General features: G+C 68.2%; 82 protein-coding genes, 1 tRNA gene and 1 other RNA gene (1 of these 84 running past the window's edge). 47 read left to right on the top strand and 37 right to left on the bottom strand.

Going from position 1 to position 85958, the window contains the following annotated elements; all coding sequences use genetic code 11:
- Positions 1 to 356: 356 nt before the first annotated feature.
- The 6 genes from recQ to ON41_RS35810 all read left to right on the top strand — a co-directional run bounded on the left by recQ (position 357) and on the right by ON41_RS35810 (position 4549).
- Entirely contained in the window at positions 357 to 2387 is a 2031-nt protein-coding gene (gene recQ, locus ON41_RS35835) for a DNA helicase RecQ (protein WP_040753124.1), read from the top strand.
- 34 nt (positions 2388 to 2421) lie between these two features.
- Complete coding sequence (locus ON41_RS35830; RefSeq protein WP_040753122.1) at positions 2422 to 2658, top strand: hypothetical protein; 237 nt, start codon at positions 2422 to 2424, stop codon at positions 2656 to 2658.
- Positions 2655 to 2963 (top strand): hypothetical protein, encoded by a 309-nt coding sequence (locus ON41_RS35825; protein ID WP_040753120.1) that lies wholly within the window; start codon positions 2655 to 2657, stop codon positions 2961 to 2963. Before ON41_RS35830 ends, ON41_RS35825 begins: the two co-directional genes overlap by 4 nt.
- A gap of 75 nt (positions 2964 to 3038) precedes the next feature.
- Positions 3039 to 3290 carry a WLR motif membrane protein gene (locus ON41_RS35820; RefSeq protein ID WP_040753118.1) on the top strand — a complete coding sequence of 84 codons (252 nt, stop codon included), beginning with the start codon at positions 3039 to 3041 and terminating at the stop codon, positions 3288 to 3290.
- 77 nt (positions 3291 to 3367) lie between these two features.
- Positions 3368 to 3607 (top strand): WLR motif membrane protein, encoded by a 240-nt coding sequence (locus ON41_RS35815; protein WP_040753116.1) that lies wholly within the window; start codon positions 3368 to 3370, stop codon positions 3605 to 3607.
- 294 nt (positions 3608 to 3901) lie between these two features.
- A complete protein-coding gene (locus ON41_RS35810) occupies positions 3902 to 4549 on the top strand; it encodes a slipin family protein (RefSeq protein ID WP_040753114.1) in 648 nt (215 codons plus the stop codon).
- Positions 4550 to 4568: 19 nt separating this feature from the next.
- Here the strand turns inward: ON41_RS35810 and ON41_RS35805 are convergent, their stop codons facing one another.
- The gene (locus ON41_RS35805) at positions 4569 to 7124 is read right to left on the bottom strand and encodes an ATP-binding protein (RefSeq protein WP_040753112.1); all 2556 of its coding nucleotides are present in this window, start codon (positions 7122 to 7124) and stop codon (positions 4569 to 4571) included.
- Positions 7125 to 7229: 105 nt separating this feature from the next.
- Here ON41_RS35805 and ON41_RS35800 point away from each other — a divergent pair, with 105 nt between their 5' ends.
- Together ON41_RS35800 and ON41_RS35795 are read left to right on the top strand one after the other, a co-directional pair.
- Positions 7230 to 9776, top strand: coding sequence for an ATP-binding protein (locus tag ON41_RS35800; RefSeq protein ID WP_040753108.1), 2547 nt, complete (start codon positions 7230 to 7232; stop codon positions 9774 to 9776).
- An 86-nt stretch (positions 9777 to 9862) separates the two neighbouring features.
- Positions 9863 to 10240 (top strand): SHOCT domain-containing protein, encoded by a 378-nt coding sequence (locus ON41_RS35795; RefSeq protein WP_040753103.1) that lies wholly within the window; start codon positions 9863 to 9865, stop codon positions 10238 to 10240.
- A 19-nt stretch (positions 10241 to 10259) separates the two neighbouring features.
- Here the strand turns inward: ON41_RS35795 and ON41_RS35790 are convergent, their stop codons facing one another.
- The gene (locus tag ON41_RS35790; RefSeq protein WP_040753098.1) at positions 10260 to 11156 is read right to left on the bottom strand and encodes a membrane protein; all 897 of its coding nucleotides are present in this window, start codon (positions 11154 to 11156) and stop codon (positions 10260 to 10262) included.
- The gene (locus ON41_RS35785; protein ID WP_051163233.1) at positions 11132 to 11710 is read right to left on the bottom strand and encodes a potassium channel family protein; all 579 of its coding nucleotides are present in this window, start codon (positions 11708 to 11710) and stop codon (positions 11132 to 11134) included. Before ON41_RS35785 ends, ON41_RS35790 begins: the two co-directional genes overlap by 25 nt.
- Before the next feature lie 322 nt (positions 11711 to 12032).
- Here ON41_RS35785 and ON41_RS35780 point away from each other — a divergent pair, with 322 nt between their 5' ends.
- Together ON41_RS35780 and ON41_RS35775 are read left to right on the top strand one after the other, a co-directional pair.
- Positions 12033 to 12551 (top strand): OmpA family protein, encoded by a 519-nt coding sequence (locus tag ON41_RS35780; RefSeq protein WP_040753095.1) that lies wholly within the window; start codon positions 12033 to 12035, stop codon positions 12549 to 12551.
- 17 nt (positions 12552 to 12568) lie between these two features.
- Positions 12569 to 13990 (top strand): hypothetical protein, encoded by a 1422-nt coding sequence (locus ON41_RS35775; RefSeq protein WP_051163231.1) that lies wholly within the window; start codon positions 12569 to 12571, stop codon positions 13988 to 13990.
- 51 nt (positions 13991 to 14041) lie between these two features.
- Here the strand turns inward: ON41_RS35775 and ON41_RS35770 are convergent, their stop codons facing one another.
- The 3 genes from ON41_RS35770 to ON41_RS35760 are packed head-to-tail and all read right to left on the bottom strand — an operon-like array spanning position 14042 to position 17710.
- The gene (locus ON41_RS35770) at positions 14042 to 16042 is read right to left on the bottom strand and encodes an amylo-alpha-1,6-glucosidase (protein ID WP_040753092.1); all 2001 of its coding nucleotides are present in this window, start codon (positions 16040 to 16042) and stop codon (positions 14042 to 14044) included.
- Positions 16039 to 16371, bottom strand: a complete 333-nt coding sequence (locus tag ON41_RS35765) for an SCP2 sterol-binding domain-containing protein (RefSeq protein WP_083905867.1) — start codon at positions 16369 to 16371, stop codon at positions 16039 to 16041. The genes ON41_RS35770 and ON41_RS35765 overlap by 4 nt, the downstream gene beginning before the upstream one ends.
- A complete protein-coding gene (locus ON41_RS35760; RefSeq protein WP_040753084.1) occupies positions 16355 to 17710 on the bottom strand; it encodes an MFS transporter in 1356 nt (451 codons plus the stop codon). Before ON41_RS35760 ends, ON41_RS35765 begins: the two co-directional genes overlap by 17 nt.
- 258 nt (positions 17711 to 17968) lie before the next feature.
- Here ON41_RS35760 and ON41_RS35755 point away from each other — a divergent pair, with 258 nt between their 5' ends.
- From ON41_RS35755 to ON41_RS35700, 12 genes are all read left to right on the top strand, one after another.
- A complete protein-coding gene (locus ON41_RS35755) occupies positions 17969 to 18418 on the top strand; it encodes a DUF6325 family protein (RefSeq protein WP_040753081.1) in 450 nt (149 codons plus the stop codon).
- A 4-nt stretch (positions 18419 to 18422) separates the two neighbouring features.
- Positions 18423 to 18677 (top strand): SHOCT domain-containing protein, encoded by a 255-nt coding sequence (locus ON41_RS35750; RefSeq protein ID WP_040753079.1) that lies wholly within the window; start codon positions 18423 to 18425, stop codon positions 18675 to 18677.
- 24 nt (positions 18678 to 18701) lie between these two features.
- The gene (locus ON41_RS35745) at positions 18702 to 19187 is read left to right on the top strand and encodes a DUF7144 family membrane protein (RefSeq protein ID WP_246460861.1); all 486 of its coding nucleotides are present in this window, start codon (positions 18702 to 18704) and stop codon (positions 19185 to 19187) included.
- Between the two features lie 121 nt (positions 19188 to 19308).
- A complete protein-coding gene (smpB, locus tag ON41_RS35740) occupies positions 19309 to 19782 on the top strand; it encodes an SsrA-binding protein SmpB (RefSeq protein ID WP_040753075.1) in 474 nt (157 codons plus the stop codon).
- Positions 19779 to 20642, top strand: a complete 864-nt coding sequence (locus tag ON41_RS35735) for a DMT family transporter (RefSeq protein ID WP_174411392.1) — start codon at positions 19779 to 19781, stop codon at positions 20640 to 20642. Before smpB ends, ON41_RS35735 begins: the two co-directional genes overlap by 4 nt.
- 98 nt (positions 20643 to 20740) lie before the next feature.
- Positions 20741 to 21111: a transfer-messenger RNA gene (ssrA, locus tag ON41_RS39845) on the top strand.
- A 344-nt stretch (positions 21112 to 21455) separates the two neighbouring features.
- Positions 21456 to 22334 (top strand): GIY-YIG nuclease family protein, encoded by an 879-nt coding sequence (locus tag ON41_RS35725; RefSeq protein WP_051163227.1) that lies wholly within the window; start codon positions 21456 to 21458, stop codon positions 22332 to 22334.
- A gap of 70 nt (positions 22335 to 22404) precedes the next feature.
- Positions 22405 to 23694 carry a DNA cytosine methyltransferase gene (locus tag ON41_RS35720; RefSeq protein ID WP_083905874.1) on the top strand — a complete coding sequence of 430 codons (1290 nt, stop codon included), beginning with the start codon at positions 22405 to 22407 and terminating at the stop codon, positions 23692 to 23694.
- A gap of 395 nt (positions 23695 to 24089) precedes the next feature.
- Entirely contained in the window at positions 24090 to 24497 is a 408-nt protein-coding gene (locus ON41_RS40915; protein WP_083905865.1) for a very short patch repair endonuclease, read from the top strand.
- A gap of 1496 nt (positions 24498 to 25993) precedes the next feature.
- Positions 25994 to 28348 (top strand): ATP-binding protein, encoded by a 2355-nt coding sequence (locus ON41_RS35710; RefSeq protein ID WP_040753069.1) that lies wholly within the window; start codon positions 25994 to 25996, stop codon positions 28346 to 28348.
- 12 nt (positions 28349 to 28360) lie between these two features.
- Positions 28361 to 30022 carry a DEAD/DEAH box helicase gene (locus ON41_RS35705; RefSeq protein ID WP_040753068.1) on the top strand — a complete coding sequence of 554 codons (1662 nt, stop codon included), beginning with the start codon at positions 28361 to 28363 and terminating at the stop codon, positions 30020 to 30022.
- 5 nt (positions 30023 to 30027) lie between these two features.
- A complete protein-coding gene (locus ON41_RS35700; protein ID WP_040753066.1) occupies positions 30028 to 30678 on the top strand; it encodes a hypothetical protein in 651 nt (216 codons plus the stop codon).
- Positions 30679 to 30775: 97 nt separating this feature from the next.
- Here ON41_RS35700 and ON41_RS42060 read toward each other — a convergent pair whose 3' ends face one another.
- The 3 genes from ON41_RS42060 to ON41_RS35695 form a co-directional block, all read right to left on the bottom strand.
- Entirely contained in the window at positions 30776 to 30928 is a 153-nt protein-coding gene (locus tag ON41_RS42060) for a hypothetical protein (RefSeq protein WP_157185746.1), read from the bottom strand.
- Positions 30929 to 31073: 145 nt separating this feature from the next.
- A complete protein-coding gene (locus tag ON41_RS42430) occupies positions 31074 to 31283 on the bottom strand; it encodes a DUF5302 domain-containing protein (protein WP_083905864.1) in 210 nt (69 codons plus the stop codon).
- A 37-nt stretch (positions 31284 to 31320) separates the two neighbouring features.
- Positions 31321 to 32505 carry a DUF1444 domain-containing protein gene (locus ON41_RS35695; RefSeq protein ID WP_040753065.1) on the bottom strand — a complete coding sequence of 395 codons (1185 nt, stop codon included), beginning with the start codon at positions 32503 to 32505 and terminating at the stop codon, positions 31321 to 31323.
- A 158-nt stretch (positions 32506 to 32663) separates the two neighbouring features.
- Here ON41_RS35695 and ON41_RS35690 point away from each other — a divergent pair, with 158 nt between their 5' ends.
- Together ON41_RS35690 and ON41_RS35685 are read left to right on the top strand one after the other, a co-directional pair.
- The gene (locus ON41_RS35690) at positions 32664 to 33263 is read left to right on the top strand and encodes a TetR/AcrR family transcriptional regulator (RefSeq protein ID WP_051163226.1); all 600 of its coding nucleotides are present in this window, start codon (positions 32664 to 32666) and stop codon (positions 33261 to 33263) included.
- Between the two features lie 14 nt (positions 33264 to 33277).
- Positions 33278 to 34867, top strand: a complete 1590-nt coding sequence (locus ON41_RS35685; protein WP_051163224.1) for an MDR family MFS transporter — start codon at positions 33278 to 33280, stop codon at positions 34865 to 34867.
- 182 nt (positions 34868 to 35049) lie between these two features.
- Here ON41_RS35685 and ON41_RS35680 read toward each other — a convergent pair whose 3' ends face one another.
- Complete coding sequence (locus ON41_RS35680; protein ID WP_040753063.1) at positions 35050 to 35619, bottom strand: TetR/AcrR family transcriptional regulator; 570 nt, start codon at positions 35617 to 35619, stop codon at positions 35050 to 35052.
- Between the two features lie 77 nt (positions 35620 to 35696).
- On the opposite strand from ON41_RS35680, the gene ON41_RS35675 reads away from it, so the two are divergent.
- Positions 35697 to 36158: a cupin domain-containing protein gene (locus ON41_RS35675; protein ID WP_040753061.1), complete on the top strand. Its 462-nt coding sequence runs from the start codon at positions 35697 to 35699 to the stop codon at positions 36156 to 36158.
- Positions 36159 to 36215: 57 nt separating this feature from the next.
- Here ON41_RS35675 and ON41_RS35670 read toward each other — a convergent pair whose 3' ends face one another.
- Complete coding sequence (locus ON41_RS35670; protein WP_040753059.1) at positions 36216 to 36977, bottom strand: 3-hydroxyacyl-CoA dehydrogenase; 762 nt, start codon at positions 36975 to 36977, stop codon at positions 36216 to 36218.
- A 323-nt stretch (positions 36978 to 37300) separates the two neighbouring features.
- On the bottom strand, positions 37301 to 37732 hold the full coding sequence (locus ON41_RS35665; protein ID WP_040753057.1) for a type II toxin-antitoxin system Rv0910 family toxin: 432 nt from the start codon (positions 37730 to 37732) through the stop codon (positions 37301 to 37303).
- Between the two features lie 236 nt (positions 37733 to 37968).
- Between ON41_RS35665 and ON41_RS35660 the strand changes: the two genes are divergently transcribed.
- The 3 genes from ON41_RS35660 to ON41_RS35650 are packed head-to-tail and all read left to right on the top strand — an operon-like array spanning position 37969 to position 43044.
- Positions 37969 to 41445, top strand: a complete 3477-nt coding sequence (locus ON41_RS35660) for a serine/threonine-protein kinase (protein ID WP_040753055.1) — start codon at positions 37969 to 37971, stop codon at positions 41443 to 41445.
- A gap of 50 nt (positions 41446 to 41495) precedes the next feature.
- A complete protein-coding gene (locus ON41_RS35655; protein WP_246829668.1) occupies positions 41496 to 42263 on the top strand; it encodes an ABC transporter ATP-binding protein in 768 nt (255 codons plus the stop codon).
- A gap of 4 nt (positions 42264 to 42267) precedes the next feature.
- Entirely contained in the window at positions 42268 to 43044 is a 777-nt protein-coding gene (locus tag ON41_RS35650; protein WP_246829667.1) for an ABC transporter permease, read from the top strand.
- 15 nt (positions 43045 to 43059) lie between these two features.
- Here the strand turns inward: ON41_RS35650 and ON41_RS35645 are convergent, their stop codons facing one another.
- Complete coding sequence (locus ON41_RS35645; protein ID WP_040753051.1) at positions 43060 to 43491, bottom strand: DoxX family protein; 432 nt, start codon at positions 43489 to 43491, stop codon at positions 43060 to 43062.
- A gap of 98 nt (positions 43492 to 43589) precedes the next feature.
- Here ON41_RS35645 and ON41_RS35640 point away from each other — a divergent pair, with 98 nt between their 5' ends.
- Complete coding sequence (locus tag ON41_RS35640) at positions 43590 to 44165, top strand: TetR/AcrR family transcriptional regulator (RefSeq protein WP_040753048.1); 576 nt, start codon at positions 43590 to 43592, stop codon at positions 44163 to 44165.
- Between the two features lie 9 nt (positions 44166 to 44174).
- Here the strand turns inward: ON41_RS35640 and ON41_RS35635 are convergent, their stop codons facing one another.
- From ON41_RS35635 to ON41_RS35625, 3 genes are all read right to left on the bottom strand, one after another.
- Positions 44175 to 45071, bottom strand: a complete 897-nt coding sequence (locus tag ON41_RS35635; protein WP_040753045.1) for a hypothetical protein — start codon at positions 45069 to 45071, stop codon at positions 44175 to 44177.
- 50 nt (positions 45072 to 45121) lie between these two features.
- On the bottom strand, positions 45122 to 45553 hold the full coding sequence (mscL, locus tag ON41_RS35630; RefSeq protein WP_040753043.1) for a large conductance mechanosensitive channel protein MscL: 432 nt from the start codon (positions 45551 to 45553) through the stop codon (positions 45122 to 45124).
- A gap of 146 nt (positions 45554 to 45699) precedes the next feature.
- Complete coding sequence (locus ON41_RS35625) at positions 45700 to 47553, bottom strand: APC family permease (protein WP_085995907.1); 1854 nt, start codon at positions 47551 to 47553, stop codon at positions 45700 to 45702.
- Positions 47554 to 47692: 139 nt separating this feature from the next.
- Here ON41_RS35625 and ON41_RS35620 point away from each other — a divergent pair, with 139 nt between their 5' ends.
- Positions 47693 to 48424: a helix-turn-helix transcriptional regulator gene (locus ON41_RS35620; protein WP_246829666.1), complete on the top strand. Its 732-nt coding sequence runs from the start codon at positions 47693 to 47695 to the stop codon at positions 48422 to 48424.
- Here ON41_RS35620 and ON41_RS35615 read toward each other — a convergent pair.
- A complete protein-coding gene (locus ON41_RS35615) occupies positions 48406 to 48804 on the bottom strand; it encodes a VOC family protein (RefSeq protein WP_040753228.1) in 399 nt (132 codons plus the stop codon). The two genes, ON41_RS35620 and ON41_RS35615, sit on opposite strands and share 19 nt — an antisense overlap.
- A gap of 168 nt (positions 48805 to 48972) precedes the next feature.
- On the opposite strand from ON41_RS35615, the gene ON41_RS35610 reads away from it, so the two are divergent.
- Positions 48973 to 49980 carry an AraC family transcriptional regulator gene (locus ON41_RS35610; protein ID WP_040753041.1) on the top strand — a complete coding sequence of 336 codons (1008 nt, stop codon included), beginning with the start codon at positions 48973 to 48975 and terminating at the stop codon, positions 49978 to 49980.
- Between the two features lie 61 nt (positions 49981 to 50041).
- Here ON41_RS35610 and ON41_RS35605 read toward each other — a convergent pair whose 3' ends face one another.
- The 3 genes from ON41_RS35605 to ON41_RS35595 all read right to left on the bottom strand — a co-directional run bounded on the left by ON41_RS35605 (position 50042) and on the right by ON41_RS35595 (position 53906).
- Entirely contained in the window at positions 50042 to 50233 is a 192-nt protein-coding gene (locus tag ON41_RS35605) for a hypothetical protein (protein WP_040753039.1), read from the bottom strand.
- Positions 50234 to 50553: 320 nt separating this feature from the next.
- Entirely contained in the window at positions 50554 to 52257 is a 1704-nt protein-coding gene (locus tag ON41_RS35600) for an AMP-binding protein (protein ID WP_040753037.1), read from the bottom strand.
- Entirely contained in the window at positions 52254 to 53906 is a 1653-nt protein-coding gene (locus ON41_RS35595) for an AMP-binding protein (RefSeq protein WP_040753035.1), read from the bottom strand. Before ON41_RS35595 ends, ON41_RS35600 begins: the two co-directional genes overlap by 4 nt.
- A 69-nt stretch (positions 53907 to 53975) precedes the next feature.
- Between ON41_RS35595 and ON41_RS35590 the strand changes: the two genes are divergently transcribed.
- Complete coding sequence (locus ON41_RS35590; RefSeq protein ID WP_040753033.1) at positions 53976 to 54833, top strand: helix-turn-helix transcriptional regulator; 858 nt, start codon at positions 53976 to 53978, stop codon at positions 54831 to 54833.
- 14 nt (positions 54834 to 54847) lie between these two features.
- Here ON41_RS35590 and ON41_RS35585 read toward each other — a convergent pair whose 3' ends face one another.
- Both ON41_RS35585 and ON41_RS35580 read right to left on the bottom strand, forming a co-directional pair.
- A complete protein-coding gene (locus ON41_RS35585) occupies positions 54848 to 55276 on the bottom strand; it encodes a nitroreductase family deazaflavin-dependent oxidoreductase (protein ID WP_040753032.1) in 429 nt (142 codons plus the stop codon).
- 70 nt (positions 55277 to 55346) lie between these two features.
- The gene (locus ON41_RS35580; protein WP_040753029.1) at positions 55347 to 55889 is read right to left on the bottom strand and encodes a YceI family protein; all 543 of its coding nucleotides are present in this window, start codon (positions 55887 to 55889) and stop codon (positions 55347 to 55349) included.
- Between the two features lie 101 nt (positions 55890 to 55990).
- Between ON41_RS35580 and ON41_RS35575 the strand changes: the two genes are divergently transcribed.
- Together ON41_RS35575 and ON41_RS35570 are read left to right on the top strand one after the other, a co-directional pair.
- Positions 55991 to 56809 (top strand): helix-turn-helix domain-containing protein, encoded by an 819-nt coding sequence (locus ON41_RS35575; protein ID WP_040753025.1) that lies wholly within the window; start codon positions 55991 to 55993, stop codon positions 56807 to 56809.
- A 182-nt stretch (positions 56810 to 56991) separates the two neighbouring features.
- Entirely contained in the window at positions 56992 to 57990 is a 999-nt protein-coding gene (locus ON41_RS35570) for a TRM11 family SAM-dependent methyltransferase (RefSeq protein WP_218003605.1), read from the top strand.
- A 51-nt stretch (positions 57991 to 58041) separates the two neighbouring features.
- Here the strand turns inward: ON41_RS35570 and ON41_RS35565 are convergent, their stop codons facing one another.
- A complete protein-coding gene (locus tag ON41_RS35565) occupies positions 58042 to 58266 on the bottom strand; it encodes a hypothetical protein (RefSeq protein ID WP_040753020.1) in 225 nt (74 codons plus the stop codon).
- A 284-nt stretch (positions 58267 to 58550) separates the two neighbouring features.
- Here ON41_RS35565 and ON41_RS35560 point away from each other — a divergent pair, with 284 nt between their 5' ends.
- The 3 genes from ON41_RS35560 to ON41_RS35550 are packed head-to-tail and all read left to right on the top strand — an operon-like array spanning position 58551 to position 60081.
- Positions 58551 to 58877 carry a hypothetical protein gene (locus ON41_RS35560; RefSeq protein ID WP_051163221.1) on the top strand — a complete coding sequence of 109 codons (327 nt, stop codon included), beginning with the start codon at positions 58551 to 58553 and terminating at the stop codon, positions 58875 to 58877.
- A complete protein-coding gene (locus ON41_RS35555; protein ID WP_040753018.1) occupies positions 58874 to 59407 on the top strand; it encodes a DUF6286 domain-containing protein in 534 nt (177 codons plus the stop codon). The genes ON41_RS35560 and ON41_RS35555 overlap by 4 nt, the downstream gene beginning before the upstream one ends.
- A complete protein-coding gene (locus ON41_RS35550; RefSeq protein ID WP_246460859.1) occupies positions 59404 to 60081 on the top strand; it encodes an Asp23/Gls24 family envelope stress response protein in 678 nt (225 codons plus the stop codon). The genes ON41_RS35555 and ON41_RS35550 overlap by 4 nt, the downstream gene beginning before the upstream one ends.
- Here ON41_RS35550 and ON41_RS35545 read toward each other — a convergent pair.
- Together ON41_RS35545 and ON41_RS35540 are read right to left on the bottom strand one after the other, a co-directional pair.
- On the bottom strand, positions 60048 to 61346 hold the full coding sequence (locus tag ON41_RS35545; protein WP_040753012.1) for a D-arabinono-1,4-lactone oxidase: 1299 nt from the start codon (positions 61344 to 61346) through the stop codon (positions 60048 to 60050). The two genes, ON41_RS35550 and ON41_RS35545, sit on opposite strands and share 34 nt — an antisense overlap.
- A 57-nt stretch (positions 61347 to 61403) precedes the next feature.
- A complete protein-coding gene (locus ON41_RS35540; RefSeq protein ID WP_246829665.1) occupies positions 61404 to 62078 on the bottom strand; it encodes a TetR/AcrR family transcriptional regulator in 675 nt (224 codons plus the stop codon).
- 115 nt (positions 62079 to 62193) lie between these two features.
- Between ON41_RS35540 and ON41_RS35535 the strand changes: the two genes are divergently transcribed.
- Entirely contained in the window at positions 62194 to 63696 is a 1503-nt protein-coding gene (locus ON41_RS35535) for an MFS transporter (RefSeq protein WP_040753011.1), read from the top strand.
- Between the two features lie 279 nt (positions 63697 to 63975).
- Here ON41_RS35535 and ON41_RS35530 read toward each other — a convergent pair whose 3' ends face one another.
- On the bottom strand, positions 63976 to 65202 hold the full coding sequence (locus ON41_RS35530; RefSeq protein ID WP_083905861.1) for a lipase family protein: 1227 nt from the start codon (positions 65200 to 65202) through the stop codon (positions 63976 to 63978).
- A gap of 945 nt (positions 65203 to 66147) precedes the next feature.
- Here ON41_RS35530 and ON41_RS35525 point away from each other — a divergent pair.
- Positions 66148 to 66546, top strand: coding sequence for a DUF190 domain-containing protein (locus tag ON41_RS35525; protein WP_083905860.1), 399 nt, complete (start codon positions 66148 to 66150; stop codon positions 66544 to 66546).
- A 160-nt stretch (positions 66547 to 66706) separates the two neighbouring features.
- Positions 66707 to 68341, top strand: a complete 1635-nt coding sequence (gene pgm, locus ON41_RS35520) for a phosphoglucomutase (alpha-D-glucose-1,6-bisphosphate-dependent) (RefSeq protein WP_040753211.1) — start codon at positions 66707 to 66709, stop codon at positions 68339 to 68341.
- 16 nt (positions 68342 to 68357) lie between these two features.
- On the opposite strand, the gene ON41_RS35515 is transcribed toward pgm, so the two are convergent.
- Positions 68358 to 69023, bottom strand: coding sequence for a DUF899 domain-containing protein (locus tag ON41_RS35515; RefSeq protein WP_040753205.1), 666 nt, complete (start codon positions 69021 to 69023; stop codon positions 68358 to 68360).
- A 251-nt stretch (positions 69024 to 69274) separates the two neighbouring features.
- On the opposite strand from ON41_RS35515, the gene ON41_RS35510 reads away from it, so the two are divergent.
- Positions 69275 to 70516, top strand: coding sequence for an MFS transporter (locus ON41_RS35510; protein WP_040753009.1), 1242 nt, complete (start codon positions 69275 to 69277; stop codon positions 70514 to 70516).
- A gap of 135 nt (positions 70517 to 70651) precedes the next feature.
- Positions 70652 to 71353: a DsbA family protein gene (locus ON41_RS35505; protein WP_051163219.1), complete on the top strand. Its 702-nt coding sequence runs from the start codon at positions 70652 to 70654 to the stop codon at positions 71351 to 71353.
- An 87-nt stretch (positions 71354 to 71440) separates the two neighbouring features.
- Here the strand turns inward: ON41_RS35505 and ON41_RS35500 are convergent, their stop codons facing one another.
- Complete coding sequence (locus tag ON41_RS35500) at positions 71441 to 71701, bottom strand: hypothetical protein (RefSeq protein ID WP_040753006.1); 261 nt, start codon at positions 71699 to 71701, stop codon at positions 71441 to 71443.
- A 56-nt stretch (positions 71702 to 71757) separates the two neighbouring features.
- Positions 71758 to 73131 carry an HNH endonuclease signature motif containing protein gene (locus ON41_RS35495; RefSeq protein WP_157185745.1) on the bottom strand — a complete coding sequence of 458 codons (1374 nt, stop codon included), beginning with the start codon at positions 73129 to 73131 and terminating at the stop codon, positions 71758 to 71760.
- A 157-nt stretch (positions 73132 to 73288) separates the two neighbouring features.
- Between ON41_RS35495 and ON41_RS35490 the strand changes: the two genes are divergently transcribed.
- Both ON41_RS35490 and ON41_RS35485 read left to right on the top strand, forming a co-directional pair.
- A tRNA-Ala gene (locus tag ON41_RS35490) sits at positions 73289 to 73361 on the top strand.
- Between the two features lie 326 nt (positions 73362 to 73687).
- Positions 73688 to 74116 carry a DoxX family protein gene (locus ON41_RS35485; protein ID WP_040753002.1) on the top strand — a complete coding sequence of 143 codons (429 nt, stop codon included), beginning with the start codon at positions 73688 to 73690 and terminating at the stop codon, positions 74114 to 74116.
- A 278-nt stretch (positions 74117 to 74394) separates the two neighbouring features.
- On the opposite strand, the gene ON41_RS35480 is transcribed toward ON41_RS35485, so the two are convergent.
- The 5 genes from ON41_RS35480 to ON41_RS35460 form a co-directional block, all read right to left on the bottom strand.
- Entirely contained in the window at positions 74395 to 75204 is an 810-nt protein-coding gene (locus ON41_RS35480) for an SDR family oxidoreductase (RefSeq protein WP_040753000.1), read from the bottom strand.
- An 84-nt stretch (positions 75205 to 75288) separates the two neighbouring features.
- The gene (locus ON41_RS35475) at positions 75289 to 76488 is read right to left on the bottom strand and encodes a cytochrome P450 (protein WP_040752998.1); all 1200 of its coding nucleotides are present in this window, start codon (positions 76486 to 76488) and stop codon (positions 75289 to 75291) included.
- Positions 76489 to 76605: 117 nt separating this feature from the next.
- Positions 76606 to 78195, bottom strand: coding sequence for a bifunctional 3-(3-hydroxy-phenyl)propionate/3-hydroxycinnamic acid hydroxylase MhpA (gene mhpA, locus ON41_RS35470; protein ID WP_040752995.1), 1590 nt, complete (start codon positions 78193 to 78195; stop codon positions 76606 to 76608).
- Positions 78192 to 79133, bottom strand: a complete 942-nt coding sequence (locus ON41_RS35465) for a fumarylacetoacetate hydrolase family protein (RefSeq protein ID WP_040752993.1) — start codon at positions 79131 to 79133, stop codon at positions 78192 to 78194. Before ON41_RS35465 ends, mhpA begins: the two co-directional genes overlap by 4 nt.
- Positions 79130 to 80260 (bottom strand): VOC family protein, encoded by a 1131-nt coding sequence (locus ON41_RS35460; RefSeq protein ID WP_040752992.1) that lies wholly within the window; start codon positions 80258 to 80260, stop codon positions 79130 to 79132. The genes ON41_RS35465 and ON41_RS35460 overlap by 4 nt, the downstream gene beginning before the upstream one ends.
- Positions 80261 to 80364: 104 nt before the next feature.
- Between ON41_RS35460 and ON41_RS35455 the strand changes: the two genes are divergently transcribed.
- Positions 80365 to 81036 carry a TetR/AcrR family transcriptional regulator gene (locus ON41_RS35455; protein WP_246829663.1) on the top strand — a complete coding sequence of 224 codons (672 nt, stop codon included), beginning with the start codon at positions 80365 to 80367 and terminating at the stop codon, positions 81034 to 81036.
- Between the two features lie 74 nt (positions 81037 to 81110).
- Here the strand turns inward: ON41_RS35455 and ON41_RS35450 are convergent, their stop codons facing one another.
- Positions 81111 to 81812: a hypothetical protein gene (locus ON41_RS35450; protein WP_051163212.1), complete on the bottom strand. Its 702-nt coding sequence runs from the start codon at positions 81810 to 81812 to the stop codon at positions 81111 to 81113.
- Between the two features lie 118 nt (positions 81813 to 81930).
- The gene (locus ON41_RS35445) at positions 81931 to 82344 is read right to left on the bottom strand and encodes a VOC family protein (protein ID WP_040752990.1); all 414 of its coding nucleotides are present in this window, start codon (positions 82342 to 82344) and stop codon (positions 81931 to 81933) included.
- Between the two features lie 254 nt (positions 82345 to 82598).
- Between ON41_RS35445 and ON41_RS35440 the strand changes: the two genes are divergently transcribed.
- Both ON41_RS35440 and ON41_RS35435 read left to right on the top strand, forming a co-directional pair.
- The gene (locus ON41_RS35440; protein ID WP_218003604.1) at positions 82599 to 83321 is read left to right on the top strand and encodes a SanA/YdcF family protein; all 723 of its coding nucleotides are present in this window, start codon (positions 82599 to 82601) and stop codon (positions 83319 to 83321) included.
- Positions 83322 to 83449: 128 nt separating this feature from the next.
- Positions 83450 to 84898 carry an aldehyde dehydrogenase family protein gene (locus ON41_RS35435; protein WP_051163210.1) on the top strand — a complete coding sequence of 483 codons (1449 nt, stop codon included), beginning with the start codon at positions 83450 to 83452 and terminating at the stop codon, positions 84896 to 84898.
- 374 nt (positions 84899 to 85272) lie between these two features.
- Here ON41_RS35435 and ON41_RS35430 read toward each other — a convergent pair whose 3' ends face one another.
- A protein-coding gene (locus ON41_RS35430) for a DNA sulfur modification protein DndB (protein WP_040752985.1) crosses the window boundary here: on the bottom strand, positions 85273 to 85958 show its 3' portion. Its footprint extends 547 nt past the window's final position; the window shows 686 of its 1233 coding nt (coding positions 548–1233); the start codon falls outside the window, past its right edge; it ends in the stop codon at positions 85273 to 85275.

Raw genomic sequence — 85958 nt, 5'->3', positions numbered from 1 at the left:
CGCGCGCCCTCGGTCGCTCCGGTCCGCGCGCGCCCTCGGTCGCTCCGGTCCGCGCGCGCCCTGGTCGCTCCGGTCCGCGCGCGCCCTGGTCGCTCCGGTCCGCGCGCGCCCTGGTCGCTCCGGTCCGCGCGCGCCCTGGTCGCTCCGGTCCGCGCGCGCCCTGGTCGCTCCGGTCCGCGCGCACCCTGGTCGCTCCGGTCCGCGCGCGCCCTCGTCGCTCCGGCCCGCGCGCACGCACTTGTTTCCGGCATGCTTTTGGCCGGAAACCGCTCGGACAGTGACTGGAGAGGGTGCGGGAACGTGGAAGGGGTGCGGGAATCGAGCGGGGGGTCGACTCGGCGGCGCGCATCCGTAGGATGGCCAGGGTGAGTTCCCCGGAGACGCTCGAGACGGTGGTCGATCAGCCCGGTGCGGGTTCGAATTCCGATGCGGCGCATGATGTTCTGCGTCGCGTCTTCGGATACGACAGCTTCCGCGGGCTACAGGCCGACATCGTCGGCCGGGTGATCTCCGGCGGCGACGCGCTGGTCCTGATGCCGACCGGCGGGGGCAAGTCGCTGTGCTACCAGATCCCGGCGCTGGTGCGGCCCGGCGTGGGCGTGGTGGTCTCGCCGCTCATCGCCCTCATGCAGGACCAGGTCGACGCGCTCAACGCGCTCGGGGTGCGGGCCGGATTCCTCAACTCCACGCAGTATCCCGACGAGCGCCGCACGGTCGAGGCGCAGTTCGTCGCGGGCGAGCTGGATGTACTGTATCTCGCGCCCGAGCGGCTGCGCATCGACTCGACGCTGCAACTGCTCGACCGGGCCAAGGTCTCGGTATTCGCGATCGACGAGGCGCACTGTGTCTCGCAGTGGGGCCACGACTTCCGGCCCGACTATCTGGCGCTGTCGATCCTGCACGAGCGCTGGCCCGACGTCCCCCGCATCGCGCTGACCGCGACGGCGACGGAGGCCACCCGCAAGGAGATCGCCGAACGCCTGGATCTCACCGGCGCCGAGCATTTCGTCGCGGGCTTCGACCGGCCCAACATCCAGTACCGCATCGAGCCGAAGAACCGCCCGGATCAGCAGCTGCTCAACTTCATCAGCACCGAGTACCCGGGCGAGGCGGGCATCGTCTACTGCCTGTCGCGCAATTCGGTGGAGAAGACGGCGGAATTCCTGACCCGCAACGGCATCGAGGCGGTGCCGTACCACGCGGGCCTGGACAGCCGCACCCGCGCCACGAACCAGTCGCGATTCCTGCGCGAGGACGGTCTGGTCGTGGTCGCCACCATCGCCTTCGGCATGGGTATCGATAAACCCGACGTGCGCTTCGTCGCCCACCTCGACCTGCCCAAATCCGTCGAGGGCTACTACCAGGAGACGGGCCGCGCCGGGCGCGACGGGCTGCCCTCCACCGCCTGGATGGTCTACGGCCTCAACGACGTTGTGCAGCAACGCAAGCTGATCGACAACTCCGAGGGCGACGCCGCGCACCGCAGGCAGCTCCAGCTGCACCTGGACGCCATGCTCGCGCTGTGCGAGACCGTGCAGTGCCGCCGCACCCAGCTGCTCAAGTACTTCGGCCAGACCGGCGAGCCGTGCGGCAACTGCGACACCTGCCTGAATCCGCCCGAATCCTGGGACGGCACCGTCGCCGCGCAGAAGGTGCTCTCGACGGTGCTGCGGCTCAAGCGCGAGCGCGGCCAGAGCTTCGGCGCGGGGCATATCACCGACATCCTGATCGGCAAGTCCAACCCGAAGGTGTTGCAGCACAGCCACAACGAGCTCAAGGTGTTCGGTGTCGGCACCGAGCTGCGCGATACGGAGTGGCGGGGCGTCGTCCGCCAGCTGCTCGCGCAGGGGCTGCTCGCGGTGCACGGCGAGTACGGCGTGCTCACCCTGACCGAGGCCAGCAACGAGGTGCTGTTCTCCGGGCGCGAGGTGAAGCTGCGCCGCGAACCCGAGCGGGCCAAGCTCGCCAAGGCCCCGCGCGCCAAGGCCGCTCGCCCCGCCGCCGCGGATCTCTCCCCGGCCGACGCCGACCTGTTCGAGCGGCTGCGCGCCTGGCGCGCGTCGGCCGCCAAGGAGCAGGGCGTCCCCGCCTACGTCGTCTTCCACGACGCCACCCTGCGCGAGATCGCCGCCCGCAAGCCCGCGAACCTCGCCGAACTGGGCTCTATCAGCGGTATCGGCGAGAACAAGCGGGCCAAATACGGTGACGGCGTGCTAGAGGTGATCGCCGGTGGCGCGGACGCCCCGCCCCGGAATGCGCCGCCGCCCCGGCAGTCCGCGCCCACGCGGTCCGCCAAACGGCAGGCCGAACCCGAGCCCCCGCCCGACTGGGATCACGAGCCGCCGCCGGACTGGGATTTCGAGCCCCCGCCGGACGAAAACTACTGAGCAGCACCGCAGCTCGCCGGTAAGATACCGGTGCATGACGACCAGGCTGTCGATCACGATGCCGGATGCCACTGCCGAGGCAGCGCGCACGGCCGCGGCGGCCGCGGGAATGCCGTTGTCCACCTGGATCGCCGGCGTCGTGGACCGGGCCGCCTGGCGGGCGGCCTGCGCTACCGACTCGGCGGTGCTGCGGCGCTACGGCCTACTCGGTGACGAGTGGGCGAAGCGGCAGGCGGCGATTCTCGCGGCGACCCGCGGCGGCACCGGGTGACCGCAGACCGCGGGGAGGTCATCCTCAGCCAGGACAGCCTGATACCCGGCGGCGTCATGTATCTGATCGTCTCGGGCGAGGACTACAACTCCGATCAGCCCGATCGCCGGATCGTGGTCGAGGTCGTCGGCCCGCAGTTCCCGGCGGCGGGCGCGTACCTCTACCAGCTGGGCCGGGTGGGCGCGGCGGTGCTGGCGACGCCGACCACGGTGCCGACCGACTGGTTGCGGGGTGAGCCGATCGCGACGGTCGACGACGCCGTGATGGCCGATATCGCGGCCCGGCTCGCCCGGCATTTCCGGTAGCCGCGTGCTAGCGCGACCGACCGGAACCATTCGTACGGCGTTTATTCCGCCCCTGAATCTGGGTACCGTTCGGGTATGGCGCTAGGTGACGACGATGTGATTGCCGGGAACGGTCTCCCCGCCGGCCAGGCCGCCTTCGCGCCCTCGGAGAGTACGGTCCAGATCGGGCAGCAGGAGGCGGGCCCGGTCGGCGTCGGAACACCGCCCGCGCGGAGTACCCCGCGCCTGCGGCGGCTGCTGGGCCTGCCCCGCGTCTCGACAATGGTGCTGATGTCGGTCTGGGTCGCGGTGCTCGTCCTGTATCTGCAGGTGCGGCCCGGCGGATAGACGGGAATCCCATGACACGCCCCTCGCGACCGCGCGAATCGGCCACACATCGCGGGCCGGGCGGATAGCGTGCCGCCATGACCCACGACCAGGGCGGCGGTGACCGCTCCGATCAGTCCTCGGATCCGGGCTCCGGCTCGGGCGACGCACCCGATCCGCCGGGTGCGGTCCGCGCGCACATGACCGAGGGCACCGTCGACGAGGGCTGGCTGCGCCCGCACGCCCGGCGGGCGCTGGGCCGTCCGCGGGTGTCGACGATCGTGCTGATACTCCTGTGGGTGGGACTGTTCATTCTGTGGCTCGAGGTGCATCCCTAGCCGAAATTCGTTCGCGTATTCCGGTGCGTGTCTTTACCGTTGATCTCGGCCGTCAACAAGGGGCGCACCGGAATCTCCGGTCCCGCGTTCCCCGCGTCGGTGCGGCCTCCGGTAACACAGACCGAAAGTCTGTCGGGGTTCGAATCCTCTACCTGTGGTGCGTCCCGTCCGGTCGCTCCGCGGCGCCGCGGCTCTGCGGGCTCCCCGTCCCGTGACGGGGGAGGCCCCCGCCGCGCGCCGTGACCGGACGGGTCGTATCCACGCGAACAGTCATGCGGGGGAAGGAGTTTCGTGATGTTCACGACCGTGATGGAGTGGCAGCGCACGCTGCTGTACCGCGACGGCACGCTCGAGAAGGTTCTCGAGCCCGGCCGCCACCGCTACGACCAGCGCCGGTGCGCGCTGGTCACCGTCGACATGCGCCCGCGCCAGACGCAGGTGACCGGGCAGGAACTCCTCACCCGCGACGGCCTGTCGCTGCGGGCCAGTTTCACCGTGGCCTGGGTCGTCACCGATCCGGTCGAGTTCACCGTCGGCGCCCAGTACCCGGAGTCGGTGCTGTACGCCGCCGTGCAGGAGGCCGCCCGCGACAAGGTCGCCGCGCACACCCTCGACGAGCTGGTCGCCGACCGGGCCCTGCTCGCGGGCGCCGAGGAGGTGGCCGCCGCCGCGACCGGGATCGGCATCCGGGTGTCGAGCCTGCGTGCCCGGGACCTGATGCTGCCGGGCGAGCTGCGCAAGGCCGCCCTCGAGACCGTCCTGGCCAAGGAGCGCGGCCGCGCCGACCTCGAGCGGGCGCGCGCCGAGGCGGCCGCCCTGCGCTCGCTGGCCAATACGGCCCGCCTGCTCGACGAGAACCCGGCCCTGCTCCGCCTGCGCACCCTGCAGGTCGCCGCGACCCCCGGCACCCAGGTGGTGCTGGACCCGCGCGACCGGGCATGAGCGCCGGACGGACGGTTTCCTACTGCCCGTCGCCCAGCTCGGTCTGAATGCGTTTGCGCTGGTCGGCCGGGACGAAGGGGAGGATGTTGTCGCGTGAGGTGATCGACAGTTTGTGGAGTACCGCCGCCACCTGTGTATCGACGGTCCTGGGTGAGCTGCCGCGGCGGGCCGAGATGGCGGTGTTCGTCCAGCCTGCCGCGGCCAGTACCGCGACGGCCTTTTCGGCGGTGGACAGGTGATCCCACGCGGAGGGCGAGGGCCGGGCAGGAGAGGGGAGTTCCGCCGAGGTGTCCGGATCTCGGTGCCACGTGTCCAAGGCCAGTGCGGTCACCTCCGTGATCACGGGGCGGCGCGTGAACCATTCCCGCCAGGCGATGTCGAATGCCTTCTCTCCCAAGAGTTCTCGGGTGATTCGGGTAGCCCGCTCGGTTTCGTGAGCGAAGGGGCCGAGATGCGTCAGGTCCACGCCGACCTGGTCGCGCATGGCGGCCGCGCCGCCGAGAAGGTGCGCGATTCGTGTTGCGCGGGCGGATCTTTCGCTCGACGGGCCCTCTTCGGTGGTGATCAGGCGGGCCATGGCCCACGTGTGAATGTGCACGGCCCAGACGGTTCCCCAGGAGTCGCCCATCGCGACCTGCCGGATCAGCGCCGCCCGCAACGCCGTCAACGCTCGGCGCGGGTCACCGTGTCTGGTCTGGGCGATCCCCCGGGCGAGTTCGGCCCAGGACGCGGCCCACTGCGCCTCGGACCGGCCGACGCTGTCGAGGTGATGGCGCGTGACGGCGAGCGCTTGGTCGGCGGTGCCGAGGAACGCGGCTGTCAGGGCCTCGAACAGCTGACTCGTCGCGGCCCCACCGTGATCGCCCGCGGCGGCGAACTTCGTCCGAGCGCGCTCGAACACCGCGCCGGCTCGAATATCGTGATGTACGAGCAGAAGTGCGACGCCGGAGGCGAATTCCACCGGTGCGGGAAGACCCAGATCGATCCCGGGGTCTCGATGCCATGCCGCGCGCGCCGCGGGATCGGGGAGACAGTGGTCCAGGCAGCGGTCGAGGAGTTGCTCGGCCTCGCGCGGACGTCCCTGGCACAGGCTGATCCACGCGATCGAGGCCAGCGCGCCGACCATGAGGGCGGTCGGCGGGGGTTCGGCGGTACGCGCCGCCTCCAGCGCTCGCTCGACCCGGTCGCGGGATTCGCGCAACGTTCCCGTGAAGAACGGCGCCCGCAGCGCGATCAGCCCAGTCGAGATCTCCAGTCCGACAACAGCTTCGGCCGGTTCGGCGAGGCTGCTGTCGATCGCGAGCCGGAGATTGTCCCCGGCCGCGCGGGCCCACTCCAGCAACTGTTCTTCGCGATCGCTGAACCATTGCGCCGCGGCGGTTGTCACGGCGTCGCGGTAGTAGCGACGGTGCCGAGCCGCCAGCCGCTGTGGCTCGGCGCTGTCCCGCTCGTACAGGCGGTGGCTCGCGAAGACCCGGAAACTCTCCGGCATCGAATAGCGTGCGACGTCGGGCGCCGGATGCAACGAGACGAGCGACTGGTCGATCAATTGTTCCAGCAGGCCCTCGATCTCGTCGGCCGGGAGATCGCGACCGGTGCGGTCGGGACCCGAGCACACGGCTCGGATCGCCGGAAGATGTGCGCCCACGTCCGGCGGCCCGCCCTCCTCCGGGTCGGCGCCGTATCCCGCGGCGAACACCGACATGCGTTCGAACAGCAACCGCTCGTCTGCCGTGCACAGCTCGTACGACCAGCTGATCATGTCGTGGATGGTCTGGTGCCGCTCCTCGATGCCGGTTCTCGGCCCCGCCCAGCGCATTCGGCGGTCGGCGATGCCGCCGTCGAGATCCCGCAGGACCATGGTCAGCGGCCGGCGGCGCAACCGCGCCGCGGCCAGCCGGATGTGGAGCGGATAGTTGTCCAATCGCGCGCAGACGGATCTCGCTGCGGCCGCCTGACTCTCGTCGATGACGGTGCCCGTCAGTGCGGCGCGCTGCCGGAACAGCGCCAATGCCTGCTCGCTCGTCAGGGGCGGCAGGGGGACCAGCCGTTCGTCGACCCAGCCGATCGGTGCACGGCTGGTGACCAGCACGCTCAGATCGGACCGGGCGTCGAGCAGGTCGGCGATCACCGCGCCCGCGCCGGCCTGCACGTGTTCGCAGCCGTCCAGCACGAGTACGGTGCGCGGCGCGGTGCGGTCGGCATCGCGATCGCCGAGCGTATCGATGAGGGCCTGCCACGCGGACCGGCCGGAGAAGTCGGTGTCGATCACGGACCGGGCGACCTCGTCGACGACCGTGGCGGCGTCGGTGCCGCTCGCCAGACACGCCAGCCGGACCCAGGAGACCCGTGCCCGCGCCGCCTCGGTCAGGCGGTGCGCGGCCTCGGCGGCCAGACGGGTCTTGCCGATCCCGCCCGATCCCACGATCGTGACCAGCGGCGCGGCGCCCAGTAGCAGCGTGGTGACGAGATCGATCTCGCGCTCGCGTCCGACGAACGCGTCGGAGATCGTGGGCAGCGCGCCCTTCGAATCCTCTGCATCCTCCCGGAACGCTCGCCTGCGATCTTGCGTCACGATTCACCTTAACCGGCAGGTGATCTCCTCGATCGCCGTGTCGCCGCCGAGTTAGGATCCCGCGAGCCAGCGTCCGATCACGCGATATCGAGAAGGAAGTGCCGAGTGCCGCATCGTGAGAGCCGGGCGGCCGAAGGCGCCGATGCCTTCGTCGGCCGCGAGCCCGAATCGGACCGGCTGGCGGCGCTGCTGCTGGCCCGGACGCCCCTGATCACCGTGGTCGGCGCGGGAGGCATCGGTAAGACCCGGCTGGTCACCGAGGCGGTGCGGCGGTATCGACGCGCCCGCGGCGTACCGGTGCTCTGGGGGCGGCTGGCCCGGCTTCCGGCCGGCGCAGGCCCGGAGGCGATCGTCGACGAGTTGGTGCGCTCGGTCGCCGATACCGGCTTCGCCACCGGATCGTCCTGGCACACGCTGGTCGAGACGCTCGATCAGCGAGACTCCGAGGGCCGGGCCGCCCAGACCGTGGTGGTTGTCGACAGCTGCGAGCATCTGCGCGACAGTGTGGCCTCGGTGATAGTACGACTGCTCGACGCCGTTCCCGAGCTGACGGTAGTGGCTACCAGCCGCCAGCCTCTCGAGCGGCCGGAGGAGCGGATTCTGCCCGTCCCGCCGTTGACACACGGGCAAGGAGTGACGCTTTTCCGCCGCCGGGCGACTCTGACGGGCACTGTCATCGAGGACGATCAGCTCGCGGTGGTCGAGTCGATCTGCACGCATCTGGGCAATCAACCGCTCCCCATCCGGTTGGCGGCGGCGCGGCTGCGACGGCAGTCGCTGGGCGCGATGCTCGAGGATCTCAGCGGCACGGCCACCGATCGCCGGCTTCGGTGGCCGCGCGGTCCTCGTGGCGGCGTCGAGGAACGCCATTACGGCATCGCCGATGCCATCGCATGGTCGTTCGATCTGTGCAGCGACCCCGAACGTCTTCTGCTCGAGCGGATGTCGGTGTTCGCCCCCGGGTACGACAGCAACCCCGACGACGAACCGGGAGAGGATCTCGTCCGCAACGCGGGCGTGGAAACGGCTGCGATACAAGCTGTCTGCGGCGGGACCGACGATGCGGGGGACCGTCTGGAGCCGGCCGAGACAGGGCCGCTGCTGGAACAGCTGGGTGAACGATCTCTGGTGATCGTGAACGAGTCGGGAACCGCGCCCCGGTACTCGATGTCGGAGAATATTCGGGTCTTCGCGCATCGAAGGCTGTGTGAGCGAGCCGAATCCGAACCGTCGCGGCTGTGCGCCGAACACGGCCGCCACTACCGCGACAGGATCGCCGAGTCGGCCGCCGCCTGGTTCGGCACCCGTGACCGGCGGCTGCTCGGCTGGGCGCTGGACGAGTGGGACAACCTCCTGCTGGCCCTCGAGACCAGTCTGTCCACGCCGGATCGAGCGGTGGTCGGGCTCGAGATAGCGACCGGCTTGTTCGCCCACGAGGTCCCGTTCATCAACGGCCGGTTGCGGGACGCTCGCCGATGGGCCGAGCGGACCCTGGCGGCCACCCGGGGCGCGCGGCCGGAGCCGGTCGCTCTCCAGGTCTCGGCGATGGTGTTGATCGCGCGCATCAATCTGTGCCAGGGGAGGCCCGAGGACACTCGGAGACTGATCGAACGCTGCGTCGAACTGTGCGGTGTCGGCATCGATGACCGCGACGCGTGGCGCCGGCATCCGGACCGGGATGTCGGACTCCCCGCGCGCCTCGAGTTCGCCATCGGGGCCGTGCTGATGTTCGACCACGAGGACCTCGGCGCACTCCATGTTCTCGAACGCGCCCGCGACAAATTCTCCGCGTCGAACAACCACGGAGGCGTCGCCATGACCGAAGGGTGCGCGGCGCTCGCCTCCGCATTGTTGAGCCCGCCCGGCCAGGCCCTCGAGAACACCGCGCGCTTCCTGGACACCGCCGGACGCTCGGGCGACGAGTGGGTGGAAGCCTGGGCACAGATGGCGTGGACGATCGCCCGGACCAGGCACGGCGAGCCGCGCGCGGCGGTGGCCACCGGCCGGACGGCATTGGCGCGCCTGGTGCTGACGCGGGACACGTGGGGTGCGATCTGGGCTGCCCATGCGTGCGCGTGGGCACTGGCCGCGGCCGGTTCACGGTCCGCCGCGCGCCCTGAATCGATGCGATACGCGGCCGACGTAGCCCGGCTGCTGGGCGGTCTGCGCGCCCTGCGGACGCAGCTCGGAATAGATATCACCACTCTGCGCCCCTTCGCTTCCGAAACCTCGCGCGCGACGGAGATCGTTCGAACAGCGCTCGGACAGCACGCATTCGACGCCGCGCGGCGCGACGGGACATCGATGCGACCGGCGTTGGCCGACCTGGCCCGGTGGGCGCTCGACGTCCCTTCGCCGGGGCCATCCGGATCGGCCCGTCCGGACAGGCCCATACGGACCTCGCCGTGGCAGCGGCTCTCCGCGGCCGAGGCCGACGTCGCCGTGCTGGCGGCGGCCGGATGGACCAATGCGGCGATAGCCGCACGGCGGGGAAGTTCACGCCGCACGGTGGAGGCGCAGATCACGAGGGTTCTGAAGAAACTGTCGATCCGTTCACGTGCGGAAATACATCCGATGGTGCCCGTGGACCACCGCGGCGATGGACCGCGACGGGACTTTCGGCCCTGGTGTGTCCCAGAAGGCCGTCGTTAGCGTATTTGTGCGCTGTTCGCGCAGGGGCCAACAGCAGACGACTGCCGGTCTTCGGTCTACCGATCCTCGAAAGAGGGGTATTCGACATGACATTCTGGGACGTGTTCTGGCTCATCATAATGAGCTTCTTCTTCATTTGTTATCTCATGGTGCTTTTCTCGATCTTCGCGGATCTGTTCCGGGATCGGGAAACGTCCGGTGTGGTCAAGGCGATCTGGGTTGTCACGCTGCTGATATTCCCGTTCATCACCGCTCTGATCTATCTGGTGGTCCGGGGCGGGAACATGGCCGAACGGCATGTCGAGGCGACGTATCGAAACCAGGCGATGGCGCAGGAGGCATATCTTCGAGACGCCACGACGACCACCCCGGCCACGCAGATCGCCACCGCGAAGAAACTGCTCGACGAGGGCACCATCACGGAGGACGAATTCGAGCGGATCAAGGGCCACGCCATCGTTTAGCGCCGTCCCCCGCGTCCGATCAACGGTGGTCGTCGGCGTCGGCGGCATTTCCGTCGCCCGGTCCGCGCAGGAATCGGCCGAGCGCCGCCTCGTCCTGCGCGAGCGCCGCGACGATCGTCGCCGCGCCGACGATCACCATCGATAACGCGACGAACCAGCTGACCGTGGTGAAGCCGAGGCCGAGCGGCCCGAACTGCCGGCGGGCATTGGCGGCGATCCCGGGCAGGACGACCCGGCCGCCGGCCCGCACCGCCGTCAGGCCCGCACCGGTGAGCACCCCGCACGCCCACAACACCCGCACGGGCACCGCCCCTTTGGTGAGCAGATACGGCACCAGGGTCCAGACGAGCGTCCACACGACGAACTCCCCGGCCAACGCCAGCGGCCGGCCCGCGTAGGGGATGGAGACGAGGCCCCGGACCGCACCCGCCGTGCCCACCGAGACCGCCACCGTCAGCAGGGCGACCAGCCATCGCCAGGAGTCCCGGGCCCCGATCGCCGGAACGTCCCAGATGGCCCGGTACACGCGTCCCAGTGCGCGAGCGAACGACGTTCCGCCGAGGAGTACCAGGATCAATCCGGCCACGCCGAACGCCGCGAAGGTGGGCGTCGGGATGACGCCGGCGTGACCGGCCGACACCGCGGACGGTTCGAAACCGAGCTGGTCGTCGAGGGCATGCGCGGCCGATTTCCAGCTGGTGAATATCGACCCCGCGATGATCACGGGGAGCAGTGAGATGAAGCCCTTGGCGGCGAGCCCCAGCGCCCGATCGATGAGCTGGATCCCGATCAGCCGTTCCAGAACGCGCCACACCGTGCGGCCGGAGGAGGTCTCCCGCAACCAGCCGTACGTGTGCTGGATGCCCGGCGCGATCGTGTTCCGCAGCCGTGCTATCGGGAGTTTCGCCGGTCGCATGCCGTGGCTTCGAGGTCTGCGGGATTCTGCAGTTGCTGCCGCCGCAGCCGCGCCGACGCCGTGAGCAGCCGCAGGGCCAAGCCGATGAGGAGGAGATTGCCCACCATCTGCGTGAGCACGACGGCCCTCGATGATTGGGCGGTGGCCACGATGTCCCCGAAACCGACGGTCGCGAAGACGGTGACACCGAAGTACAGGGCGTCGAGCCGGGTCAGCGGCTGATTGAAGTCCTGCGGTGTGGCCTCGGACATCAGGTAGTACACGGTCGCGTAGGTCACCAGATACAACCCCAGTGTCGCGGCCAAGGCCTCGGCGGCACGGGCGAACGGATTCGAGTCGCGCAGCACCAGGCGTATCTGCCAGGCACATACCACACACACCGCCGCGAGTCCCACCGCGAGCAGGACGGCGGACTGCACCTTCCGGATTCCGGTGAACGGCAGCAGGAAATAGGAAAGGAGCAGTACGGTCGTCGTGATCAGCGGCGGCAACACCACCCGCCGAAGCAGGCCGCCGCGAATCGAACCGTCTCGGGGGATTATCTCGATCGACATCCGAGGCGCCCCTCGAATCGGCAGCCTGCCACTGTGGTCAGGCTGATACGGGATGCACGATAAATGCTGACTGTGGACCACCCTACCGGCGTCGCCGGAATGTGGAATATGACGAAGGTCCTCTCTCTCGATGGCGAAAGTCGAAGTATTCCGGGATAGGTTTCGTTCACAATCCTTCCGTGTCAGTATCGATTCGGTCGCACACCATCGATGTGGTGCGGAATCAATATCAACAGTCGGCTGCACGTGCAGCACGCACTCATCGGGAGTCGCTCCGGGCTCGGCACGCGTAGCATCCGAGAATTATCCGGGAGGGAATGCGATGAAATCCGCGGGACTCATCGCCGGTATCGCGGCGGCTACTGTCCTCGTCACCACCGCGGCATGCTCGTCGGACAATAGTTCCGGGTCGGCGACGTCCACCGCTCTGTCCAACAGCGCGCTGAGAAGCAGCGTCGCGGCCACCGCGTCGTCGATGGTGAGTACCGCGCTCGACGCCGCGCAGCAGAAGGTTCAGGATGTGATCAACGGGGCCCTCGCCGCCACGCCGATCACCTTCGACTCCGGCAGTTCCGACCTCACCGCGATCGACCACGCGACCCTGAAACTGATCGCGGCGGCGTTGAACGGCAACGACACCCGGATAGAGATCCACACCTACGCCGAGGGCACGGATCCCACCGCGGCGAACGCCCTGGCCGCGGCGCGCGGCAACAATATCGCGGCCGAACTCATCGACGGCGGGGTCGATCGCGCGCGCATTACCGTCCGGTCCACGGCGAATCCGAACGACCCGGCGGTGCAGGTCGACCAGGCGCACGTCACCGTGGTCGGCGGATAGGCCGATAGGAATCCACGATGGACCCGGGCCCGGACGAAGAGCGCACACCGCAGGACGATCGACCGGCGACGCCGGAGGAGGAGCGGCGGTCCGAGGACGCGCACCCCGAGCAGGCGTTGCCCGCCGACGAGCACCCGCTTTCCGAAGACGAGCGCGCCGAGCTGGAGCGGCTGCGCGCCTTGGTCGCGGCCCGTCCGCGGCGGGATCGATCCGGCGTACTCCGTTGGGTCGCAACGGGAATCCTGCTCGTCCTGACCGCCGTGCTGATGATCGGGGCGGTCGTCGCGCGGACGTCGCGCAGTATCGTCCTCGATACCGATCGATACGTCGCCATCGTGACGCCCCTGGGTTCCGATCCCGCCGTGCAGAGCGCGATCGCGGACAAGATCACCCAGGCGATCGTCGCCAACGTCGACATCAAGGCGCGTACCGCCGATGCGATGCGCGCGCTCACCGACAACGTGTCGGCGGTGTCGGACCGGCCGCGAGTGTCCGCGGCGCTGAACAGCCTGCCGAGTCTGGTCGCCACCCAGGCGGAGAGCTTCATCCACACGACGGCCGTGGAAGTGGTGTCCAGCAGCCAGTTCCAGCAGCTGTGGGTCGCCGCCAACCGCCGGGCCCACGACGCTCTGGTGGCGGTGGCCACCGGCGAGACCAGACCCGGCATCCAGGTGGACAGCAGCGGAACCGTCAGCATCTCGCTGCAGGACGTGCTCACGGTCGTGCGGCAGCGGCTCGACGACCGTGGTTTCACCTTCCTGGACGGGCTGCCGTCGTTCGACAAGCAGTTCGTGCTCTTCCAGTCCGACGCTCTGGTGCGTATGCAGAAGGCGGTCCGCGTGATCGATCGACTCGGGACCGCACTGCCGTGGCTGGCGCTGGCCACCGCGGCCGGCGCGGTGTGGGTGGCGCCGGCCGGGCGGCGGCTGCGGGCCCTGTCGCTGGTCGGGCTCACCACGGTGGCGGCGATGCTGGTGCTGGCGTTGCTGCTGCTCTTCGGGCGGCAGTACATCCTCGGCGCGATTCCGCAGGACACGCTGCCCGCCCCGGCGGCGACGACGATCGTCGGCGCCGTGATCGAGCCCGTGCGCACCAGTCTGCGCACGCTGGCGGCGCTGGGCGTGATCGTGGCGGCTACGGGTTACCTGACGGGCTCGTCGACCTCCGCGCGGCGCGCGAGGGCTGGGATCAGGCAGGCGGTCGAGTTCGTGCGCCGGCCGCGCAGCGCGCGTCCCCCGACCGGCGTGGAGGTCTTCGCGGCGCACTATCTCAAACTGCTCCGCCTGCTCGTCCTGGCCGTCGCGGTGCTGATCCTCGTGAATCTGAACTACCCGTCCTGGACAACGGTCGCGTGGCTCACGCTCGGCACCGTGCTGATCCTGCTGCTGCTGGAAGTCGTTGCCCGGCCGGGTGTTCCGCAGGACACCGCGATCCGATGACGATGCCGGTCGTCGCCGTCCCTGCCCCGGACGGCGACAACCGGCTTTCGCTTACGTCAATCCGCGGCCGAACGCGTCGACGTGACCCCAGCGTCCGGGGATGTCGAGCAACTCGACCCGGCCGATCTCGCGCGGCACCGCCGAATCGACGAGCAGGTGCTCACCGAGCGGTTCCAGGCCCAGCATGGTGCGCAGGAACAACAACGGCGCGCCGGTCGACCACGCCTGCGGGCTGCACGCGGTCGGGAACTCGACCGGGAATCGCGTCAGCGAGCGTTCGTAGCCGCCGAACGCCTCGGGCAACCGGCCCGAGAAGTATTCCGCCGCGGCCAGATTGGCGGCCGCGATGCGGGCGGCCTCCGCGCGGTAACCGTAGCGGCGCAGCCCCCAGGCGATGAACGAGTTGTCGAACGGCCAGACCGTGCCCACGTGATATCCGATGGGGTTGTACCGGGCTTCTCCCTCGGCCAGCGTGCGCACGCCCCAGCCGGAGAACAGGCGCGGGCCGAGCAGGTGCTCGGCCACCGCGGGCGCCTTGGCGTCGTCGACGATCCCGCTCCAGAGCAGATGGCCGATATTGGACGACAGGGCGTCCACCCGGCTGCCGTCGGCGTCCAGGGCGATCGCGTAGTACCGGCCGTCGTCGACCCAGAAGTCCTTGTTGAACCGGTTTTTCAGCGCGATCGCGTCCCGCTCCAGCTCGTCGGCGTAGTCGGGATCGTTCCAGAAGTGCCGGGCCAGCCGGGCGGCGCGCATCTTGGCGTCGTAGGCGTATCCCTGCAACTCGCAGGTCGCGCGGGGGAAGCCGGGTAGCCGGCCGTCGTGGTAGGAGATCGAGTCCCACGAATCCTTCCAGCACTGGTTCTCCAGGCCGGTCGCCTCGTTGCGGCGATGGTAGGAGATGTAGCCGTTGCCCTGGAGATCGGCGTAGATGTCGATCCAGCGCAGCGCGGCGCGCGCCTCCTGCTCGAACTCGCACACCAGGTCCGAGTCGCCGGTCCACCGCTCGTATTCGTCCAGCAGCACGACGTACAGCGGTGTGGCGTCGGCGTTGCCGTAGTAGGGGGAGTGCGGTCTCTCCTGGAACGCGGTGAGTTCTCCGTAGCGCATCTCGTGCAGGATCCGGCCCGGATCCTCCTCGCGGAAGTCGTCGCTGCGGCTGCCCTGCCAGGAGCCGAGGACCTGCAGCGTCGTCGCCGCCAGTTCGGGGGCGAACGGCAGCGCCTGCAGGCTCGTGAAGATGCTGTCGCGGCCGAACATGGTCATGAACCACGGCAGACCGGCCGCGGGCAGGCTGCGCGTACCGGCGATGGCCGGGGTGAATCGCAGCGCCGCGAGGTCGACCAGGCTGCGGTGGTAGGTCGCCTCCAGCGATTCGGAGTCGGTGACAAGCCGGGGCGCTTGGGCCAGCCAGCGGTCGAGGTCCTGTTGCATATTGCGGCGCGGCCCAACGGGTTTCGGCGCCCCGACGATCTCCGGCCGTACCCGCAGTTCCGTCGTCCACGACCCCGACGGCTCGATCCGCACGGCGAACACGAGCCCGCGCTCGTCGATCTCGGCCGGTTCGCTCGCCGAGACCGTCGTGATGCGGTGGAAGGTCTCCCGTTCGTACGAGAGCACCAGCCGTCCGTCCCGCACCGCTGCGGAATAGGTGCCCTTCTTCGGCTGGGCGTCCTTCACCTCGAACAGGTCGGCGAAATCGCTGCCCGCCTCGATCCTGATCGTCAGCTGCGCCGGGCGCTCGTCGTGGTTGAGGATGGTGAGCTGCTCGGTGAATCCGTCGCCGACCCGCCGTTCCCGGATCACCGTCTGCTTCGCGTCGACGTACACCGTGCCGGTGCCCGCGACGAGGAAGAACCGGCTCTCGAAGTACCGCAGGTCGTCCACCGACAGCGTGGTCAGCCGGTGCCCGTCGACGGTCAGCACCCACCGCGACAGGAACCGGGTGTCGAACGCGAACAACCCGACCGGATCGGTGGGCGTCGCGTCGATATCCGCCCGCTCGTCGCTGACCACGAACGTATTGCCGTCCAGAATCCGTACCTGACTCACGGCGTGCTCCTCTGCGGAAGGAGTCGCTGGGTCAGCACCACCAGCTCCGGATCACCGTCGACGCTCAGGACGCCACGCAGCAGCGCCGACATCGCGCTGGCCCGACCGTCCACGATGTCGTCGAATACCGCGCGGTCGCCGCGTAATACGCAGTCCGCGGGCTTTTCCCGATCCGCCGCCCGGATGTCACCCCGGTCGATCTCCACCAGCCGGTGTTCGGTCCGCCCGGCGTCGACGATGTCGTAGCGGATGGTCGCGTCGACCTTCTCCAGCAGCGGTTCGTGGCGGCCGGGCGACAGGCCTTCGAAGAACTCAGCGATGGACATCATCCTCAACTCCTTCCGGAAGTGCTGTCGCGGCCACGAGTCCGAGCAGACCCGCCGCGGCCAGCGTGATCATTGCGAGTGCGTACGCCCGACCGGCCGATGAGGTCAGGCCGGCGACCAGGATGGTGCCCGCGATCGCGGTGCCGAGCGATGATCCGAGGTTGGAGACACTGCGCGAGAGGCCGGAGATCTCGCCCTGCAACTCGTCGCCGAAGCTGGACTGCACGACGTTGACCGACGGCGTCAGCATGCCGCCGAGACCGAGGCCGATGATCAGCAGTCCGGGCGCGAACGCCCAGGCGCCGGACAGGATGTGAACCAGCCAGAGCAGGGTCCCGATACCCGCGACGGTGACCACGAACCCGGTGACGATCAGTGTTCGCTGGGCGAGCCGGTCGGCCAGCCACTGGGCGGCCAGCGACGAGACCAGCAGGCCGACGGTCGCCGCCGTGAACACGACTCCCGTCTGGATCGGGTTGTAACCCCGCTCGACCTGGAGGTATGCCGAGACGACGAAGGAGACGCCCATGAGTAGCGCCCACTGGGTCAGCTGTGTGACGAGCCCGAGGTCGGAGGTGCGGCTGCGGAACAGATCCGTCGACAGCAACGGCTCGACGCCCGCGCGTTCCTTCGCACGGACGGAGACGAAGAACCACAGCAGCATCAGCGCACCGGCGACCATCAGGACGATCGTCGCCACGAGACTGTCCTTCGCGGCCAGGATGCCGGTCACGACGAGTACGAGGCCGGCCGCGGACAGCAGCGCCCCGAGCAGGTCGAAGCGCCGATCGGGTTGCGGCTCGAGCGGATCGTCGATCCGCCTGCTGAGCACGGCGATCAGCGCGACGATCAGCGCCTGGAAGACGAACGCCGCCCGCCAGCTGATCGCCCAGGCGATCAGGCCGCCGATCAGTGGTCCCGCCGCCGCCCCGATGCCGCCCGCCGCGCTGATCATGCCGAACGCGCGGGCGCGCGCCGACACTCCGGGAAACAGCAGCGTCGCGAGAATGTAGACCGGCGGAATCAGCAGTGCCGTGCCGACACCCTCGAGCAGGGAATAGCCGAGGATGAGCACGCCGAGGCCGGGAGCGATCGCGCTCACCAGGGCCCCGGCGCCGTACAGCGCCAGACCCGCCGTCAGGCAGCGCGTGCGGCCGTACCGGTCGGTGAGCTTCCCGCCGGGAATCATCAACGCGGCCATGACGAGCAGGAACAGCGTGATGGCGATCTGTACACCGTGCACGTCCGTACCGAGGTCCGTGCCGATGTCGTTGATCATCACGTTCATGTTGGAGCCGGCGAAGCTACAGATGAACTGGGCTAGAGCGAGTGGGATCAGCATGTCGCACCGTGGTCGTCTCGGTGACGCTGGCCTGGACTCGGTGGCGGCGATGGCACCCGAGCCACAGGCTACGTCGGGTTCGCGGCGCGGCACCGAGGACTCGGACCCCGGAACTCGGGACGAAAGTCATTGCGAGACATCGGCACACGATTGAGGACGTTGTGCCCTAACTTCCCCGCGCCGGAGTGGAATACTCAGACGCTACCGGCACGGACGCCGATGCTCACGGGTTCCTCCCACGGAAACCAGAGGTGTCACATGACTGGTCACGACATCGAAGAAATGGGTCCGATCGACTACCTGGTGGTCGAATTTCCCCCCGACCGCCCGCCGGACGGTTCGGCTCTCCCCCTGCTGCGGGACCTCGTCGAACGGGGCATCATCCGCATCATGGACCTGACCTTCGTCCGCAAGGACGAGGACGGGTTCGTGGCCGGGATGGATATCTCCGGCATGGGCTTGGAGGGGGATATCGACGTCACGCTCTTCGCGGAGGCGGCGTCGGGCCTGCTGGGCGACGACGACCTCGCGGAGGCCGGCTCCGTCCTGGAGCCGGGCTGCGCGGCGGCGGTGCTCGTCTACGAGAACACCTGGGCGGCGCCGTTCGCGGTCGCCTTGCGCCGCAACGGCGCTCAGCTGGTCTCCTACGGGCGCATTCCGGTGCAGGCCGTGCTGTCGTCGCTGGACACTCTCGACGCGAAGGATTGACGACATGCCCGGACTGATTCGTGGCGTTGCCCGGACCGCGGTCGTGGCCGGAACGGCCACCGCCGTATCCAACCGTGTCTCTCGCCGGCAGGGGCGCCGCTGGGCGGCACAGGAACAAGCCCGGTACGCACCACAGGCCCCCGCCGACTCCGGCGCGGACCGCATCGATGCGCTGAAGGAGCTCGGCCAACTGCGGGCGCAGGGCGTGCTCACCGATGCCGAATTCGAGGCCGAGAAGGCCCGCATCCTCGCCTCGTGACAACCGAGAACAAGGAGGAGAACGATGTCCAATCCTCAGATGGCCGTTGCCTCGGGCACCGCTGACGGTCTGCGGGTCCACCATCGCGAGCAATCGCAGGCCGGGCGGCGGGCCGCCGCGACGGGCACGGTCGCCGCGTCGGTACTGTTGATCATCGCCGGGACGGTGCAGATCCTGCAGGGCATCTCGGCGGTCGCGGCGGACGAGATCATCATCGTGGGCCCGCAGTACACCTACGGGTGGGACACCACCGGCTGGGGCGTGGTCCACATCGTCATCGGCGCGCTGTTCATGGCGGTCGCCGCGGCGTTGTTCAGCGGAGCGACGTGGGCGCGAATCGTCGCGATCGTGCTCGCCGGCCTGTCCATCGTGGCGAACTTCCTCTGGCTACCGCACAATCCGTGGTGGGCGGTCCTGATCATCGCCCTGGATATCTTCCTGATCTGGGCGGTCGCCACCTGGCGTCCGCAGGGTACCGACTCCGACGCGGTCGCGGGCGAGGGTTCGTAGCATCCACTGGTGGGCGAGGGCGGGTATATCCCCGTCCTCGCCTCGCCGGACGCCGCACCCGTTCCGCTCCCGGCGAACGCCCGGAATATTTGCTTGCCGTCGGCCATTACTGTTGACCGTTATGAAGGAGCAGGGGCGCAAGGCGATCGCCACGAACCGCAAGGCGCGGCACAACTACACGATCCTGGAGACCTACGAGGCCGGGGTCGCGCTGGTGGGCACCGAGGTGAAGAGCCTGCGTGAGGGCAAGGCGTCGCTGGTCGACGCCTACGCCACCATCGACGACGGCGAGGTCTGGCTGCGCGGGCTGCACATTCCCGAGTACGGGCACGGCACCTGGACCAACCACTCGCCGCGGCGTACCCGCAAGCTGCTGCTGCACCGCCGCGAGATCGACAAGCTCACCGGTAAGACCAAGGAGAGCTCGCTGACGCTGGTGCCGCTGTCGATGTACTTCTCCGAGGGCAAGGTCAAGGTCGAACTGGCGCTGGCCAAGGGTAAGCAGGACTACGACAAGCGTCAGGATCTGGCCCGCCGCACCGCGGAGCGGGAGGTGACGCGCGAGCTGGGCAGGCGGATCAAGGGCATGCGTTGACCGCTGTCCTGCTGGCGTTGCTGGCGGCCCTCGGATACGGGGTCAGCGATTTCGTCGGCGGGGTCGCCTCGCGCCGGGTGGCCGCCCTGCGGATCGTCATCGTCTCGTATCCGCTGTCGGTGCTGCTGGTTCTGGTTGCCGCGCCGTTCGTGGGCGGTGTCGTCGACGCGGCGTCGATCGGCTGGGGCGTGGCGTCCGGCGTGGCCGCGGGAGTGGCGGTGTGGTGGTTCTACGCCGCGCTCGCGCAGGGGCCGATGGCCGTGGTCTCGCCGGTCACGGCCGTGCTGGTCGCGGGAATTCCGGTGCTGGCCGGGCTGATCGGCGGCGAGCACCCGACCCCGCCGGCCTACGTCGGCATCGTCTGCGCGCTGGTGGCGGTCGTGCTGGTCAGCCGGGAATCCCCGGACAAGGTGACCGAGGAGATCACCGGCGGCCGCGAACTCCGCTTCACGCGGCGGGTGGCGCTGCTGACGGTCGGTTCGGGCGTGGCGTTCGGGCTGACCTTCACCTTCCTGCACGAGACCGGCTCCGCGGGCGGGCTCTGGCCGCTGGTCGCCTCGCGCCTGGCGGCGACGCTGGTGGTGTGGGTGGCCGCGCTGGTCACCGGCCAGTTCCGGGCCCCGCGCGGCGAGCCGTTGCGGCTGGCCTGCTACGTCAGCCTGCTGGACGTGATCGCCAATGTGGCCATGCTCTACGCGTTCCACGGTTCGCTGCTGTCGCTGGTCAGCGTGATCGGCTCGCTGTACCCGGCGGCGACGGTACTGCTGGCGATGGTGCTGCTCGGCGAGCGGGTCGGCCCGCTGCAGAAGATCGGCATGGCCCTGGCCCTGGGCTCGGTGGCCCTGATCGCGGTGGCGTGAGCGGCGGTGCGGCTGGGGCGGGAATGCACGGATGGGGTGAGCTGTTATGATGAACAGCCCGGCCACCAGCCGGGAACATTTGGATCGATGATGTTGACGGGGCTGAACGGTTTCGACTGCGTACGTCGATTCAGGGGAAGCGTGTCGGTGCAGGCAGGAGACCACCGTAAGCGTCGCTGTAACCAATTAAGCGCCGATTCCAATCAGCGCGACTACGCTCTCGCTGCCTAAGCAGTAGAGCGTGTCTGTCAGCCCGGGTTCGCCCTCGGCCCGGTCCCTGGCATCAGCTAGAGGGCTCTACCGTCCGCCTCGGTCGCGGAGTCGGACGGGACACCAAACAGCGACTGGGATCGTCATCTCGGCTTGTTCGCGTGACCGAGAGATCCGAGCAGAGACACAGCGAACTGCACACGGAGAAGCCCTGAAGAAGCGGCGGAGGACCCGGGTTCAATTCCCGGCAGCTCCACTGTTGGAGGAGCCGCAGGTCACTGACCTGCGGCTCTTGCGTTTGTGGCGCTTACTCGAAACGCGCTGATTGATCTGCGGTATGCGTGCCTTGTTTCGATGGCTACCGCCGTTGAATGTTGGGACGCCCCTCGCGGTCGACATCATCGTCGCTGACGTGACGGCCAGGGAATCGCACGGGAAACTTGTCAGAGTGATGCTAGTGCCAGCGGAAGCCCGCAGGAGACCTACCTCGGTGCGTCTGTCTGTGTCGGACCTCAGATCCTACGGCGGTGTCAAAGTGATGGCGGCATGGAAGTTCGACCCAGTCGACGATCCGTTGTCCGCCGCTTGCGATACGTTGGCGGAGTGACGGATCGACCGAATCGCGCACTGCATGAGAGCAAAGGCCAGGCGAGCGGGGAGTTCAAGCTGAGCATTACGCGCGCGCTGGGGGACCAGCTGGGCGAGGGTCTGGGGCGACTCGTGCCAGCGCCGCTCACGGCCGAGTACCTCAAGGGCGAAATCCAGCCGCGCCCCGGTGTCTATCAGTTGTACGTCGATGGCGGGCTGGTGTATGTCGGAAAGGCGTCGGCCAGCCTGCGGGATCGCTTAGAGAGACACCGCAAGAAGCTCTCTGGCCGAGTGAACATCGGCCTCGGGCAGGTGGGCTTCGTCTGCTTGTACGTGGACGAGGACATGGACGCGGCGGCGCCGGAAAAGCTCCTCATCAAGCGCTACCGAGCGAATGGTGAGGCGCCCTGGAACACGATGGGTTTCGGCAACAAGGATCCTGGGCGAAACCGAGACAAAACGCTGGTAAAGGCGAAGCATTTCGACGCTCGGTATCCGATCAACATCGAGCTGGCTGTTGATGGCTTGACGCCGGGTAAGCAAGCTTTAGGACCGGTGCTCATGGCGGCGAAGAGTGCGCTGCCATATACGTTTCGCTTCCTGACGACGCCGAAGAGCAAGACACCACACAAGCTTTTGCGGGATGTTCCGGTCACTGTTCCGGACACAAAGCTGAACACCGTCGAGTTTCTGCGGTTCGTGCTTGAGTTCCTTCCGGACGGCTGGCAGGCTACGGCGTTGCCGGGGTACGTGATCCTGTACCCGGACTTTGAGGACCTTGCCAGTGCCACCCAGTACTGGCGGACGGTCAACGGCTCGGTGGAGTCCTACAAGGGTCAGGGACGCTTCGATGAGAAGGGTGAAGTGGCCGAACAGGACGAAGAGGACGGCTGATCGCGGCGGGTCGACCACGACACGCGAATCGTACGTGCGTTCGATAGTTGTCCGCGGTATGGTTTCGGCCATGCCCAAGGACCAAACCGCCAAAAAGGCCCAGCGTACGAGTGTCGAGCTCTTCGCCGGGGGCGGAGGTCTCGCCATGGCTGTCGAGCGTGCGGGTTTCCGGCCACTGCTGTTCAACGAGTTCGCGAAGAGGGCCTGCGAGACTCTCGCGATTAACGCGGCGACTCCTGTCGAGGAGGGGTGTGTCCCCGCTATCCCGACTGGTGATGAGCGGCCCCCGTTGGTGGCCGGCGACGTCCGTAAGGTCGACTTCGAGTATCTTCGCGACAAGGTCGATGTCTTGGCTGGCGGCCCGCCGTGCCAGCCCTTCTCGCTCGGTGGTGTCGCCAAGGGTGACGAGGACGACCGCAACGGTTTCCCTCATATGTTTCGAGCCATACGGGAAATGCGGCCGAAGGCTGTCATCTGCGAGAACGTTCGCGGGTTGCTTCGCCCATCGTTCATGCCGTACTTCGATTACATCAAGCGTGAGCTGTCACTGCCCTTCGAGGAACGGGCTGAGGGCTCCCGATGGCAGGATCACGACGAGATCCTGCGGCACATGAACGAGTCGGCCCAAATCGCTGCGGATGAGCGGTATGAGGTGGCCCACTTCCCGGTCAACGCGGCCGACTATGGCGTTCCGCAGATCCGTAATCGGGTGATTTTGATCGCGTTTCGCCGAGACGTCGGGGTCGACATGCGGCGATTCAGAGAACTTGTACAACCGACCCATTTGGCCGACAGCTTGTACGAGGACATGATCAGTGGCGTTTACTGGGAACGACACCCGAAGGTGCCGAAGGCAGTGCGTAAGCAGGTTATGGCCCGGATCCCAACACCGCCTGAGACGCTGCTGACCGCCAACGGCGAACGGCTCGCGCCTTGGCGAACGCTGCGAGACGCGCTGCAAGGGTTGGACGGTCAAAAGCCGCTGCCCGACATCCCGCCGGACAAGCTCGATCGTAAGGAACACCGGCTCGGTGGGTTCACCGACCATATCGGGTGGCCAGACGCCCGCATCTACCCTGGCCATACCCCGAACGAGCTCGATAGACCCGCTAAGACCGTGAAGGCTGGCGTTCACGGCGTCCCTGGTGGCGAGTCGGTGATGTTGCTTGACGATGGTACGCATCGATACATGTCCGTGCGCGAGACCGCTCGGGTGATGACCTTCCCTGACGACTGGCAACTCGCGGGTCCTCGGGGCGAGAAGATGCGGCAGCTCGGAAACGCCGTGCCCGTTCTCCTGGGCAAGGTGTTCGCGGAGGCGGTCGCCACCGTGTTGTCGGAAGCCGAGGCGGCGAGTTAGTTACCGTGACCAGCGTCAAGTATAGGAAATGGAAGGACGAGCCTCCGGCTGATCGTGCCTGGAAGTGTCCTCCTAATCTTGGCCGGGCCGCGCGTTCTGCGGAACAAGACCGCGCGGCCGGCGGTCGCGCGAATCGCCTGGTTGGACTCGACGACGGCCACGTTTCATTGGCGTCTGTCGAGCTCAAGGTGTACGCCAAGACTCGCCGAATTCGCGCCTATGTGCGGTGGTCCGATCACGGGAAGTACCCGACGAAATACGTGGGAGAGGTCGACGGTCGAACACGGCGTCAGAACTTGGCCCAAGGGTGGCGCGAGGTGATCGATCGGAAGTTGCTTCCTCCGCCCGCCACGTCTTCGCGGTCATGGGCCAGTTCGAGAGCGGTCCGGTCGGTAATGCGAGGAAACCGCGGCCGCGATACTGGACCGGAGCTAGCGCTGCGGGCGGCTATCCGCGCACATGGGCTGGGGTATCGGGTGGATGCGCGGCCGCTGCCTGAGTTGCGAAGACGTGCCGATATCGTATTCGTTGGCCCGAAAGTCGCCGTCTTCTGTGACGGCTGCTATTGGCACGGATGCCCTGAGCATTATCGCCCCGCGCGCCGTAACAGCGAGTTTTGGGACCAGAAGATCGCTGGGAACAGGAACCGAGACCAGGAAACCGACCGGATGCTCACCGATGCGGGATGGGATGTCATCCGGATCTGGGAACATGAAGATCCCGAGCCAGCGGCGCGGCGAATCGCTGAAGTAGTAATGGCACGTCGTTCGAAACGTCCACCCTTGCGTGCCAGGGTGAGCTGAGTCCACTGGTTCACAGCAAATCGGCCCGACGCGGGCGAGATCGGATCTATCCACCATGGCTTCGGCGATGCCGGTGCGCGGGACTGGGAGCATGGCTTCCACTCCTTGGGGCGATGGTCCCGCCGTCGCCGCGCGTTAACCGAGGCCGAGGAACTGGCGCACCTAACCGTCTACGAGCAAGCGGTCGCGGCGAGGCCGGGGCGGGGCGTACCCCCGCCGGGAGGGCCTGTACTCGTCGCTGATCACCGAGTGGCGTAAACGACGCGACGCCAGCGTGCTCGAGGTCAAAAGGCCGACCACGAAGAAGGTCGGCAAGCTGACCGCCGAGCAAGCCGAAATCGCCCGGTTGAAGCGAATTGGAAAAAGCCAACTAGCGACTACTGTGGGCGCGCCAAGGCCAGTGCCGCCCACTCAGTCCTTTGCCCACCTTCGATGCGCGGCTCGTCGGAATCCGCTCTCTCGGAAAGAGATTCCAAGGATGGCCACCCCGGCAGCGCACAGTCCAGTATAGGCTTGGGTCAGCGCTCGAATGTTGGGTGGCCTACGACAACCCGGTCAACCTTGCGGCCCGGCGTGTGTCCACGACCGACGCCGCGCGCTGGACATTATGGAAAAGCGCAGGATCGGTACCGGCGAACGAGCCCACCGCCGCCGAACGGGCCCGGGTGTTAGCGGTGCTCAGATCTTCGGAGTTCGTCGATCGCCTCCCGCTGACGGTGTGGCCCACCTCTGCTTGATCGCGACACTTAGCTGGTTCGATGCCCACGATGTACCGGATCCTGGCCGAGGACACCTGGCAAGGAGTGAAGGTGGCTGGCGCGGCACCGAAAGCCACCTGCCCGGAGCTGGTGGTCACCCGCACCGAGGCAGGTGTATTCGTGGGCATCACCAAGCTGGCCGGCCCAGCCAACCGCCTGTACTACGACGCCCTACGTGGTGATCGGGTATCCACTCCCACTACATCGTCGGCTGCCACGCCCATGCCCGTGAATCCGGGGCGCTGGCAACGGAGTTGGTGGAATAGATCTTCGGCACACGTGGCATCCCGCACGTGGTGCACGCCGATCGCGGCACGGTCATGACCTCGAAGTCGGTGACCCCGCTGCTGGCGGATCTGGAGGTCACCCGCTCGCACTTGCGGCCACGGGTGTCCAACGACAATCCGGATTCCGAAGGCAGGACAAACACTGAAACACGTGCCGGAATTCCCCACCCGTTCTGATCACTCTGGTAAGCACGGCAATTCATGACCGAGTTCGTGGACTGGTACAGCCACGACCGGCCGGACCTCACGGCGTAGTTCACTGAATTCGCTTGCCCCAAGCATCATCTCGGATCGCTCGGAGACGACAATCGCTGCCGTATGTCGGTGGCCGCCAGTATGGTGGGCGACATGTTGTTGAGAGGCTTCTCACAGGGCGGGCAGCAGCTGACTCAGTCCTCGATCCGCTGTGGCCTTGCCGCGTTGATTTCCACGACCGGGAAGGGCGGCGGACATGCCTGATGGTCAGCACATCGACATCACGCCCCATGCGAGGATTCTTGGGGTTCTCGGGGACATCGAGTTTGCGCAGTGGCAGTGCTTGGCAGAGCTCATTGACAATGCCTTCGATGACTTCCTGTCCTCTAATAACGCTGCCGATGCCAAGCCCACGGTCAGCATTCAGTTGCCGTCCGCACAGTCGACGCGTTCGAGCGCCGAGGTCATCGTCCGGGACAACGGTCGCGGTATGAGCCTAGAGAGGCTCGAACGCGCCATCAGCGCTGGTTGGTCAGGCAACGGGCGGCACGGCGCACTGGGTTTGTTTGGTATGGGGTTCAACATCGCGACCGCGCGGCTGGGCAGGAAGACAACGGTCCGCACGAGCCGGGCTGGCGACTCTCATTGGATTGATGTGACACTCGACCTCCCCGCGATCGAGAAGTCCGAGCAGTACCAAGCACCCTATGTGTTGGTTCCGAAGGTCAACTCGGACGAGCATGGGACCGTCGTTACGATCAGCGGCCTCAAAGCCGACCAGTGGGAGACCTTGCGTCGGCCTAACACTCAGAAGAAGATCCGCGAGCACCTGGGAGACGTGTACAGTTACCTTCTGGCGAACCGAAAGTTCCGGCTCACGGTCAACGGCGCCGTGGTTTCCCCCAGGCTACCCTGCGCGTGGGACGAGCAGCGGACTGTTACACGCAGTGGAGTGGACATCTCTGCCATCCAGCGGATCGACGTCCCCCTTAGTGACAAAAAGGTGTGCATGTCCTGCGGGTACTGGAACCCGCTCGACGTGGACACCTGCCGCGAGTGTGGCTATGACAAGCTGGAGGTTCGGCCTCGCCGCATTTGGGGATGGATCGGTGTCCAGCGGTATGTCCACAAGACGGACTATGGCATCGACTTCCTCCGCAACGGCCGCAAGATCCTGCTCCGTGAGAAGGCGCGGGTCTTTACATGGACGGATGAGGACGACTTCCGCGAGCCAGAGTTGGAGTACCCGATCGACACCAAGACCCCTGCCGGTCGGTTCGTTGGTGAGATCCACTGCGACCATGTAGCGCCGAACTACCAGAAGAACGCCTTCGAGTACGAGACTGCGGAGTGGCGCCAGGTGATCAGTGCGGTCCGTGGCGACAGCCCTATCCGGCCGAAGATCGCCGAGAAGCGGGGTCTCCCGGTTAACGAAAGCCCACTCGCGCGCCTGTTCACCGGGTTCCGCCGCAACGATCCCGGCCTTAGCTATCTAATCCCGGGCAATGGTTCCGGCCCGATTCACGAGCGGACCATCGAGTGGGCCAAGCTGTTCCGTGACGGCGTCGAGGAGTACCAGTCTGACGACATCTGGTACGAGGCCGCCTATCGCCACGACCACCCGCTGGACACGGGGACGTCCCCTGAGGTAGACGGCGATCAGGGGCAGTCCGACACGGTTCTCCCTGGTCTCGACGACGATTCCGAGGACGTGCCCTCATCGGACGATGGGGGTGAGCCGAACGTGGCATCCGCTGGCAACGTGCCGCCAATTGCGGCTAAACCCGCTGAAACGTTTGGCGAACGGTTGCAGCGCTACCGTGACAACGCGGAAGTGCTGCCGGACCTGTCCGGTGAATATGCGCTCCCCGAGCTTGGCGGCTTCACCCTCAAGGTATGGGCGGTCCGGAACCAGCGCCTGATCGATTCCAAGGAGGCTGCGACGGGGGCGTTCGCGGTTATGGTTCGGTCCCCTTTGCTGGAGGTGTTCGTAAACGTCGACCACCCACTGTTCCGGGAACACGGCGCTGACATTCGGGACGTCGCACTCATCGAGGCGGCCGACCACCGGCGGACCTCCACCGGCAAGACGACTTTGCCCCTCACACAGCTGCTGGCCATGCTGAAAGATCGCGCGTCGATCCCGAAGTTGACTCCCACAGCGCTGGCGGACGAGTCTGAGCAGCTTCTCGAACGGATCCGGACCCTGATGGCTCCGGTGATCGCGGAGACGCCGGCGGTGCATTGGCTTGAACTCGCACCCAATGAACAGGCTCTCGTTGAGAAGAACTTCGCACTCGAGTCCGACACGAGCGTCAGCTGGAATGACGCTGTGAACAGCGGCGAGTTCATCCGATTCGCCCCGCCAACCGGTGTTCTCAGGCTCATCCGGCGCTTTCCAGAGAAGTTCATGGACGGGAAAGTATTTCGGCGGCCCTACGGGAAGTTGTCGGATCCCGCAACGCGGGAGCTGATGGTGGAGCGCGTAGTGAACCCGCTCCACGACCTGGTACTTCTCGCCAACCACCGGCCGAAGGTTGGCTCTGAGGAACTCGCCAGGATCCGCTACAGCTGCCGCTTGGTCGCGCGCGACCTTGCCGACGAAAACTAGGAAGGGGGAGGGATGGGGAGCTTCCTTGACCCGCTGCCGCTCCTCGACGGGGGGCCGCTGCAGTTTCCGCGTGCCCTGGAGCGGCTGTTGTGGTATTCGGGCTTCGCTGACGTGACCGTTATCGACGGCCCAGATGACAAGGGTGGAGACATTCTCGCCTGGCGCCGTGGTAAGTCGTGGGTCTTCCAGTGCAAATGGAAGCGACGCGGCGTCGTCGGTTCGGAAGCCGTCGATGAGGTTCACCGTGCCCGCGAGTTTTATCAGGCGCATCAGGCGGTCGCGGTGACTAATAGCCGATTCAGCCAGGACGCTCGGCGGCGGGTCGAGGTTCTCGCCCGGATTAGCCCCGAGATCCACCTCTGGGAGGGCGGACACCTCGCGCGGTCGTTCGCTGGGCTGCCGCAGCGGTTCAGCACGGTTACACCCCGCCCGTACCAAGCTGCTGCTTTGTGGGCGCTGTCGAAGGACCTGGACGGTACCGGGCGTGCGTTGCTGATTCTCGCGACCGGGCTTGGTAAGACGGTCGTGGGCGGTGAGGTCATCGCCGCCCACCTGCGGCAGCACCCGGATGACCAGGTACTCGTTGTCGCGCACGCCAAAGATCTGGTACACCAACTCGAAAGGGCGCTGTGGCGTCATTTCCCGAAAGATGTCCTGACCCGCCTCCTTACAGGCGATACCAAACCCGACGACCTCTCGGGGGTGACCTGTGCGACAGTAGCCTCCGCGCTCTCCGCCGCTCGCTCCGGCTACCGGCCGAAGTTGGTCATGGTGGACGAGGCGCACCACGTCGGGGCGGATGGGTACTACGACCAGCTCCTGAGCATCCTGAAGGACTCCCGACTGCTTGGTGTCACAGCCACCCCGTGGCGGGGCGACTCACATGACATCACTGAGCAGTTCGGGCCCGCGAGCTACACCCTGGGCATTGAGGAAGGAATGAAACGGGGCTATCTGGCGCGGGTCGACTACCGACTCTTCCTCGACAACATCGACTGGGACGTCGTCCGGGCCGCAAGCGAGAACGAGTACACCATCTCCGACCTCAACGCCCGGCTCTTTCTGCCACAGCGTGACGAGTTGATCCGCGACGAACTGGCGGCCGCCTGGGCCACCACAGCCAACCCCCGGGCGATCGTGTTCTGCCGCACTACGGAACATGCTGAACGGCTCGCTGATCTGTTAGGGCGCAACCCTCTGTGGACAGGCGCGTTGGCACTTCATAACGGGCTCGGCAAGCGTGAGCAACAGCGACGATTGCTGGCGTTTCGGTCGGGAGGGGTCCCGATCCTCACCTCGATCGACATCCTGAATGAGGGCGTGGACGTCCCCGACGTCAACATCCTGTGCTTCGCTCGCGTCACTCACTCCCGTCGAATTTTCATACAGCAGCTCGGCCGCGGCCTGCGACTGCGAGAGGGCAAGGAACGGGTAACGGTTCTCGACTTCGTTAGCGATATCCGACGTGTCGCGGCGGCCTTGAACATGAAGAGAACCCTCGACAGTCTTGGGGACATCGAGACTATCGATAACCTGTCGCCGCCGCAGATCGAGTTCAGCGATCAGCGGGTGAGCAGTTTGATGGAAGAATGGATCAAGGACGCGGCCAGCCTCGAGACCGCGTACGACGAACACCGACTGCAGTTTCCGTCCGCCCTCGCCGCTTTGGAGTAGCGCCTGTGCCACAACTGAATCTCAGCGAGCAAGACCGCCGCGTAATCATCCTCAAGATGTACCGAACGGCCGACGAGCTAGGTTGGGAGTTCCGCAGCAACCCGGAGAAAACCGAGCAGTATCGTAAGTGGTTCAAAGATCCGCAGATCGGCCAGCGGATCATCAACGCGTACGGCGTTAGCGAGCAAGATGTCCGTGTCTGGATGAAAGACGTGCCGATGAAGGAGTACGCCCGCGCCCAGGAGGGTATCGGTGCTTTTGCCCAATACGTACCTCAACGGTTCCGCGGACCCCACGAGATTGTGCAGGCCGCCTGTGGTGAGGGGTGGGAGGTAGTGTGGGGGTCGATCGACGGAAAGCCGAACCACTGCCTCGCGACTGACGGAACCACTGAGCGCTATGTCTGCTGGGGGTCGAGTAAACAGCTGCGGGACTTGGTGTGGGCGTCGATCGAGTGGTTGGCAGATAACATGAGGCAATCGGGCGACAAGCTGGTCAACAAGAGCAAGCCGGGAATCGTGGTTACGACACGTGACGGTCAAGTGATTGATACTGGTGCGCGCGAGCGTAATGAAAAACTCGCGGGACTCTGTGGGTTAGCCGTCGTTCATTTGCACCGCTCGATGATTGACAACCCAGATCTCGTTACAGCCTGATGCGCCGCTCAGTGCATGCCAGCCTGTGGCGGGTGAGCTCACGGGTTAAGGGCGGTTTAGGTCGTACGGATGTCGTTGGCTATCCCCTGCGGCCTAATCACCAGACCTCCTCCCGCAGCACCGTCGGCACCGTCCGCTTAGTCATATGGTGCTCGGCCTTGAGCCGAGCCATGGAGGCGCCGGCTTCGTACTTGGTGACGATCGCGGCAGTTACCTCAAGGGTGAGCTGATTCTTCGAGCCGCTTGACATGCGTTGCTTCGACAGGGTTGGCCTGCGTAGTCCGCTGCGCTCGACGCGCTGCCGCAGGTCGGTGACGCCTTGGAGCAGACCGCCATGTCCACTGAGAAGGCCCGGTCCCAGGGGACCGGGCCGTCGTCGTTGCCGATTCGGTCTACTACCCGCCCGCCCTGCGGCGGAAGGTGCGTTTGCCGCCGGCTTGGGCGTGGGTGCCTCGGACCTTGGCGGCGTTGTGGGCGGTTGCGCCTGTGGTGGCTTGGCTGTTCTTTCGGGCGAGGGCCTCTCGGAACTTGCGTTTGGTTGCTTCTGCCGGTGACTCGGCTTCGTCCGCTGATAGCTCGGCGGGAACTTCTTTCTCAACGGTCATGGGTTCAGCCTGCCACCTGCTCAGGGGTGGTGGGTGGTCACAGGGTGACGGATTCCGCGCGGAGTTTGGTGAGGATGTCTTCGTCGGGCCAGTCTCGGGCTTCGTAGCGGGTGGGGAACAGGCCCGGGACCGGGGTGAGGCCGGTGAGGGTGGCGGCGGTGTCGAAGGGGACCTCGAAGAGGTGGACGGGGTCTTCGTCTTCGTCGGTGGTGTAGAGGCTGAGGTAGTCGGCCTGGGGGAGTAGCCATTCGACGCCCTTGCCCCAGACCGTGAGGGTGCAGGGGCCGTTGTCGGCCTCTATGTAGCTCAGGCCGCCGACGTAGGCGGGGTCGAGATCGTAAGGGCCGTAGTCGTAGTCGCGGTCGTAGGTTTCGTTGAGCCACTCGGTCTGGAGGTGGTACTCGGTGACGGCCAGGCCGCAGCGGGCGCGGACGGCGGCAGGGTGCTGGGGGTGGGCGCCGGCCCGGTCGAACGGGACGAGGCGGTCGTTGTCGTCGAGGGTGTAGCCCTGCGGGGAGAGGGGGCGGGTGGCCTCGCCGTAGTGCTCCTCGACCATCTCGAAGATCTGGCCCAGGACCTCCGGGTCGTCGGGGGCGACGATCAGGGTGTCGTAGTCGGGCATGAAGGCGACCGGGCGGTGCTCGTCGGTGCGGTGGGTGGCGAGCCAGCCGGGCAGCAGCGGCCACGAGGCGACGTAACCGTCGCCGTCGTCGACGTAGCGGACGACCGCGCCGGGCTCCTCCGCGGGCTGGGCGATGGCCGCCAGATTCTCGTGCGCGGCCGCGAACAGTTCCTCGGCGGTGACACCCCAATTCCGCAGTGTCGCTTCGAGAATGATCGAGCGCGTCGCCGGCTGATCGAGTGCGATCAGTTCCTGGACGAACGGAAGCGCCGGCCGCGAGACCGGCCGCAGATCCGGCGGCGCCTCGAGACCGAAGGTGACCGGGCGCAGGATCGGGCGCAGCTGTGCGCGGGCCTGCGGCCAGTGCGGCATCTCGCCCGTGCTCTCGCGCATCGCGGTGACGAACCGGACGATCGCCTCGTCGCGTTCGGAATCCGGTAGCCCGCGGGTATCCCGGAACAGGTTGCCGAGGTAGAGGTGCGTCTCGTCGCCGAGCAGGATGGCGAACTCCACGGCGTCGTACCGGGCCTGTGGGTCGTCGATCTGCTTCAGGACCGTCGCGGCGAACCTGTCGAACTCGTTGTCTTCGTGAGAATCCACGCGGGCGAGCGTAGTCATGCCGTAGCAACCCGTGCAGCGCAAGACTTTTCGCTCCTGGCAAGGATTCGGCGGGCGGCGGTGCCGCACCTCACACTAATTTGCAGTTTCTGAAATATTTCAGTCTGTGCTAGATTTTCGATGTGTCTGAGGGGAATCGTGTGGCGGAGTTGGGTCTGCGGGAGCTGAAGAAGCGGCAGACCCGGCTCGATCTGTGCATGGCCGCACGGCGGTTGACCATCGAGCGGGGGCTCGATGCCACCACCGCCGAGGACATCGCGAAGGTGGTCGGGGTCTCGCCGCGCACCTTCTTCAACTACTACGAGACCAAGCTGGATGCGGTGGTCGGGCCGGTGGGCGAGATCGGTACGCCGGAGTCGCGGGAGCAGTTCGTCGCGGGCGGCCCGGCCGGGGTGTTGATCGACGATCTGACCTGGTTGTACGCGTCCGGGTACGAGCCCGACGAGGAAGTGCGGGAAAGCATTTCGCTCGTCGCGGAGATCATCAAGCAGGAGCCCAGGGTGCTCGCCGCATTCGTCGCCGCCGGTGCGCGGCACGAGGCTGCCGTGGGTGAATTGCTGACGTCGCGGCTGGGTTCGGACACACCGCCCGAATTCGCCGCGATAACAGCACATCTCATGTCCGCCCTCACCACTCGGGCGGCACTGTCGCTGGCCGACAATCCTGAACGCTCACTGGCCGCGGCCCTGCACGACCAATGTGACCTCGCCGCCCGCCTGTTCGACCGCGGGCGACCGTAGAAGGAGATACAGCGATGACAACGACGGCTGACGCGCCGCCGCCCCCGATCGTCCTCACCCAGAAGCGAATCTGGCTGATCTTCTCCGCGCTCATCGCGGGGATGTTCCTGGCCAGCCTCGACCAGACCATCGTCGGCACCGCGATGCCGACCATCGTCGGCCAGCTCGGCGGTGTATCCGAAATGGCTTGGACCGCAACGTCGTACCTACTCGCGACCACCATCGTGATGCCGATCTACGGCAAGTTCGGCGACCTGTTCGGGCGGCGCTGGTTATTCCTGTTCGCGATCGGCGTCTTCACCGCCGCCTCCGTGGGCGCGGCGCTCTCGACCGGGTTCTGGGAGTTCATCGTGTTCCGCGGCCTGCAGGGCGTGGGCGGCGGTGGTCTGATGATCCTGGCGCAGGCCATCATCGCCGATGTGGTGCCGGCGAAGGACCGGGGTAAGTACATGGCCCCGATGGGCGCGGTCTTCGGCATCACCTCGGTGGCCGGACCGCTGCTGGGCGGGCTGTTCGCCGATCATCTGGGCTGGCGCTGGTGCTTCTGGATCAATGTGCCGGTCGGCCTCGCCGCGATGGCAATCGCCTTCCGCTACTTGAGTATTCCGAGCCATCGCCCCAAGACGCGACCCGACTACTTCGGCGTCCTGCTGATGTCGTCGGCGACGGCGCTGCTCATCCTGATCACCGACTGGGGCGGTAAGCGCTACGCCTGGGATTCGGCGACCATCCTGGGCATGATCGCGGCCCTGGTGATCGTGGTGTCGGTCTTCGTGATGGTGGAGTCGCGCGCCGAGGAGCCGATGCTGCCGCTGTGGCTGTTCCGCAACCGCAGCTTCGTGCTGACCTCGGCGATCGGCCTGGTGGTCGGCCTGGTCATGTTCGCGGCGCTGGCCTTCATCCCGACCTATCTCCAGATGGCCACGGGCACTTCGGCTTCGGTGTCGGGTCTGCTGCTGATCCCGATGATGATCGGCATGATGGCGACCCTGGTCACCTCCATGGCCGCGATCACCCGCACCGGCCGGTACCGGGTCTATCCGCCGGTGGGCGCGCTGATCATGGTCGCGGGCATGCTGTGGATGACGCAGCTCGACGCGAACACCTCGATGTGGACCGTCTCGGCGATGCTGTTCGTGATGGGCGCCGGACTCGGCCTGATCATGCAGGTCATCGTGCTGGTGGTGCAGAACGCGGTGGCGGCCGACCAGATCGGCACCGCAACCAGCGCCAACAACTACTTCCGGGAGATGGGCGGCGCGATCGGCGTCGCCATCTTCGGCAGTATCTTCACCCACCGGCTCACCGACGGCCTCACCGATGTGTTCAAGGAGCACTATCAGGAGGCGGCGCAGGCCGGCCTGCAACCCGGTGCGCTGGTGCCCTCGGCGGTCAAGCATCTGCCGGCGGACCTGCACGATGCGATCGTCGGGGCGTACGTCGATGCCCTGGTGCCGGGGTTCTGGTACCTGATTCCCGGTGCGGCAGTGGCGTTCCTGCTCGCGCTGTTCATCCCGCACGTGAAACTGTCGGACGAGGCGGGCATGGTCGCCCGCGGCGAGGCGGTGCTGGAGGAGGAGAAGCCGGTCACCTCCGACCGCTGAGTCAGGCCACGGGGCCGGATGTCGTTGCCGCACACAGCGGTACGGCTCCGGCCCCGTTTCGTGCGCCACGACTCGCCTCGCTCTGTGCGCTGCGGCTCGACCCTGTTGCGCGCGTTACGGTGCGGCACTGCTCTGGCTGCGACTCGATCCCGTTGCGCGCGTTGTGACTTGGCCCGTCCTCTTCAGGATCGGGGGCGCAACCCGTCGAGTGCGAGGTCTACCAGCCGGCGCCAGTCTCCGCTTCCCGTGCGGACCGTTGCCGAGATCGCGCCGACGAGCAGGTAGACGTCGGCGGTCGTGCAGTCCTCGCGTAGCGTTCCGGCGGCTCGGTCGCCGGCGATGATGTCGTCCAGTACCGCCGCGAGGCGGGTCAGGCTGGCGCCGCGCGGGGCGCTTCCGGGGCTCTGACGTGCCGATTCGATGGCCGCCGACAGGCCGCTGTCGGCGGCCAAGGTCTCGCCGACGTGGTGGAGATATCGAACGAGGCCCTGTCCCGGTTCGGCTTCCACGAGGCCGCGGGCGAATGCCTCGATCTCGTCGAAGCGCTGTTCGGCCGCCGCGTCGATGAGGTCCGCCAGGGTGGGGAAGTGGCGGTAGACCGTGCCGATGCCGACTCCGGCCGCGCGTGCCACCTCCGGGAGCTGTACCTGAGAGCCTTTCTCCGCGAACAACATTCGAGCCGTTTCCAGGATGCGGTCCCGGTTACGCGCGGCGTCGGCGCGCGGTTTGCGCGGGGCTGGTGGTGTTGACACTCGCGCGTCCTCTCCGGCTACACTCGAAACGGAAGCGGATTCCGATTCCGTTTTTCTCGCGGAGAGGTTAGCACGTCATGTCTCACGATCGATTCCTCTGCCTGTCCCCCGGCGATGCCCGCCCGGGTCGGGTGTCGCTGCCGCCCGCCTTCGCGGTGAAGGCGACGACCGGCGACACCGAGGGCAGATTCTCCCTGCTCGAAGTGGCTGTGGCCCGTGATATCCCGCGCCATACCCACCATGTCGCCGACGAGTGTGTCTACGTCCTGGACGGCGAGCTGGGCGTCGATTTCGACGATCGGACCTTCACCGCCACCGCGGGCACGTTCGTCCTGCTGCCGCACGGCGTTCCGCACGCGTTGCGGTGCGTCTCCGATCCGCCGCCGCGGGTCCTGCAGATCTCCTCGCCCGGTGGCTGGGAATGCTATCTCCAGGACCTGTTCGAGGCCGGTTCCTCGGTGCTGACCGATGGCGTCCTCGATCCGGCGAAGATCAATCCGATCGCGGCGAAGTACGAGATCGAGTACGAGGAAGCATGATCCGATCCGGGGCGGGCACGGACCTCGGTCCGCACCCGCCCCGCGGGGAGCCTGCGCTCAGCGGGGCGCCATGCGGATGGCGCCGTCGAGGCGGATGGTTTCGCCGTTGAGCATGGGGTTCTCGACGATGTGGCGGGCCAGGGCCGCGTATTCGGTGGGGTTGCCCAGCCGGGAGGGGTGGGGGACCTGGGCGCCGAGGGAGTCGATGGCCTCCTCGGGCAGGGTGGCGAACAGCGGGGTGTGGAACAGGCCGGGGGCGATGGTGTTCACGCGGATCTTCAGGCTCGACAGATCGCGGGCGATCGGCAGGGTCATGCCGACGATGCCGCCCTTGGAGGCGGAGTAGGCGGCCTGGCCGATCTGGCCGTCGAACGCCGCGACCGACGCGGTGTTGACGATGACGCCGCGTTCCTCGCCGACCGGTTCGGTGGCCGAGATGCGTTCGGCGGCCAGGCGGATCACGTTGAACGTGCCGATCAGGTTGACGTTCACGACCTTGGTGAAGTCGGCGAGCGGGAAGGCGCCCTTCTTGCTCACCGTCTTGATCGCGTTGCCGATGCCGGCGCAGTTGATCGCGATGCGCAGATCACCCAGTCCCTGGGCGGCGTCGAGGGCGGCGGTGACCTGCTCCTCGCTGGTCACGTCGGCGGCGGCGAAGACCGTGCCCGCGCCGAGTTCCTTGGCGATGGCCTCGCCGTCGGAGGACGGCAGGTCGATGATGACCACCTTCGCGCCCTGTCCGTGCAGTTCCCGGACGGTGGCCAGGCCGAGGCCGGACGCGCCGCCGGTCACCACGGCTACGGCATTGTCGATCTGCATGAGACCTTCCCTTCTGTTCTGAGTCCCGGTCAGATTAGCGGTCTCGCGCGCGGTAAGTAAATAGAGATTCGCCTCATCGGGGAGGGATTCGGATGCTGGTAGATCTCCGGACTATTAACTATAAGGCCAGCTAGAAGGCATAAACGAACGATCGGAAAGAGTGGTTTTCCCGATCTCGATGTTCGGTGCAGTTCGCCAGCAGACGGACTCCTCGCCCAACTGGAACATGTTACAGTTTTGGAGTGGGCGGCGGCAAACTGCGGCACAACGACAACGACCGGATGCGGCGCATGCGGCATCCGGTCGTCGTGTGGTGCGGTCGGTCAGGCGTACAGCTCCACGAAGCGGTCGAGCGAACGATTGATATCGCCCCGCAGCGCCCGCGCCACCGTCGAGCCGATCGGCCCGAACAGTGGGCGTCCGCCCAGATCGATATCCACGGTGACCTCGGATCCGTCGTTCTTCGGCGCCACCCGCAACTCCAGCCCGAATTTGGTGCCGCCCTTCCCGGAACCGCTGAGGACCAGGCGCTTCGGCGGTTCGGCAGTGCGCACCGTCCACCGCACGCGGTTGCGCAGGCCCTTCACCGACGCGATTCCGACCAGTTCGGTCCCGGGGGTCAGCTCGTCCGGAACGCTGCCTCGCCATGCCTCGTGCATGAGCAGCCACTGATGCAGCTCACGCAGATCCGACGCGTGCGACCACGCCTCGTCGGGGGAAATCGGCACGTCGACCGATACCTTCAGTTTTGCCACGCGTGCATGCTATCCATTCCGGCCCGTGGCGGCGTCGGCCCAGGCCTCGGCTGGGATGCGCAGGCATGCAGGAAAGGTGTCGGCCCGGACCGCGGCGGGAACACGCGGGCATACGGCAAAGGCGTCGCCCCAGGCCGCGGCGGGATACCCGGGCGCACAGATAACAAGGGGCTACCTAATCGGCGCGACCGGAATATCCTCGAAAGTAACCGGTCGAATGTTGTATCGAGGTCGTCGTGGCGTATATCGATCCACTCTCCACGCAACGCGGCCTGATCTCCGGGTTCGCGGCGGAACTCGACGCCGCCGGTTTCACCGGCGCCACCGAGATCGGCCGGGGTGGCTTCGGAGTCGTCTACCGGTGCTTTCAGCCGGCGCTGGAACGCACGGTGGCGATCAAGGTGCTCACCGCGGATCTGGAATCGGAGAACCTGGAACGCTTCGTGCGCGAACAGCTCGCGATGGGACAGCTGTGCGGTCACCCCAATATCGTGGACGTGTACGAGGTGGGGTCCACCGCGACCGGGCGGCCGTTCCTCGTCATGCCGTACCACGCACACGGATCGCTCGACGCCCGCATTCAGGACTACGGGCCGCTCGGCTGGCCCGAGACGGTGCGTCTCGGGATCAGGATCGCCGGCGCGCTGGAGACCGCGCACCGCCGCGGCATGCTGCACCGCGATGTGAAACCCGGCAACATCCTGCTCGACGAGTACGGTGAGCCGCAGCTGGCCGACTTCGGAATCGCCCGGCTGGCAAGCGGTTTCGTCACCACCGCGGGCACCGTCACGGGTTCGCCCGCCTTCACCGCGCCGGAGGTGCTGCAAGGGCACGCGCCGGATGTCACCGCCGACGTCTACGGCCTGGCGTCGACGCTGTTCTGCGCCGCCACCGGACACGCGGTATTCGAGCGGCGCAACGGCGAGCAACTCGTCGCGCAGTTCCTGCGCATCACCAAACAGCCGGTGCCGGACCTGGGGGAGGCGGGACTGCCGGCGGACGTGACCGCGGCGATCGAGCGGGCGATGGCCCGCGACCGCGGCGACCGACCCGCCAGCGCTGCCGAATTCGGCGCGCTGTTGCGCGATGTCCAGGTGCGGCACGGGCTGGCGCCCGACGAGGTGCCGATCCCGCTGCCCCCGGCCGCCGAACCTGCCGCGCGCGGCTCGGCCGTCACGCCCACCGGGTATCGCCATACGTCGCAGCAGAATACGGCCCGCACACCCGGTCCGCCGGTGGCCGCCACCCGATTGCGTCCGCCGGTGCCGACCCGGGAGTTGGTATCGCGCGAGCGACTGATTCGCGCGTTGCGGGACGGTCGCGGGCGGCGGCTGGCGGTGATCCACGGACCGGCGGGATTCGGCAAGACCACCCTGGCCGCGCAGTGGTGCGGCGCCCTGGCGGCCGAGTCGACCGCCGTGGCCTGGCTGACCGTCGACCACGACGACAACAATGTGGTCTGGTTCCTGTCGCACCTGATCGAGGCGGTCCGGGTGGTGCGGCCGGCGCTGGCGCGGGAACTGGGCGACCTGCTCGAGGAGCACGGGGACGAGGCCGGGCGATACGTGCTCACGTCGCTGATCAACGATATCGACCGGCGCGGTGAGGATCTCGTGGTCGTCATCGACGACTGGCATCGGGTGACCGGGCCGTCGACCACCGACGCGCTGCGGTTCCTCGTCGAGAATTGCAGTCCGGCACTGCATGTCGTGGTGACCAGCCGCCATCGGACCGGACTGCCGATGAGTTCCATGCGCGCCCGTGACGAGCTGGTCGAAATCGACACCGCCGCCTTGCGTTTCGACGCCGACGAGGCCGGAAGCTTCCTGGTGGACCTGGGCGGGCTGGAGCTGGATCGCGACGATGTCGAGGACCTCATCGAATCGACCGAGGGCTGGGCTGCCGCGTTGCAGCTGGCGGCGCTCTCGTTGCGTGGCAGCGACGATCCCGGAACGCTCATCGGCCGGCTGACCGGGCGGCACCACGCCATCGGCGAGTATCTGGCCGAGAACGTCTTGGACACACTGGAACCCGGAATCCTGGATTTCCTGGTGGCGACCTCGATCACGGAACGCACCTGCGGCGAGCTGGCGGCGGCGCTGTCCGGCGTGGACGACGGGCGTGCGGTGCTGGAACAGATCGAGCAGCGAGATCTGTTCCTGCGCAGGCTCGACGACGGCGAGTGGTACCGGTATCACCATCTGTTCCAGGATTTCCTGCGGCAGCGGCTGGAACACGGTCCGCCGGAACGGATCACCGAGCTGCACCGGGCCGCGTCGCGCTGGTTCGCCGACCATCGGCACGTCAGCGAGGCGGTGGATCACGCGCTGCTGGCCGGGGACGACGGCCGCGCGGTGGAGATCGTGGAGCAGGACGGGATGGCGCTGCTCGAATACGGGCAGATGGCCAGCCTGATCGGGCTGGTGGGCAAGCTGCCCGCGACGATCATCGAGACGCATCCGCGGTTGCAGCTGGATCTGGCGTGGGCCAATATCCTGCTGCACCGGGCCGAACCGGCCGTACGGGCGCTACGGCTGGTCGAACGACAGCTGGATCGCGGCGGATTCGACGAGGCGAGGGCGGCGGCGCTGCGGGCCGAGGCGGGCGTGGTGCAGGCCGTGGTGACGGTGCGGGGCGATGTGCTGAGCGGCGTCGAGGACATGCTGGCGCCGTGCTTCGCGCGGGCCGACCAGCTGTCGCCGTACGTGGTGGCGATCGGCGCCAATGTCGCCACCTTCGCAGCCGGGTACCGGTGTGATTTCGACGAGGCGCTGCGGATGCAGGAGTGGTCGGCGCCGTATATGCGCCGAAACAAGGGTTTCTACAACAACATTCACGGTCTGTGCTTTCTCGGGACGGCGGCCAGTCTGCGGCTGGACATCCCGCGCGCGGAGCAGTACTTCCGGCGAGCGCTCAAGGTGGCCAAGCACACCGGCGGCACGCACTCCTACGGTGCGCGCCTGGCCGGATCGCTGCTGGGAGAGCTGCTCTACGAGCGCGGGGAGATCGCCGACGCGGAGCGGCTGCTGGACGAGGGCTTCAAGCTCGGGCCGGAGGCCGGGGTGGTCGATTTCAAGCTCGCCCGGTATGTGGTCGGGGCGCGGATCAAGGCGCTGGTCGGCGATCGGGCGGCAGCGATCCGGCGGCTCAACGAGGGGGCGCGGATCGCGCGGGCGATGTCGCTGCCGCGCCTGGCGGCCGAGGTGGAGAACGAGCGGCTGCGGCTGGGGTTGCCGCCGCATCCGGAGTTCGGGCCGCTGCCGGTGGTGGAGTACGAGCGGCGGCGGACGCCGGTCGACGCCATCGACGAATTCACCGTGCTGTACGAGGAATTCACCGCTATCCGGCTGCTGCTCACCCGCGAGGAACCCGAGCAGACGGCGCTGGCGTGCCGGTGGGCGCGGGAATGGGTGGATCGGCTCGAGACGCTCGGCCGTCCCCGCGAACTTCTCAAGGCGCGCCGCATGCTCATCGCCTGTCTGGCCGCTGCGGGACACACCGGCGAGGCGAAGGCGTTGCTGGCCAAGGTGTGTGCGCAATGTGCCGAATTCGGCTCGGTGCGTTACGTGTTGGACGGTGGGCCGCGGGTGGTCGATACCTTGGCGGCACTGCGCGCCGATCAGCGGGCCGGGCGGTGGGATCCCGAATGGCCCGAGGTTCCGGAGGAATTTCTGACCGAGCTGGTCGAGGCGCACGCGGCGCAGACGATGTAGTGGAAGGGGCTCGGGCTGCGATATCGGCGGCGGTGCGGCATGGTGGGGCCGTGCACAGCATCGTCCTCGAGCAAGTTGGTGTGGCCTACGGTGGGCGCACGCTTTTCGCCGGTATCGATCTCACCGTCGTGGCCGGACGGTGCACGGCGGTGGTGGGGCCGAGCGGGGTGGGGAAGACGACCCTGCTGCGGCTGTTCAACCGGCTCGGGGAGCCGGCCGGCGGCCGGATACTGCTCGACGGCGTTCCGATCCATGAGCTCGACGTGCTCGAGCTGCGGCAGCGGGTCGGTCTGGTGCCGCAGCATCCGGTGCTGCTGACCGAGGTCGTGGTCGACGAGGTCCGGGTGGGCCGGCCGTCGCTGTGGGACGAGCAGGTCGGGGCACTGCTCGAGCGCGTCGGCCTGCCCGAGACGTTCGTGCACCGGCGCTGCGCAGAACTGTCCGGCGGCGAGGCGCAGCGCGTATGCCTGGCTCGCGCCCTCGCGGTCCAGCCCGAGGTCCTGCTCCTGGACGAACCCACCTCCGCCCTGGACGAGGCCGCCGCCTCCGTCATCGGCGACCTGCTCCGCGCCCACTGCCGAGCCGGCGGTTCCGCGATCCTCGTCAGCCACGACAGCGTCTTCACCGGCGCGGTAGCCGACGACATTCACCTCCTCGAAAACGGCCACCTCGCCCCCCTCGGCGCCATGGGCCCCACACCCCCGCCGACCCCCACGAACCCCCAAGCGCCCCCGGAGGACCCGCCCACGGCCTCCCACCCCGAAGCCCTGCCGCCCGGTCCGCAGGCATCGTCCGATGCTGGTTCGAAGAATGGATAGTGTTGTGACTGAAGGTCTTTCGGTGCCGGACTGGCCCGGGGTGGCGGCCTCGCTGCTGTTGGTGGCGGTGGCGGCGGGTATCGCGTATCGGCAGCGGTTGCAGATCACGCGGGAGTTGGTGATCGCGGCCGTGCGGGCGGCGGTGCAGTTGGTCGCGGTGGGGGCCGTGCTGCTGGTGCTGTTCCGGCATACCGGGTTGCCGGGGGCGCTGGGGTGGGTGGCGTTGATGGTGGTGATCGCGGGGCAGGTGGCGGGGCGGCGCGGAGCCGGTGTGCCGCATGCGATCCGGGCGGCGACCGTCGGGGTCGCGTTCGGCACCGTGATCACCCTCGGTGCGCTGATCCTGCTCGGGGTGATCTCGACGCAGGCTCGGGTGGTGGTGCCGGTGGGCGGGATGATCGTCTCGGGGGCCATGCAGGCCACGGGGATCGCGCTGCGACGCGTGCACGAGGATGCCCGTGCGGCGCGGCCCGAGGTCGAGGCGCGGCTGTGCCTGGGATTGCCCGCGCGCCAGGCGTTCCTGCCGTACCGGCGCTCGGCGCTGCGGACCGCCCTGGTCCCGGCGATCGACTCGACCAAGGTGGTCGGCCTCATCACCCTGCCCGGCGCCATGACCGGCCTCATCCTCGCGGGCGTCGAGCCGCTGACCGCCATCCGCTACCAGATCGTCGTCATGTACATGCTGCTCGCCGCCGCGGCCCTCGCCGCCCTGGCCGCCGCCCGCGTCGCCGAACACCGCCTGTTCGACGACGCCCAGCGACTGGTGGAACTCCCGGCCTAGTGCCGGGTGGGCCGGTCAGAATGCCGCGACGACGCAGGCCGCGAGGAACACCACCTGGACCAGGGTTCGGAGGGGGAGGGGCATGGTCTTGATGCCGAGGTCGGCGTGGGCGGCTCGGACGTTCGCCGGGAACATCGTGAGCAGCAGGACCGCCAGCAGGATGGCGGCGACCGGGGCGACCGGCGGGATCAGGAGGCCGACGGCTCCGGCGGCCTCGAAAACGCCGGTCAGGGTGACCAGCCCGGCGGGGGCGGGCAGGCGGGTCGGGACCATGGCGATGAGCGCGTCGCGGCGCGGCCGGAGGAAGTGGGCACTCGCGGTGAGCAGGAACATCGCGGCCAGGCCGATGCGGACGGCGTGCGGCCAGGAATCGAGCCAGTCGACCTGGATCCAGCCGGCGAGGCGGGCCAGTCCGGTGACGGCGATGAGAACGATGAGCGGTGCCATCGGGGGCTCCTGAGGGGGTCGAGCCAATCTTGACAGTGGCTAGATTAAGTCCGTCCGAGGAACTTGTCAATGTCTAGATTCTGCGCGACCATCGAGAGGTGACCAAGACCGCCTATCACCACGGCGACCTGCGCACCACGCTGCTGCGGGCCGCCGCCGACCAGATCGCGGCCGAGGGCGTCGACGCGGTCTCGCTGCGGGCCCTCGCCCAGCGGGCCGGGGTCTCGCACGCCGCGCCCGCCCATCACTTCGGTAACCGCCAGGGCCTGCTGACCGCGCTCGCGATCGAGGGATTCGATCTGCTGGCCGAGGAATTACGCGCCGCGGCGGGCGATTTCCGGGACGTGGCGATCGCCTACATCCGCTTCGCCCGGAATCATCCGGGACACTTCGACGTCATGTTCCGACGGGATCTGCTGCGCGGCGACGACGAACGGCTGGCGGCGGCGCGGGCTCGTTCGGGCGCCGAATTGAGTTCGGGCGTAACATATCTGGCCGTCGCGCCGGAGGGGCGCCGAGCGGCGCAGCTGGCGGCCTGGTCGCTCGTGCACGGATTCGCCTCACTGTGGCGCGAAGGCGCGCTGGAGGGTTCGCAACTCGGCGGCGACGACCCCGAGGAACTGGCTCGGCACATGGTCGCCGCCGTCGAATTCGCCGGTGCCGGAAGGGAATAGCCGTCGAGCTCAGTGTCGTAGCGCCGGCGTCACCGTCAGATCCTCGTCGGCCTCCACCCGTGGCCCCCAGAAGTTCAGATGATTCGCCGAATGCCGCAGCGCCGAGGTGCCCGGCAGGATCTCCCGCACCGCGTACTTGTCGTGCGGATAGTTCTGCAGGACGGTGGCCAGCGTCGCGGCGGTGATGCCCGCCTTGCCCACCACCAGCGCCGGCTCCTCGCCCAGTTCGGCGATGACATCGCGCAGCCGCCCGCGCAGCAGGCTGTCGCTGCACTCGGCGATCGTCGCGAACGGATCCCGCAGCGGCAGTTCGATGGCCAGCTCGTAGGCGCGGGCCAGGTAGGTGTCGGCGAGGTCGGCGTCGCCGTAGACGTCGCCGGGCAGGCAGTAGTCGAACCAGTCGACGGTGCCGGTGTCGGTGATCGGATCACCGGAAATGCCCTGTCCGGCCAGCTGATTGCCGAGCGGGAAGGTATGGCCCGGACCGCGGTGCGGCGAGGCGAAGGTGTGTAGCCAGTGGCAGTCGCGCATCCGGTCGCGCAGCGTGCCGGACACCAGTTCCCGCCCGACCAGTGACGCCACCGCGGCCCCCTGCCCGTAGCCGAGTATGCCGAAACCGCCGCGGTGTTCGCGGATCAGCCGGACCAGTTCGCTCACGCCCAGGTCGCGCGCCACCCGGTAGGAAGGTCTTCCCAGGGTGTCGAGCAGGCTGTCGCCCCCGCCGGCGACGGGGCCGAAATTACTCGGATAGTTGAGATAGACGACCTCGAAGACCCGGCGATCCAGCAGATCGGTGACACCCGTGAGCATCCCGATCTCGGTGCGCGGTTCGATCCGCCCGAACTCCTCGGCCGCGGTGACGGCCTCCCAGGTTCCCGGAATGCAGAAAAGTTTGTGCTGTGCCACATTTCGAGGGTGCGCCGTGCACGCCTCCACTGCGCGAGTAGGGCGCTACTCTAATTCGCCTTGTCCATCGTCACCCGCACCGCATCGGTCGAGCGGCCGTCCTTCGCCTGGGCTGCCAGCAGATCGCGGATCTCCCTCAGCAGCTCGGTCTGGGTGGGCTCGACCTTCTTCTTACCGCCGAAGCGCTTCTTGAAGTGGTTCATCGGCAGGATGAGCGCGAAGTACAGCACGGCCGCCACCATCACGAAGTCGACCGCGGCGCTGACGATCGGGCCGATGGCGACGAATGTGGCGGGCTTGCCGGGCACCAGCTGGAAGCCCAGGCCCAGCTGGCCGTTGGTGCCCATGATCGCCAGCAGCGGTTCCACGACTCCCTTGGTGACCGAACTGACCACCGCCGTGAACGCGGTGCCCATGACCACCGCGGTCGCCAGGTCGATGACGTTTCCGCGCATCACGAAGTCTTTGAAACCCTTGAGCATGGCGCGCTGCAACCCCAATCTGAACCGATTACGTTTATCTCGACGGATTCTAACGACCGGCAGCGAACGATCAGCAATCGATCGGCGGCCGGTCCGTCCGGGGGAGATTCTCCCAAAGGTTGCCGTCTCGCGCCGGTCGGCGGGTGTCAGTCCAGGTGGATGGTGATCGTGGCGGCGATCGCGTCGGTGTGCCGGTCCAGCGCCTCGGCGATGATCGGCGCGCGCTGATTGTGCAAGATCCGGTACCGCCGCTTGCGTGGTTCGATGCGCGGCAACAGCACGACCACCTGCACGCCGGGTCCGGTGAGGTCGCGCGCGTAGTCGACGATCGGCTCGACCATGCCGTGATGCGGGCTGGGCAGGACGCGCAGATCGAGTCCGGGATCCCAGGAGTTCCACTGGTCCATCAGTCGGGCGGTGGTGCCGGGATCGATGTCCACCGTGACCGGATGGACCTGGTCGCTCAGGCTCAGCGCGGCGTCGAGCGCCCGGCGGGTGAGCCCGCTGACCGCCACCACCGGCACGACCACGACGGTGCGCTCGGCCGGATCGCGCCGCGGCGCCGGGATCGTCGTGCCCATCCCGAGTTCGGCGGCGACCTGCCGGTAGTAGTGCTCGGTGCGGTCGAACAGCAGCATCAGCGCCGGAATCAGGAACAGCAGCAGCCAGGCGCCGTCGGTGAACCGGCCCAGGAAGAACACCACGGCCGCGATCCCGGTGAGCACCGCGCCGAAGCCGTTGAGCAGGACCTTCCATCCCCAGCGCGGCCCGTGGTCGCGGACCCAGTGCCGCACCAGCCCCGACTGGCTGATGGTGAAACCGATGAACACCCCGATCGCGTACAGCGGCAGCAGCCGGTCCACCCGGGCGTCGACGAGCAGCAGCACCAGCGCCGCCGCGAGGCCGAGGGCCGCGACGCCGAACCGGTACACCGGCCGCTCGGCGCGCAGGGCGAACAGGTGCGGCATGCGATGGTCGTCGGCGAGGCGGCTCAGCAGGACCGGCAGCCCGCCGAAACTGGTATTCGCCGCGAGCCCCAGCACCCCGGCGACGGCCAGGTTGGCGACGTAGAACAGGATCCCGGTGCCGAAGGCGGCGGCCGTCAGCTGCGCGAGCAGGGTGACTCCCTCGCGTGGCAGCACCCGGTGCGTCGCGATGACCTGCGCGACCCCGAGCAGCATCACCGCGAGCAGCAGGCCCATGGCCACCTCGGTGTGCTGCGCGCGCCGCACCGCCGGCGTGCGGAAGGACGGCACGCTGTTGGCCGTCGCCTCCACGCCGGTCACCGACGATCCGCCGGCGGCGAAGGCGCGCAACAGGATCAGCGGGCCGATCACGCCCGGCGCCTCGTGGAAGGTGAGCGGGGTCCCGATGGTGGCGACCGGCTCCGACCGCAGCAGTCCGAGCACGATGACCGCGCCGATCACCACGATGTACAGCACGGCCGGGGCCATCAGCACCTTCGCGGATTCGGCGATGCCGATCAGATTGACGGCCGTGATCACCGCCAGCGCGATCAGCTCGGTGGCCAGCAGATGGTCGGCGATGACAGGGAAGATGCTGCCCAGCGCCGCCGCCCCCGCCGCGAGGCTGACGGCCACGGTCAGCACGTAGTCGATCACCAGTGCCGCCGCCGCCAGCAGGCCGGCGGGCCGCCCGAATTCGCTCTTTGCCACCGCGTAGGACCCGCCGCCGTCCGGGAACGCGGCCACCACCTGCCGGTAGGACACGACCAGCACCAGCAGCAGCACCGTGATCGCGGCCGCGACGGGAACCGTGTAGCGCACGGCGGATTCGCCCGCGGTGACCAGGACGGACACGATCGCCTCGGGTCCGTAGGCGATGCTGGACAGCGCGTCCAGCGACAGCGCGGCGAGGCCGCCGAGGGCGGTGAGCCGGTAGGCGTCGCCGCGGTGGTGGCGGCGCAGCCGGCGGTCCCGGATCCGGACGGTCGGGTCGACGCGATCCGGGCCGCGCGGGTGCGGAGCCCTGCGGATCACGGCCGGTGGGCGGGTCGATCCACGGGTGGTCTCCTTCGAGGCGGCGCGGCGGGCGGTGTGGCCGAAACGCGTCTCAGATTACGGCCGGCCGCCGTCGCCGCCGGTGTTTACCGCGGCGTGGCGCGCTACTGTCGGGCGGGTGGAGATCGATCCGCCGTCCGCGTATCGGGAGCGTCCGTCGGAGGTCGTCGCGGGCGCCGTCGTGTGGTCGCGGAGTATGCCGGCGCGAGATGCCGCGCCGGTGCTGCCGGACGGCTGCATGGATGTGCTGTGGACCGGGGAGCGGCTGGTCGTGGCGGGCCCCGATACGCGCGGCTATGTGCCGGGCGCCGGTATCGGGACGCGGATCTCCGGCATCCGGTTCTATCCCGGCACCGCGCCCGCGCTGCTCGGCGTGCCCGCGCACGAGCTGATCGACAGCCGGGTGCCGCTGACGGAACTGTGGTCCGCGGCGCGCGTGCGGGAACTGACGGGGATGGTGGCGTCGGCGGACGATCCCCTGTCCGGGCTCGAGGAGCTGGCCCGCCGCCGCGCCGCCGAGGTCGCGCCCGCCGATCCGGTGCTGCCGCATATCGTGCGGCGGCTCGAGACCGGCGCCGCCGTGGCGGCCGTGGCCGACGAACTCGGCCTCGGCTCCCGGCGGCTGCACCGGATGTCGTTGTCGGCCTTCGGATACGGGCCCAAGATGCTGGCCCGGGTGCTGCGTATGCAGCGTGCGGTGGCGCTGGCGCGGGGCGGAATCCCGTTCGCGGAGACCGCCTTCCGTGCCGGCTACGCCGATCAGGCCCACCTCGCCCGCGAGGTGCGCGAACTGGCCGGAAAGCCGTTGGGGCAGTTGGTGTCCCGCGACGCTCAGCCCAGCGGCGCGTAGAGATCGACGCCGTTGCCGTCCGGGTCGTGCACGCTGGCGTAGCGCTGCCCCCAGAAGGCGTCGAACGGCTTCAGCTCGCCGTGGTACCCGGCGCCGGTCAGGTCCTCGAATACCGCGTCCACCTCGGCCGGCGTCGCACACTCGAATGCCAGCCCGATGCGTCCCGCGGCGGAGCCGGGTCGCAGGCCCGCGACGATATCGGGGGCGAAGGAGCGGATGTTCTCCTCCGTATCCAGCGTCAGCCGGAAGCCGCCGGGCAGCGAGGCCTCCACGTGCCCGCCGAGATCCTCCCCGAACTCCAGGCCGAGCCGGCGGTAGAAGGCGAGTGCGGCGGCCATATCGGAAACCACCACGCCGATCACATTCAGTCGAACAGTCATGTGCGCCACGATAGAAGCGGGCATTAGTCCAGGTCTTGAACGAATCGGACGGCGCCATCGGGTGCGCTACGGTTGAGGTTCGCATGGTTCGATTCGACCGGCGAAACGGATCCGCGCGATACAGCGATTTGCACATGTCGTGCACGGGGCAATCGGGCAGGAGGGGCGTTGGGGACAGATCAGACATTGCTGCATCGCTTCGTGTTGTCGCAGCTCGCGACGGCGGGCGCCGATCCCGATCGGCTGCTGCGCGAATGCGGCGTCCCGGAGTGGACGCTGTCCGGGCCGGGCGTGCACGTACCCAGTGACACGTTCTCCCGATTATGGGAGGTGGGCGAGCGGACGCTGGACGATCCGGCCGTCGCCCTGCACGTCGCCAGCCAGTACCAACTGCCCGCGCTGCGCCTCTACGACTACCTGTTCGCCAGCTCGCCGACCGTCGGCGCAGGGCTCGCGACCTGCGGGCCGTACGTCACGGCCGTCACCACCAACCACCGCTTCGATCTGGTCGCGGAGAACGACGGCGAGACCTCGCTCTATCTCGACATCATCGACGGCGACGGCCCGGGCCGCGACCACACCCAGATCTGGGGCCTGGTGGCGGTGCTGACCAGGGCCCGCAAGGTCGTGGCGGCGCGCCTGGATCCGATCCGGGTGAGCCTGCGGCAGCGGGCGCCGCGCGACCGCGCCCCGTACATCCAGGCATTCGGCACGCCGGCGATCGAGTTCGGCGCCCCCGTGGACGCGATGACCTTCCGGGCCATCGATATGGAACTCCCGCTGACCACCTCCGACCCGGTGCTCGCGGATGTGCTGCAACCGTTGGCCGCCGCGCTGCCGCCGCCCCCGCCGCTGGATACGGCCTGGCCCGATCGGGTCGGTCGCGCGCTGGCGGAGGCGTTCGAGGAGGGTGAGGTGTCGCTGGAGCGGGTGTCCCGCCGGCTCGCGACCAGCCCGCGCACGCTGCAGCGGCGGCTGGCCGAGGCGGGCACCACGTGGCGGCGGGAATTGGACAGAGCCCGGCTGGCCCGCGCCGAGGCGGCGGGTCCGGTGAGCCGCGAACGGCAGGCGGAGCTGCTCGGCTACTCGGATGCGGGGTCGATGCGCCGGGCGGCACGGCGATGGTCCATGGTCGCGCGTGCCCGCCCCTGCGACGAGGCGAACCGCCGGATCTAGTGGGCACCGTCGGCGTAGCCGCCCCTGACCGCGCACGGCCGGAGCGAATGCGGAGGTACGCCTAGATTTTCAGATTGCTCGCGGCGATGTTCCAGAACGTGCTGCGGTCCAGCGAGCGCAGGTCCCAGCTCTCGGCGATCGCGTGCGAGGCGCTGACGATGGCCTGGACGTCGAAGTCGTCACGGGTGGCGGTGCCCTTCGCCTCCAACTCCGCGATGACATATTCGGTCGCGGTCTCGGCGGTGTTCAACACGGGGTTCTCCAATCGGTCGTCGGTATTCGTACGGTCGATCCCGGATCGTGTGGCCGCGTAAGGCGGTCGCGCGGCGTGCACCGAACCGACACCACGCGGGCGGTTCCTGTCGTCGCGAGCCGAGATGCTTCTGGTGGAGGGGTGAAGCGCTCACGGACGACAGGCACCGGTGCCACGCGGCGGGCACGGTGTCAGTCTTGCGGCCTGCCGGTGGATGGACCAGCGCCGAACACGCCACACTCGGGCAAACGCGCCAATGTTCGTGACGGTCGTGGCGCGGATCGTCGCTGTTCCTCGCGGCGAATGCGAGCTGCCGGCGGCTATCCGGGCGGCGGCGACAGCAAGTCCTCGTAACGATACTCCGTATCTATGGGCGTGCCCGCCGCATGCGCGTCCTCCTCGCGCCTGCGGAGTTCGACCCGGCGGATCTTGCCGGAGATGGTCTTCGGCAGTTCGGCGAATTCGACCCGGCGGACCCGCAGGTACGGCGCCAGGTGATCGCGCGCGTAGGTGAGGATGGCGCGTGCGGTGTCGTCGCCGGGCTCCCATCCGGACGCCAGCGAGACGTACGCCTTCGGGACGGCCAGGCGGGTGTCGTCGGGTTGCGGCACCACCGCGGCCTCCACCACCGCCGGATGTTCGATCAGCACGCTCTCCAGTTCGAACGGCGACACCTTGTAGTCGGAGGATTTGAAGACGTCGTCGGTGCGGCCGATATAGGTGATGTAGCCGTCGGCGTCGCGGCCCGCCACATCGCCGGTGTGGTAGTAGCCGCCCGCCGTGACCGCCGCGTTCCGCTCCGGATCCTCCAGGTAGCCGGTCATGAGACTCACCGGATGCGCGGCCAGGTCCAGGCAGATCTCGCCCTCGTCGGCGAGTTCGCCGGAGACCGGATCGACCAGCACCACCGGCACCCCGGGCGCGGGGCGGCCCATGGATCCGGCCTTGACCGGCTGGCCCGGGGTGTTGCCGACCTGCAGGGTGGTCTCGGTCTGGCCGAAGCCGTCGCGAATGGTGAGGCCCCAGGCCTTTTCGACGCGGGCGATCACATCGGGATTGAGCGGCTCACCGGCGCCGAGGATTTCGCGCAGCGCCTCCGGGCGCTCGCCCAGATCGGCCTGGATCAGCATGCGCCACACCGTCGGCGGCGCGCAGAAAGTGTTGACCCGCGCCCGGTGCAGCTGACCGAGCAGCGCGGCGGCGTCGAAGCGGGCGTAGTTGTAGACGAAGATGGTGGCCTCGGCGATCCACGGCGCGAAGAAGCAGCTCCACGCGTGCTTGGCCCAGCCGGGTGCGCTGATGGCCAGATGCACGTCGCCGGGGCGCAGACCGATCCAGTACATGGTGCTGAGATGGCCGACCGGATAGCTGATCTGGCTGTGCTGCACCATCTTCGGGCGGCTGGTGGTGCCCGAGGTGAAGTACACCAGCAGTTCGTCGGTGACCTCGGTGCGGGCCTCGAACGGTCCGGCGGAGGCGACCGCGTCGGCCTCGGCGTAGTGCCGCCAGCCGGGCGCCGGATCGCCCACGGCGATGCCGGTGTAATCGCCCTCGACCTCCGCGAATTTGGGGGTGTCGGCGGTATTGGCGAGCACGAATCGCACCGCGCCCCGGGAGATCCGGTCGCTCAGATCGGCGGGGCCCAGGGCCGCCGTGGTCGGCATGACGACCGCGCCGAGTTTGGCGATCGCCAGCATCGACTCCCACAGTTCCACCTGATTGCCGAGCATCACCACGACCCGGTCGCCGACGCCCACGCCCAGTTCCGCGAGCCAGGTCGCGACCTGATCGGAGCGGAGCGCCATCTCGTCGAAGCTCACCCGCCGCTCGCGCCCGTCCTCCTCGACGATCCACAGCGCGGTGCGGTCGTTCCCGCGGGCGATGGCGTCGAACCAGTCCGTGGCCCAGTTGAATCGGCCCGTCAGCCGCGGCCATTCGAAACTCGCACGCGCGGCGTCGTAATCGGTTGCCGTCGCGACGAGGTGGTCCCGGGCGGCGCGATACAGCTCGATATTTGCGGTCATTCGGATACTCCTGTCTCGGTCGTGCTGCCGAAAAGCCGCGCGGAGACCTCGCGCATCTCGACCTTGCGGACCTTGCCGGTCACCGTCATCGGGAACTCGTCGACGAGGTGGACGTAGCGGGGGATCTTGAAGTGCGCGAGCTGTCCGGAGCAGAACTCCCGCAGCGTCGCGGCGTCCAGCGGCGGCGCGCCCTCGCGCATACGGATCCAGGCCACCAGCTCCTCGCCGAACTTCGCGTCCGGCACGCCCACCACCTGGGCGTCGAGGATATCGGGGTGGGTGTAGAGGAACTCCTCGATCTCGCGCGGGTAGACGTTCTCGCCGCCGCGGATCACCATGTCCTTGCTGCGGCCCGTGATCGCGACGTAGCCGGCGTCGTCCATGGTGGCCAGGTCGCCGGTGTGCATCCAGCGGCCGGAATCGATGGCGGCGGCGGACTTCTCGGGCTCGTTCCAGTAGCCGAGCATCACCGAGTAGCCGCGGGTGCACAGCTCGCCGGTCGCGCCGCGCGGCACGGTCAGGCCGGTCACCGGATCGATGATCTTGATCTCCAGATGCGGACCGACCCGGCCGACGGTCGCGGTGCGCTGGACGAGGGTGTCGTCGCGGCGCGTCTGGGTCGAGACGGGCGAGGTCTCCGTCATGCCGTAGCAGATGGAGACCTCGGCCATGCCCATCCGCTCGATCACCTGCTTCATCACCTCGACCGGGCACGGCGACCCGGCCATGATCCCGGTGCGCAGCGTGGACAGGTCGTAGGAGTCGAATTCCGGATCGGCCAGCTCCGCGATGAACATGGTCGGCACCCCGTACAGCGACGTACAGCCTTCGGCCGCAACGGTTTCCAGGGTGGCGCGGGGATCGAACGCCGGGGCGGGGATCACCATGGCCGCGCCGTGGCTGGTGGCGGCGAGATTGCCCATCACCATCCCGAAGCAATGGTAGAAGGGGACCGGCAGGCAGATCAGGTCCTGCTCGGTGTAGCCGCAGAGTTCGCCGACGAAGAAGCCGTTGTTGAGGATATTGTGGTGCGAGAGCGTCGCACCCTTCGGGAAACCCGTTGTGCCCGAGGTGTATTGGATATTGATCGGCTCATCGGGGGACAGCGCCGCCTGCGCCGCCGCCAAGTCCGCCGGATCGCCCGCGCGGCCGCCGTCCAGCAGCGCGGTCCACTCGGGGCCGTCCAGGAGCACCACCTGCTCCAGCTGCGGGCACTGCGGGCGGGCCTGCTCGATCATCCCCGCGTAGTCGGAGGTCTTGAACTCCCGCGCCGCGACCAGCAGCCGGACGCCCGCCTGCTCCAGCACGTAGCGCAACTCGTGCGTGCGGTAGGCGGGGTTGATGTTCACCAGGATCGCGCCGATCTTCGCGGTCGCATACTGCACGAGCGTCCACTCGGCGCGGTTCGGCGCCCAGATGCCGACCCGATCGCCCTTGCCGATGCCGCTGGCGAGCAGGCCGAGCGCGACGGCGTTCACTTCCGCGGCGAACTCCCGGTAGGTCCACCGCGCCCCGGCGGCGCGGTCGACGAGCGCGAGCCGATCGCCGTACTCGGCCACGGTCCGATCGAGGTTGTCGCCGATCGTATCGCCGAGTAACGGCACGTCCCAGGCGCCGTGTGTGTAGCTGGCCGACGCGATCCGGCCCATTGTCGAACTCACCCCGATAGGATCCAGCTCACATTCCCCCGCCCGCCACCCCCGGAAAGGGGTACCGACATGAACGTCCTGCGCCCCCGCGACGCCGACGCGTTGCGCGCCGAACTCCGGCAGATCGCGGCCGTCACCCGCATGCCCGTGGTGTTCGGCGGGGAGGTGCACGCGGGGACGCTGGTGCTCAGCGAATTCGTCGGCACGCGCACCAGCGCCATGCGCGGGCTGGCGGTGTCGCCGTCGTCGGGTGTCGGGGGCGCGGCGGTGGCGAGTAAACGGCCCACCTCCGTCGCCGACTACCGGGTGGCCTCCACGATCACCCACCACTACGACGCCCCGGTGCTCACCGAGGGCTTGCGGGCGGTGGTCGGGGTGCCCATCGTGGTCGGGGGAGAGTCGCGCGCGGTGCTCTACGTCGCCAGCCGCGACCCCGGGCCCATCGGCGGCCGCGCGGCGGAACTGGCCGTGCAGGCGAGCCGGCGGCTGTCCGCGGAATTGGCCATTCGCGACGAAGTCGACCGCCGGATACGGCTGCGCGAGGCCGCGGAATCGGCCGAATCCGGCGCACCGATCGCGGATGCCGTTGTGGCCGAACAACTTCGCGATATCCACGCCGAGATGCGCGGCATCGCCCAGACCGTCACCGACGCCGTCGCCCGCACCCGCCTGCGCGACCTCTCCGACCGCCTCACCCGGCTCCTGTCCGCCCCCGACGTCCTCGACAACCCCCCGGCCCTGGCCCCCCGAGAGCTGGACGTCCTGGCCCACATAGCCCTCGGCTGCACCAACGCCGAAGCCGCCCAGCGCCTTTCACTCCGCCCGGAAACGGTCAAGAGTTATCTACGCAGTGCGATGACGAAATTGGGTGCCCACACCCGCCACGAGGCGGTAGTACGGGCACGCCGCGCGGGCCTGCTGCCCTGAAGCCGCCGCTGGATCTAGGCGCGGCGCAGGGCCAGGACCGGGATGGTGCGGATGTCCGCGGTCTTCTCCGCGTACTCCGCGAAGCCCGGGTACCGCCGGGCCTGTTCGGCGTAGATGCGGTCGCGGTCCTCGCCGGTGACCTCGGTGACGGTCACGTCGTACTGCTCGGTGCCGACCTCGACGTTCGCCGTGCCGGCGGCGGTGAGGTTGTAGTACCAATCCGGGTTGGTCGGGGCGCCGGCCTTGGAGGCGAAGATGTAGATCGTGGCCGGGTCCTGCTCGTCCGGCAGGTACATCACCGGCACGATGTGGTCCTGCCCGGACTTGCGGCCGCGGTGGTGGACCAGGACCATCGGGGCGCCTTCGAACGGGCCGCCCACGCGGCCCTCGTTCTCGCGAAACTCGGTGATGATGCCGGTATTCCAGTCGTTGGCACTGCTCACAAGCGCTCTCCTTCGCGGGAAGGGTGCTCGACGGGCCCGGGCGGTGCGCCCGGGCCCGGCTACACCGGGGCTAGCTCTCCGGTTCGATGAGCTGGATGTCCAGCTCGATGGCGATCTTGTCGCTGAGCATAGCGGCGGGGAACGCCGGAGTGATGTCGAACTCGCTGCGCTTGAGGGTTCCGGTCGCGCTGAATCCGGCGTGGCGCTTGCCGTCGCCCTGGAACTCCTGCACGCCGCCCCACTCGACGTCGAGGGTGATGGGCTTGGTCACACCGCCGAACGTGACATCGCCGGTGACCTCGAAGTCCTCGGCCACGCGGACCGGCTCGACGGCCTTGAAGTGCAGGGTGGGACGCTTGTCGACATCCAGCAGGTCGGCGCTGCGGACGTGCTCGTCACGCTGGGCGTTGCCGGTGTCGAACGAGTCCAGGTGGACGGTGGCCTCGATCGTGGCGGCGCCCGACTCGTCGACCTCGAAACCGGTCTGGAAGGTGTTGAAACGGCCGCGGACCTTGGAGATGCCGAGGTAGCGAACCGTGAAGTTGACCGAGGAGTGGGCTGTGTCCAGCGTCCACTGGCCGGTCTTCAGGGTGGTGTCGGAAGAAGTCGTCATGTCAACCAACTTTCCGGACCGTGGTCCGTTTGTCCACACCGCGGCTATCCTGGTACTGGCAGGGCGCGGCTAACGCGACCCGGATCGGACAGGATGGTGACGTGGCACGATCGGAATTCGCGGAGTTTCTCATCGCCCGGCGCGCGCAGTTGCAGCCGGAGGACGTGGGGCTCCCCGCGGGCCGGCGCCGCCGCACACCCGGGCTGCGCCGCGAGGAACTCGCCGCGATCGCGGGTGTGAGCGTCGACTATCTGGCCCGGCTCGAGCAGGGCCGGGACAGCAATCCCTCCATGGCGGTGCTGGGCGCCCTGTCCGAGGCGCTGCGCCTGAACGAGGTCGAGCGGCACCATTTCGCCAAGCTGGCGCTCGGCCTGGAACACGGCGGCTGCCCGTCGCCGGGCCACGCCGAGGAACAGGTCCCCGAGACTTTGCAGGCGGTACTCGACGCGCTGCACCCGACCCCGGCGCTCGTCCTGGGCCGATGGCTGAACATGCTCGCCTGGAACGCCGCCTGGCGTGATTTCGCCGAGCCGCTGGGCATCTTCGACGACGCCGCCGACGGCAATCTCGCCCGCTACGTCTTCGGTCATCCGGCGGCGCGGGAGCGCTGGCAGGACTGGCCGGTCGCCGCGGACATGATGATCTCGGCCCTGCGCGCGGCCCGCTCGACCTGGTCGGACGAGCCGGGCCTCGAGGCCGCGATCGAGACGTTGCAGCAGTATCCGGAGTTCGCCTGCCGCTGGCGCGAGCACCGGGTCGGCGAATTCCGCACGGGCACGGTACATCTCGACCATCCGCAGCGCGGCGAGATCGAGGTCGAGATCGAGACCCTCAACCCCGTGGCCGATCAGACCGTGCAGGTCTGGCTGGTCGACCGCCGCCGGGCGCACGCTCCCGGATTGCGGTTGGTCAACGAGTAGCCGCCGGTTAAGATACCGCCCATGACCTTCTTCCACCTGCGCTGAGGCTCCGCCGGCGCAGCGAGGTTTCCCCTCGCCGGTGATGCGGGACGACGCGGCGTCGTCCCGGGCCTCGGCACGGGAGAAGTGTATTCATGGGCATCCGCCTGGTGGCGCGATGTGTTCGCGGTGTGGAAACCGTTGTGGCACAAGAAATTTTGTGCGAAGAAGTCGGCTCCGTCCTGGAGATCGGCCATCGCGAGGTGGTCTTTCTGCCATCCGGTCCCGGGGCGCTGGACCTGCGGGTCGCGGACGATGTCTTCGCGGTGGCCGCTACCGCGCCCGATCCGGGTTCGGCGCGCGAATCCGTTGCGGCTCTTGCCGATCTGGCCGCCGGACTCGATGCGGCGGAGCTGCTGGATTACCGGAGGGACAGCGGCGGCGGGACCGGATTCGGTGGGGGAGTGGAGGTCTCGGCGTCGTTCCTGGGCCGCCGTAACTTCAGCCGATACGACATCGAGGACGCGGTGGGCGGCGCGCTGGCCCGCCGATTCGGAGTCGAATACCGGTCGCGCCGGGAAGCCGTCCCGCCCGCCGGATACAGCGGGTGGCGGGTGACCCTGGACGGGTCCCGGGCACGCCTGCTGCTCCGGATCGCCGACCGCCCGCTGCACCGGCGGTCGTACAAGAGGAGGACGATCCCCGGCACGTTGCATCCGCCGCTGGCCGCTGCGATGGCGCGGCTGGCCGAAATCCGAAGCGGGGAAAGGGTTCTCGATCCCTGCTGCGGGGCGGGGACGCTGCTGATCGAGGCGGCGCACCTGTGCCCCGACGCGTCCTACCGTGGTCTCGACCGGGACCCGGAGGCGGTGCGGGCCGCGCGGGCCAACGCGACCGGCGGGATCGAGGTGGGGCCGGGCGATGCGGGAGCCCTATCGATGATCGATGCGAGTGTGGATCGGGTGCTCTGCAATCCGGCCTGGGGCGGGCAGGTGCCGCCGAGGGGACGTCTCGCGGGCGATCCGCGGCGGCTGTGGCGGGAAATGCGGCGCGTCCTCGTTCCCGGCGGAACGGCCGTGGTGCTGATCCCCGACACCACCGCGCTCGCCTCCGCCATCGCGGCCGGGCTCGTTCCGGTGCACGTCCAGCAGGTGCGGGTGGCGGGCAAGCAGGCGCATATCGCGCGGTTCCTTGCAGGGTGACGCGACCGAGCAGCGGCCCGCGACCGTATTTGTCGCGGGCCGCTTCCCGAATTACCTGTCGAGTTTGTCCTTCATCTTCCGGCCCGCATCCCGCATGTCGTCGCGTGCGGCCTCGGCTTCGCGCTTCATACCCGCGCCCACCCGGTCCATATCGCGCTTCATCTCGTCCGCCATGCGGTCCACGCCGCGCTCCGTGCGCTGGGCGCCGTCCTTCATGGACTTCTTGCTCTTGTCGGCGATCTGGCCGGGTTTTCGACCCTTGGAACGGTCAGACATTACGAACCTCCGTGATCGGTAGGTCTCCTGTGCTCGTCTGTGCCGTGGAGCGCTGCCGGGCCCGTATGCGGGCGACGCCGGCAACCCCGAATCGTCCGGCAACCATCTGGCCGGTTGCGCATCATTCATCCTGGCCACCCGCGATGCCCCTGTCAATCGAACGCGAGAACCGCCCGGCGCGTACACGGGCCCTCCGGCCAGGGGAGCAGTTACTGTGACGCTAACCCCAGGGGGAGTCGAGCTTGTCCGTACCGCGCTGTTCTCTACCGGATCGGGAGGAAAGCATGACGAGCACGGTGAGCGCGATCGCGCCGCCCACAGCCCCTCCGCCCGTGCCCGCCGCGGAGATCGATGCCGACAGCGTGCGGCAGGTCGTGATCGACGCCGCCCGCGAGATCACCGGGGTGGCGCGCGACGTGTCGGCGCAGGCCAAACTCTCGCGCGGGACCGCGACGCTGTCGCTGCGGCTGCCGATCCACTATCCGATGCCGATCTGGCAGGTCACCACCGTCTGCCGCGACCATGTGCTGCGGCGTATGCGCGAGCGGGTCGGCATCCCCGTGCGACGACTGACCATCGATGTGGCCGGCCTACCCAGGGGAGTGCGGTGAGGCGGCGGCCTACTCGCGCCGTCCCGGCGGCGGCGCTCGCGCTGGCCCTGCTGGCGGTCTGCGTCGTCGTGGCGCTGTCACTGGTCCACAAGCTCACGGGCGCACGGCAGATCGTCTCCTACGACGGTGTCGCCGACCGCCTCCACACGCTGACGTGGGGCAGTTCCTGGGTGGCGGTCGCCGGCGTCGCGGCGGGGGCCGCGGGCCTGGCACTGCTGGCCCTGGCGATCCTGCCGGGCCGCCCCGTCGTCGTGCCGCTCGCCGCGGACGACGAGATCACGGCCGGGGTACTCCGCCGCGGCCTGCGCCACGCGCTACGCGACGCGGCCCAATCCGTGGACGGAGTATCCTCCGCGCGAATCCGCTTGCGCCGCAGGACCGTCCGCGTGACCGCCCGCACTGCCCGCGCCCATCCGGCGGACCTCCCCGACCTCATCCGCACCGCGACGGACGAGCGCCTCACCCGCATCGGACCGCACCCGTCGCCGCGCGTGACGACCCGCCTACGCCACACCCGGAGCCTGCGATGACTACCGGAAAGTGTTCGCCGTCAACGGAAAAGGAACGCGCCGCCCCCGGCCGGGATGCCGTGGAAGACCGGGCGGGTGATGGTGGTCGGATCGTGCTGCGGCGGCGGCCGCCCGCCGGAGTGAATCGGGCCGGGCTCGGGCTGGTGGGCCTGGCGCTGGTCGTGGTCGGCGGGTTCGCGCTGGCGGCGCACTTCGGGCGGCTGCGGTGGGTGGGCGCGGGGTCTCCCGTGTGGGCGGATCGGACGTCACCACCGGCGTGGGTGCTGTGGGCGATCGTGATCGGCGCGGGCGTGGCCGGGCTGGCCTGTCTGCGCTGGGCCATCGCGCAGGTCACGCGGCTGCCGCAGCCGGTCCGGTGGCGTGCCCGCACCCCGGCCGCCGACGACTTCACCCTGCTGTCGGCGACGACCGTCGCCGAGCCGGTCGCTGCGGATCTGCGGAGCTACGAGGGCGTTCACTCGGCCGCGGCCTGGCTGTCCGGGCCGGGGCGCGCACCGGAACTCCATCTCGTGGTCGTCGCCGCGGCCGATACCGATATCCCCGCCCTGCGCCGCCGCATTCGCGAGCACGCCGTCGCGCGGCTGCGGCAGGCGCTGGAGGTCGAGACCGTCGCGGTCACCATGGAAGTGCGGCTGGTCCCTCAGTCGAGCGAACCCAGCACCCGCTCGATATAGGGATTCGCGAACCGGCCCTTCGGATCGAAGCGGCGGCGCACCTCCTGGAACTTCTCCCACTCCGGATAGCGCGGCCGCAGGGTCCGCGCCGTCTGGAAGTGCCGCTTACCCCAGTGCGGACGGCCGTCGAAGGAGTCGAAAACCGCTTCGCACGCACGGAAATACGGTTCGTAGTCCATACCCCGGTACTGATGCACCGCGATGTAGCAGGTATCCCGGCCCCCGGCGGGCGAGAGATACGCGTCGTCGGGAGCGACCCAGCGCACCTCGATCGGCATCGGGGTGTCGAAGCGCCGCGACAGCTCCTTGATCTCGCGGATCGCCGCGACCGAATGTTCCCGCGGGATGGCGTATTCCATCTCCGTGAACCGAATCAGCCTGGGGGAGGCGAAGACCCGGTACGACCGGTCCACCTGACGGCGATAGCTGCCCGCGTAGGCCGCGCCGCGCTGGATCCACGGAATCAGCTGCGGACGGCGGCGGCACAGGCGGGCCAGGGCGTCGAAGGTGTGGTTCGTGACCAGAATGTCGGCGAACCAGTCGACGGCCTTCCCGCGCGGCTGCTCCGGCAGCGCGACCCGGTTGTTGCGCTTGGTCATCGCCAGCGGGCTGTGCGCGAACATGTAGAACTCGAAATGCTCGTTGCCGTCGACATAGTCGTCGAGATCGGCGAGCACCTCGTCCACGGGCACCGGGCGCTCGACCCCCTCCAGCACGAACGACGGCACCAGCTCGAGCGTCACCGCGGTGACCACGCCGAGCGCGCCCACGCTCACCCGCGCCGCGCGCCAGCCCTCGGGATCGGTCCGCTCGTTCAGCTCCACGCGGCTGCCGTCGGCGAGCATCAATTCCACCGAATGCAGTGCGGCCGAGATGTTCTGGAGTTTCGCGCCCGTGCCGTGGGTGGCGGTCGCGGTGGCGCCGGCGATGGTCTGCACATCGATATCGCCCAGATTCGGGAATGCCAGTCCCAGCGGATGCAGCGCGGCGCTGAGCGCGTTCAGCGTGGCCCCGGCCTCCACCCGCACCAGCCCGGCCTCGCGGTCGACCCGCAGAATGCGATCCAGCTTCGACAGATCCAGCAGCAGGCCGTCGGTGAGCGCGGCGTCGGTGAACGAATGGCCCGCACCCGCCACCCGCACGATCCGCCCGGTGACCGCCGCGCGCTCCAGCAGACCGGCCACCTCCCCGGCGGATTCGGGGACGGCGATCTCGGCCGGCGCGCACTGCTGATCCCCGGCCCAGTTCACCCACGAATTGGTCATGTGACCAACTTTACGGGATCGAGTGTGACGGCCGCTACCGGATGCGGATTGTGAAAGTTACTTGCGGCGGCAGGCGAAGGTGTCGGCCTTGGCCTGGTCCACCTCGTCCTCGGTCAGCGCCGGCACCGGGAGCGGCTGCCGCGGCACCGCGTCGGCGCGCACGCCGTCCACCGCGATGGCCAGGTAGCGCCGCCACACCTGGTCGTTGACCGGTTTGGCGAAGGCCGCGATCGACGCGACCATATTGATGATGGCGAAGAAGTCCGAGGCCTCCACGCCCGGGCGCAGCACGCCCGCGGCGTGGGCGCGGGCGATCAGCCGGGTGATCGAGGGCTTGATCCGGTCACGGACGGAGGCGAATCGCTTCATCGCATCGGGCAATTCGAGCATGACCTCGCCGAAGCCGCGGTTCTCGGCGAAGTGCTCGCAGGCCCACTCGAACAGCTCCACCATGCCGGCCCACGGATCGGGATGGTGGGTGGCGCGCTCGGTGGCCTCGGCCATGGCCGCGACGGTCTGCTCGAAGACCTCGAGGATGAGTTCCTGCTTGTTCGCGAAGCGCCGGTACACCGTGCCCACGCCGACGCCGGCCGCCTCGGCGACATCGTCGAGCGTGACCTCCAGTCCGCGTTCGGCGAAGAGTCTGCGCGCGGCCTCGACGATCCGCTGCTGATTGCGTGCGGCGTCGGCGCGCAAACGCCGAGGTGGGGACATGGTGGTGGTGCGATTCACACTGACATCCTACCAAGAATCGGGATTAAGCGGAGGCGTTCTCTCCGTTATGGTGTTAGCTTACAAGGAAGCGGAGGACACTCCTCCGCATACCGTCACCGGACAAGGGGACCCCATGACTACCGCGATCGACCTGGAAAGGGATACGGCGACGACATCGCCGAACGCGGGCCGTCGCGGCTCGCACGCACTGCGCTGGTGGGTACTCGCCGTACTCGCCGTCGCCCAGCTGATGGTCGTCCTCGACGCGACCGTCGTGAATATCGCGCTGCCCGCGGCGCAGCAGGACCTCGGCTTCTCCAACGGAGACCGCCAGTGGGTCGTCACCGGATACGCCCTGGCCTTCGGCAGCCTGCTGCTGCTCGGCGGCCGGCTCAGTGACCTGTTCGGCCGGCGCAACACGTTCATCGTCGGCCTGATCGGCTTCGCCGTGGCCTCCGCGATCGGTGGCGCGGCCAACGGTTTCGAGATGTTGGTCGCCGCGCGTGTCGCACAGGGTGTCTTCGGCGCACTGCTGGCTCCGGCAGCGCTGTCGCTGCTGACCGTGACCTTCACCGAACCGTCGGAACGCGCCAAGGCGTTCGGCATCTTCGGCGCCGTCGCGGGTACCGGCGGTGCGCTCGGCCTGCTGCTCGGCGGCGCGCTGACGGAGTGGGCGTCGTGGCGCTGGGTGATGTACGTCAACCTGATCTTCGCCGCGATCGCGCTGGTCGGCGCGGTCCTGCTGCTGGCCAAGCACGTGACCACCCAGCGGCCCAAGCTCGACATCCCCGGCACGCTGGTGGTGACCGCCGGCCTGTTCGGCATCGTCTACGGCTTCTCGCACGCCGAGTCGCACGGCTGGACCAACGGCCTCACCCTGACGTTCCTGCTCGGCGGCCTCGCGCTGCTGGCGGTGTTCGCCTGGCTGGAGACCCGGGTCGCGCACCCGCTGCTGCCGCTGCGGATCGTGCTCGACCGCACCCGTGGCGGGTCGTACCTGACGATCTTCATCATGGGCATCGGGATGTTCGCGATCTTCCTGTTCCTCACCTACTACATGCAGCTGACGCTGAAGTACTCGCCGATCATGACCGGCGTGGCCTTCCTGCCGATGGTGGCGGGCATGATCGCCTCCTCCACCACGGTGCCCTCGCTGGTGCTGCCCAAGGTGGGCCCGAAGGTCGTGATGAGCGCCGGCTTCCTGATCGCCGCGGTCGGAATGGGCTGGCTCACGCAGATCGGCCTGGACACCGGATACGCTACGCACATCCTGCCGGCGCTGGTCCTGATGGGCCTCGGCCTCGGTGGCGCGATGTCGACCGCCTTCCAGGCCGCGACCGCCGGTGTGCGGCACGAGGACGCGGGCGTCGCCTCGGCGACCATCAACACCAGCCAGCAGGTCGGCGGTTCCATCGGCACCGCGCTGCTGAGCACCATCGCCGCCTCGGCGGCGTCGGACTACCTGTCGACCCGGCAGCCGACCCCGATCGCCGTCGCCCAGTCCGCGATCGAGAGCTACACCACCAGCTTCTGGTGGGCCACGGGAATCTTCGTGGCCGGTGCCGTGCTGATGGCGATCCTGATGCCCAACACGGTCCCCGCGCCCGCCGAGGGCGAGCCGGTGATCGTGCACTGAGTCCCGGTGTGAGACAACTTCATTGAACGACTGTGCCCCGGCCGATCGGCCGGGGCACAGTGCTTTCTCGCCTCTTACTCCTATCCTCCGCCGCGTCATGCCTCTCCTCCGCCGCGTCATGCCTCATTTTTCCGGCGCGCTTTTGGCCGGAATCTCCCGACAGATCCCGGCCAAAAGCGTGCCGGGAAACGAAGGGCAGGCGTGCCGGGAAACGAAGGGCAGGCGTGCCGGGAAACGAAGGGCGGGCGTGCCGGGAAACGAAGGGCGTGATGCTCGTCGTCAGCAGTTACTCGGGGCCGGAAGTCCTGCGAACCGATCACCCAGATACGCAAAGGCATTCACGGAGCCGGGAGCGATCGCCGCGCCGTGGTCCGCCCCCGGGATGATGTCGAACTGCACCGGGGTTCCGGCGGCGCAGTATCGGCCGGCCACATCCCGTGCCAGCCACGGATTCACGACGTCGTTGCCGCCCGCCCACTGGTAGACGGGCACCCGCGGCACGCCCGGATAGGTCTCCAGGCTGTTCTCGTGCAGGATGCGGATCTGGGCCTCGCTGACATCGTTCATGCCGCCGACGAAGTAGTCGGTGAAGCTGCGGTTGGCGGCCGCGCCGATGATCTCGTCGGTGCAGGCGTTGGCGATGCGCCCGCGCAGTTCCTCGCCCGCCGGGTTCATCCGCCCGTCCAGCGACATCACGTCCGGATATTCGCGTTCGAGACCGACGGCGGCCGCGAAACCCAATCCGAACAACGGGTTCGGGGACCCGCCGACATCCAGGGCCAGCTTGCCGATATTCACCGGAACCCCGCCCATGGCCGCGCCGACGATCGGCAGTTCGGGGGCGTACTCCGGCGCCAGCGCGGCCGCGAAGCCGGTCGCCATGCCGCCGCCCGAGTATCCCGCGAGCCCGACGGGCCCGTCGGCCAGCCCGAAACGCCGCGCCGCGCGGATGCCGTCCAGCGTGATCCGTCCGCCGAGCTTCGCCGCGCCGTAGGCGCTGGTCGGGCCGAGGTGATCCGGCACGGCCACCGCCCAGCCGCGGGCCAGCAGCAGGTTCAGCGCCTCCGCCTCGCGCAGCCCGCCGTCGAACAGGCCGTGCGACGGCGCGCATCCCAGCCCGAGCGAATTCACGAACGGCTGGTACGAGACCAGCGGCCGGGCGCCACCGCCCCCGGGAATCAGCACGGTCGTCATCGCCGCGATCGGATCGCCCGCGGAATTCGCCGAGCGGAACAGCAACTGCCACGCGGTCGCGCCCGGATATCCGCTCGCCGGCACCGTGCGGCTGCGCACCACGTCGCCCGGCTGATAGGCCCCGATCTCCGGCGGCGCCGCGTAGAACGGATCCGGTTCGGACACCGGATAGACAGCGGCCCCGGCGGGCGCCGCCCCGAAGCACGTGGCTAGCCCCGATGCCAGTAGCGCCGCCAGAACGATTGCGAGACAGCGATTCGATCGCCGTGTGCGGGTGCCGTGGGAGGTGGAGCCGTGGGGGGACTCGTTCATGACCGGGGTGTCGTACCGAGGCCCGTCGATGTTCCGCGTGCGGGCCCTGGATGGCCGATTTCCCCGCATGCCGCGCGGCGGCCGGATTGACGCCATCATCGCTCCTGGTTCCCAGCGGCCGATCGGCGGATGCGGGCCCGATCGAACCTGCCTGATGTGGATGAAGCCGGATGCTGAGCCAGGCCGCCGCGATCCGGCGTCGGCCGCCGGGCGCCTGCGGGCAAATGATCGGCAAGCGCTCTGGGTACGGTTATTACACCAGTTCGACGCGCGCTCGCGGCGGTGCCCCGCCGGAACCCGGCAGGGACGTCGGCGAGACGCGATCGCCGAGCCGCGGCGCGCCCCGGCACACCGGTGCGTAACACGAGTTCGGCAAGGCTGTACCGCGGCCGGTCACGCGCGGCGGCCGGGCGCCCGGCGCCGCACGGTAGACCTCCCGATCGCCGCTGCGCCCGTCGCGTACCGACGGCCGCGGGATCGCTGGCAGTTAGCATGACTCGACGGATATCGGACTCGGGCAGGAGGGCTACCAGGTGGATTCGCGATCCGGCGACCGGGTGGGCAGCGCCGCCACCGGCCGCGGTGGACGCCCCGCGAGCGCCCCGTCCGGATGCCACGAGTCTTTGCCTGCCACAAGCGAATCCGATACGCTGAACCACTCTCGCGGCGAACGCCGCCGGGCGCCGGGCGCTCGGTCCGGCGCCGGTCTCCGATGCCGAAGGACCGATGCCGCGCAGGTGACGGTGGCCGTGCGGCGGCGGTGTGCTGGGTGGTTTCACCCCCCTCCGACGGGCGCCGCCGAGGTTCGTAAACTGCTCGAATCGGATGTGCCGGGGCGGCGACGTTCGCGAACCCGCGGGGGCTGGTGGTTGCGCTGGGTGAGGTCGTGCTCGGGTCGGCGCGGCGGGATGGACAACGAGACGGCACGACGATTGGGGGCAGGTGATGAGTGAGGCTCCGGAGGATCCGGTGGTGCAGATCGTCACGGAAGCCGATGCGTGGCAGCCCGATCCGCGGTGGCGGCCGGCGGCACGGCTGACGGTACTGCTGGGCGAGGACGACCACTGGAAGCATCGCCCCCGCTACCACGAGATCGTGCGACGCGCCCGGGACACCGGGCTCGCCGGCGCCAGCGTGTGGCGCGGGGTGGAGGGCTACGGCGTCTCCTCCCGCATCCACACCACGCGCATGCTCGACCTGGCCGAGAACCTCCCCGTGATGGTGATGATCGTCGATGACGCGGAGCTGCTACGCCGCTTCGTCTCCGCCAACGCCGAGCTGTTCGACACCGGGACGGTGGCGCTGTCCCCGGTGCAGGTGTGGGACTCCGGGGTGCGGCGATGACGCAGGCCGCTGCCGCCGCGCGGGCGCTCTCCGTCGGTCGTCCGGCGGCTCATCCGGTGTCGGTGCCGTTCGATACGGTATTGCCTCTGGGCAGGCAGTGGGTGCGGTCGTGATCGTGATGACCAGCCGGACGGCACCGATACGGAAGGGAGGCCCGACCATGGCCCATGATCGAGCCGGACGACCGGCACGGGCCACCGATCTGGTAGACCTCCCGCATCTCGTCACGTCCTACTACAGCCGCATCCCCGACCCGTCCGACCCGGCGCAACTGGTGCAGTTCGGCACCTCCGGACACCGCGGATCCAGCCTGGACTCCGCGTTCAACGAGGCGCACATCCTGGCCATCACGCAGGCCATCGTCGAATACCGCGCCACCCGCGGCATCACCGGTCCGGTCTACCTCGCCCGCGATACGCACGCGCTGTCCGAGCCCGCCTGGAGTACGGCGCTCGAGGTGCTGGCCGCCAACGAGGTCACCGCGATCGTCGACGCGCGCGGCCGCTACACGCCCACACCCGCGCTCAGCCACGCCGTGCTGCGGCACAACCGCGGCGGCACCCGGCATCAGGCCGACGGCATCGTCGTCACCCCGTCGCACAACCCCCCGCGCGACGGCGGCTTCAAATACAATCCGCCGCACGGCGGCCCGGCCGACACGGTCGCCACCGACGCGATCGCCGACCGCGCCAACGAGCTGCTGCGCGGCGGCCTGGCCGGGGTCAAGCGCACCACCCTGCAACACGCCCTGACCACGAGCGTCGAGCGCTACGACTATCTCGACCACTACATCGCCGACCTGCCGAGCGTGCTGAATCTGGACGCGGTGCGCGGCGCGGGAATTCGCCTGGGCGCCGATCCGATGGGCGGCGCCAGCGTCGACTACTGGGAGGAGATCGGCCAGCGCTACGACCTCGAACTCGAGGTCGTCAACCCGTTCGTCGACCCCACCTGGCGGTTCATGACGCTGGACAGCGACGGCCAGATCCGCATGGACCCCTCCTCGCGCTACGCCATGGCCTCGCTGGTCGCCATCCGCGACGACTACGACATCTCCACCGGCAACGACGCCGACGCCGACCGCCACGGCGTCGTGACTCCCGATGCCGGGCTGATGAATCCGAACCACTTCCTCGCCGTGGCCATCGAGTACCTGATCGCCAACCGCATGGGCTGGGACGCGCTGACCAAGATCGGCAAGACGGTGGTCACCTCCTCGATGATCGACCGGGTGGTGAGCGTGCTCGGCCGGCAGACCCACGAGGTGCCGGTCGGCTTCAAATGGTTCGTGCCCGGATTGTTCAGCGGCTCTTTGGCTTTCGGCGGCGAGGAGAGCGCGGGCGCGTCCTTCCTGCGGATGGACGGCACGGTGTGGACCACCGACAAGGACGGCATCCTGATGGCGCTGCTGGCCGCCGAGATCACCGCGGTCACGGGGCAGAGCCCGTCCGCGCGCTACGCCGAACTCGAGAAGCGCTACGGCAGCCCGGCCTACGAGCGCATCGACGCCGCCGCCACCGCGCAGCAGAAGGCGCGCCTGGCCGCGCTGACCCCCGACGACATCAGCGCCACCGAGGTGGCCGGCGAGCCCATCACCGGTATCCAGACGCGCGCCCGCGGCAACGGCGCGGCGCTCGGCGGGGTCAAGGTCACCACCGAGAACGCCTGGTTCGCCGCCCGGCCCTCCGGCACCGAGGACAAGTACAAGATCTACGCCGAATCGTTCGAGGGCCCCGACCATCTGGCGCAGGTGCAGGCCGCCGCCGAAGATGTGGTGGGCAGGGCTCTCGGCTGAGCCCTGCCCCGCGCCATCAGTACTCGTCCCGCTTGCGCGGCCAGCCGTCGAAGACGTCGCCGCGCCCGCTCGGCGCGCGGTCCAGCAGTTGCCAGGTCGCGTTGAGCGCGTCGGTGCCGCGGTCGTAGGTGGAGTAGGTGTGGTAGACGACGCCGTCCTTCAGAGCGAAGCAGCTCAGCGCCATCAACTCCATGACGTCGAGCATATTGCCCGGCCGGCGGTCGGTCGGTATGTGCATGATGTCGTAGAAGTCGTCGTTGAATCCGTTGTCGCCCAGCGACACCCATTCGATATCCCAGCCGAAGCGGGCCTTGTAGTCGTTGAGAGTGGACAGCGGCGAGCGGGACGCCAGGATGAACGTCACGTCGCGGTGGGCGAGGTGCTCGACCGCGCCCACGAGGTTGTCGGTCTCGAAGGTGCAGCCCGGGCAGCCCTCGGGGGTCTTGGGGCCGTGCATGAAGTGCCGGATGATCAGCTGCGACCGTCCGTCGAACAATTCCGCGAGCGTCTTGATGCCGTCGTTGGTGTCGAACCGGTAGTCCTTGGTGACCGGCACCCAGGGCAGAGCCTGCCGCTGCCGCGCGATCTCGTCGCTGCGCCGGGTCAGCTCCTTCTCCTGTGCGCGCAGGTCCTCGTACGCCGCCCGCCACTGCTCTCGGGTGCCGGTCGTCGGTGTAGACATGACATCGTCCTTCCGCATGGAGTCTCCTTCACGAATAGGACCGGGTGGACGCGGCGGATTCATCGCTCGCCCCGAATCTCGCGAAGTCGGGGAAGGGGTGGCGGCGTGGTCGGGAAGGGGTGGCGACGAGGCCGGGAAAAGGGTGGCGGTGAGGCCGGGGAACGGGGAGGCGCCGGCGAGGTCCGGGGAAGGAGAAGTCGCGGCCTGGGAAGGGGATATCGCGGCGGTGGGTTGCAGTGAGGCGTGAGCGAATGGCAGGGCAGGTGAGCGGGAGCAGACCGGGACGACTACCGGTGGAGATCTGGGTGTTGATCGGTGCGGCGTTCATCATCGCGCTGGGATTCGGATTGGTCGCGCCGGTGCTGCCGCAGTACGCGCGCAGTTTCGGGGTGGGCGTGGCGGCGGCCTCGGCGATCGTCAGCGCCTTCGCCCTGATGCGGCTGGTGTTCGCACCGGTCAGCGGGCGTCTGGTGCAGCGGCTCGGGGAGCGGTCGGTCTATCTGGGCGGGCTGGTCATCGTGGCCCTGTCGACCGGGGCCTGCGCCTTGGCCCAGGGGTATTGGCAGCTGATCGTGCTGCGGGCGCTCGGCGGCATCGGGTCGACGATGTTCACGGTGTCGTCGCTGGGGCTGGTGATCCGCATGTCGCCCGCCGGGGAGCGCGGGCGCGTGTCGGGGTTGTGGTCCACCGGATTCCTGCTCGGTTCGCTCGGCGGGCCGCTGGTCGGCGGGGCGCTGGCCGGGCTCGGCCTGCGGATGCCGTTCGTGATCTATGCGGCCGCGCTGCTGGCCGCGAGCGCCGTCGTGTTCTGGAGCCTGCGCGGATCGGAACTGGCCGCGCCGGAGGTGCCGGGCGCGGTGCGCGTCATGAGTTTCCGCCAGGCCCTGGGCCGTCCGGCCTACTGGGCCGTGCTGTGGTCCAACTTCGCCAACGGGGCGGCCGTCTTCGGTGTCCGGATGGCGCTGGTTCCGCTGCTGGTGGTGGAGGTTCTCGGCGAATCGGGCGGGGCCGCCGGTGTGGCGCTGACCGCGTTCGCCGCCGGTAACGCCGCGGTGCTGTTCGCCTCGGGAAGGTTATCGGATCGGCTGGGGCGCAAGCCTTTTCTCGTCTCGGGGACGTTGGTGTGCGCGGCCGGCACGGCGGGTCTGGGGCTGGCACCGAATCTGGGCTGGCTGCTGGCGGCGTCGTTCGTGGCCGGGCTCGGCTCCGGCATGTTCACCCCGGCCCAGCAGGCGACCGTCGCCGACATCATCGGACCCGATCGCCGCGGCGGGCCGGTACTGGCCGGCTTCCAGATGGCCGCCGATCTGGGCACCGTGCTCGGACCGATCGCGGTGGGCGCGCTCGCACAACGGCTTTCGTTCGGGTGGGGGCTGGCGGTAACGGGGGCACTGCTCGTGCTGGCGGCCGTCGGGTGGTTGTCGGTGCCCGAACCGATGCGGCGGCGGGCCGTCGTGGACGAGGTGGCCGCGGAGGGCTCCGGCGCGCACTGACGCAGTTCCGGAGCGCACTGACGCACATGGGTCATTCCGGACGTGTCGACACGCCTTCGATTCACCTCGGCGCAGGTGTTTTGGCAGAGTGGACCCGTGAATTCCTCCTCCGGTTCGAAGCACACGCCGCAACCGATGTCCAGCCGCACCAGCTATGCGCTCGGCGCCGTCGCCCTGGTCGTGATCGCGGTGATCGTGGTGCTGTTCGTGCGCTGGAACAGCGACCACAGCCTGAAGGTCCGCGACGACGGATACGGACCGGTGCGCCAACCGGCCGTGCATGCCCTGCTGGACTCCGACGGCGCCATCGTGCTGGGCACGCTCGACGCCAAGAAGACGATCGACGTCTTCGAGGATCCGATGTGCCCCGCCTGCGGTTCGATGGAACATCTCTTCGGCCAGGAGATCGCCCACAAGATCGATGACGGCGCGCTGGCGGTGCGGTACCGCCTGGTGAACTTCCTCGACCCGAAGTCGAGCAGCAAGGACTACTCGACGCGCGCGGTGGCCGCCAACGAATGCGTCGCCGACGCGGGGGACGGGCCGGTCTACTCGAAGTTCCACACCGCCCTGTTCACGACGAAGCAGCCCAGCGAGGGCGGCGACCTCACCAACGATCAGCTCGCCGCCATCGCCAAGGACGCCGGAGCGCCCGACGAGGTGCTGCAGTGCATCACCAAGGGCAATCGGATCGATTCGGCGCGTAACCACGCCGATGCCGCGCTGGCGGCGCTGAAGTCGGCGACGGGTGGCGAGGTCCGGACGCCGACCGTGATTGCCGACGGCAAGGATCTGGATGTCAACGTGCAGGAGTGGGTGGCCAACGTCGCCGGGTGACGGGCGTTTCCGTTGCCCGGGCGGGATCCCCATCCGCCCGGGCCGGAACCCCGGATTGCCCGCGCCGGCTGCGGGACACTCCGCGGGCTACTCGGGGTCGGGCCGCTCGGGCGCGGGCCTTTCGGGCTCGTCGCCGAGCAGGGTCTCGTAGATGCGGTTGCGCGCATCGGCGATGGCGTTGACCGTGTCGCGTAGCTGACGGGCCATGGCGGCATAACCACAGCCGGACTCGGCCTTGTCGAGTTCGGCTTCCAGGCGCTGGCGAATCTTCTCCAGGGCCGCGATGCGTTCGCGTTCCACGCCGACGTCGATGACGGTGGGAGCCGGAGGACGGTCCGGGTGTTCCATGACGTGCCGTGTCCTCGTGGATCGGTGGTGGACCGGGTGTGCCCGGTGGATGACGTTCAGTGGTAGTCCTCGGGTGTCGCCGTCGACAGACCCTGGTGCGCGAGGGCGTGTTCGATCGGATAGGTGAGATCGGCAGCCGCCGGATGGGGCTGCTCGGGAATCGTTGTAGGGGAGGGCCAGTCGAGGACCGGGGCCTCGGTATCGGTGTGCGGGAACAGGTAGCGAGCGCCCTCGCGAACGGTGGTGTGCGCGTCCCCGCCGGGGCTGGTCCAGCGCAGCCGGTCGTCGTCCGGGTGGCGGATGTCCCAGGCCAGGGTTCCCTTGTCCGCCAACGACTTCAGATGTTTGTGGCGGGCGCAGAGCACCGCCAGATTCGCCATGTTGGTCGGACCGCCGCGGCCGGGACGTGCGGCATCGAACGGCTCGGTGTGATCGAGTTCCGACTCCGCCGCGGGCATCGTGCAGCCGGGAAACCGGCACCCGCCGTCGAGTGCGCGGACCTCACGCTCGAGCCACGCCGGCGGATCCTCGGACAGCGCCTCCTCGGTGGTGGTCGGATCCTCGGTGCGCTCCGGAATCACTTGGAAGCGCGCGTATTCGGCGATACTGCGGGCGAGTTCCGCATCGAGCGGGCCGTAACCCGCGAGCAGCGCCGGATGGTCGTGACCGCCCAGCAGCGTATCGACCGGGATGCCGATCTGAATCAGCGGACGGCGCGGCGCGGGGGCCCGCTCGGCCGGGCACCGCTCGCCCCGGCCACACGCACAGCGCAGCCTCCCCGACCCGTCCGCCAGCGCGACGAGCGCGTCGGCTCGCCGCTGCGGCAGTGTCCGCGGATCCTCCTCGCACACTTGCAGACTCATCTCTCGCAGGCGCATGGCGATGGTCTGGGCGCCCGCGGCCGGTAACAGCCCGTCGAATACGGCCATACCGTCCTGGACCGCCTTGATGCGCACATCCCGGTCGGCCTCGCGGCGCTCGCGCCGGCGCTGCTCGCCCTCGGGATCCAGCTTGACCACCCACCGCCGCGCCGTCTGCCGCAGCCGCGCGGGCGTCGACCGGGCCGCCGCCTCGATCAGCTTCTGCTCCAGCTCCGCCAGCACCTCCGGCGGCAGATCGCGCGCGTTGTCCGCGACCACCTGGGCTCGCGCCAGGTCTATCCGGCCGGACGCGAAGGCCGCCCGAGTAGCCGGCAGCACATCCAGAGCCACCCCGATATCGATCAGAGCGGCCGCGACCTGCTCGGAGATCTGCATCGCCGCCGAAGCCTCACTGGCCGCGAACTCACCCCCGCGCGGCTCCCCCCTGCTCTCCGCCTCGTCCCGGCGCCTCCGATACAGCTCCCGCACCGCCAACACCTCCGCTGCCTGCGCGAATGCCGCCGCCCCGTGTGCCCGTCGCAGCGCATCGATCAGCCCCTCGTCACTCATCGTCTGAAGCTCTCCGCCGTCGAACATGTGTTCGAGATTACCCTTCGAACACCAGTTCTACCAGCCCCAGTATCCAGCCGATTTGGTCCCGTGAGCAGCCGTGGTGTAACTTCGTTGAGGCCGAAGGGGAACACCCCGGCGGCCGAAAACTGAACAAGGGGCTATGGCGCAGCTGGTAGCGCACCACACTGGCAGTGTGGGGGTCAGGGGTTCGAGTCCCCTTAGCTCCACAGAAATTACAGGTCAGGCCAGGTTTATAACCTGGCCTGACCTGTACTATTTGGCCCTACCCCACAGCGCGAGATCATCACCGGTGAATGCGACGTCGATATCGTTCGATGTCCCCGGGCAAGCGATTCGCTGCGATCAGGGCCGCCGCGTCCTGATCGGATCAGCTCAGCGCGCCGGCAGCTATGGCCGCAACCACAGTGCACACTCGGTCCCGACCGGCGCCTGAAGCTCTTTTCGACTGCGGCGATGAGTTTTCCGGACCGCCCCCGTCCGTACTGATGAACCCGCCACCAACCCGGCGTGGCCGACCCAGAAGGAACGAGAAATGACCGCCATCACCGCCACCCAGACCACCGCCGCTGTCCGCCCCGGCAAGGTCCGCAACCGCGTCCTGTGGACCCTGCAGATCGTGCTCGGTCTGTTCTTCGTCATCGCCTCCGGCGGCCCGAAGCTCGTCATCCCGCAGACCCTGATGGACAACAACGCCACCGCCTTCTCGATCCCGTTGGCGCTGCTGGTCTTCATCGGTCTCGCCGAGGTCGCGGGCGGGATCGGACTCATGGTGCCCCGCCTGACCGCGGCCGCCGCGACCGGCTTGGCGATCGTCACCTTCCTCGCCGCCGGCTTCAACGCCTTCCTGGCCGACACCCCGGAATTGGCCCCCTTCCCGCTGGCGCTCACCGCGATCTTCGCCTGGATCGCCTACGAACGCCGGGCCTCGATCATCGCCCTGCGCTCGCTGATCAAGCGATGACCCGCGCATGACGCCCGGCTACCGACGGCCCCCAGCCGCCGGTAGCCGCGTTGTGCTTTAGGGGGACGGTCCGGTCGGGTTGGTCGGGCAGTCTTCTCTCCGCGTCGGGTGGTTTGATGCCCCAGGCCGACGCGCAAGGCCCCTGCAATGTTTGGCCCAGTGTCGAAGAAGAGGCCGCTGAGTTGGTTGCACGGCAACGTGATTCACTGATCCCGACCCGGCGCCCGTTCACAACGCGGCGGCGTGGAGTCGTCGGTGCGGTGGGTGCCGGTCGGGTGTCAGCGGTGTAGTCCGTAGGAGCGGGCGGTGACGCGTTCCATCAGGCCGCGGGGGAGTATGCGGTGGAGTGCGAAGGCGGCGGGTGCGTTGCTGCCGACGGCATAGAGCGGGCGGGGGCGTGGCGCCGAGATGGCGGTGAGGATGGTGCGTGCGACTCTGTCCGGTGTGATGCCCGCGGCTTGTTTGCGGTCGAGTGCGGTCATGAAACGTGCGAATTCCGTGGTGTGTGGCGAGCCGTCGGCGAGGTACTTCGTGCGTCGTTCGCGCAGTCCGGAATCGACCTGTCCCGGTTCGACAGTGGTGAGCCAGACCCCGTAGGGCGATTCCTCGAACCGTGCGGCGGTGGCGAATCCGCGCAGTGCGGCTTTGGTGGCGACGTAGGAGGAGCGGTAGGGCAGCGGGAAGCTGGCCAGCATCGAGCCGACCATCACCACCCGCCCGGTGCCGCGATCGCGCATTCCGGGCAGCACCGCGCGTGTGAGTGCGATCGGGCCGAGCACATTGAGCTGGAACAGCCGGGTCACCGCGTCGCCGGGCAGTTCGGCCAGCGGTCCGGCCTGGCTTTCTCCGGCGTTGTTGACCAGGACGTCGACGGTGTCCAGCGTCGAGACGAACCGTTGGACGGACTCGTGGTCGGTCAGGTCCAGGGGCCGGTAGTCGATGCCCGGCAGGCGGTCCGGATCCGGGATCGTGTCCGGGTTGCGGCTGGTCCCGATAACTCGGAAGCCGTGGTCGGCCAGGGCCGCGGCGGTGCCCCGGCCTATTCCCGACGAGGCGCCGGTGACGACGGCGACGCGTGTGGTTGGCATGTCTCTCCTGACGATTCGCTGTTCGGCCGACAGCCACCTACGGCGGCGCGGGCGCGCACAGGCGACGGTATTTCTTGGTGGGGTTCAGCGGAAGCCGGCACGGAACGATTTCAGTCCTTGCAGGCAGTTGTTGTGCAGGGGCTGGGGGTCGGAGACGGAGATGTACTCGATCCGCGGGACCATCGCGTGCAGCAGGGTCTGCATCTCGAGTTTGGCCAGTTGCATGCCGACACAGGTGTGGATGCCGTGCCCCCAGCCCAGAGTGCTTCCGCGGCGGTGCAGGGAGAACTGTTCAGGCCGGTCGAAGTGGCGCTCGTCGCTGTTGGCCGCGGCGTAGATCAGGGCTACGCGCTCACCGGCCCGCAGTGCGACCTCGCCGATGGTGGTGTCGGCGGCGATGGTTCGGGTGAAGGCGCGTACCGGGGAGGCCAGTCGCACCGCCTCGATCACGGCTCGGGGGATGAGGGCGGGATCGGCGCGGATCTGTTCCCACACCTCGGGCTGGGTGCCGAGGCTCCACAACAGGTGCCCGGTCGCCAGGATGGTGGTGTCCAGACTGGGCGCGACGAAGTCGATGATCATGTTCTTGGCTTCGAGCCGGCTGACCTGACCGCGATCTGCGGCGTCGAAGACGCTTGCGGCCCATCCGTGCGGGGTGACGTGTTTCCTGCGTAGCCGCAGGGTGTAGAGGTAGAGCCCCAGGGCGCCGGTGGTGGCTGTCACCGCGCGTGGGTTCGTCGGTCCCAGTCCGTCGAAGGTGGCACGGGCCCAGGTCAGCATCTTCGCCGCACTCACCTGAATTCCGACGAGGTCGGCGACCACCTGGACGGGCAGTCGTGTCGCGAAATCCGCGATTCCGTCGAAGGATTGCCGTTGGCGGAGCCGTGCAACGGTGGCGGCGGCTTCCTGCTCCATCGCCGGCAGTGCGGGGCGGATCGCTCGCGAGGTCAGTGACCGCATGAGGATCGCGCGACGGTGGGTGTGGGCTCGGTCGTCGCTGGCCAGGGTGGTGTAGTGGCCCAACGTGTTGGCGATCGGGTTGGCGGCCACGCCTTTACCGCTGCGGAAGGTGTGATCGTCACGCAACGCCGCGCGGACATCGTCGAATCGCCCCATGGCCCAGAGCCGGTGGCGCGGCATCCATACCAACGGCCCGGCGTCGCGGATCCGCCGGTAAACCGACTGCGGGTCGCTGACGGTCTGCCTACCGTAGAGATCGACATCGACGACGGGCGCGCCACGGTATGTCGAGGGCCGCGACGCGCGGGTGAGCAGCCTGCTCATCGGATCTCCGCGGTTGCCGTGGCCGGGATGTGGCGTCGGCGTGACCGTCGGTGGGTGAGTGTGGTCTGTTCGACCACGGTGAGGTTGTGCGGGTTGTTGTGGTGAGGCCGGAGCCGATCATGGTTCATCGTCGATCGCTTTCGTGAGGGGCTCGCTCGTACGCTGCCGGTGGGGTGGGAGGAGTGTGAGGATGTCTGGTATTCGAAGGCCGGTACGTGCGGTGGCCAGCACTACCCGGTCCGGGCGCAGCAGGACGGCGAACGCGGAATGTGTTGCGAGCCAACGGATCAGGGTGTCGATGCCGCTCCGTGGCCAGTCCACGGCGCTCAGGTCGAGGTGGGTGACCCGGTCCGGGACGGTGCACGAGGGTGGCAGCGATCCCCGTGTCAGGAGCGTGTAGCCGGGGCCGAGTACCTCGTCGAAACGGGCGTTGTCAGGTTCGCGCGCGATGACCGGTTGTGGGCAGATCCGCCCGTTGAGTCGATGCCTGATGCCCCGTCGGCCGACCAGGGGACCGGCCGTGAGCGGCGGTGACACGGTCGTGAGAAGGGCCTTCGACACTCCCGGCACGCGGCAGAGCAGCCCCAGCGAAGCACGTCGCACCGCGGCCGCGCGATCGTGGCCGCCGGTGAGAACCCATCCGACGGCGACGGCCATCCGTACGGTCTTGGTGGCGTGCGGGCGGCGTTCGGCGGGGTAGGTGTCGAGAATCGACTCCGGTGCGGTGCCGTGCAGGACGTCGGCGAGCTTCCAGCTCAGGTTGAACGCGTCCCGTAACCCGGCGCCGAGTCCTTGGCCGATGAACGGCGGGGTCTGGTGTGCGGCGTCGCCCGCGATGAACAGCCTTCCCTTGCGCCACTGTTCGGCGACCCGGGCACGGAAGGTGTACTCGGCATGGCGGACGATTTCCGCTCGGTCGAAGGCGTCCGCGCTCATCCAGGGCCGCAGCAGACGGCGCAGGCTGTCGGCGCCTGCCAGCTCGTCGGCGCGCTCGCCCGGCCCGATCCGGAACTCCCACCGGTATCGGTTCCCGGTAACGGGCATGAAGGTCGCGGCGCGCCGCGGGTCGCAGATTTGCTGGACGCCTTCCCAGACCTCGAGTGGCGCCACGGTACGCACGTCGACAACCAGCCAGTTCTCTTGAAAGTGCAAGTCGCGCAGCCTGGTTCCGATCCGGTCGCGGATCAGGCTGTGCGCGCCGTCGCAGCCGATCACCGCGGCGGCGGTCAGCCGATGGGTTCCGGAATCGGTGGTGTAGCCGACCACCGCGGTGTCGCCGGTGTCGACGGCATCGATCACCTCGCATTCGCGCCGCAGGTCGACGAGCGGGTCGGCGTGGGCGAGGTCGAGCAGGATCGCCTCCAGGTCCGGCTGGTCGAACATGCTCGCCTGGGGAAAACCGTGGGGCCCGTTCATCGAATCGCGCGCGAACTCGGCCATCACCGCGTGGTTGCGGTCGAGCAGGCGCATACCGGGCATGGGACGGCTGATCTCGGCGAATCGCTCGTAGGCTCCGACGGCGGCGAGAATCCGGCAGACCTCATCGTCGGCGTGAACCGCGCGTGGCAGCGGATACGCGGTGCGGTGGCGCTCCAGGACCACGGTGGCGATGCCGTGGCCGGCCAGCAGCAGCGCCGCGGTGAGGCCGACCGGACCGGCGCCGACGATGGCCACCGCGACGTCGACCGAGCCGGCGGATCGGCTCATCGCGAGTGCCGGACGCGGTTGCGCTGGCGGCCCAGGTCGAGGGCGCCGTCGTCGGTGGCGATGCGGGCTTCGACGATGTCGCCGTCGCGGAGGTAGCGGGGGTTGGCTGCCTGTTTCCGGAAGAAGATCTGCCACTTGAGGTGCGGGGGCAGCAGCGCGCCGAGCATTTCGACGGGTTTCGGGGGTGCGGACAGCGCCGTCCCGCCCGGTGTCCCGGTCAGGAGTACGTCGCCGCGGTCGAGGCGCTGGAATCGGCCGAGCTCGCGCAGGGCTCGGATCGGCTCGACGAGCATGTCGTCTCCTACGACACCGTTCTGCCGACGTTCTCCGTTGACCCACAGTTGCAGCCGCAATCGGTGGAACTGCGCCCATTCGGAGCGGTCGAGCAACACCAGTCGCGGGCCGATCGGGGTGAAGCCGGGATAGGACTTCGATTCGTAGAACTGTGTTTTGGGCAGTTGCACGTCGCGGGCGCTGACATCATTGGTGACGATCAGCCCGGCCGCGTAATCGGGCAGGTTCTCGGTGGTGACGGTCGTCCCGACCGGCACCGCGGCGCCGAAGACGATGCCGATCTCGACTTCGTAGTCGAGCAGGCGCACGTGCGCGGGTTTGACGATGTCGTCGTACGGTCCGGAGATCGATCCGGAGGATTTGCGGAAGAACGTGGCCGACACCCGATCGGGATCGATGTTCGACTCGCGGGCGTGACTGGCGAAGTTGACCATCTGAGCCACGACGCGGCACGGTGCGGTCACCGGTGATACCAGCTGTAGTTCCGAGACCGGAGTCCAGTCGGTGGCTGCGCGCGCAGCCCGGATCGCGTCGACGTCACCGAGCAATTCCGCCGTGGTGGCCGCCCGGGTGTCCACAGGCGTGGCGCCTTGCGAGCTTTCGAGGTACCAGTGCGACCGGGTACGGACAATGGTGGTGCTCATGTGCGGGCTACTTTCATCAGTCCGAGCAGGCGCCGGATATCGAACTCGTTCGCTTCGTCGCGCAATGCGGAGAACACGTCGCGCAGCAATTCCGGATCGGGGTTCACCCCGAGGAAGTCACGGGTCACCGGGGGTCCCCATTGCGCCAGGCCGCTGGCGCTCATATGTGTCCAGCCCGCATCGACCGAGGCGTCGAACATGTCGCCGTCGGCGAAGTGCTCGACCATGAAGCGGTCCGGGTCGCGCCAATAGTCGAACAGCTGGCTGCCCTGGATGTGGCGGCCCATACCCCAGGAATGGCGGTAGCCACGCTCGGCGAGATAGGCCCCGCCTGCCGCGATGGAGTCGAGATCGGCAACCTGATACGCGCTGTGGACATATCCCGCCCGCGGGCCCAAAGTCATTGCCAGCGTGTGATGATCGGCCGGGGTGGCCCCTCGATCGCAGCGCATGAACGCCATGGTCGGGCCGCGGTCCCGCTGTCCCGGAAAGTAGAGGAAGTCGCTGACGATCAGGCCCAGGTGATCGAGATACCAGTCCAGGCACTCGAGGAACCGGGGCGTCTCCAGCACCAGATGTCCTAGCCGTTGCACGCGAGCGGGTTCACGAGGTCGGCGCTGGACCGCGTTGATCCGATGCCGCACGGCGCCCAGATTCCAGGTCAGCGGTGGCTGGTCGGGAAGGGCCGGCAGCTCCTGGACATCGGCGACGACCCGCACCAGGTGGCCGCAGGGATCGCGCAGAGTGACCGCCCGGCCACCCAGAATGTCCAGGGGTTCCATCGCACGTCCGGTCGCGGCGGCCAGGCGTGCCAGGTCGGCGCGGTCCGCGGCACGGTAGGCCGCGCCGGCGAATCGGGAGAACGGCGCGCGCCGAACGATCACGCAGACCGAGCCTGCCCAGGTGCCGCGCAGATGCAGCTCGTCCGGTGTGCGGAACACCGTGCTCAGACCGAAGTCGGCGGCGAAACGTTCGGCACCGTCGAGATCGGGCTTGTCGAATTCCAGCCAGGCGATGTCGTCGACCTTGATCACCGGATCCTTCGACCTGTCCGGGTGCTCACCGCTGCGCGCGCCCCACGCACTGTGCAGATCGACGTGCGGATCGTCGTATGCGGGCACTGTCATCGCTGTCCTCCCTTGACCACTGAGGAAATGTTCAGCAATGATGAGCGTGTCCGTCAACAATATTCAGAGTTGGAATGGGATTCAGAGTTGAGAGGGCCTGGCACGTGAATACTCCCGCCCCACGCTCGGACCGCGTCGAACGGAAACGGGCCCGGACCCGGGCGGCGCTGATATCGGCCGCGGTCGAGCTATTGGCCGCCCCGGGAGGTCTCGAGGCCAGCGTCCAGCAGATCACCGACCGCGCGGACGTGGGCGTGGGCTCGTTCTACAACCACTTCACCAGCAAAACCGAACTGTTCGACGCGGCCATCGCCGAGACCCTCGACAGATACGGAGAATTGTTCGACCAGGCCTCGGCGGGAATCGAGGACCCTGCCGAGGTTTTCGCCAACGGCATCCGCATGACCATGCATCTGACGAAAACCCACGCGCAGCTCACCGGGACATTGCTGACCATCGGTTTCCGCTTGATGTCGCCGGATCGGGGCCTCGCGCCCCGAGCCCTGCGAGACCTGCGCCGAGCGGGCGACACCGGCCGCCTGACCATCGGCGACTATCCCGCCGCGCTCGCCTGCACGGCCGGTTCGCTACTCGGCTGCCTGCAGCTTCTCGCCACCGACCCCAGCACCGACATCGATACCTTGGCGGACACCCTCGCGATCAACCTGCTGCGCATGTTCGGGCTCAGCCTGGACGACGCCCGTGCGGTAGCCACGAAACCGCTGAAAATGCCGCCGTTCCCGTCTCGTGCGGCACGGCAAGCATCGCCCCGGTGACTCCGAAGAAGGAGCGCCCAAACCTCCACGCCGACATGCTGTGCCCGCGGTTGCCGACCGCGGCGATCGGTGGTTCACAACGATGGTGGAATCTCGTGGCGCGAGACGATGTCGCCGGTGTTGACAATCATGATGTCGCGGTCTTCTTCGCGCAGGATCTTGACGAATCCGGGGGCCGTCTCGAGCACATATCCCGACACCGCCCCGGTGCGCGTATCGATGTGTTCCAACGGCATCCACGGCACCCGGACCGCGGCCGCGACCAGGAGCGTGGCCAGGATCATCACCGCTCCGGTGCGATGCAGTATCCAGTGTGCGAATCGTTGTCCTCGCGCATTCCGGCGCCCGGCACCCAGCAGCACGAGTAGCGCCGCGGCCACGACGACCGCGCCCAGCAGAATCCACCACGTCCGATAGGTCCACACGAGCGCCAGCGTGGCCACCACGACGATGATCACCATGGCCAGATTGCCCGAATTGCCGGATGTCGGGCGGCCCAGGTGGATCTGATGGATCACCATCACCGGCACGATGAGTGCCAGCGCGACCCCCGTGATGGCCGGATCGGCCATCAGGGTGCCGGCCACCACCGCGGGAGCGTCGCCGATATCGATGGTGCCGGCCACCAGAAACGCGTGTCTCCAGTCGTAATTCGAGACCGCCAGCAAACGCAGAATCATGAACAGCACCGCGCCGCCGGTGACCGACAGCCCCGTCGCCCACGCCGTGCTCGAACGCTGCGACCCCGCTGCTACCGAGTCCTCGGACGGATCCATCCAGGCAGACTATGCCCCGCGACCGGCAAACCCGCGCATCCACCGCCGACACCGAGCCCCAACCGGTATTCGCCGAAGCCTCGAGGTCCGTGACACCGGCGGCCGGCTGCACAGGCAATCACTTCGGAGCGACCAGCTCCAGCGCGATATTGTCCGGATCTCGGAACTCGAGGATGTAGCTGTGGCCGATGTCTTTGATGTCCTCGCGTTCAGCTCCGCAGGCATCGAGGTGCGCCGCAGCAGCTTCCAGTTCGGCGAGCGAACCGACCGAGAACGCGAGGTGGTCGAGACCGACACGGTTTTCGTCGAATCGATCCGTTCCTACGGGGCGCAGCCCGATCCGTCCGTGTTTCATCTGGTAGATCACCCCGCCGTAGAGGAAGCTGAGTCGCCGGCGCGTTTCGTCGTCGGCGTCGGCCGGAACCTCCAGCAGGACGGGCCATCCGAAAACCTTCTCGTAGAACGCCCTCGACCGCCCGATGTCCTGCACGGTCAGTCGGATGTGCGCAACGGAATCCACAGAGATCGACATGCGACCGATGCTGGCACGGCTACGCCTTACCCGCTGGTTCGGGTCGCCCGCCATTCGGCGTTACCGCGCGGTCGGGCTGACCCGCTGTGCGGTTGCGTTGCAGCTGAACATAATTCGCCTGGATGGCAGGCTCCACCTATGCGCCCGTGGTGGGGGCTGCGTTAAGGCTCTCCCAAGTGGATCGTCAGGAGGTTCGTCGATGATGGCGGCACCGGCAAGCTCGTTCGGATGTCCGTCAGAAGAGGAATACGCGCGTGAAACGTCCTGACATCGCAGCACTCCGCCGCAGGTTCGGTTCGTGGCTCCGGCCGCGCAGGATTGTGCGGGTCACGGGCGTTGTGGTGCTCGTGGCCGCCACGGTGGTGCTGGGCTCGATCGTCTGGATTCGGTGGCAGGCCAAGGGCGGTGAGTATTCCGCCGAATCCGTCCCGGCGGCCGACGTGGCACTGATTCCCGGCGCCCAGGTGTACGCCGACGGCAAGCCGTCCCCGTATCTGGCCGCGCGCCTCGATCTCGGCGCCCGCCTGCTCGCCGACGGCAAGGTGAAGGCCCTGCTGCTCAGCGGCGACAACGGCCGGGCCGAGTACGACGAGCCGACCGCCATGCGTACCTATCTGCTGAACAAGGGCGTGCCCGCCGAGAAGATCGCCCTGGACTACGCCGGTTTCAGTACCTACGAGACCTGTGTGCGTGCCTCCCGCGTCTTCGGCGTGCGCGCCGCGATCGTGGTCACCCAGGATTTCAGCCTGCCCCGCACCGTCGCTCTCTGCCGCGCCGCCGACATCGAAACCTTCGGTGTCGCCGACACCGCCCAGCCCCATAACCGGACCTACGACAAATGCTGGCTGCGCGACCAAATCGCCGCCACCAAGGCAACTTTCGACATACTCACCCGCCCCGATCCGACATTCCTCGGCAACGAGGAAACCACCGTACGCGACGCGATGAGCGGCCCCGTGCAACCCCCGCCGCGCTGACAGCGACCAACAAGATCGCTGATCCCGAATATGAGACTGTCGTTATCTCTGTAGGAGAGTGCTATTCTCGTCAACATCTGCGGAGAGTTGTCGGGCTCCGGAGCGGCTGGGTGAAAGGATGAGAGACATTGAGTAACGCCATCGACGTCGATCCCACGGTCGAAAGCTCCAGCTCGGGGGTCATTCCGGTGTTCGACCCGTCCACCGAGGAGCAGATCGCGGAGGTCGCCGATTCCGATCAGGCGACCGTCGACGCGGCGGTGGCCCGGGCGCGTGAGACCTTCGAGTCGGGCGCCTGGCGCAAGCTGCCCGCCGCGCACCGCGCGGAGGTGCTCTTCCGCGCCGCCGAGATCATCCGGGGCCGCATCGATGAGATCGCCGAGATCGAGGCCCGCGACAACGGGATGAACGCGATGGCCGCGCGGCAGATCATCAAGGTGTCGCTCGAGATGCTGGTGTACTACGCGGGCTGGGTCGGCAAGATCCACGGCGAGTCGAGCCACCTCGTATCCGACGGTCTGCTCGGCGAATTCGAGACGTACCACACCTTCACCCAGTACGAGCCGGTCGGCGTCGTGGGCCTCATCATCCCGTGGAACGGGCCGTTCTTCGTCGCGATGCTCAAGGTCGCGCCGGCCCTCGCGGCCGGGTGCAGCTGCGTTCTCAAGCCCGCCGAGGAGACGCCGCTCAGCGCGCTGAAGCTGGAGGAGATCTTCCGCGAGGCGGGTCTGCCCGACGGCGTCCTGAATGTCGTCACCGGCTACGGCGAGACCACGGGCGCTGCGCTCACCGCGCATCCGGACGTCGACAAGATCGCGTTCACCGGGTCCACCGAGGTCGGCAAGCTGATCGTCAAGGCGGCCGCCGGCAACCTCAAGCGGCTGACCCTCGAACTCGGCGGCAAGTCGCCGCTGATCATGTTCGACGACGCCGATCTGGACAAGGCGATCATGGGTGCCGGCATGGGCCTGCTCGCCGGCTCGGGGCAGAACTGCTCCTGCACCTCGCGCATCTACGTGCAGCGCGGCATCTACGACCGGGTCGTGGAGGGCCTGGCCGCCTTCGCCAAGATGCTGCCGATGGGCGGCAGCGACGATCCCAACTCGGTCCTGGGACCGCTGATCAGCGAGAAGCAACGCCAACGGGTCGAAGGCATCGTGAACGACGGCGTGGCCGGCGGTGCCGAGATCGTGACCGGCGGCAAGCCGATGGACCGCCGCGGCTACTTCTACGAGGCCACGATCGTCACCGGCACCACCCCCGATATGCGCCTGATCCGCGAGGAGATCTTCGGCCCGGTCGGCTCGGTGATCCCCTTCGACGACGAGGACGAGGTGATCGCCGCCGCGAACGACACCCACTACGGCCTCGCCGGCTCCATCTGGACCGAAAACCTCGGCCGCGCCCACCGCGTCGTCAACGAACTACGCGCAGGCCAGATCTGGGTCAACTCCGCCCTGGCCGCCGACCCCTCCATGCCCATCTGCGGCCACAAACAGTCCGGGTGGGGCGGGGAGCGAGGCAAGAAGGGGCTGGAGTCCTACTTCAACATCAAGTCGGTGTACATCGGCCACTGAACGCGCGCGAACCTGCGGATAGCGGCGGGTTTCGGGCGCCGAATTCGTCCGCTGATGCCCGACGGCTGCCTGTAGGTAGGACGGCGCGCGCCGGTTAGCCCGTGATCGCCATCCCGGTCAGCACCTGGACGGAGTTCCTAACGGTTATGGCGCGGTATGCCGAATCACGCTCGGAACTCGGCATCCCGGTTATGGAAACCGACTGGTCACCGACCTGCACATAGCCTAGAAAACGAGCAGTCGCCAAGCGCGGCGACCGAGGGCGAGTCATCGCCTACTCACACTGTCGAGGTCGAGGAAGCCCCGACTCATGGCTGATGGCCGCCACGGCAGAGGCAATAGCGTTCCGTGGCGGCCCGACGCGGTCGCAACAATTACGGCACGGAGACTGCGGTCAACCCCAGCTGTGTTTTGACCTTCTCGGCTGCCTCGCGAACTGGTCCGCGCTGGGTTGCGATCTTGCCCTCCGACGAAACGATGCTGTTTCGCCAAATCGACGCTCCACGTCGCCAGTCGATCTCGGCAGCCAAGCGCTCGTACTGTGTCAGCCGCCAGTCGAGGTCAGGGCTCTTCCGGATCTCGTAAGCAACGCGGCCGATGACGACCAGACCGGTCGCGGTCATATTGATGTACTTGTCGCGGAAGTCCGCGACCCGGTTCGCTGGTCCGCCAGTGGTGGGCAGTTCGCAGATTGCCTGCCAGGGATCCATACGCGCGGATAGAGTTTCGACGAGAGTAACTGTGTCGGTGACGAATTCGTCCTGAGAGTCCTTGTCGCCGATCAGCTGCATGCTTTGCCGAGCAACAGATTCTTCGGAGAGTGCGTAATCGGCGAACAACAGCTCCTTTACGAACTGCCGGACTTGGTTGAGGAGAAACACCGATTGCGAAGCTTTGGGTAGAGCTTTCGACGTGGCATCCACACGCCCTTTGAACAACCGGGTGCGGTCGACGATGCTTGCCAGCACACCGTTGATTGGCTCGCGAGTGTTGTAAACCGCCAGCAAGCTCGCCGGTATTTGCTTCGTTTGGGCAGCGTCGGCAAAGTCCTGATGAATAC

This window comes from Nocardia transvalensis NBRC 15921 (genome assembly GCF_000308875.1).
Classification (GTDB): Bacteria; Actinomycetota; Actinomycetes; order Mycobacteriales; family Mycobacteriaceae; genus Nocardia; species Nocardia transvalensis.
This window is presented reverse-complemented; position numbering and strand designations above follow the sequence as displayed.

Coding starts and splice junctions, on each gene's coding strand:
- recQ (WP_040753124.1), top strand. CDS start 357: ATGGCCAGGGTGAGTTCCCCGGAGACGCTCGAGACGGTGGTCGATCAG.
- ON41_RS35830 (WP_040753122.1), top strand. CDS start 2,422: ATGACGACCAGGCTGTCGATCACGATGCCGGATGCCACTGCCGAGGCA.
- ON41_RS35820 (WP_040753118.1), top strand. CDS start 3,039: ATGGCGCTAGGTGACGACGATGTGATTGCCGGGAACGGTCTCCCCGCC.
- ON41_RS35815 (WP_040753116.1), top strand. CDS start 3,368: ATGACCCACGACCAGGGCGGCGGTGACCGCTCCGATCAGTCCTCGGAT.
- ON41_RS35810 (WP_040753114.1), top strand. CDS start 3,902: ATGTTCACGACCGTGATGGAGTGGCAGCGCACGCTGCTGTACCGCGAC.
- ON41_RS35795 (WP_040753103.1), top strand. CDS start 9,863: ATGACATTCTGGGACGTGTTCTGGCTCATCATAATGAGCTTCTTCTTC.
- ON41_RS35790 (WP_040753098.1), bottom strand. CDS start 11,156: ATGCGACCGGCGAAACTCCCGATAGCACGGCTGCGGAACACGATCGCG.
- ON41_RS35785 (WP_051163233.1), bottom strand. CDS start 11,710: ATGTCGATCGAGATAATCCCCCGAGACGGTTCGATTCGCGGCGGCCTG.
- ON41_RS35780 (WP_040753095.1), top strand. CDS start 12,033: ATGAAATCCGCGGGACTCATCGCCGGTATCGCGGCGGCTACTGTCCTC.
- ON41_RS35775 (WP_051163231.1), top strand. CDS start 12,569: ATGGACCCGGGCCCGGACGAAGAGCGCACACCGCAGGACGATCGACCG.
- ON41_RS35765 (WP_083905867.1), bottom strand. CDS start 16,371: ATGATGTCCATCGCTGAGTTCTTCGAAGGCCTGTCGCCCGGCCGCCAC.
- ON41_RS35760 (WP_040753084.1), bottom strand. CDS start 17,710: ATGCTGATCCCACTCGCTCTAGCCCAGTTCATCTGTAGCTTCGCCGGC.
- ON41_RS35755 (WP_040753081.1), top strand. CDS start 17,969: ATGACTGGTCACGACATCGAAGAAATGGGTCCGATCGACTACCTGGTG.
- ON41_RS35750 (WP_040753079.1), top strand. CDS start 18,423: ATGCCCGGACTGATTCGTGGCGTTGCCCGGACCGCGGTCGTGGCCGGA.
- ON41_RS35745 (WP_246460861.1), top strand. CDS start 18,702: ATGTCCAATCCTCAGATGGCCGTTGCCTCGGGCACCGCTGACGGTCTG.
- smpB (WP_040753075.1), top strand. CDS start 19,309: ATGAAGGAGCAGGGGCGCAAGGCGATCGCCACGAACCGCAAGGCGCGG.
- ON41_RS35720 (WP_083905874.1), top strand. CDS start 22,405: ATGCCCAAGGACCAAACCGCCAAAAAGGCCCAGCGTACGAGTGTCGAG.
- ON41_RS40915 (WP_083905865.1), top strand. CDS start 24,090: ATGCGAGGAAACCGCGGCCGCGATACTGGACCGGAGCTAGCGCTGCGG.
- ON41_RS35710 (WP_040753069.1), top strand. CDS start 25,994: ATGCCTGATGGTCAGCACATCGACATCACGCCCCATGCGAGGATTCTT.
- ON41_RS35705 (WP_040753068.1), top strand. CDS start 28,361: ATGGGGAGCTTCCTTGACCCGCTGCCGCTCCTCGACGGGGGGCCGCTG.
- ON41_RS42060 (WP_157185746.1), bottom strand. CDS start 30,928: ATGTCAAGCGGCTCGAAGAATCAGCTCACCCTTGAGGTAACTGCCGCG.
- ON41_RS42430 (WP_083905864.1), bottom strand. CDS start 31,283: ATGACCGTTGAGAAAGAAGTTCCCGCCGAGCTATCAGCGGACGAAGCC.
- ON41_RS35685 (WP_051163224.1), top strand. CDS start 33,278: ATGACAACGACGGCTGACGCGCCGCCGCCCCCGATCGTCCTCACCCAG.
- ON41_RS35675 (WP_040753061.1), top strand. CDS start 35,697: ATGTCTCACGATCGATTCCTCTGCCTGTCCCCCGGCGATGCCCGCCCG.
- ON41_RS35670 (WP_040753059.1), bottom strand. CDS start 36,977: ATGCAGATCGACAATGCCGTAGCCGTGGTGACCGGCGGCGCGTCCGGC.
- ON41_RS35645 (WP_040753051.1), bottom strand. CDS start 43,491: ATGGCACCGCTCATCGTTCTCATCGCCGTCACCGGACTGGCCCGCCTC.
- mscL (WP_040753043.1), bottom strand. CDS start 45,553: ATGCTCAAGGGTTTCAAAGACTTCGTGATGCGCGGAAACGTCATCGAC.
- ON41_RS35615 (WP_040753228.1), bottom strand. CDS start 48,804: ATGACTGTTCGACTGAATGTGATCGGCGTGGTGGTTTCCGATATGGCC.
- ON41_RS35600 (WP_040753037.1), bottom strand. CDS start 52,257: ATGACCGCAAATATCGAGCTGTATCGCGCCGCCCGGGACCACCTCGTC.
- ON41_RS35595 (WP_040753035.1), bottom strand. CDS start 53,906: ATGGGCCGGATCGCGTCGGCCAGCTACACACACGGCGCCTGGGACGTG.
- ON41_RS35590 (WP_040753033.1), top strand. CDS start 53,976: ATGAACGTCCTGCGCCCCCGCGACGCCGACGCGTTGCGCGCCGAACTC.
- ON41_RS35580 (WP_040753029.1), bottom strand. CDS start 55,889: ATGACGACTTCTTCCGACACCACCCTGAAGACCGGCCAGTGGACGCTG.
- ON41_RS35565 (WP_040753020.1), bottom strand. CDS start 58,266: ATGTCTGACCGTTCCAAGGGTCGAAAACCCGGCCAGATCGCCGACAAG.
- ON41_RS35560 (WP_051163221.1), top strand. CDS start 58,551: ATGACGAGCACGGTGAGCGCGATCGCGCCGCCCACAGCCCCTCCGCCC.
- ON41_RS35550 (WP_246460859.1), top strand. CDS start 59,404: ATGACTACCGGAAAGTGTTCGCCGTCAACGGAAAAGGAACGCGCCGCC.
- ON41_RS35545 (WP_040753012.1), bottom strand. CDS start 61,346: ATGACCAATTCGTGGGTGAACTGGGCCGGGGATCAGCAGTGCGCGCCG.
- ON41_RS35535 (WP_040753011.1), top strand. CDS start 62,194: ATGACTACCGCGATCGACCTGGAAAGGGATACGGCGACGACATCGCCG.
- ON41_RS35530 (WP_083905861.1), bottom strand. CDS start 65,202: ATGAACGAGTCCCCCCACGGCTCCACCTCCCACGGCACCCGCACACGG.
- ON41_RS35525 (WP_083905860.1), top strand. CDS start 66,148: ATGAGTGAGGCTCCGGAGGATCCGGTGGTGCAGATCGTCACGGAAGCC.
- pgm (WP_040753211.1), top strand. CDS start 66,707: ATGGCCCATGATCGAGCCGGACGACCGGCACGGGCCACCGATCTGGTA.
- ON41_RS35515 (WP_040753205.1), bottom strand. CDS start 69,023: ATGTCTACACCGACGACCGGCACCCGAGAGCAGTGGCGGGCGGCGTAC.
- ON41_RS35510 (WP_040753009.1), top strand. CDS start 69,275: ATGGCAGGGCAGGTGAGCGGGAGCAGACCGGGACGACTACCGGTGGAG.
- ON41_RS35505 (WP_051163219.1), top strand. CDS start 70,652: ATGTCCAGCCGCACCAGCTATGCGCTCGGCGCCGTCGCCCTGGTCGTG.
- ON41_RS35500 (WP_040753006.1), bottom strand. CDS start 71,701: ATGGAACACCCGGACCGTCCTCCGGCTCCCACCGTCATCGACGTCGGC.
- ON41_RS35495 (WP_157185745.1), bottom strand. CDS start 73,131: ATGAGTGACGAGGGGCTGATCGATGCGCTGCGACGGGCACACGGGGCG.
- ON41_RS35485 (WP_040753002.1), top strand. CDS start 73,688: ATGACCGCCATCACCGCCACCCAGACCACCGCCGCTGTCCGCCCCGGC.
- ON41_RS35480 (WP_040753000.1), bottom strand. CDS start 75,204: ATGCCAACCACACGCGTCGCCGTCGTCACCGGCGCCTCGTCGGGAATA.
- ON41_RS35475 (WP_040752998.1), bottom strand. CDS start 76,488: ATGAGCAGGCTGCTCACCCGCGCGTCGCGGCCCTCGACATACCGTGGC.
- mhpA (WP_040752995.1), bottom strand. CDS start 78,195: ATGAGCCGATCCGCCGGCTCGGTCGACGTCGCGGTGGCCATCGTCGGC.
- ON41_RS35465 (WP_040752993.1), bottom strand. CDS start 79,133: ATGAGCACCACCATTGTCCGTACCCGGTCGCACTGGTACCTCGAAAGC.
- ON41_RS35460 (WP_040752992.1), bottom strand. CDS start 80,260: ATGACAGTGCCCGCATACGACGATCCGCACGTCGATCTGCACAGTGCG.
- ON41_RS35450 (WP_051163212.1), bottom strand. CDS start 81,812: ATGGATCCGTCCGAGGACTCGGTAGCAGCGGGGTCGCAGCGTTCGAGC.
- ON41_RS35445 (WP_040752990.1), bottom strand. CDS start 82,344: ATGTCGATCTCTGTGGATTCCGTTGCGCACATCCGACTGACCGTGCAG.